Origin of the sequence: Curtobacterium sp. 458 (assembly GCF_030406605.1) — a bacterium.
GTDB lineage: Bacteria > Actinomycetota > Actinomycetes > Actinomycetales > Microbacteriaceae > Curtobacterium.
Genome location: NZ_CP129104.1, coordinates 1,513,415 through 1,610,651, shown reverse-complemented (window position 1 = coordinate 1,610,651; position 97,237 = coordinate 1,513,415). Strand labels below are relative to the sequence as shown.

Genomic DNA, 97,237 nt, shown 5'->3' with positions numbered 1-97,237 from the left:
GCCGGGAGGCGGGGGTCGTCTCCCGGGGTCTGGTGTGGTGGGTGGGTGGTGCGGTCTACTGCACGCGGGTGGGTTTGGCCAGGGCGGCGCGGGTGCCGCCGGTGAGGTGGACCAGGATCGGGACCTGGCGGCCGAGGGTGCGGTCCAGCACGCCGATGGCGTGGTCGACGGCGTCGAGGACCGTCACCGCGTCGCCGCCGCGGCGCACGTTCACCCGGATCCGGGCGGCGCGCTGCCGCTTGACCAGGTACGTGTCGACCTTCGAGCCGACGACGTCGCGGACGCCGGCGAGTTCGTGGTCGATGACGTCCCGCACGAGCGCGACGTTGATGGTGACCTGGTCCTCACCGCTGCGTTCGCGGACGGCGACGCTGGTGCCGCCGCGGCCGCGGGTGAACACCCACAGCAGTGCCAGCACGATCACCACGACGCACGCCGCGGCGACGATCCACAGCGACGCCGCCGGCACGGTGAGGCTGGTGGGGAACGTGAGGTAGGGCTTGAGGGCGTCGCGGACGGCGGGCAGGACACCGGCGCCGATGGTGAGGCCGACGAGGACGGCGGCCAGGCCGAGGACCAGCAGGATGATGCGGTTCAGGGTGCGGTTGCTCTTGGTCATGCCAACGTTCCCCTCTCCTCCACACGGACCTTCACACGCTTGCCGAACCGGTCATCGAGACGACCGAGCCGTTCCTCGACCGCGGACCGGACCGAGGCCTCGTCGACGGGCACACCCGAGAGCGGGACCAGCCGGACCTCGGACGAACGTCCATGGGCCGAGGCCTTCGCGTTGCCCTCGGGGAGGCCTGCCGCGAGGGCCGCGGCGTTCGCGGCCGTCGAGGCGAGGATCGCGGTGTCGATCACCACGGCACCGCGCTCGTGCGCCACGGCCGACCGCGGCTGCCGGCCGGGCTTGAGGGCCAGGACGATCAGCACGATCCCGAGGACCACGAGGACGACCGCGACGACCTCGACGATCGTGGTGAACGCGGCGTCGGGCTTGAGTGCGGCGTCGACGACCGTCTGCGGGTCCGCCAACAGCGGCGCCGCGCCCACGGCTTTCAGGACCGACTCGGTGCCGATCCACGCCGCCACGAGGACGAGGACGATGAGGGACACCGACACGGCGCCGGAGCGGGAACGGTGGATGCTCCGCCGCTGGATGCGGCGCTCGAGCGAGGTGGTGCTCACGGGTTCCTCCTCCTACCGGACCCGGCCTTCGTGCTCGTGCACGATGCCGGTCAGTTCGATGTGGGCGCTGCCGACGCGTCGGCCGGACAGCTCGCCGAGCCGTTCACGGACACGTTCGGCGGCGGTGGCGGCCGATCCGACGACGTCGTCCTGCGTGCGGATCGGACCGGTGACCTGCAGTGCGAGGCCGCCCGCGTGGTCACCGAGCTCCACACGGACCCGCCGGGCGGGCGCGCCGAGCCGTTCGGCTGCGACGGCCCGCGCCAGCGAGGTCAGTGCACGAGCAGAGATCTCCACGCGGCCCGGGACACCCGGGCCGGCGGTCACCGGGAGCTCCGACGTCCGGTCAGCACGTCGGTCAGGGCGCCGCGGTCGATCTTGCCGGTCGTGAGCGCGGCCACGAGGGCCCCGATCGCACCGAACACGACCACGAGCACGAAGCCACCGAACCCGAACTGGAGTGCGACGACGGCGAGGATCGCCCCGATCAGGGCGCCTGCGAACGTGTTACTCAACGCGGGACTCCTTCTTCTCGTCGTCGTTGTCGTCGTCACCCGGGATGTAGACGTCCTGGACGGTCACGTTGACCTCGGCGACCTCCATGCCGACGATCTGGGTCAGCGCGCGGGAGACCGACGAACGCACACCGTCGGCGACCTGCTGCAGCGACACGGGGTACTCCGCGACGATGACGATGTCCGCGGCGACCTGCTTCTCACCGACCTCGACCTTGACGCCCTGACCGAAGTCGCGCTGGCCGATCGCGTCGCGGATCGCACCGATCGCACGGGCAGCGCCCTTGCCGAGCGAGTGCACGCCGTTGACCTCGCGGGCCGCGATGCCGGCGACCTTCTCGACCACGGTGTCGTCGATGACCGTCTTGCCCGAGGGGTTCGAGCCAGCGGCGTGGGTGCCTGCGGCGCGGGTGTTGGGGGTCGTGGTGTCAACCATGTCGATTCCTTCCGTTCGTCCCGCCGGGCGTTCCCAGCGGTTGCTGTTCACGGAGGAGACGGGGCACCCCAGACGGAAGTCACGCCGGGCTGAGATCCTCCACCGACTTCCCAGACAACGGCCGTTCCAGCACGTTCTTGTCCCCCGTTCTGCTTCCGCGGAGAGCGACCGTTCGGAAAGCGGCCGCACCGTGACACGGTGTGACCGGAAAGCGCGCATCCGCGGTGTACCCCGGTCGGGAACGCGCAGCGACGCTGCCCCGGTGGTAGAGAACCCGACGCCAGTAGCGGTCAGCGCCAGCGGAGTCGGCGTCCGGCCGCGGTGTCGTTCCACGAGGCGGTCAGCGCCTCGTCGCCGGTGGAGTGGGGTCCCGCGTGGCCGTCCTCCCGGCCGCAGCGCCACCGGTCGAAGACGCTCATGCAGAGGTCCCGGACGGGAGCCTGCGGATCGAGTGCGGCGGCGGTCGGCGCGGTGTCGTGGGTGGAGGTCGGCTCGGTGGCCTCGGATGTGGCGTCGTCGTGCATGTCCCCAGGAAGACGTCACCGCGGGGCCGGATGTCACGAAACCGTCGTCGTCGCTGCTTCCCGGGCACGTCGTCGTCCGGTGGTGCATGCTCGGAGTTCCGATCGACCGGTCGGGGCCACGACGGACCGGAAGGCGGGGATGAACGACGACGATCCCCTCCGACGCGGGTCCGACGCGACACTCGTCGCCCGGGCGGCCGACGGTGACGTGCTCGCGTTCGAGGTGCTCGCCCGACGGCACGGTGCCCTGATGCGCGTGTACGCCGAGCAGGTCCTCGGCTCGACCATCGAGTCGGACGACGTCGTGCAGGAGGCCTTCCTCACGGGGTGGCGCAAGCTGTCCGACCTCGAGGACCCCGCGCGCTTCCGGTCGTGGATGCTGCAGATCACCACGAGGAAGGCGCTCGACCGACTCCGGCGCCGACGGCACCACGACGAGCTCGGCGACGTCGAGGCCCCTTCCGACGCGGCACGCAGCCCGGAGCGTATCGTCGAGAACAGGCTGCAGTTCGACGCCCTGCTGACGGCGCTCGACCGGCTCCCGGCCGACCAACGCCGCTGCTGGCTCCTCCGCGAGACCGCCGGGTACAGCTACCAGCAGATCGCCGACGAACTCGAGCTGTCCACGTCCACCGTCCGCGGACTCCTCGCACGAGCACGACGGTTCCTCGCTGCCGAGATGGAGGGATGGCGATGACCGACCACGACCTCCCGAGGCCCGACGACGACCTCCCGCTCCCCGACGACGACCTCGACGGGCACACCATCGAGGAGCTCGCCGACTACCTCGACCACGACCGCGAACCCCGTGACCCGTCCATCGAGTCCTCGCCCGGGTGCCGGCTCGCCCTGGCGAACATGCAGCGCCTCCGCGAGCTGTCCTTCGGCGCGCTGCAACGCCGTGCCGAGGACGAAGCCGGCCGTGAGACCGCCTGGATCGACCGGCTGCTCGACACGATCCGCGCCGAGGTCCGGTCCGGACGGGACGTACCGATCGCGCACCCCGACCCGCGCCTGCGACTCGCGATGACCGAGGCCGCGGTGCGCGGGGTCGTGCGGCGTGCCGGCGACGCCCTCCGCGAGGTCGTGATGGGACGCTGCGAGCTCGACGGCGACGTGGACGTGCCGGGGGCGCCCGTGCGGGTCGCGGTGACCGCGGGACTCCTCTACGGCGCCTCCGCCGAGGCGACCGCCGACCGCCTCCGCGACGCCGTGGCCACCGCACTCGCCCGCCACACCGAACTCACGATCGAGTCGATCGACGTCCGCTTCGACGACGTCGTCCTGCCCTGAGGAGCCCACCGTGGACGATGCAGCGCTGTCGAGTGAACTCACCGCCGCGATCCGCGCGGTGCCCGGCGTGGTGGCGGTCTACCCGCCCCGACCGATCGTGCACGCCGCGGCCGAGGTCGTCGCCACCGCCCTCGCCCTCCGGGAGCCGGACGTGCTCGTGGACATCGACCGCCACGGCGCCACCGTGCGCATCGCCGCCGGCATCGCGGTCTCGGGCGACCGGCCCGCACCGGACACGGTCCGCGACGTCGGCGAACGCGTCCGCGACCTCGTCGACCAGCGGGTCGACGGCGGAGCCGACCTCGTCACGGTGACCATCCGCCTGGTCGAGGACGCGGTCACGCCCGGCGCGACCACCTGACGGCCGGGAGGCGCGTGGCGGCGCCGCCACGCGCCTCCCGGCCATCAACCTGGTCGGCGCCGCGGGAACCTGCCCGTTCTGCCCCGTCGACTGGGGTATCCGTCGAGCCTGCCCGCCGAGCACCTCTCTCCGAACGATCCTCACGCATCCACCCGAGGATCGGACCGCACCGTGCTCATGCCAGCCCCCGTCGCCGACCCGGCGACCTTCGCACCGATGGTGCGCCGCCACACCCGTCTCGTGCACGCCGCCGCGATGAGCGTCCTGCGCTCCCCCGCGGACGCCGACGACGTGGTGCAGGAGACCTTCCTCGCCGCGTGGACCCACCTCGACACGATCGACGACCCGACCGCGATCTGCGGATGGCTCGTGACGACCGCGCGCCGTCGGGCGTACGACCGGGTCCGGCGCGCTGCCCGACGACCGCTCGACGAACTCGACGACTCGGTGCCGGCACCCGACGACACCGCGCCGACCCACGTGTGCGAACGGTCGTCGCTCGTCGAAGCGGTCGGGGCTGTGCTCGCGTCGATGCCTGCCCTGCAGCGTCGGTGCTGGGAGCTCCGGCACCTCGACGGGCTGGCCTACGGCGAGGTCGCGGCAGTCCTCGGTCGGCCGGTGTCGACCGTCCGTGGGATGCTCGCTCGGGCACGGCGGACGCTCGAGCAGGAGCTGGCCGACTGGCGGTAGCGTCGACGCATGCCGTCGTACTCGATCCGCTCCACCCGCGAGGACGATTGGCCGCTCGTCCGTGCCCTCCGCATCGAGAACGCCACGGACAACGCGATCTCGTACGGAGCGACGCCGGACGCCACCCGTGCGATGACCGAGGACGACTGGCGGATGCGCGCCCGTCGGGGCACCGCGCCCGACGCCACGAGCCTCGCCGCGACGGAACTCCGAACCGGGCGGTGGATCGGGATGATGAGCGCGCAGACCGGGGACGCCGACGGCCCCGAGCCCGTGCTCACCGGGGTGTACGTCACCCCCGGGTTCCGCGGCCGGACGCACGGCGTGGCCGACGCGCTCCTCGACGGCGTCCTCGCATGGGCCTCCGGACGCGCGTCGGTGCTCCGGCTGTACGTGTACGAGCACGCAGAACCCGCAGGCCGCTTCTACGACCGTCGGGGGTTCCGACCCACCGGGCGGACTCGGGACCTGCACGTCCTCGGGGCGGACGTGCGACCGGAGGACGGTCGCACGATCGAGATGGCCCTGCCGCTCGGTTGACGGACCGCGCGGACGTTCGGTACGCGGCACCTGCCCGACCTCGTGCCGGGCCGACGCGTGCGCCTGAGCGGTTTCAGGCCTCGCCGGTGGCCCAGAAGTACTGGAGTTCCGCGCCGTTCACGAGGTGGTCGCCGATGATGCGCTGTTGGAACACGAGCGGGTTGTGCGAGGACAGTGTCCGGGCGTTCCGCCAGTGCCGGTCCAGGGCCCGGTCGCGGTCGGTGGCGCTCGCTCCCCCGACCTCGAACAGCGCGGTCGTCGCGCGGAGCACGAGTTCGACGACGTTCTGCTGCACCTGGATCGTCCGGAGCTCGGCGGCGGCCACCCGCTCGGCCGCGTCCGCCGTCCCGTCGACCAGCGCCTCGTGCGCCTCGTCGATCGCCCGCGCCGCGTGCAGGACGAGCGCCTCGGCGGCGACCGCGTCCGAGGCGATCCGCCCGACCACGCCCTGGACGAGCGGGTCGGTCGCGGCGGTCGGACCGGCGCCGTGCTGGTAGTGCCGCGTCCGCCCCCGCACGAAGGCGACGGCGTCGCGTGCGGTGGCCCGGCCGACCCCCGCGAGCGACGCGAGGAGCACGGTCTGCAGGAACGCGGGCAGTGGCGTCCGTCGATCGTCCCGCTCGGCCCGGAGCTGCCACAGCTCGACGGGCACGCCGTCGAACCGGGTGGTGCCGCTGCCGGTGAGCCGCTGCCCGAACGCGTTCCAGTCGTCGCGGACGTGCACGCCAGAGGCGTCCACCGGGACCGTGACCCCGACGACGTGGCCGTCCGGTGTCTCCGCGGTCACGGTGGTCCAGTCGGCGAAGAGCGTCCCCGTCGAGTAGTGCTTCTCCCCGTGCAGCCGCCAGCCGTCACCGTTCGGCACGAGGTGCGTGGACAACCGCCCGACCGCGGCGCTGCTCCGCTCGTGGCTCGCGTTGCCGAAGACGTCTCCGGCGGCGATCCGGTCGAACCAGTGCGCACGCCGGACGACGCTCGGGTCGAGCAGGAGCTCCTCGACGAACGAGAAGTGGGCGCGGAGCAGCTGGGGCAGGTTCGAGTCCGCCTCGCCGAGTCGGACGAGCAGCGCGAAGAGGTCGCTCGGGGCCGCACCGGAGCCGCCCGCCTCGACGGGCAGCGTGACCGTGGTGAAGCCGGAGTCGGCCAGCCACCGCACCGGTTCGTGCGGCAGCGTCCTGGTGCGTTCGCGCTCGACGGCACCAGCGGCGATGCGGTCGAGGACGGGTGCGAACCGTTCGAGCAGCTCGGACAGGGTCGGGCGGGCCCGGACGGGTGTCGTGGTCGTGGTCGTGGTCATCGTTCCTCCTGGTGGTGACGACGGGTGCGTGCCCCGGGGACGGCGTCGAGCAGCCCGCGGGTGTACGGGTCCCGTGGCGACGAGAACACCTGCTCCGCCGTGCCGGTCTCGACCACGCGCCCGTGCCGGAGCACGAGCACCCGGTCGCTGACGTGGTGGATGACGCCGAGGTCGTGCGAGATGAAGAGGACGGCGACCCCGTACGCCTGCTGCACATCGGCGAGCAGGTCGAGCACCTGCGCCTGCACGGACACGTCGAGCGCGCTCACGGCCTCGTCGAGGACGAGCACGTCGGGGTCGGTCGCGAGTGCGCGGGCGATCGCGACGCGCTGGCGCTGCCCGCCGGACAGCGTGCGCGGGTGCCGAGCGCCGAGGGACGGGTCGAGCCCGACGCCGCACAGCAACGCCTCGACCCGACCGGTCGCGACGGTGCCGGTCGCCGCACGCAGTGCCGACTCGACGAGCTGTCGCACGGACTTCCGCGGGTCGAACGAGCTGAGCGGGTCCTGCGACACGGTCGCGATCCTCGGTCGGTGCGGGCGCCGCTCGCGCTCGCGGAGCTCGGACCACGCCCGTCCCTCGAACAGCACGCGCCCGCTCGTGGGCTCGGTCAGCGCGAGAGCGATCGCGGCGGTCGTCGACTTGCCCGAACCGGACTCCCCGACGATGCCGAGCGTCTCCCCCGCGTGCAGTTCGAACGACACGTCGTCGACGACGGTGCGGTCGACACGGTCGGGCCCGCGGTAGGTCTTCGAGACGTGCTCGACCGACAGGACCGGTGTGCCCGGTGCGACGGCGGGTCGGTCCGCACGGGGCGGCCGGGGTGCGAGCGGGGCGACCGGGGCATCCGAGAGCCGGGCGCCCGGTGCGTGCAGCGAGGGGATCGCCGCGAGCAACCGCTTCGTGTAGGGGTGCTGCGGGTCGCCGAGGACCTGTTCCGTCGGGCCCTGCTCGACGACCACGCCGTGCTGCATCACGAGGACCTCGTCGGCGAGCTGCTCGACGACGCCGAGGTCGTGGCTGATGACGAGCAGACCGGTCCCGCCTGACCGGAGTTCGTCGAGGAGGTCGAGGATCTGCGCCTGCACGGTGGTGTCGAGCGCGGTGGTCGGTTCGTCGGCGATGAGGAGCGCCGGGTCGAGCGCGACCGCGGCGGCGATGAGCGCACGCTGCCGCAACCCGCCGGAGAGCTCGGCGGGCAGCTGTCGCGCACGCAACGCCGGCTCGGGTACCCGCACCCGGGTCAGCAGCTCGAGCACGCGCTCCTCGCGCGCGGCCCGGGGACGGACCCCGTGCTCGCGGAGCGCGTCGGCGACCGAGGCCCCGACCCGACGCAGCGGGTCGAGCGACACGAGGGCGTCCTGCAGCACGTACCCGACCTCCGCACCGCGGATGCGGCGCCAGGCCCGGTCGTCGAGGTCGGTGAGGTCACGCCCGCCGAGCGCCAGGGTCGACGCTCGCACGCGGGCTCCTGTGCCGTTCAGTCCGAGGAGGCTCCGCGCGGTCACGCTCTTGCCGGACCCGGACTCACCGACCAGGGCGAGGCTGCGACCGCGCTCGAGCGAGAACGAGACGTCACGGACGACCGTCCGGTCGCCGAAGGCGACCGACAGCCCGGCGACCTCGACCAGGGGCGAGCCGAGGGTGGAGCCGAGCGACGCGTCGTGGAGCGGACCGTGCGCCGCACCGGACGCAACGGACGCAACGGGTGGGGCCGCGACGGGCGGGGAGACGACGGTGGGACCGCCGGGGGTGGGGCCGACAGGACCGGTCATCGCGCGCCTCCAGGCTGGGTCAGGGTCTGCACCGCTCGGCCGACGGCCGTCAGCGAGAGGGCGAGGAGGACGATCACCACGCCCGGGAAGAAGTCGAGCCACCAGGCCTGCTGCAGGTAGTTGCGGCCGGCGTTGAGCATCGCGCCCCACTCCGGAGCCGGTGGCTGCACGCCCATCCCGAGGAAGCCGAGCGCCGAGGCCCAGACGATCGCCTGCCCGATGCCGAGCGTGACGAGCACGGTGAGGGGGCGGAAAGCGTTCGGGAGCAGGGTGTGGAACAGCACGTGCGCCCCCGAGTGCCCGAGCGCCCGCTCGGCCTGCACGTACGGTGCACCGCGGACCGCGAGGACCTGGCCCCGGACCATCCGGGCGTAGCCGGGGATCGTTGCGATGCCGACGGCGAGGATCTGCGTCCCCGCGCTCGACCCGAACACGGCGATGAGGATGAGCGCGAGCAGGATGCCCGGGAACGCGTAGAGCACCTCGATCACGCGCGTGACGACGGCGTCGACGGCACGGCCGCCGAGCGCGCCGAGGACCCCGAGCACGAGCGCCCCGGCGAGCCCGAGCGCGGTCGCTCCGACACCGATGGAGACCGACTGGCCGGCGCCGTGCACGACCCGGGAGTACACGTCGCGGCCGGACTGGTCCGTCCCGAAGACGTGCGCGGCGCTCGGGGCGTCGAAGCTCGCACCGAGGTCGATCGCGAGCGGGTCCTGCGGCGCGAGCAGCGACGGCCAGACGGCCGCCAGTGCGACGAGCCCGATGAACGCGGCCGCCAGCCAGAAGGAGACCCTGCGGATCGGACTGGAGGCACGGCGCGCCTCGCGGACGTCGGCTCCGGCCGGTCCGGTGGCGGGCTCCGTGACGACGGGCCCTGCTGGCGCAGGTGGTGCGGTGACGGTCGTGGTGCTCATGCTGCGGCTCCGATCGAGCGGCGGAGGCGGGGGTCCACCGCGACGTAGGCGATGTCGGTGAGGACGTTCGCGACGACGTACACGAGTGCGACGACGAACGTGATGCCGATGACGAGCGGCAGGTCCTGCGCGCTCACGGCGGTGACGAGGACCTGTCCGATGCCCTGGCGGGCGAAGACGACCTCGGCGATGACGGCTCCGGACACGAGGGAGCCGAGGCCCCAGCCGGAGAGGGTGATGCCCGGCAGCGCGGCGTGCCGGAGGACGAAGCGGGACCGGACGGCCCCCTCCGACAGTCCGCGTGACCGGGCCGAGAGCACGAACGGTTCCTGCTGCTTCTCCTCGAACTCGTCGCGGGTGACCTGGCCGAGGAAGCCGGCGAGCGGGATCGCGAGGGTCAGCGCCGGCAGGACGATGCCGAGCGGACCGGAGCCGATCACCGGGAACCAGTGCAGCTGCACCGCGAACACGAGCAGCAGCACGAGTCCGAGCCAGAACTGGGGCAGTCCGGCGGCGACGGTCTCGACGACCGAGCCGATCCGCCCCCACACCCCGGAGCGCCCCGCGGTGAGCAGGGTCGAGGCGATCGACAGCACCCAGGCGAGCACGAGTGCGGCGACGGTCAGCGCGAGCGTCGGTCCGATCTGCCCGGCGATGACGCTCGTCACCGACTGCTTCAGCGTGTAGGACTCGCCGAAGTCGAGTCGGAGGAGGCCGGCGAGGAAGTCGCCGTACTGCACGAGGAGCGGACGGTCGAAGCCGTACTGCGCGGTGACCGCGGCGACCGCCTCCTTCGTGGGGTGGGCGGCCGCGCCGCCGAGGATCGCCACCGCGGGGTCGCCGGGGACGGCGTGCTCGAGGAAGAACACGATCGTGCCCACGGCGAGCAGCAGCAGCACGGCCTCGGCGATGCGCCGGGCGATGCGGACTGGCCAGCCGGTCATCGCTTGCCTCCGTCGGTGAGGTAGGCGTCGGCGAGGACGGGTTCGCCCTCGCTGGGTTCGATCCAGACCCCGCGGACGCGGTCGGATATGCCGAGTCGGGTCTGGATCGGGTAGAGCGGCAGCGTCCACGCCTTCGACGACAGCAGTGCCTGCGCCTTCGAGTAGGCCCGCTGCTGCGCGGCCGGGTCGGTCGTCGCGGTCCCGGCGATGAGCAGCCGGTCGAGCTCGTCGTCGTACGCGAACGCGGAGTTCTGCCCGTTGTCGACGTCGTAGGTCGCCTTCGAGTACTTGATGTACATGACGTGCGGCGTCGGGCTGTTCCAGTAGTTCCCGAGCAGGTCGTACGCCTTCGGGTTGCCCCAGACCGCGTTCATGCTCGACGAGTCGAGGGCCTGTAGCACGACCTTGATGCCGACGCGCTTCTCCATCGCCTGGATGTCCTGCAGGATCGTCAGGTCGGCGGGCGGGGTCTCGGCCGAATCGGCGTTGTACGGCAGCTCGACCGTGAGTGTCTCGCCGTCCTTCGTGCGGTACCCGTCGGTGTCGCGACCGGTCCAGCCCGACTCGGCGAGGAGCCGCTCGGCCTCGGTCGGGTCGTACGGGAACGGCTCGTGGTACGCCGCGTCGTAGTGCGGCGTGCCGGAGCTGACGTTGTTGCCCTCGTAGGGGAAGACGCCGTTGTACGCGCTCTCCACCGCTTCCTTCGCGTCCGACGCGTGCACGAACGCCTTCCGGACGCGGATGTCGCTGAACACCGGGCTCTTCGTGTTGAGGTCGAGGCTGAACGGCGAGCCGGAGTGCACGAACGACTGCAGCGAGATCGACGGGTCGGCCTTCGCGAGCCCCTCGCTCTCGGGCGGGACGTTGAAGATGACGTCGGCCTCGCCGGAGCTCAGCGCGCCGTACCGGGTCGTGTTGTCCTTCAGGAACTTCCACGTGATGCCGTCGAGGTACGCCGGGCCCTGGTGCTCCGCGTCCTCCGGTGCGCTGTTGTACTCGTCGTTGCGCACGAGCTCGACGTCCCGCTCGTGGTTCCACCGCACGACCTCGAACGGGCCGGTCCCGACCGGGGACTCGCAGTTCGCCGCGAGCCCCCGCGCCATGGCCTTCGGCGACTCCATCCCGAAGAACGCCTGCGACAGCGCGGCGAGCAGCGGCGAGTACGGCCGCTGCAGCGAGATCCGCACGACGTGGTCGCTGACGACGGTGGCCTTGTCGAAGTACCCGGTCAGGTAGAGCAGGTCGGTGCTCGACTGCGTCGCGGGGTCGAGGATCTGGGTGAAGTTGTCCACCACCGCCTGCGCGTCGAACGGGGTGCCGTCGGTGAACCGGACGCCCTGCTTCAGCGTGAAGTCGTACTGCTTCCCGTCGGGCGAGATGTCCCACGAGGTCGCGAGCCACGGCTTGACGCTGCCGTCGCGTTGCAGGGACACGAGCGAGTCGAGGTACTGGCGGGCGATGTAGGTCTGCGGCATGTCACCCGAGTTGTGCGGGTCGAGACAGGTGGGCTCGCGGTCGGTGGCGTACACGAGGGTGCCGCCGCGGACCGGCCCGTCGGACCGCGACGACGCCGACGACGCGCCGCTGCACCCGGCGAGCAGCACGACCAGGGCGACGGTCGAGAGGGCCGCCGCGACGGTCCGCAGTGAGTGGGAGCGGGTCATGACAGGGGACGCTAGGGCCGGCTCCGCGGCGAGCGCGACCGCTCGGCAACACCGGGCAACGCACCGTCTCCCGACGTCACGGAGGGGCCGACACGTGTCGTCGTGCGACGTCCGCAGGTGCCTTCCGCGACCTCCGTCGCAACCTGGGGTCACGCAGGGCTGGTCCTGGTCGGACACTGCCTAGCCTCGGACCATGCCCAAGCGACTCCTGCTCAACGTGTTCGAGATGAACTGCGTGGGACACATCACGCACGGCCTGTGGCGACTGCCCGGCAACCAACGCCACCGCTACACGGACATCCGGTACTGGACGGAGCTCGCACGCACCGCGGAGGCCGGGCAGTTCGACGCAGTCTTCATCGCCGACGTGCTCGGCGCCTACGACGTGTACCAGGGGTCCACGGCGCCGGCGCTGCGCGAGGGACTCCAGATCCCGAACAACGACCCGATGCTCGTCGTCCCGGCGATGGCCGCGGTCACCGAGCACCTCGGCTTCGGGATCACGTTCTCGACCAGCTACGAGCCGCCGTTCGCGTTCGCCCGCCGCATGTCGACGCTCGACCACCTGACGAACGGCCGGGTCGGGTGGAACGTGGTGACGAGCTACCTCCCGAACGCCGCACGGAACTTCGGGCTCGCCGAGGAGATCCCGCACGACACCCGGTACGAGATCGCCGACGAGTACCTCGACGTCCTCTACCAGCTGTGGGAGGGGTCGTGGGAGGACGACGCGGTCCTGCGCGACGCCGAGCACGGGGTGTACACGGACCCGGACAAGGTGCACTCGATCGACCACGTCGGGACGCACTTCAGCGTCGCCGGACCGCACCTGTCTGAGCCGTCGACCCAGCGCACGCCGACCCTGTTCCTCGCGACGGGCTCGCCAGCCGGGATCCAGCGCGCCGGCGCCCACGCAGAGGTCGTCTTCACGGGCGGACACGGTGTCCAGCGCACCGCCGACGCCGTCCGGGACGCCGCGGAGGCCGCCGGACGCGAGCGCGGTGACGTCAAGTTCGTCACCCAGGCCGCGGTCATCACGGCCCCGACCCAGCGCGAGGTCGAGGACAAGGTGGCGCAGTACCGGGCGTTCCGGAGCGAGGAGGGGCCGCTCGTCCACGGCAGCGTGCCCTTCGACGCCCTGCGGCACCCGCGGAACCGTACCGTTCGCGATGCGCTCGAGGCCGAGGGGGTCGAGGGCGGCGAGCGGCTCGTGGGGCGGATCGCGCTCGACAGCACCGTCGGCGAGCTGCTCGACCGGGTGGACGAGGCCTGGCACGGTGCGTTCTGGGCGGCCGGCGTGCCCGAGGCGGTGGCGGACCAGATCGGGGGGTGGCTCGACGACGACGGGATCGACGGCATCAACCTCCGGCAGTACCACTCGTTCGACACCGTCCGGGACTTCGGGACGTACGTCACCCCGCTGCTCCGGGAGCGCGGACGGCTGCCCGAGCGGTACACCGACGGCGAGACCCTGCGGCAGCGTGTGCAGGGCGGCGGGTCCTCCCGGCTGCCCGAACGGCACCCGGCCGCGCGCCACCGGGTCTCCCGCGCGGGCGCGTCGGTCGGCGGCTGAGCGGCATGACCGACCTCGCGGCGGACGGGCCACGGCCGGACCGCGGCTGAGGGACCGCGGCTCCGTCAGTCGGTGATCCCGAACAGTCGACGGGCGTTGCCGGACGCGAAGGCCGCCCGGTCCCCCGGGTCCACGAACTCCGCGAGGAACCGGTCGATGTCCGCGGCGCTCGGCCGCTGGAACGGGTGGTCGGTCGAGAACAACAGACGATCCGGGCTCGTCACACTCAGTGCGTGCCGGAGCATCGCCGGGTCGAGCATGCCCGACGCCGTGATCCAGACGTTCTCGCGCAGGTACTCCGTGATCGAGCGCTCCGTCCCCGCGGCGCGAGCCAACCCGTCCGCCCGGTCGTGCCAGAAGAGCAGCAGCTCGCCCCAGTGTCCGAGCACCAGCTGGAGCGCCGGGTGCCGGTCGAGCACACCGCGGGCCATGAGCCGGAGCGCAGCCGTCCCCGCCTCGAGGTGCCAGCCCCACGCGAAGGTCGCCATCGCGAGGTCGGGCAGGTCGCCGAGGCCCGAGTAGGACACATCCCGGACGGTGCGCGGCGGGATCTGCGGGTGGATGAACACCGGCTGACCGAGGCGCTCGGCGACCGTCCAGAGCTCGTCGTACCGCGGGTCGTCGATGAGCACGTCACCGGTCCGCCCGTGCAGCATCACCCCGACCAGGCCGAGGCCCGCGGCACGCTCGAGTTCGACGGCGGCTGCGCGCGGATCGGCGAGCGGCAGGGTGGCGAAGGCGCGGAACCGACCCGGTGACGCCGCGACGGTGGCCGCGACCTGGTCGTTCGCATCCCGGCTCAGCACGACGGCATCAGCGGCGTCGAGGCCCTGCGCCCCGGGCGGGGCGAGCGACAGGACCTGCACGTCGACCCCCTGCGCGTCCATCGCCGCGAGTCGCCCGCCGCCGGTGTCGGCGAGCTGCTGCGCGACGTCGCCGTGGTCGTTGAGGAGCAGGCTGTCGTCGCGCCGGTCCGGCGGCAGCGCACGCTGCGCGCGGTCGGTCCCCTCGTGGATCCAGTGCTCCTCGATGCCGATCAGTCCGTCGCGCACCGCGATCTCCGCTCGTTCGTGTTCAGGTCCCTCGAGCATCCTCGGTCCGTGCGCCGTCCGTCCCGGCAGGGCCGACGACGGACGATGCCGCCGCCACGGCGCCGGTGGCCCACTCGCGGAAGCGCTCGGCAGCCGGGGTCCGGACGCGATGGAGCACCCCGCCCTCGTCCTCCTCGAGTCGGACGAGCCCCATCCGGCGCAGGTACGGGGTCTTCCGGTCGCTCGCGGCGCGGTCGACCACGACGGCGTCGGGCAGCTCGAACTCCTCGACGTTCCGCCCTCCGGCGGCGTACGACCAGTCCACGAAGTCGAACAGCGGCCACCACGTGAAGCCGCGGACGTCGGTCCCGGACGCTGCGAGCACCCGAACGGTGTCGGCGGCGTCGCGGACCCAGGCGGACCGGAGCTCGTCGGTGCCCTCGATCGAGGTCTCGGTGACGAGCATCGGCAGTCCGTACCGCTCGGCGAACCGGCCGAGCGCGTCGGCGAGCCCGTCGGTCCAGCGGTCGTGCGTGTGCTGGACCGTGCCGCCGGTGCCCGCGACGAGACGCCGAGGGGTGAGGTCGGGGTAGTAGTTCACGCCGAGGAGGTCCACCGCCACGGCACCGTCGACGAGGTCGCGCAGCCCGGACTCGGTCGCGCCGTGCTCGAGCAGCCAGCCGTGCGCCGGGTGTCCGGGGACGACGCGGCCGAGCACGAGGTCGGTCGGGACGGTGCCGACCAGTTCGAGCAGTCCCGCTTCGGCCGTCGTCTCCGGATCGCCGTCGCCGGACTCGACGAGGGTGCTCGCCTCGACGTGCACGACCACCGCGTGGGGGTTCGCCGCACGCACGGCGCGGACGCTCCGCTGGATGCCCGTGGCGATCGCGAGGACCACGCACGTCCATCCCGACCACCCGGACAGCCCCGGCGGCCAGACGCCGCGGAGCCCCGCGAACGACGCGGTCGTGATCGGCTCGTTGAGCGGGGTGACGTGGTCGACGACCCCCGCGTACCGATCGGCGAACGCACCGGCGAACTCCGCGATCGCGTCCGGGTACCGCGGGTCCGCGAAGGAGTCGTCGAGCCAGGTCGGTGTGCCGTAGTGGACGAGGTCGGCGATGACGGTGACACCGCCGTCGGCCGCACGGGGAAGTCGCTCGTCGAGGACGGACCAGTCGAACCGGCCGGGGCCGAGGTGCACCTTCGGCCAGTCGACCCCGTACCGCAGGGCGGTCGCGCCGAGGTCGCGCACCGTGTCGAGGTCGCCGCGCCAGGCCTCGTCGTGCCCGGTGAGCACGTGTTCGTCGAGCGGCGCCATCGCGAAGCGGGCCGGTGGGTAGACGCACGTGTCCTCGATGCCGAGGGCCCAGGTGAACGTCCCGGGCGCGAACGCTTCCCCCGGCCGCTCGACGCCCGACGTGCCGCGCGTCACTTCAACCCCGAGGTGGCGACGCCCGCGACGAAGTACTTCTGCGCGAAGAAGAACCCGAGCGCGATGGGCAGGAGGGAGATCACGGCCCCGGCGAGCAGCACCGCGTGGTCCGTGACGTGCGCACCACCGAACAGCGTGAGCCCGGCGGGCAGCGTCAGCATGTCGTTCGAGGTGCTCACGACGAGCGGCCAGAGCAGGTCGTTCCACAGCGCCATCCCGTTGAGCACGGCCACGGTCGCGATCGCCGGCTTCGCCAGCGGCAGGATCACCTGCCAGTAGATGCGCCAGTGCCCGGCGCCGTCGATGCGCGCCGCCTCGTCGAGCTCCGGCGGGATGTCGATGAAGAACTGCCGGAACAGGAAGATCCCGAACGCACTCGTCGCCCTGGGGATGATGAGCCCCTGGTACGTGTTGAGCCACCCGAGGTGGAACAGCTCGACGAACACCGGGATGAGGGTCACCTGGAACGGCACCATGAGCGTCGCGATGACGAGCACGAACGCGACGTTCCGCCCGACGAACCGCATCCGGGCGAGCGCGTAGGCGCACATCGAGTCGAACAGCAGCGTCAGCACGGTGGTCACGACCGTGAACACGAGTGAGTTGAGCAGCAGCCGCAGGAACGGCAACTGCTGCCACACGCCCTCGTAGCCGTGCAGCGTGATGCTCGTCGGGAACAACGATGCAGGGTGTCCGAAGAGGTCTGCCTCGGACCGGAAGCTCCCGCTCACCATCCAGACGAAGGGGACGAGCGCGAACACGAGTCCGATCCCGAGGTACACCCACTTCAGGACGGAGCCGGTGACGACGAGGCTGCTCCGGCGACCGTGTCGCCCCGGTCGGTGGCCGGCAGACGGCCGGGAGGCACGGGTCGGCTCCGCCACGAGCGGTCGCCGGGTCGCGGTGTCAGTCGACATCGTCGTACCGGAAGAGTCGGAGCTGCAGGAGCGAGATGAGCATGATGATGACGAAGAGGACCCAGGAGATGGCGGAGGCGTAACCGGTCTGGTAGTTCACGAAGCCGTCCCGGTAGAGCAGGTTGACGAGGGAGTCCGTCGCGAACACGGGGCCACCGCCGGTCATGACGTAGACGAGGTCGAACACCTGGAACGACTGGATCGTCAGGATCATCGACGTGAACAGGAGCGTCGGGCGGATGCTCGGCAGGGTGATCCGCCAGACGGTCTGCCAGCGGTTCGCGCCGTCGAGCTCGGCGGCCTCGTACCGCTCCCCCGGCACGCCCTTGAGGCCGGCGATGAAGAGGATCATCGCGAAGCCGATGCTCTTCCAGACCGACACGAAGATGACCGTCGGCAGCGCGAGCGAGGTCGACTGCAACCAGGCGACGCTCGGCAGGCCGAACACTGCGGTCAGCCCGCCGACGAGGCCGATGTCCGGGTCGAGGAGGAACTTCCAGACGAGGCCGATCGTCACGAGCGACACGATCGTCGGGAAGAAGAACACCGAGCGGACGACCCGGTTGAGGAGGGTGTCCCGCTGCAGGAGCAGTGCGGCGACGAAGCCGAGCACCACGAGCAGCAGGACGGACACCACCGTGTACTCGAGCGTCACCCGCAGGGCGTTCCAGAACTGCGGGTCGCGGGCGAGCTGGACGTAGTTCCCGAACCCGACGAACTGCTGCGAGACGGCACCCACCGTCCAGTCGAAGAACGAGTAGTACAGCGAGCGCAGGATCGGGAAGAGGACGAACACGCCGAGGATGAGCAGCGACGGGGCCATGAACAGCCAGGCCGGCTGGAAGCGGCGCGCTCGGCGGCGGGCGGGGCGTGCCTCCCGGCGGGCCGCGGAGGCGGGGGCCCCGTCACGCGTGCTGCGTGACGGGGCCGGCCCGGTGAGCTGCTCGGTCACTTGCTGCAACCGGTCAGACCGTCGATCGTCTGCGCGGCTTCCTTCGTCGCGTCGGCGACGGAGGTGCCGCGGGTGATCTTGCCGATCATCGGGACGTAGGCGTCGGAGTCGACCTTGGTGGCGTTCGTCACGTGCGGCAGGTAGAGACGGGAGTCGGGCACCTGGCTGGCGAACACCGAGACGGTGGCGTCGGCCTTGAGGTCCGCGTCGTCGGAGAGGTCGGTGCGGAGCGGCGGGAAGCCGGTCTGCAGCGAGAACTTCTGCTGCGCGGTCTTCGACGTCCAGTAGGCGAGGAACTCCTGGGCCTGCGTCGGGTACTTCGTCTTCGCGGAGATCGACAGCGGAGCGATCGAGCCGAGGGTCGTCGACGTGCCGTCCACACCGACCGGGACCTTCACGATGCCGAGGTCGATGCCCGCCGACTTGTACCCGGGTGCGGCCCACGGTCCGTTGATCTCCATGGCGGCCTTGCCGGCGGAGAACAGCGAGTCGGCCTCGGCGCCGGTCAGACCGACCGGGCTGACCTTGTCCTTCGCGACGAGGTCGCCCCAGGTCTCCAGACCCTGCTGCGAGGCCTTCGTCTGGACGGCGCTGCACCCCTTGCTCGTGACGATGTCCCCGCCCTCGAGCCACTGGAGCACCGGCCACATCTGGATGGTCTGGTTGTCGGCGAGCGCGATGCCGTACTTGCCACCGGTCGTCAGCTTCTTCGCGTCGGCAGCCATCTCCTGCACGGTCGTCGGTGGGTTCGCGATGCCGGCGTCGGAGAAGAGCTTCTTGTTGTAGTACAGGCTCAGCGTCGCGAAGTTGGCCGGGACGCCGTAGAGCTTGCCGTCGTAGGTGAACTCCTCCACCGTGCCGGGTGCGAACTCCGAGGTGTTGATCTTGCCGTCGCCGCTGCCGGTCATCGTGATCGGCAGCACCGAGTTCGTCTTCACGTACTGTGCGACGGCGTTCGGGTCGCTCGACACCGCGGCCACGTCGGGGCCCTGGCCGGTGAGCCACGCCGAGGGGAGCTTCTGCTGGATCGTGTCCCACGGCTGCACGGTCATGTCGACCTTGATCTTCGGGTGGGACTTCTCGAAGTCCTTGACGATCGTGGCGTAGCCGGGACGGTCACCGCCGGTGAACCCGGTCCAGACCTTCAGGGTGACGGGGCCGCCACTGCTCGCCGCGCCGCCGGCGGAGCAGCCGGTGAGGACGAGGGCGAGGGCGGCGGCCCCGGAGACGACCGCGAGGGTCGTGCGTGTGTGCTTCATCGTTGTAACGCTCCTTTGCGTCGCAGTGGTGCGCGGGTCGGTGTTCGGTGTCGGACGGTGCGCTGTGGTGGATGGGTCGGAGAGGAGTTCAGGGGGCGGCGAGGCCCGCGTCGTCGTCGCAGCCGCACGATCCACGGAGGACGACCTCGACCGGCAGCTCGGTGTGCTGGTCGGTGTCGGTGTCGTTGCCCCGCGTCCCGTCGACGAGGCCGAAGAGCCGCTCGGTCGCGATCCGGCCCATCTCCTCGGCGGGGACGCGGACGGTCGTGATCCCCGGGGTCGTCACGCGGGCGAGGCCGAAGTCGTCGAACCCGACGACCGAGACGTCCTCGGGCACGCGAACCCCGGCGCGGCGCAAGACCCGCAGACCCCCGACGGCCATGTCGTCGTTCGCGAAGACGATGCCGTCCGGCAGCTCGTCCTCGTCACGGGATCCGGCGAGCAGCTGCTCGACGGCGGCGGCGCCCGAGGCTTCGGAGAGGTCCCCCTCGATGACGGACACGTCGGTGAGGCCGTGCCGATCCGCTGCACGGCGGAACCCCTCCCGGCGGTCGAGCCCGGTCTGGTGGTCGAGCGTGCCGGTCACGTGGAGGAGTCGACGCCGCCCGTGGACGGAGACGAGGTGGTCGACGAGCCGCTCGGTCGCCGCGACGTCGTCGATCCCGACCGAGACGGCGCGGGCCAGGTGCGGGTAGTTGCCGATGAGGACCACCGGCAGCCCGCTCGCGACGAGGGCCTGGACGTGGTCGTCGTCGATCGCGGCACTCGTGACGATGGCGCCGTCGGCGGTGCGGGACCGCATGACCCGCTCGTAGGCGACCCCGCCGGTGGAGGTGTCGGCGTTCGTCGAGACGATCACCTGCGCGTCGTGGGCGTTCGCCGCGGTCGACATCCCGGTGAGGACGTGCATGAAGTACAGGTGGCCGAAGACGTGCGTCGACGAGTTCGGGACGATGAGGGCGACGGCGTCGGCGCGCTGGCTGCGGAGCGCACGGCCGGCGGAGCTGGGGACGTAGCCGAGCTCGTCGGCCGCCTGCTTGACCGCGGCCCGGGTCTTCTCGCTGATGCGCTCGTGGCCGGACAGTGCCATGCTCGCAGCCGCGGAGGTCACGCCGACCTTGGCGGCCACGTCCTTGAGGGTCACGGACTTCGGCACGGGCGCCTCCCTGCCTCGCTTTATCGATTAACTGGGATCATCATGCACCTGCTTGATCGATTCAGCAAGGGTTTCGTCGAAACCGGGGTCCAGACCGACGGGAGGCCCGTGGCGGTGTCGCCACGGGCCTCCCGTCCGTCCTGTCGAGCGTCCCCGATCAGTTGAACCGGAACACCTGCGGCGCCTGCCCGTTGCAGTCGTAGAGCTGCAGCGGGGTCTGGTTCGCGGTGTTGCCGGACGGCACGTCGAGGCACCGTCCGGACTGCGGGTTGAGCACCGAGCCGTTCGCCTGGGGCACCCACTGCTGCCCGCCGACACCGTTGCAGGTGTACAGCTCCAGGTGTGTGCCGTTCGCCGTCGCGTTGCCGTCGAGGTCGAGGCAGCGGCCGAGCGTGCGGATGGTGTGGTCGGTCGCGTTGTAGGCCCACTGCTGGTCGGACGTCTGCTCGTCGGTCAGCAGGGTCTGACAGTCGTACACCTGCACCTGCTGCCCGTTCTGCTGCAGGTCGTTCCCCGCGACGTCCACGCACTTGTCACCGATCGTGCGGATCGGCACCGAGGCCACGAACTTCTGCGCCTGGTTCCCGTTGCAGTCGTAGAGCTGCAGCGGCGTGCCGTTCGCCGTGTTGCCGGACGGGTCGTCCAGGCAGCGACCGGACTGCGGGTTCTTGATCGACCCGTCGGGTTGCACGATCCACTGCTGACCGCCCACACCGTTGCAGTCGTACAGCTCGAGGTGCGTGCCGTTCGCTGTCCCGTTGCCGTCGGCGTCGAGGCATCGCCCGAGCGTGCTCAGCGTGTGGGCGCCGTACACGTTCCCGAGCCAGTGCTGGTCGGCGGCCAGAGCCTGGCAGTCCCAGAGCTGCACGACCGCGGTGTTCCCGCCGGTGTCGTCGCCGGACACGTCGACGCACTTGCCGCCCGGGCCGGTGATGAAGGACCCCGGTCCCCCGCCGGTGGACACGCCCTGGTAGTTCTGCGCGACGACGTTCGCCTGCACCGCACTGTCCGCGGCGTCAGAGGAGTACCCGGACGTCATGACGCCCTCGAAGAACGACTGCGTGCCGCGGTTCGAGTTGTCCCCGCCGGCACCGAGCACGATCGAGCCCTCGAGCTTCATCGGCGTGTAGCCCTGGCCGTCACCGTCCTTGTCGGTCGGCAGCGGTCCCTCGTACCACTTCGTCAGCGAACCACCCTGCGCGTCGCCGCCCTTGAGTGCGAAGTTCGCGACGCCGTCGTTCTTGAGCAGCGCCGTGACGAACTTCGTGCTGTTGCCGGTGTTCGCGGTGTTGATCGCCGTCCTGCCCTCGTAGACGCCGTTCTCCAGGTCGGCCTGCACCCACGGGCCGCGACCGGCACTGCCCGTGCCGTTGAGCATCGAGAGGTTGAGGGCGTCCATGTGCCCCTTGCCGGTGTCCTTCTCCTGGGTCTCGACGTTGCCGAAGTCCGAACAGCACCCGTGGTTCACGTTCGTGCCGCTGGCGACCTCGTACATCGACTCGGGGCTCGCACCACGTGCCGTCCCCTTCGCGAGCGTGCTCGAGATCCGGTACGCGACCTGCTGCGGCATGAAGATGCCGTACGCCTTGTGGCCGGCCACCGTGATCGGCAGCGCGGTGGCGTTCGCGGGGTTGTTCGCCGGACCCGCATCGCCCGCCGGGGCCACGGTGAGGTCGTTGTGGTTCGACGACTGGTCGTAGATCTTCGGGATGGTGCACGTCGTGCCGGAGCAGAACGAGTCCTGTGCCGCAGCGTTCGCGTACCCACCCGCGGCGAGGAGTCCGATGTTCGTGGTCGCCCCGTCCGAGGCGCGCTGCACCTGGTAGAGCGGCCCGTTGTACGAGGAGTACAGCGCCCGGGTGGAGCTGTACGCGGCGACACACGAGGTGCCGGCGCTGGCGTAGGTGTCGCACGGTCCGGCGGTCGCGGCAGCAGCGCTGCCGGTCCCTGCCGAGACGGCGAACAGGCTCCCCGTGACGAGAGCGAGAGCCCCGAGGAGGGCGGCGACGGTGCGCCGTGACCTCGAGGTCGACCCGATGTACATGGATGCTGTCCTTCCGAGCGTCGTTGCTGGGGATGGCGGTCGATCGTCGGGTTCGCGGCGAATGACACTGCTTAATCGATTAACCACCATCAAGGCTACGCCGGTTCCGGACGGCAGGCAACCGGTGCAGCACACTGGGCCGGTGGATGCAGCACGGACGGAGCGACTCCGGCTCCGCCCCTGGACGGTCGCCGACGCGGTGTTCCAGCGCCGACTCTGGGAGGAGCGCGACCCCCGGGTCCCTGCACACCGACGCATCTCCGCCGACGGCCGTCCAACCGTCGTCGAGCTGGAGGACCGACTCCGGGCGTACGAGCACGCGCCGGCTCCCGGCCTGCTCGTCGTCGAGGAGCTCGGCACCGCGAGGCCGCTCGGGTACTGCGGCCTCGTGCCCAACAGTGTCGGCGTCCCTGACGAACCCGAGCTGGCGTACGAGTTCCTCCGCGAGCACTGGGGGCGGGGCTACGCGACCGAGGCGGCGCGTGCGGTCGTCGACTGCGCGACATCGATCGGGTACGGGCATCTCGCGTCGACGGTCCGGGAGTGGAACACCGCGTCACTGCGCCTGCTCGACAGGCTCGGCTTCGTCGACACCGGCGAGCGCGAGGTCGACCCGGTGCACGGCGACTCGATCCTGCTGCGATCGCGGCTGCGCTGATCGAGCGCTCGGTCGCTAGGCTGCCGCCGTGACCCTGGTGCAGCTCCGCGTCTTCGTCGCCGTCGCGCACCTCGGGTCGTTCACTGCGGCCGCCGAGTCCCTGCTCCGCTCGCAGTCCTCGGTGTCCGAGTTCATCCGGCGGCTCGAGGGCGCGTACGACACCGCGTTGTTCGTCCGGGGCCGACGCCGACTCACGCTGACCGACGCGGGTGCCGTGCTCCTGCCCATGGCGGAACGGATCATCGCCGAGGCCGACGCCGCCGACCGCGCGCTGCGAGCAGTGACGTCACTGGTCGGCGGGACGGCGTCGTTCGGTCTGCTCCGCAACGCGAAGTACTACGCGCTCGACGAGCTCCTCACCCGCTTCCACGCGGCGCACCCGGCCGTGCGACTCCGGGTGATCGGGCTCAACTCGGTCGAGGTCGCGAGCGAGGTGGCCTCCGGAGGACTCGAGGCGGGACTGGTCGTGCTGCCGATCGACACCGAGGGGCTCCGCGTGACGCCGCTGCGCCGCGACGAGGTCGTCTTCGTCAGCCGTGACCCGTCGATCGCCGACGCTCCCATGACGATCGAGGCGATGGCCGCGCGTCGCCTCGTCCTCTACGACGCGCACTACGGCTGGAAGGACCCCACTCGGAGGCAGTTCGCGGAGCGTGCCCGCCTCGCCGGGGTGACGCTCGAGCCGCACGTCGAGGTCGAGCAGGTGGAGACGGCGCTCGCCCTCGTGGCGTCCGGCGTCGGCGACACGTTCATCGCCCGCGCGGTCGCCGAGGTGTCGGCCGCGGCGCTCGGCCTGCACTGGACGCCGTTCGCCGAGCCGGTGCTCGACACCGTCGCGCTCGTCGAGCGGGACGGGTCGGTCCTGTCGGCCGCCACCGCGGAGCTCGCGCGCCTGGCACGCGAGCTCCTCACCGAGGGCTGACGAGGCGCGACGGTCGAACCGAAGCCGACCCCGGGCGGACCCGTCACGGACGACCGAGCGGCCCGTAGAGGTCTGGCCGCCGGTCCCCGAAGAGGTCCGCGACGGGGCTGAGCGTCTTGTCCCGTGCGGCGGCGAGGTCGAGGTCGGCGACGACCATCCCCGCTCCCGGGCCGGTCGCGGCGCGCACCCACCCATCGGCGTCGACGATCGAGGTCCCCTCGTTCCAGTCGACGCCCCGCTCGGTGCCGCACCGGTCCGCGCACGCGATGGCCATCCGGTTCACCCGTGCCGCGGCCATCGCGATCTGCACCTCGGGAGCCCGCTCCCCCTCAGGACGGTCCACCCACGGCCAGTTCGTCGGGACCGCGAGCAGTTCCGCTCCGTCGAGGGCCGCGAGGCGGGTCCACTCCGGGAACTCCATGTCGAAGCAGATCGCGACGCCGATCCGTCCGTGCGGGGTGTCGACGACGAGCGGTGGTTGGTCCCCCGCCGTGAAGCAGGCCTTCTCGCCGTCCCACAGGTGCACCTTGCGGTACACGCCGAGGACTCCCGACGCGTCGACGACGGCGGCCGAGTTGTACACGACGTCGTCCTCGCCGAGTTCGGCGAAGCCGCCGACGACGACCCCTCCGGCTCCGCCGGCCAGCCGGGAGGCAGTGGTCGCCCACCCCGTGACGGTCGCGTCGGTCGCGGGGACGGCGCAGGAGCGTGCTTCCGCGGCGTCCCGGAACACGTAGCCGCTGGTGGCGAGCTCGGGCAGGACGACGACGTCCACGTCGTCCGGCACGGCGGCGAGCGCCGCCCCGACGGTCGCCGCGTTCGCGGCGAGGTCGCCGACGACGGGCGCGAGCTGGACCGCGGCGACGCGGGTCACAGGACCACGTCCTCGTCGTCGCGGGACGTGTGCGCCCGCCTGGGCGAGCCGCCGTCGGTCGCTGCGGGAGGCGCCTCCAGGCCGTCCCCCGTCGAGGCTGCCAACGCGGCGCCGACCCGTCCGACCAGTCCCCTGCGGAACGTGATCGCGAGCCCGATGAGCAGCCAGACCGCGACGATGTACGGGAACCAGCTGTAGGGGGCCTCGAGTCCGACGGCGTTCTTGTAGATCGTGTAGAGCACGAGCGCCAGCGCGAGCACCGGCACGACGATCTGCCACTTCGGGGTGTCGGTCCGGTGCGAGAAGAACAGGAACCGGACGGCGCCGACGGTCGCGAGGACGTAGGCGACGAGCAGCGCGATCGTCCCGACCGTCAGCGCCCAGTAGGTGGCGTCGAGCACGGCGGCCCCGGTGAGCCGCTCGCCGATCACGACCAGGACGACGACCACGGCGACGACGCTCAGCGCGTTCACCGGCGAGCCCTGGGGCGACAGCTTCGCGATCGGACGGGCGATCCCGGTGTCCCGGGACAACGCGAAGAGGACGCGCGACGCCCCGGAGAGCGTGCCGAGGAAGATCGCGAACAGGCTGACCACGGCGGCGAGGGTGAGCAGGTCGGCGAGCCAGCTGCCGACGTACGTGCGGGCGAGGTCGCCGTACGGCGCGGCGGAGCCCGCGAACTGCTTCACCCCTGCGGCGGAGGTGCCGTAGCCGAGCGACTGCGCGACGATCGAGAGGAGGTAGAACGCACCGACGACGACGATCGCGATCTTCAGGGCCTTCGGGATGTCCCGCTTCGGGTTGCTCGTCTCCTCGCCGAGGGTGGCGGCGCCCTCGAAGCCGGCGAACGCGAGGAACCCGAAGACCGCGGCGCCGGCGATGAGGCCGACGTCTGTGCCGCTCGGGAGTTCCAGGAAGTCCCAGCTGAGGTGTCGCCCTGCCGGCGCCGCCCCGACACCGAGGCGCACGAGCACGACGACGTTGAGGATCGTGACGAGCACCGCGCCGATGAGCTCGGCGTAGAGGAGCGACCGGGTGATGACGTGCACCTCGCGGCGACCGAGCAGGACGACGACGGCCAGCGCGACGATCGTGATCCAGATCCAGTCCGGCTGCACGGCGAGCCCGACGTCGTTCAGCAGTTGCGTGACGAACAGGCTGATCTCGATGCCGGAGCCCGCGCCGATGGTCACGTACGCGAAGAACAGCGCCCAGCCGGCGACGAACCCGGCCCGGGCTCCCAGCGTGAGGCCGACCGTCGCGTAGACCGAGCCGGTGTGGGCGATGTGCCGGGAGAGCTTCACGAAGCCGTACGCGACGAGCGACACCGCGACGAGGGCGAACACGAAGGCCCAGGTGGCGCCGCGGCCGAGGATGCCCGCGGCACCGGCGCCGAGGAGTGCCATGACGCCGACGGGTCCGATCAGACCGACGGAGAACGCTGCGGCGTCGGCGACCTTGAGTTCGCGCTTCAGGCCGGGGGCGGCTGGGGAGGGGTGGTGCTCGGTGGTCATCGCTGGCTCCGTTGCGCTCGGGGTTCGGGGAGGGACGGGTTGGGTGGAGCTGGTGCTGGTGTGTCAGGGTGGTCAGTCGGTGGTCGCGGTGACGGGAGCGTACGCATCGAGCCGCATCGTGGCGGTGGCGCGGTGGGCGCTCATGCCCTCGCTCGCCGAGATGACGTCGACGGCGTGGGCGACCGCGGGCGTGGCCTCGCGGGCGATGCGCTGGTAGGTCAGGGGCTTGAGGTAGCGGGACACCGAGAGGCCGGCGCTGTGCTTCGCGCCCCCGGCGGTCGGCAGGGTGTGGTTCGTCCCGGCCATGCCCTTGTCGGAGTACGCGACCGTGCTCCAGCGGCCGAGGAACAGCGAGCCGTAGTTCGTGAGGTGGTCGTGGTACCAGTCGTCCTCGGTGGTCTGCACCTCGAGGTGCTCCGGGGCGAACTCGTCCATCACGAGGACGGCGTCCTCGCGGGTCGGTACCAGCACGACCGAGCCGTGGTCGCGCCAGGCCGGGCCGCAGATCGCGTTCGTGGACAGCGTCGGGAGCTGTCGTTCGACCGCCGCGACGACCTCGTGCGCGAGCCGCTCGGACGTCGTCACCAGCGCTGCCGGCGAGTTCGGACCGTGTTCGGCCTGTCCGAGGAGGTCCGCGGCGACGGTCTCCGCGTCGGCCGAGTCGTCCGCGATGACCGCGACCTCGCTCGGTCCGGCGAGCAGGTCGATGGCGACGGTGCCGAACAGCTGCCGCTTGGCCTCGGCGACGTAGGCGTTGCCGGCACCGACGATCATGTCGACCGGGTCGAGGTCGGTGTCGAGCAGGCCGAACGCCATCGCGGCGAGCGCCTGGACGCCCCCGAGCACGAACAGCCGGTCGACGCCGGACAGGTGCGCCGCGTACGTGACCGCGTCGTTCGCACCGCCGTCCGGCTGCGGCGGGGTGCACGCGACGACCGAGGGGACGCCCGCGACCTTCGCCACGCCGACCGTCATGAACGCGCTCGCGGTGAGGGGGAAGCGCCCGGCCGGCAGGTACGCTCCGACACTGCCGACCGGGACGTAGCGCTGGCCGACGACGAGCCCGTCGACGAGCTCGGCCTCGAAGTCCGCGAGGTGCTCGCGCTGCATCGCGGCGAACTGCTTCGTGCGGGCGGACCCGAGCTCGATGGCTTCGCGGAGTTCCGGCGCGAGGCGGTCACCGCTCGCGGCGATCTGCGCCGCGGTCAGTTCCACCGGCGCATCCTGGCGGTCGAGCTCCTTCGCGTACCGGGCGATGGCGTCCATGCCACCGCGTTCGATCTCCGAGAGCATGCGGCTGACCGTCTCGATGACCGCCGGGTCGCGCTGGGCGGGCGGGGTGTCCACGCCGGGGGCCTTGACGAACCGGAAGCGGTCGGCGTTGCGGGTGGTGAAGCGGGAGGAGAGCTGCATGGGTCCAGCGTGGCGAGGGGCCAGGGCCGGAGGTAGCCCGAATGGCTGCCGCTGGCCATCGGGAAACACGATGGCAGTGCCCGCCGGTCGGCGGCACCCCGAGACGGACGGGAGGCCCGTGGCGACGCCGCCACGGGCCTCCCGTCCGGTGGGTGGTCGCGTCAGCGACCGGGCGCCTCGCCCGCCGCGGGGCGGACCGCGGCCGTCCGCGGCTCGACCGCCGACTCGGACCGACGCGCGTCCAACGGCTCCGTCAGGGCGTCCCGGATGATCCGCCGCGGGTCGTACCGACGTGGGTCGAGGTCGGACCAGTCGATGTCGACGCCGGTCTCCTGCTCGATCTCCGCCTTCGTCGTGTCGGCCCAGTCACGGACCCGCCGGACGACCACCGCGAGCTGCCGGGAGTACCCGACGAGTCGCTGCGGGCCGAGGCAGAACGCGGCGATGACCAGGATGACGACGATCTTGTCGACGTCCACGGTCGTGTCAGTCGCGGGGCGCCGCGGGCGGGACGTCCGGGGTGGCGTCGTCGCTGGCCCGGACCTCCTTGCGGAAGACGGTGAGCGACTGCCCGAGGCCCTTCGCGAGCGCGGGGAGCTTCGTCGCGCCGAAGAGCAGGACGACGATGGCGAGCACGATGAGCAGGTGTGCGCCGGTGAGGTTGCCGATCATGGTGGGTCCTTCCGTTGGTGGTTCGGGTGGGCTCTCGTCAGGCGGACGGAGCCGTCGTCAGGTCGTCGGCGGTGGGCAGGTCCGCACCGCGCCGACCGACGGTGATCGCCGCGGCACGCGAACAGGTCCTGCCGAGTTCCCTCAGTGCCGCGTCGTGGAGGTCGTCGAGGCGCGCTCGAGCGTCCGGATGCGCGTCGGCCGCTGCGCGCGGCGATCGTGCCAGTTGCCAGACCAGGGCTGCGGAGTAGGTGTCACCGGCGCCGACGGTGTCGACGACGGTCGTGGACGCCGCCGGGACGTGCACCCGGTGCGTCGCGGTGGCGAGCACCGAGCCGGCTGCCCCGGTGGTGAGGACCGCGAGTCCGGCGCCGAACCCGAGGACACGGTCGAGGACGGCGTCGGGGTCGGCGGCACCGGGCCAGAGCCAGGCGGCGTCCTCGTCGGAGAGCTTCACCACCGCGGCGAGCGCGGAGAGTTCCTCGACCCGGGCCAGCGCCTCGTCGCGTGGGCCGAGGAGCGCGGGACGGATGTTCGGGTCGAAGGAGACCGAGCCTCCTGCGACCGCGGTACGACGTGCCGCGTCCACCACCCGGTCAGCCCCGGGCTCGAGGAACGCCGCGATCGACCCGACGTGCAACCACGTGGGCGTCCCGACGACCTCCGGCAGGTCCCACACGATGTCGAACACGTACCGCGGCTGCCCGTCAGCACCGAGCCGCACCGTGGCCGAGGACGTCCGTCCGGCCCCGAGCGACCCCGGGGTGAGCCTGACGCCCGAGGCCCGGAGGTGGTCTGCGACGCGGTGACCGCGCTCGTCGTCCCCGAGCCGGGTCGCGAAGTCGACGTCGCACCCGAGGCGCGCGAGCCCGAGCGCCACATTCGCGGGGCTCCCCCCGGGGACCTCGCGGACGGTGTCGCCGTGGACGACGTCGACGAGCGCCTCCCCGGCGACGGTGACGGTGGCCGCGGACATCAGGCTGTCGTGGTCCCGGCCGGGACGGACGCTGCCGGGACCGTCTCGGGAGCGACGGTCCTCCCGAGCGCCCAGTACGACGTGCCCGCTGGCGCCTCGACCGACCACGGTGGTGCCTGCAGCGGGTAGACCCGCGTCGTCACCGAACGTCCGGCGCTCGTGAACACCTCGACCACGGAGCCGTCGAGCAGGACGCGGACCGCCGGGAGGCCCGTTCCTGCGTCGAACGGCGCACGGACCACCGCGGAGCTCGGGTCGGCGCGGTGGTCCGTGCTGGCACGGGAACGGTCGACCGTGAGCGTGTCCGCCGCGGTGTCCACCACGAGGTCGAGGTACTCGTCCGCGCCGAACCGGATGCGGATGCACCCGTCGACCGGCGTCGGGAGCACGATCTCGGCCTGTGCGTCGATCGTCGCCCCGTGCGCGGGGAGGGCTCCCCCGCTGCGGAGGGCGTCGACGGCGTCGTGCGGCGCGGTCGCGAGCCGGCCGTCGGCGACCCAGGTCCGGCGCGGCAGCGAGATCGCCCCGGACCAGCCGGCCTGCCGGGTCCAGTCCTCGGTCCGGCCCTCGGTGACCCAGCCGAACAGCACCGGCCCCCAGGATCCGGCGCGCATGACGGACGCGGCGTAGAAGTGCTGGCCGTCGTCGACGCGGTGCGGACGCGGAGCGCCGGAGAGCGGGAGCGCGATCACGTCGCCCGGCCCGTCGTCGTGTGACCACGACGCCACCACGACGACCTCTGCACCGTCGACTCCGATGACCTGCGGGCACTCCCACCCCTCACCCGTGTCGATGCCGTCGACCGTGGTGCGGGGCATGGCGAGCAGGTCGCCCTCGTTCGTCCAGTGCACGCCGTCCGCGGAGCGGTAGTGCCGGACGGACGCCACCTGGTCCGCGGAGGCCGCTCCGACCGCCATCGACCAGCCGTCGCCGTCGGACCAGACGAACGGGTCGCGGAACATCGTGATCGCCTCGTCCTCCGTCGGATCGGCGACGACCTGCACCGGCGCGCCGAAGGTCGCGCCGCCGTCCGTCGACTCCGCGAGCAGCACCGACTGGAACGGGCTGTGGTCGACCTTGCCCGAGTAGTAGGCACGGACGACGCCGCCGTGGAGGACCGTGTTGCCCGACCACGCTCCCCCGGAGTCCGCTCCGCCGGGGACCGGGACGATGGCCGGGCGGTGGAGCGTCCAGTGCACGAGGTCGTCACTCGTCGCGTGGCCCCACTCGACCGGCACGTCGAGGTCGACGCGCGGCCGCGACTGGAAGTACAGGTGGGCCTGACCGCCGATGTCGATCGGACCGTTCGGGTCGTTGAGGTACCCGCGCGGCATGCGGAGGTGGAACTGCGGCAGGTGGTGGTCGGGTGCGGCGTGCACGGCGGCTGCTTCCTGATGTGGTCCGGCGTGGGGGCGGCGGTCGCTCGCGTGGGCGAGGGCGTCGGGGGTCGTGGTCATCGGGACGACCCCGCCGTGACGCCCTCGATGAAGTACCGCTGGGCGAAGATGAACAGCAGGACGCTCGGGATCATCGTGAGCACGACGCCGGCGAGCACGACGGAGATCGAACCGGTACCGAGGTTGCCCTGCAGCCCGACGAGTCCGAGCGGCAGCGTGAAGGTGTCCTGCTGGTTGAGGAAGATGAGCGGTCGGTAGTACTCCGCCCAGAAGCCCGAGAAGTTCAGGATCGCGAGGGTCGCGACGGCCGGGCTGGCCATCCGCGAGTACACGTGCCAGAACACCCCGAACTGCGTCGCGCCGTCGATGCGCGCGGCCTCCCCGAGCTCCTTCGGCATCTGCATGAAGTACTGCCGCATGAGGAACGTCCCGAAGGCGCTGCCGAGCGCGGGAACGATGAGCGACGCGATCGAACCGGTCAGCCCCATGTCCTTGAGGATGACGAACACCGGGATGATGATCGTCTGGATCGGGACCATCATCGTCGCGAGGAAGATCCCGAAGATCGTGTTCTTCCCCGGGAAGCTGATCATCGCGAACGCGTAGCCGGAGAGCGTGCAGGTGATGGTCTGTCCGACCACGATGAGGAGCGTCACGATGACGCTGTTCACGAAGAACTGCCCGATCGGGATCTGGTTGAACACGGCGGCGTAGTTGCTGAAGTCCCAGGACAGCGGGATCCACTGCGGCGGGTTCTCGAACGACTCAGCCGGTGTGCGCAGCGAGGTCGTCAGCGTCCAGAGCAGCGGGCCGAGGGCGAACACGGCGGCGATGACGAGGATCACCAGGCCGATGATGCTGCCAAGCTTCGCCACCGGGCGCCGGCGCCGGACGATGTGGGTGACGCTCGGCTGCGCGACGGTCTCGGGAGCGTGGAGCGGGTTGAGGACGTCGGTGGTCGTCATTGGTAGAACACCAGCTTTCGTGCGGCGATGAACTGGATCCCGGTGATGACGCCGATGATGACGAGCAGCAGGATCGCGATGGCCGAGGCGAACCCGAACTGCAGGTTCTGGAACCCGGCCTGGTACAGCGAGATGGTGGCGGTCGTCGTGGCGGTGCCCGGTCCGCCCTTCGTCATGATGAAGGGCTGGTCGAACAGTTGCATCGCGTTGATCATCGCGATCACCGTCGCGAACAGGATCGTCGGGCTGATGAGCGGGATCTTGATCCGGAAGAGCGTGCGCCACGGTCCGGCGCCGTCGATCGCGGCGGCCTCCTGGACGTCCACCGGGACCGACATGAGCGCGGCGACGAAGAGGACGAACGTGAATCCGACCTGCTGCCACACCACCACGAGGACGATCGTCACCTTGGCCCAGAACGGGTCGTTGAGCCAGTGCGCCCCGGGCAGACCGATCGCGTTGAGGTAGTAGTTGATGAGTCCGAACTTCGTGTCGAAGATGTAGCCCATGAAGATCGACACGGCGGCGGACGAGGCGAGCAGCGGCAGGTAGAACGACGTCCGGAAGAACACCCGGGTGGCGTTGCGCTTCCGGTTGTTCGCCAGGACCGCCAGCAGCATGCCGAGCGAGATCTGCAGCACGACGATCCCGATGGCGAGCACGATCGTCACGCCGAACGACGCGAGCACGGGCCCGTCGGTGAAGAGGCGCGTGTAGTTGTCGAGGCCGACGAACTTCGGGCTGGTGATCACGTCCCACGACGTGAAGGAGAGCCCGAGCGAGGCGAGGATCGGGATGAGCGTGAAGACGGCCACGAAGACCACCGCCAGCCCGATCATCGCGTAGCCGAACGAGGCCTCGCGGCGGCGGACGCGTCGTGCCGCCGGCCGGCGGGCTGCGACCTCGGCAGCCCGCCGGGAACGGATTCCGGTCGCAGCGGTCATCACGACGCCTGCGAGGCGGCCTTCTCGATGTCGGCCTGCAGGCCGTCGAGCGCCTTCTTCGCGTTGCCCGACGAGATCGCCTGGGTCGTCCGCTGGTTGAGGGCCGTCGCGAGCGCGTTGTAGTACGGCGGCGCGGAGATCGGCACGGAGTTGTCGAGCTGGTCGTAGAACACCGACCAGTGCTCGGGGCCGGTCGTCTTGTAGCGGTCGGCGGTGAGCAGCGACTTCTGCGCTGGGGTGGTGACGTTGCCCGGCCACAGCGCGTCGAAGCTCTCGGGCTGCACCATGAGCTTGATCACCTCGAACGCGAGGTCCTTCTGCTTCGACGAGTTGAAGATGCCGTAGCCGCCGGCTCCGAAGAGCGACTTGTTGCTCTTCCACGTCGGGAACTCGACGACGTCGAAGCTGCCGTCCTTCATGCCCGCGTTGTGCAGGCCGCCCGCCCAGAAGCCACCGCCGATCGTCATGCCGATGCGGCCGGACGCGAAGAGGCCCTGCAGCGTGCTCCCGCCGCCGACGTCGGGTGAGGGCGAGGCGCCGGACTTCTGCAGGTCGATGACGTACTCGAGCGCCTCGACCGCGGCGTCCGAGTTGGCCGTCGGGTCGCCCCACTTCCAGCCGCCCTTGCGCCCGCTGACCCCGACCGCGTTGTCGGCGAAGGCGGAGCTGTTCCAGAGCCAGTCACCGCCGGAGTAGCGCCCCTCCTCGAGCAGGTTGCCGTCGTTCGCGTAGAGGAACGAGGTCCAGCTGCCCCAGAGCCGCACGACCCAGTCGAAGGCGTAGGTGCCGCCGCCGACCTTCGCGATGCTCTCCGCGGAGGACCGGAACTGGTCCATCGTCCAGTCCGACCCCGGCCGCGCGAGGCCCGCCTTCTCGAACAGGGAGGTCGAGTAGAACATGCTGCCAGCGTTGAAGCTGTCCGGCAGCGTGTAGAGGTGCCCCTCGTACATGGTCGACTCGAGGAGCGACGGGTGGATGCCGCTGAAGTACGTCTTCAGCCCGGACAGGTTCTTCGTGACGTGGTCGTCGAGCGGCGTCAGCAGGTTCTTCGACGCCAGCAGCTGCTGTCCCTCGGTCGCGACGCTGACGATGTCGGGGACGTCACCCGAGGCGATCTGGGTGAGGACCTTCGCGAGGAAGTCGTTCCAGTCGGTCCCGTTGATCGCCGTGACCTGCAGGCTCGCCTTCTTGTCGAGCTGCTTGATCTTCGGCTCGATGGCCTTCTGCAGTGCGGTCGCGGCGCTCTGCTCACCGAAGTAGAGCATCTTGACCGTGCCGGATGCGGTCGCGCCGCTGCCGGAGGTCGAGCAGGCTGCCAGCGATCCGATGCCGGCCAGGGCGAGCCCCGCGCCACCGAACTTGAACAGTGTGCGCCGGTCGATCGGGGTGCTGAATCCGTTCGCCATGGGTCGCTCCTCTCTGAGCGATCGTGGCCCCGCCGTTCGGGACCAATACGTATTTGCAGGGCGACTGTACACACTGGGTGGAGAGGTGGCAATACGTATTTGCTCATGCCATGATGAGGCGTCGAAGGAGGATCGATGGCGAGCCGAAAGCGGACAGCGCAGCCGCACCGCGTCACCATGAAGGACGTCGCGCGGCACGCCGGGGTGTCGCAACCGACGGTGTCGTTCGTCCTGAACGACCGTCGCGACGTCTCGGTGGCCGAGGAGACCCGCACCCGGGTGTGGGAGGCGGCGAAGGAGCTGAACTTCCAGCCGAACCGCGCCGCGCAGTCCCTCCGGTCGAACCGCTCGTACACGGTGGGCGTCATCGCGGACCGCCTCGTCTCGCAGCCCTACGCCGGCCACATCGTGCTCGGTGTGCAGCAGGCCGTGCAGGAGGCCGGGTACGTCTGCTTCGTGGTCGAGACGGCGCAGACCTCCGACGGCGGGAAGGCAGCGGTGGCGAACCTCGTGCAGCAGGGCGTCGCGGGGCTCGTCTACGCGGCCCCCGGCCCCGAGGACGTCGCACCGGTCGCGGGCGCGGACGACGTGCCGACCGTGTTCGTCAACTGCTACCCACCCGGCGACGCCCCGGCGGTGACCGTGCTCGCGGACGAGTACCAGGGCGGCCTCGACGTGGCCGCAGCCGTGTTCGCCGCCGGGCACACCCGGGTCGCGTTCCTCGGCGGACCCGAGCAGGACTACGCGTGCCGGGAACGCAAGCGCGGGTTCGACGACGCCGCCACCGCGGCGGGCATCGCGCTGGACGACGTGCCCGTCCGGTTCGGGAACTACCAGGTCGGCTCCGGACACGACCTCGCGACGGCGATCCTCACCGAGGACCCTCCGACGGCGATCGTCTGCGGCAACGACCGGATGGCCGTCGGCGCGCTGATGGCCGCGCAGTCGCTCGGTCTGCGATGCCCGGAGGACATCAGCATCGTCGGGTTCGACGACCAGCCAGACCTCGCGGACCAGATGCACCCGCCGCTGACGACGGTCGCGCTGCCCCACCAGCAGATGGGGTTCGAGGCCGGCACCCTGCTGCTCGCAGAGCGGCAGCAGCCAGGCCGACACCTCGTGCCGTGCGAGTACGTGCCACGCAACTCTCTCGGCGCCCCGCGCACGCCACCGACCCCCGAGGACACCGAGTGACCACGCACCCGAGCACCCACCACCGGCCGGCGGACGGCTTCGTCGGGGACGTCATCCCGGTCGAGCTCGACGGCACCGTATGGCTGTACTACCTGCTCGACGAACGACCTGACGCTCCCCCGCTCGAGCGGATCACGGGCATGCCGTGGGCTGCCGTGACGACGACCGACTTCGTCACCTTCGAGGACCACGGCGTCGTGCTGCCCTCCGGCGGTCCGGACGCCAGCGACCACGACTGCTACACGGGCAGCGTCGTCCGCGGGGACGACGGCACGCTCCACCTGTTCTCGACCGGCCACAACCCGCACGTCACGGTCGAGACCGACCGCGGACAGGGGGACGTCCAGGTGGTCTGCCACGCCACCTCCGACGGTGACCCGACCTCCTGGACGAAGCACCCCGAGTGGGACCTGCCCGCCCTGCCCGGCTACGCCCCGGAGGACTGGCGCGACCCGTTCGTCCACCGCCCGTCCGCCGACGGCCCGTGGCAGATGCTCATCGCGACCCGGCGTCCGGACGAGCCGTACCGTCGCTCGGGCCTCGTCGCGCGGCTCGAGTCCGACGACCTCGTGACGTGGCGAGACGCCGAACCGCTCTGGGCACCGCACCGGTTCATCGCCCACGAGTGCCCCGACGTCTTCCGGTGGGGCGACTGGTGGTACCTCGTGTACTCGGAGTTCTCCGACGCGTTCTGCACCCGGTACCGGACCGCCACCTCACCCGACGGCCCGTGGCTCGCGCCGGCCGACGACGCCGTCGACGGGCGGGCGTTCTACGCGGCGAAGACGGTCGCCTTCGGCGACGACCGCTTCTTCGTCGGGTGGATCGCCACGAAGGAGGGCGAGCGTGACGCCGGCGCCTGGCAGTGGGCGGGCACGATGGCGACGCTCCAGGCGCACCAGCGACCGGACGGCTCGCTGCGGTTCGACCTCCCCGAGCGACTGCAGCGCGCGTACGCGGACGAGGTCGACGTCACGGACGCCTTCGGCCCGACGAACGGTGCGGCCGGGTCGGTCGGCCACGACGCGCAGTCCCGGTACGCAGCCTGGGTCGGGCCCGAGCTGCCGACCGAGGCACTCGTGTCGATCGACCTCGACGTCGACGCCGACACCCGCGCGTTCGGCGTGCTGCTCCGCACGAGCGACGACGCCGAGGAGGGCTACGCGCTGCGCCTCGAACCCGACCGCCGCCGGATGGTGCTCGACCGTTGGCCGCGCGGCTCCACGGGTGGCGAGCAGTGGCAGGTCCTCGGCGACGTGCCGCACGCCGTCGAGCTCGAGCGTCCGGTGCCGCTCGACCCCGGCCAGCACCGGATCGTCGTGCACCTGGACGGCGACATCTGCGTGGTGGTCGTGGACGGTTCCGTCGCGCTCAGCACGCGGCTCTACGACCGCCCGTCCGGGCGGCTGGGCCTCTTCGCGCAGGACGGTGGGTTCACGCTGCGGCGGGTGACCGTCGCGACCCGCTGACGGACAGGAGGCGCGGCGCGGGTCGGCGCCGCGCCTCCCGGCCGTCCGCTAGCCTTCCGCGCATGACGTCACCCCAGGCCCTCGACGAGGCGGACCGACGGCTCGTCGCGGCCTGGGCGGCGGACTGCGCGGAGCGCGTGCTCGCACTCTTCGAGGCCGAGGCGCCGGACGACGGCCGGCCGCGCGACGGGATCGATCGGGCGCGCCGCTTCGCCTCCGGCGAGCTGGACACCGCTGGACAGATCCGCGATCGGTTCGTCGCCGGTCGCGCCGCGCACGCCGCGAGCTCGGACGCCGGACGGGCGGCGGCACGCGCCGCAGGACAGGCGTCGGGCGTCGCACACATGGGTGCGCACGCGCTCGGCGCCGCTGCGTACGCAGCGCGCGCCGCGGAACTCGCGGCCCCCGGCGCGGGCGGCGACGAGGAGTTCGCCTGGCAGCTCGCACACGCGGGCGAGCCGGTCCGCGCGGCACTGCGACGCCTGCCGCTCCTCGGCGAGGACACGTCCGGCCCACTCGGTCCCGGCCTGCTGGCATCCGGAGCGCTCGGAGCGCACATCGAGCGGCTCCAGTCCGCGATCCGGACCACCTGACGGACTGGAGGCGCGGTGCGGGCCCGAACCGTGCCTCCAGTCCGGACCTGGTCGCGTCAGCGACCCCCGGTCACGTCGGGCCGTCGGGTCGCGGCCGCCGGGTACAGCGGCTCTCGGCTGGCCGTACGACCACGGGCGCAGGATGGCGCGGTGTTCATCCCCACCCGCGCGGCTGGCCTCGAGGCCCTGCACGACTTCGTGCCCCGAGCCGGCGCCGACTACCGACGCGACCGCAACCACGACCTGGGCCCTTCGCGGTCGAACGTCTCGGGGCTGTCGCCGTGTGTCCGGCACCGGCTGGTGACCGAGGAGGAGGTCGTCGACGCCGTCCTCGAGCGCCACAGCCTGCACGCCGCCGAGAAGTTCGTGCAGGAGGTGTTCTGGCGGACCTACTGGAAGGGGTGGCTGGAGCAGCGTCCCGAGGTGTGGCGGCGCTACCGGGACGGGGTCCGGGAGCTGTTCGCAGGGGACCTGCCGGACGGCTACGAGGACGCCGTCGCGGGTCGGACCGGGATCGACGCGATGGACGCCTGGGCGCGGGAACTCGTCGACACGGGGTACCTGCACAACCACGTCCGGATGTGGTTCGCGAGCATCTGGGTGTTCACGCTCGGGCTGCCGTGGCAGCTCGGGGCGGACTTCTTCCTCCGGCACCTCCTCGACGGCGACGCGGCGTCGAACACGCTCTCGTGGCGGTGGGTGGCGGGGCTGCAGACCCGGGGGAAGACCTACCTGGCGACGACGGAGAACATCGCCCGCTACACCGAGGGCCGCTTCGCACCGAGGGGACTCGCGACGACCGCGCGGCCGCTCGACGAGGAGCCGTTCCCACCGGCGACGCCGATCGCCCCGGAGGACGTCGTCGGGGAGATCGGGTCGCGGGTCGGGCTGCTGCTGCACGAGGAGGACCTCGAGCCCGCCTCCCTGCTGACCGCGCTGGGCCCGGCCGCACCCACGCTGCGTTCGGCGGCGGTGTTCGCCGATGCCGGAGCCCGCTCGCCCGCGCCGGTGTCGCCGCTCGTCGAGGCCTTCACGACCGGAGCCGTCGCGGACGCTGCCGCCCGGACGGCCGATGCCGCCGGGCTCCCGGCGGTGACCCTCGGCGCCGCCGATGCATCGACCGTCGTGGACTGGGCCCGGTCGGCAGCGCTCGACACGGTCCTCGTGCCGTACGCCCCGGTCGGGCCGGTGCAGGAGCGGCTCGACGTGCTGCGGCCGGCACTCGCAGCGGAGGGAGTGGGGCTCGTGACGGTGCGACGCCCGTGGGACAGCCGCGCGTGGCCGTTCGCATCGCGGGGGTTCTTCCCGTTCAAGGAGCGGATCCCGCGGCTGGTCAGGGCGCGGTAGTAGGCGGTACTAGGGCAGCATCTGCTGGAAGATCGCGACGCTCCGAGCGATGCCGATCACCAGGCCGATGACGAGCAGGGCGATGTTGGTCCAGAGCGGCCACATGGGTCGGCCGGGCGCGACCTTCCGGACGACGACGTACCGGCCGATCAGGTACAGGATCGGGGACAGCAGGAACGCCCAGCCCCACGGGAACGGACGCACCACGCCGCGCCGCTTCAGCTCGCGGTGGTCGAAGTACGCGAGCACGACGGTCGCGGCGTAGACCAGGACGGTGAACCCCTGCACGAGCAGGTACCCGGCGGTGTAGATCGACCGTGGATCGACGGTCCGGACGCCACCCGGGAGGACCTCGTAGCGGAACTCGGGCTGGTACAGGAGCGAGACCGGCAACGAGACGATCGGCAGCAGCGCCATGATCCACACCCACACGGTGTCGGTCGGCACGTGGTCGGGGATGTGCGGGCGGGCCATCTGGGACGTCGGCGGCCCGACCTGGTCGGTCCACTGCACGCCGTCCCACCACCGGGTGCCGTGCTGACCGGAGGGGTCGGGGTACCAGCCAGGGGGTGTCGTCGACATCGGTGCTCCTCGGAGGGTCGGCGGGAGCGACGAGCCCCCGAGACCGACGGTAGAGCAGCGGTGCGCTCGCGGTTGCGACCGGAACATGACGATGGCTTCAGGTTCGTCACCGACGGCCGCTGGCCGGGGACGGAGGGGGCCCTGGACCCGGAGGCGCGCGCACCACGCACCTCCGGGCGGTCGATCACCGGACGGGCTCGTCCGGGTCGTCGCGGTCTCGCCAGTTCCCGACGACGGGGAACTCCGTGATCCGCAACCGGGCGGATCCGTAGGGCACCAGTCGGAGGTCGTCGTCCGGACCGTGGTCGAGGACCGGACTCGCGGGCGGCGGTGCAGCCTGTGCCCCGGCCATGCGCCACTCGGTGGCACGGGCGCCGGGAGCATGCAGCACCACGGCTGCGTCGCGCCGGTGACCGAGCGACCACGGTGCGGCTGGCACGGCGCCGCGTGTGACGCGCCAAGCACCGGCCTCGCGCACGTCGGCGAGCCCCCAGTTCCACGACCCGCGCGGGTGCACCTCCCACTCCCCGATGCCCGGGGCGCCGACGTGCTCGACCCATCGTTCGCCGGGCGAGTACACCATCACGAGCGGGCCGAGGCGGACGGCCGCCGCCTGGCGTTCACGACGGACGACGCGTGCCCGCATGGGCAGGACGAGGACGACGTCGGTGGCCGTGGACCAGTCGCGGACGAGGGTGACGTAGCCGTCGTCGACCTGGAGGCCCGGCTCGTCTCCCAGCGCGCCTCCCGTGGCCGGGGAGTGGCGCAGCGACACCGCCGCACCGCCGACGGTCAGCGTTGCGTCGGTCGCCCACACCGGGATCCGCAGGCGGAGAGCGAAGGGCTCGCGGCGTTCGGTCTGCACGCGGAGGGTGACGGTCTCCTCGAACGGGTACGTCGTGTCGACGGTCACCGTGACCGGGGCGCCGTCGACGTCCGTCCGGACCTCGGAGGGGGCGTAGGCGACGACGCGGAGGCCGTCGTCGTCGCGGAGCCAGAGGTGGGACACGAACTTCGGCCACCCCTGGTGCAGGTTGGCGGTGCAGCAGCCGAAGTGCGGTTCGAGGCCGAAGATGCCGGCGTCGTCGGACGAGAAGCTCCACTCGCGACGGGCGACGGACACCTCGACCTGGTTCGCCTGCTGGTGGTACTGGTGCCCGCGCATCTCGGGGTCGCTCGACGCCGGCAGCAGGTTGTACGCGAGGGACTCCAGCCGGTCGCCGTCGACGCCCCGCCCGTAGACCTGCGCGTGGACCTCGGCCGTGAACATCATCTCCACGACCTGGCACGTCTCGATGCCGGCCGTGGCCGACGGACCGCCGAGCCACTCGTCCCCGGAGAACCACCCCGACGCCTGTCCGTGCCACCGGTCGAGGGCGGCGAAGGACGCCTCGGTGCGGGCCGCGTGCCCGACGAGGTCGTGGTCGCGGAGGGCCTCGACGGCCCCGGTCTTGAGTCCCATCGCGACGTTCGGCCCGTGGGTGCGGTGCGAGAACGTCCGGGCGGCTCCGGTGATGAGGTCGGCGGCGAGGTAGTCGTCCCAGCGCGTGGTCTGCTCGGCGAGCAGGTCGACGAGGTCGAGCAGCCAGTCCTCGCCGGTCCGCTCGTGCAACCACCAGACGGAGAGCGCGTTGTCAGCACCGCGCGCACGACCCCACGACGTCAGCGGCCGCTCGGGCAGGTGGTCCAGCTGGTGCCGGAAGTACCGGGCGAGGAACGGCGCGACGCGATCGTCGCCGGTGGCGTCGGCGTGCTGCGTGAGGACCTTGCACGCCACCATCCGCGGCCACCAGTCGTCGTTGCCAGCCGGGCCGAAGAACCCGTCCTCGCGCTGGGACCCCAGGATCCACTCGATCCACGGGCTGGCGAGCGCGAGGAGCCGTTCGTCGTGGAGCACGTGGGCGAGCGGGACGAGCCCGTCGAGGTAGTACGGTCCGCGCTCCCAGTCCTCCCCCGGGCCGCCGAGCCAGCCGCTGTCCGGGCCGACGTCGGACCAGACGGACTCGAGCTGCCCGGTGATGCCGTCGGCCTGCAGCCGGAGCTGGTCGAGCAGCCAGCCCCCCGGCGTGGTGCTCCCGAGCGGGAGTGGTCGGTGTGGGCGTCCTCCGCGCGCGGTGGTGGTGTCGTCCGTGGTGGTGTACTCGATGGTCATTTGATCGACCCTCCGATGAGGCCCTTGGTGTAGTAGCGCTGGAGCGCGAGGAACAGCACGACCACCGGGACCGTCGCGACGCACGCGACGGCGGTGAGGAGTCCAGGGTCGATCACCGGCACACCGGGGATCTTGAAGGACGTGCTGATGCTCGCCAGCGCGAGCGGGAGTGTGTACTTGCTGTCGGTCGAGAGGAACGTGACCGAGCTGAGGAGGTCGTTCCACCCGGCCATGAAGCCGAACAGTGCGGTGGTGACCAGCCCCGGCCACGCCAGGGGCAGCATCACCGAGCCGAGGATCCGCCCGGTCCCGGCCCCGTCGATGGCGGCCGCGTCCTCGAGCTCCGGCGGGATGCCGTCGAACGTGTTGCGCATGACGAAGACGGAGAACGGCAGCTGGAGCGTCACGAGGACGAGCACGACCCCGGCGAGCGAGTCGAGCAGACCGAGCTTGCCGAGCACGATCGACAGCGGCGTCAGCAGCCCCTGGAACGGCACGACGAGCGGCGCGAGCAGGAGTACGAACACCACGGTCGACCCGCGGAAGCGGATCTTCGAGAGCGCGTAGGCGGCCAGGGTGGAGACGACGGCGACGAGCACCGCGACGGCGATCGCGACGGCGAACGAGTTGACGATGTTCTGCCGCAGGTCGACGGACGGGTCGAAGACCTTCGCGTAGTTCCCGAGGGTCAGGGTCGCGAGCGACTCGAACCCGATGCCGCGGGCGTCGGCGTCCGCCGGGAGGAACGAGCGGAAGACGATGTAGACCACCGGCGCGATGAAGAGCAGGGCGAGGACGGTCCCGACGACGACGTACGTGACGCCGGCTGCGGTCGGCCCGCGCCGGCGACGACGCGGCGCCGCTTCCGGCAGGTCGGTCCGGTCACGGACGCCCGGCCGGGAGGCACGGCTCGCGTCGCGTCCGCCGGCTGCGGTCGTCCGCCGGGTCACGTCGGTCGCGCTCATCGTTCGTCCCCCGTCTCGGTGGACCGCAAGGCCCGGAGCTGGACGACCGCGATGGCGAGGATGATGACCGTGAGGATCATCGAGAGCGCGGCGCCGTAGCCGAGGTCGTAGCGGACGAACGACTGCTGGTACGTGTACATGACGGTGGTGGTCGTCGCGCCGCTCGGGCCGCCCTTGGTGAGGACGTAGAACTGGTCGAACACGAGGATCGACCCGGACACGGCGAGCAGCAGGCACAGCGCGAACTGTCGGCGGACGAGCGGGAACACGACCGAGCCCTCACGGCGCCACCATCCGGCGCCGTCGATCTTCGCCGCCTCGATCACCTCGTTGGGCACCGCCTGCATCCCGGCCATGAGCAGGATCATCGCGACGCCCATCGACTTCCAGACCGTGAGGACGACCACCGCCCAGAACGCCGGACCGGGTGCGGTGAACCAGGCCGTCTGCCCGTCGGTCAGGCCGACCGACCGCAGCAGCACGTTGATCACACCGGTCCCCGGCACGAGCAGCACGTTCGCCATGTACGCCGCGGCGGTGAACCCGATGACGACGGGCATGAAGAACGCCGTCCGGACGAACGAGACGAACCGTCCCTCTCCTCGCACCATCGTCGCGGCCGCGTAGCTGACGGCCATGCCGAGCGGCACCGAGACCACCGTGAACAGCAGCGAGAACCCGAGCGACCGCCAGAACGCCGCGTCCTGGAACGCCTGCGCGTAGTTCGCGATCCCGGCACCGCTGACCCGTCCGAGCAGCGGCCAGTTCGTGAACGACATCCCGACCAGGAGCGCCATCGGGACGACGAAGAAGACGACCGCGAGGACGAGGGCCGGGGCGAGGAGCAGCCAGGCGAGGGTCTGCCGCCGCCGGCTCCCGGGTCGCGGACGCGCCCGGGCGGGCCCGTCCGCGACCCCGGCGAGCGCCGTCGTCGTGACGGCGGTCACTGGCCGACCTGGCTGTACGCCTGCTCGATCAACGAGTTGGCCTGCTGCTCGGCGCTGGCGAGGGCGCTCTCGGCGTCGGCGCCCTGGAAGATCACCTTCTGGGACTGCTGCGCCCACGGCCCGTTCGGATCGTTGACGACCGCGTTGTAGGCGATGCTCTTCGGCAGCTTGCCGATCGCGAGCGTGTCGACGATGTCTTTCGACCACTCGTCGGTCGCGAGGCTCTTCGCCACCGTGAGGTCCGGAGCGATCCAGCCCTGCGACAGGTCGATCTCAGCGGCCTGCTTCGAGCTGACGAGCCACTTCATGAGCGACCACGCCCCGTCGGTGTTCTTCGCCGCCGCGGTCATGCCGATCTCGTCTCCGCCGAGGAACGACCCGGAGCCACCGTCCACGCCCGGGATCCCGACCGCGCTGCCCCAGTCCGCCTTCTTCGCGGTGAGGACGTTCGCGCCCCCGAACACGATGCCGACCTTGCCGTTCAGGGCGTTCTCCTGCCCGACGTTGCCCGGGTCCTGGTTCGGCTGGTCGGTCTTCTGCATGAGTCCCGACTTCCACATGCCCTGGTACCAGTCGACCATGCCGACGAGGTCCTTGCTGGTGAACTCGGCCTTCTGGCTCTTGCCCGCGGCGGTGAGGACGCTCCCGCCCTTCGCCCACGAGCTCGGGAAGCCGGTCCACGCTTGGCCGACACCGCCGAGCGTCGAGAAGCCGGTCACGCCGCCACCCAGCGCCTGGATCTTCTCGGCCGCGGCACGGACCTCGGCGAGCGACGTCGGCGGCTTGGTCGCGTCGAGGCCCGCCTTCTCGAAGAGCGACTTGTTCCAGAACATCTGGGAGCCGGTCAGCCCCACGGGCAGCCCGTAGTTCTTGCCGTCGAGCGTGCCGATGTCGACGCCGGCCGGGGCGAGGTCGTCCGCGTTCGACAGGTCCTTCACCTTGTCGGTCACGTCGGCCAGCAGTCCCTGCGTCGCGAGGAGCGGGGTGTTGACGATGTCGAAGCTCACGAGGTCCGGCACCGATCCGGCGCGTGCGGAGTTCGCGAGCTTCGTGAGGTACTGGTCGGCCTGGATCGTCGAGATCTTCACCGTCACCCCGGGGTGGGTCTTCTCGTACGCCTTGACCTGGTCGGTGAGGTCGACACCGCCGTCCCGCTGCCAGAGCGTCACGGTGCCCTTCCCGTCGCCGTTGCCCTCGGCCGAGCCGCTGGACGAGCACCCGGCCAACCCCAGCGCCGCGACGGCCAGCGCGGCGGTGAGCACCGTCGCGCGCCTGAACGTGGATGTCTTCATCGTCATCTCCGCATCTCTCCTTGCCGCACCGTTGCCGCAAGTTTTGCTGTGTTTGCCGACGCTAGAGGGCGGTGGCCGGCGTGTCAATGCTTGACGACCGAATCGTGATGCGGCAAGGTTTGCCGAGGTGCCGTAGCATCGCACCGGAAGGAGGACGCCGTGGTCAACCGTCGAGAGGTCACGCTGGCGGACGTCGCCGCGCAGACCGGCGTGTCCGTCGGCACCGTCTCCAAGGTGCTGAACGGCCGCGGTCAGATCGCGGCGCAGACGCGAGAGCGCGTCGCCGCGGTGGCGACCGAGCTGGGGCTGAGCGTGCGCGCCGGGACCCGCACCGTGCCTCCCGGCCGGTCGTTCCTCGTCGGAGTGCTCTCGACCGACGCCTACGGACGGTTCACGATCCCGATCCTCACCGGCGCCGAGGACACCTTCGGCCCTGGCGAGGTCTCGATGCTGCTCGCCGAGAGCCGGGGCGACCCGATCCGCGAGACGCACTACGTGCAGACCTTCCTGAACCAGCGCGTCGACGGCATCGTCGTGACCGGACGCTCCAGCGACCCGCGGCCCTCCATCACCGGCCTCCTCGGGGTCCCGGCGGTGTACGCGCTCTCGCCGTCCACGGACCCGGCCGACGTGTCGATCGTGCCCGACGACGAAGCGGGGGCGGCCCGTGCGATCGACCACCTCGTCGGGACGGGACGACGGTCCATCGCCGTCGTCTCCGGAGCCCGTCGGCACACGGCGAGCAGCCACCGGGTCGAGAGCGCGAAGCGTGCGATCGCCGCGGCCGGAGCGACGCTCGCGGGCGCTGACGCGCTCTACGGTGAGTGGAGCGAGCGTTGGGGGTACGAGGCGGCGACCCGGCTGCTCGGCACGGAGTTCGACGGCGTGTTCTGCGCGAGCGACCAGATCGCGCGCGGGGTCGTCGACTGCCTGCGCGAAGCCGGGGTCGTCGTGCCCACGCAGGTCGGCGTCGTCGGGGTCGACAACTGGACCGTGGTGACGGAGGCAGCGCGCCCGAGCATCACCTCGGTCGACCTCAACCTGCGCGAGGTCGGGCGCCAGGCGGCGGACCTGCTCATGCGCATGATCCAGGGCGACGAGGTCACCGGCGGCGTCCGCACGGCCGAGTGCTTCCTCGTCCCGCGGCAGTCGACCTGATCGGCGCCGTTGTGGACCAGCCGACCGGTGCCCTCGCCGACATCCTCGCCGCCGCGGGACTGCCCACCAGCGGGCGGTTCCGGACGTCGGCCGGATGGGTGAGCCGGGCGTGGATCGGCGACGACGTCGTCGTGCGGCAGAGCACCGGCGGCGCCCGCGACGCCTACCGCCACGAAACCGCGGTCCTGGCAGCGCTGGCCGGCACGGGCGTCCCGCACGCCCGATCGATCGCGGTCGGCGAGCACCCGGACGGGCCGTGGTCCGTGACCGAGCGCCTGCCGGGCCGGACACTGCACCAGGCGTGGGGTCCGTCGGACGAGCACGGACGACGGCGGATGATCGAGAGCCTCGGCGCGGCGCTGCGCACCCTGCACCGTGTCCCCGCACCATCCCCGGCGCTGCGCCCGCCGTGGTTGGCGGATGCGTTCGCCGGTGCGGACTGGCCCGCCTACCACCCGCCGATCGTCGGAACGGCCGAGCGCCTGGCAGCCGAGGCCCTGCGGCGCGACGGGGCGGACGTCGAGGTCGTCACCGCTGCCCGGGACTGGGCGCGCGCGCACGTCGGGCTCTTCGCCGACGCCCCGCCGGTCCTCGTCCACGGGGACCTGCACCCGTCGAACGTCATGGTCGACGGCGACGAGGTCTCCGGCCTCATCGACTTCGCCGAGGCGGTCACGCAACCCGCCGACGTCGAACTCGACACGCTCCTGCGGTGGTGCGCCCACCCGGACGAGTTCCCGCCGACCCCCGGAGCGTCGACGCTCGACCCGGGGACCCTGGTCGACGTCCCACGGTGGCTCCGTGACGCGTACCCGGAACTGTTCGCCCACGAGCACGAGCGCGACCGGCTGGCGCTCCACGCGATGACGGTCGAGCTCGCGATCGCGGCACACCACCCCGAGCGTGCGGTGCAGGAGCGGGCGTTCCGGAACCTGACGGGCCTGCTCGACGGGACGAGCGATCTCGACCGGGTCCTCGGTCACGCCCAGTGAGGGACCAGCACGACGAATCCGGAACTCCGACGCGGGGATCGGGCAAGACCTACCGTGCCCAGTAGTCACCCACCGCCTGACGGGGCCGCCGAACTCGGTCGACAGTTCGACCAGCACGGCCGCCGCATCCTGCTCTACCTCGCCCGCCGGACCGACCTGCAGAGCGCCGAGGACATCCTCGGCGAGACCTTCGTGACCGCGCTCGTCCGCTGGGACTCCTTCGACCCGGACCGGCAGGACCCGCTCCCCTGGCTGTTCGGCATCGCGTCGAACCTGCTGCACCGGCACTGGAGGTCCCAGCGTCGGGCCGACCGGGCGATGTCCCGCGTGGCCGTCCCCGACCGGCTGGAGGACGAGACCGGCGACCACCTCGACGCCCAGCGCGCCGTCGCCGTCGTCGTCTGCGAGCTCGACCGCATGCGCCCGGCGGTACGCGACACGGTCTTGCTGCACGCCTGGGCCGAACTCACCTACGAGCAGATCGCAGAGGCGACCGGCGTGCCCGTCGGCACCGTCCGCTCCCGACTCAGCCGCGCCCGCACTGCCCTCCGCGCCGTGCCCGGCACCACCGACTCCCTGAACGGACCACTCCATGTCTGACGACGACCTCGACTTCCCCGCGCTCCGCCTGCTCCGTCGGGACGAGCCGTTCCCGCCCGAGGCGGTCGACGCCTCGCTCGAGCGAGCGCGTCACCGCTTCGAGACCGCTGCGAACGCGCCCACGAACCGGACCGCACCCGCGCGCCGGGCGCTGCTCGGGCGTTCCTGGCCCCCCGTCGGCCGGCTCCGGCCGGCGCTGCTCGCCGGGGCGACCGTCGTCGTGACCGGAGGCCTCGTGGTCTCCGGGATCGGGATCAGCCACTGGGCCGCGCCCGAGACGGCCGCAGCCGCGACCCTGCATGAAGCAGCGCGTGCAGCGGCAGCGGACCGCGCCCCCACCGGTACCTACACGCGTGTCTCGGAATCGGAACTGTCGCTCGCGTTCGCGACCTCGGACGGCGAGCACTACGACGAGGGCTACCTCGCTCCGACGACCACGACCACCTGGGTCCCGCAGGACGTCACCGGCACGTGGGTCCGGCGGACGTGGTCCGGGCCGGCGACCACGTTCTACGGCGGTGCGGCTGCGCGGGACGCGGCGGCGCAGGACTACGCGTCGTCGGCACATCGCGACGACCCCCTGTGGCAGCGCGCCGCGGGCGGGGACTTCACGGTCGGGGAACTCGGCGGGGAGCAGCCGGGGACGCTCATCGCCGCTGACATCGCCGGTCTCCCCCGGGACCCTGCTGCGCTCGTCCGGCGGATCGAGGCCGCCCCACGTGCGGTCGACACGACGGACGCGGAGCACGTCTTCGGCACGGTCCGGCAGCTCCTGCGGACGGGACTGGTCCCCGCCGACCTCCGCGCGACCGTGTACGAGACGTTGGCCAGCCTGCCCGACATCGTGGTCACCGAGCGACAGACATCACTCGACGGTCGTCAGGGCACTGCCTTCGGGCTGCGCGCAGCGTCGGGAAAGGAACGCCAGGAGATCATCATCGCCCCGTCGGACGGCACCTACCTCGGCGAGCGCACCCTGCAGACCGAGCGGGTCGGTGACGTGCCGGCGGGTGCCGTGATCGACTCGGTGTCCGTCCGGTCCGAGGCGGTGGACGAGCGGCCGTGAGCCGCGGCACGAGTGACCGGGCATCTCGGGTAGCGTCCCGAGCATGGCCCCGATCAGCTGCTCGTTCTGCAGCGCCATCGCCTCCGACGGCTTCGACATCATCGCGGCAGCCGATGCCGTGATCGTCGTGGCCGACCGACAGCCGATCAACCGCGGCCACCTGCTGGTGCTCCCGCTCCGCCACGCGCCCGACCTCGCGTCCCTCACCACGGACGAGGTCGTCGAGATGGCGGTCCTCGCGCAACGAGCGGACCAGGCCGTGCGGACCGTCTTCGGCGCGACGACGACCGGCACGAACCTCCTCATGTCGAACGGCGTCACCGCCGACCAGGGGGTGCCGCACGCGCACCTCCACCTGATCCCCCGGCAGGAGGGCGACGGGTACGAGTTCCGCGAGGACCGCAGCCGGTACCCGCTCCCCCCGCTCACCGACCGGGAGCGTGAGGAACTCCAGCAGCGCATCGGGACAGACCCGTCCCACGCACCACGCACGACCCCGCATCGCGCCTGGTCCGGGACGATGCTCGTCGCCCACGGAGCGGAACCGGTCGTCGAGCGGGTCGTGGGGAACACCGCCGGACCGGACTCACCACCGATCACTCTCGGCACCAGGTTCCAGGCAGGGTCGATCAGCAAGCAGCTCATGTCCGTCGTCGCACTCGACCTCGTCGCCCGCGGACGCCTCGCGCTCGACCAACCGATCGCCGAGCACCTGCCCGACATCCCCGGACACCTGCGGACGGTGACACTGCACCACCTCCTCAGCCACACCTCCGGGCTCGGGCACTGGGACAGCCTGGACGGCGTGCCGCCCCTGCTCGCCGTCCCGCCGTCGCACGAGGAACTCGTCCGGCTGACCCTGACCGCGGAACCCGACGCCGCGCCCGGTGATCGGTTCCGGTACAGCGGACCGGGCTTCCTCCTCGTCGCGCTCGTCATCGAAGCGGTGGCCGGACGCCAGTACGCGGACGTCCTCGACGACGTGGTGCTCGAACCCGCCGGGATGCACGACACGACCTCGGGGCAGTTCCCGCGTCACGGAGCGGCCGGCGGACACGTCGACGGCCGGACGATCGCCGTCGAGGAGGGCTTCGCCGACCTCCCCGGAACCGGCGACCTGTGGACGACGGCCAGCGACCTGCTCCGGTACGGCCGAGCCCTGCGGTCCGGGCAGCTCATCCCCCACGCCCTGGTCGCGGAGATGCTGTCCCCACAGGCGGTCCTCGAGCCGCCGGACCCCGTCGACCGACCGCTCTCGGCGACGGCGTACGGCTACGGCACCTTCCTCGGGCAGGTGCTCGGCGACGACGGCTGGTTCGTGCCAGGGGACAACCCCGGCTTCCAGTCCCTGCTCGCCGCCGTGCCGGACTCGGACACCGAGATCGTGGTCCTGAGCAACGACGCGAGCGGTGTCGAAGCCGCGCTCCACGAATGGGACGAGACGCGATGACCGACCCGAAAGACCTCCTGCTCGACACCCTGCGTGCCCAGCGGCGCCGCGTCCTCAGCACCCTCGAAGGCCTCCCCGACGGGGCGTTGACAAGCTCCGCTGTCCCGTCGGGCTGGGCCCCGCTCGGCATGGTCCGCCACCTGACCTCCGACGTCGAGCGGTTCTGGTTCCAGGGGGTCGTCGCGGGCGAGGCGCTCGACCTCCCGACCGACGACGAGGTGTGGCACCCGTCACCGTTCCCGAGCCGCCAGCAGATCCTCGACGACTACGCGGCCGCCGCGGCACGCTCCGACCGCGTCATCGAGTACACGGCGCTCGACGCGCGCCCCTCGTCACGGGCCCTGGCGCTCTACCCCTGGGCGCCGGACCGCTCCCTCCTCGAGACCGTCCTGCACGTCATCACCGAGACCGCCACGCACGCCGGCCACCTCGACGTCGCGCGGGAGCTCGTCGACGGCCACCAGCACCTCGTCCTCACCGAGTTCACCGATCGAAGCGACACCCCGACCCCGTGACCGATGCGCGCCCGGCCGGCACGAGGACGCCTGTACCGTGTCGGCATGCGACGCCGCCACGACCCGTCCGTCGACCGGTGGGCACCCCTGCCGGTCGCCGACGTCAGTGATCTCATCGCAGACGGTCGCGCATGGCTCTCCGGCGGAGTCGCCCTCGATGTGCTGCTCGGGTACGAGTCCCGCGCGCACGGCGATGTCGACGTCAGCGTCACCGCAGAGGACTTCCCCGACTTCGTCGCGACGCTCCCCGACTGGCTGCACCGCTTCGCAGCGCAGTCCGGGATGCTCACGCCGCTCGACGAGGCGCCCGACCACGAGCCGTTGGTCAACGTGTGGTGCCTCGACAGCCGGTCAGGATCGTGGTGTCTGCAGATCAACCTCGAGGACGGTGACGAGCACGCGTGGCGCTACCGGCGGGAGCCGACCATCGACCGCGCCTGGGCGTCCGCCGTCCTGAACGTACAGGGGATGCGGGTCGTGGGCCCCGAAGTACAACTGCTCTGGAAGTCAGCTGCTCCGCTTGCGAAGGACGACGCGGACCGGGCGGCGGTGACCCCGCTGCTCGACGACGAGGCGCGCGACTGGCTCGACGCGGCGATCCGCCGCGCGCATCCGACGTCGCCTTGGCGAGACCTGTTCCGCTGACCGTCGCGGCAGGGCCCGAGGTGACCGGCCTGGAGGCGCGACCTGCCTTGTGAGGGCGGGTCGCGCCTCCAGGCCGGTCACCGCGACAGCGGTCGACGCGCGACCGCCAGCTGTCGCGACCCGCCCACCCGCCTACCCGCCTACCCGAGTGGCTCGACCCCGTAGCTGGTGACCACCGCGCGCAGCTCGTCGAGGTAGGTCTGCGCCTGCACCGTGAGCGGGACAGAGGCGTGCGCGATCCAGCCGATCTCGATGCGCTCGTCGACGTCGAGCGGGATGGCGACGATCTCGGGGTCGAGGTCGTCGCTGATGAGGCCGGTGGAGATCGTGTAGCCACTGAGGCCGATCATGAGGTTGAAGATGGTCGCACGGTCCGACACCCGGATCTCCCGCTTGCTCGACATCGTGGAGAGAATCTCCTCGGCGAGGTAGAAGGAGTTGTTCGCGCCCTGGTCGAACGTGAGCCGCGGCAGGTCGGCCAGGTCGTCGAGGGTCGCGCGCTCCCGGGCGGCGATCGGGTTCCGACGGGCGACGAAGATGTGCGGCTGCGCGACGAACAGCGGGGTGAACACGACCCCGGCGTCCCGGAAGAGCTTGCCGAGCACCTGTCGGTTGAAGTCGTTGCGGTAGAGGATGCCGACCTCGCTGCGGAGTGTGCGGACGTCCTCGATGATGTCCCACGTGCGGGTCTCACGGAGGGAGAACTCGTACTCGTCCGCTGCCGCCCCCTCGACCATGCGGACGAAGGCCTCGACGGCGAACGAGTAGTGCTGCGCGCTCACCCCGAGCAGCCGACGTGATGCCTGCCGGCCGACGTAGCGCTGTTCGAGGAGCGACACCTGCTCGACGACCTGTCGGGCGTACCCGAGGAACTCGACCCCGTCGACGGTGAGCACGACGCCGCGTGCCGACCGGGTGAAGAGCGGGCGCCCGATCCGCGCCTCGAGGTCCTTCATCGCCGCGGACATCGTCGGCTGCGACACGTAGAGCAGGTCGGCGGCTGCGCTGATGGACCCCTCGGACGCGACCTCGATGAAGTAGCGCAGCTGCTGGAGGGTGATGTCGTTCGCAACCCGGGCCATAGGCAGAGGCTATACCGCCGCATAGCGTCTCCGTATTACCTGATGACCCGTGGTTCCGGTCATGATCGAGGAACCCCTTCCCAGTGCCTCCGGGCCGCTCAGCAGACGGATGGCTCACCATGACGGACGACCTCACCTTCAGCATCACCAGGACCCGGTTCGACGAGGACTACTCCCCCTCCGACAGCTCCCGGTTGACGACGAACTTCGCGAACCTCGCGCGCGGTGAACGGCGGCAGGAGAACCTCCGCAACGCGCTCGGGATGATCGACGGGCGGCTGAACGAGCTGGCCGGCGCCGCTGGGTCGTCTGCGGTGTCGAGCGCGACCAGTGACCGGTACCGTGCCGAGCTCGACATCGTGTCGGTGTCGATGGAGTTCGTCGACGAGGGCGCTGCGGAGCGCTTCCCGCTGCTCGAGATGCTCGACGTCACGATCGTCGACCAGCACACCGGTGAGCGCCACCACGGGATCCTCGGCAACAACTTCTCGTCGTACCTCCGCGACTACGACTTCTCGGTGCTGCTGCCGTCACTGCCGTCGCTGCCGTCCGACTTCGGTGTGTTGCACGGGGTCCTCTTCCAGCGATTCCTCTCGTCGTCGGCGTTCGGTTCCCGGTTCACGACGGAGCCCGTCGTCTGCATCAGCGTCTCGACGAGCCAGACCTACCGGCAGACGGGGTTCGTCCACCCGGTCCTCGGCGCCGAGTACGACCACGAGCACTCCTCGCTCACCGACGACTACTTCGGCCGGATGGGCATGCGGGTCCGGTACTTCCAGCCCGCCGGAGCCTCGGCCCCGCTCGCGTTCTACTCGCGCGGCGACCTGACCGCGGACTACTCCGACCTCCAGCTCATCGGCACCATCGCCACGATGGAGACGTTCCAGAAGATCTACCGCCCGGAGATCTACAACGCGAACACCCCCGCCGGCGCGATCTACCGCCCGACCCTCGAGCACACGGACTTCACGGTGCCGCCGGTCACGTACGACCGTGAGGAGCGCAGCCGCCTCGGCGTCACCCAGGGCCGGTGGACCGAGGAGCACCTCGTGACACCGCACCGCGCGCTGCTCGCCCGGTTCGCCGCCGACGCCGCCGTCGCTCTCTGACTTCCCTCTTCCCCGACAGGACCCGCACTCGCATGACGTCTCTCCTCCCCACCTCCATCGTCGGCAGCCTGCCGAAGCCGTCCTGGCTCGCCGAGCCCGAGAAGCTGTGGTCCCCCTGGCTGTTGGAGGGCGACGCCCTGGCCGAGGGCAAGCAGGACGCGCTGCGCTCCGCCGTGCACGAGCAGGTGCGCAGCGGGATCGACATCGTCAGCGACGGCGAGCAGACGCGGCAGCACTTCGTCACGACGTTCATCGAGCACCTCGACGGCATCGACCAGCAGCGCAAGGAGACCGTCCGGATCCGCGACCGGTACGACGCGGCGGTCCCCACGGTCGTCGGCGCGGTCAGCCGCCCGAAGTCGGTCTTCGTGGACGACGCCAGGTTCCTGCGCGCCCAGACCGACCGGCCGATCAAGTGGGCGCTCCCCGGCCCGATGACCATGATCGACACCCTCTCCGACCAGCACTACAAGTCGCGCGAGAAGCTGGCGTGGGAGTTCGCCACGATCCTCAACCAGGAGGCACTGGAGCTCCAGGCCGCCGGCGTCGACGTCATCCAGTTCGACGAGCCCGCCTTCACCGTCTTCCACGACGAGGTGCAGGACTGGGGCGTCGCCGCGCTCGAACGTGCCGCCGAGGGCCTGCACACCGCCGAGACGGCCGTGCACATCTGCTACGGCTACGGCATCGAGGCGAACAACCGGTGGAAGGAGACACTCGGGGCCGAGTGGCGGCAGTACGAGCAGTCGTTCCCGCTCCTCCAGCAGTCCTCGATCGACATCGTCTCCCTCGAGTGCATCCACTCCCACGTGCCGCTCGACCTCGTCGAACTCATCCGCGGGAAGAAGGTCATGCTCGGCGCGATCGACGTCGCCACCGAGACCGTCGAGACGCCGGACGAGGTCGCCGAGGTGCTGCGGCGGGCGCTCGAGTTCGTCGACGCGGACAAGCTCATCCCGAGCTCGAACTGCGGGATGGCGCCGCTGGCGCGGAGTGCTGCGCTCGCGAAGCTCGGGGCGCTGTCCGCCGGGGCGGACATCGTGCGGGCCGAGCTGGTGGGCGCGGCCGTGCCGGCCGGCCGCTAGCACGACGCGTCGCGCTCGTCGCGTCGGCCGTTCGGTCAGCTTGCAGAGCGGCCGGGAGGCGCGGCTGCTGCCCGGCGGTGACGGCGCGCTGGTCCTGGCGCCACGTCGTCATCCCCACCGGCCGCTCCGAACGCCCAGTACGGGACGCCTGTCCACACCGGGGCCGCGAGCATGAGCCACCACGCTGCCGGCCCCAACGTCGACGAGGCCAGCCCCACCAGGATCACCCAGCTGACGGCGAGCACGGCGACGAAGCCGGCGGTGACCGCGCACGCAACGCGCGCCTTGCGTCGGTCCTCGGCGAGTGCAGCCATCGCCGAAGCCGCGAGGAACACCGCCAGCAGCGCACCGACGACGATCGCCGCCGCTGACGGGTCTTCGTACCCGCTCGGCTCGCCGTCCGGGCCGAACGTCGTGGCGATCCGGGCGGGTAGCCGGCCCCACCAGGCGCACGTGACCGCGCCGGCGCCGGCCATGGGAAGCGCCGCCGCGACGATCGCGAGGACGGTGCGGCGCGAACGGCCAACGGCGCGCCGTCGTCGCGTCATGCTGCGAGCTCCTGCTGGATGAGTGCCGTGGCAATTCCATCGGCGGCGTGCGGGGCCTTCGCGAGCGCGTGGACCACCGCGGTGATCCCTCGAACGTTCACGATGGACGCCCCGGCCGCCCGGACCTCTCCGTTGATCCACGTCGTTGCTCCTTCACGCCGCCAGCTCACCGACCGCAGCCGGTCCGGGCCGGACTCCAGCACCCAGTCGGCGTAGCGGCAGAGGTCCTCGAACGTCGACCACATCCCGCCAGCAGCTGCGAACGACGAGTTGCCGAGATCCCAGGGCCGCACGGGACGCCCGAACAACTTCGGGACGGCGCGCTCGGTCGACGGAGGCGCCAGCGTTGCCGACCTCACTCCTGCAGGCTCGAGGACGTGCTCCCGAGCAGCGGACCAATCGCCGTGCACCCTGTCGAGGACCGCTCCGAGGACGGCGTACCCGAGGTTCGAATACACGTACTGGCCACGATGGCCGGCCGATACCACGAGCGCCAGGTCCAGCGGCACGCCGACGGCGTCGTGGTACGGATCGCCGAAGACTCGATCCCGCATCCTTGCCGGCAGCCGAGGCAGTCCCGACGTGTGGTGCACGAGGTCAGCAACGGTCATGTCGGGATCGGGCACGTCGGGCAGGTAGTGCACGACCGGCTGTTCGACATCGAGCGTGAGCACGGCCGTCGTGCCCACGACCCCCCTTGGTGATGCTTCCCCACTCGATCAGCGACGCATCAGCGTAGGGCCCGCGGGGCTCGCGGACCACACGCCATCCGTCGGCCGTCCGGAGACTCGCACGCCGAAATCCAGAGGCATCGAACGGACTTCGCATCGTGCTCCTCCTCGGGAAGTTGACTGCTCAATGGTGAAACATTACCGTTCAACACCATGGGAGGAGCAATGGTGTTCGCGTTGTCGCTCGAGATCGGCGCAGCCGCCCTGGTGACCTGGCTGACCTGGCGCGGTGCCACCGGAACACTCGCCCGGAACGATCTCGCGGGCGTCCGGACGCGGCTGACGATGTCCAGCGACGCCGCTTGGCGCATCGGCCACCGCGCAGCGCTGCGGCCGACCGTGATCGCCGGAGCCACCAGCGTGCTGTGGTGCCTGGTCAGCATCGCCATCCCGGTGCTGCGACACCCGATATCGGTGCTCCTGGCCGCGGCGGTCCTGCTCGTCGGAGTACTCCTGTCCATCCCCGCTGCGCACCGCGCCGTCCGCCGCGGTTCGTCCTGCGACGAACCGCTCTCGTCTCCCTGAAGCATCAGGCGTACGGCGTTGACTACGCCCATGATCTCCAAGAGCCTCATCCACCGGGTCGAGAGCGCGACGGTCCGTGATCGCAGCGGTGCGTCGATCGGCAAGGTGACACAGGTGTTCCCCTCCGATGAGGACGGAAGCGCCGCCTACGTCAGCGTCGCAACGGGGGTGCTCGGGAGGCACCAGGCCCTGATCCCGGTGGAGGACGCCACCCTCGACGGCACGGACCTGCACGTCGGGTACACCAAGGAGGCGATCAAGGATGCGCCGGTCCTCGGAACCGGACACACTCTTTCCCTGGTCGAAGCGAATGCTGTTCGCAAGCACTACGGACTGTCCGCCGTCGGCGCAGCAACTGGAGACATGGGCGACCCGCACGAGAACCTCGATGAGGCCGGGACCGGTCCGGCTGGCTCAGACGACACCGAGGGCGCCGGGACAACGCCGCCGGAGTGACGGCGGCCAGGGCGGCAGCCGAATCGCCTGGTGGTCCGGTCATCGATGTCAATCCGGCCATCGTGCGGTCAGGGAACTCTCTTCGGGGATGCCGTGCGCCTCCGTGAGGAAGTACGTCATCTCCACGCTCGCCAATCTGCCGTCACCGCTGACGACAGGCAGCACCTCGATCGGAGGCTCGTTCCCGACGAGAGCGGGCACATCGTGCATGGTCACAGCTGGCACAGCGCCTGGTGACGACACTGCGAAGCTGCCACACCCGCACTCGCAGTTCGCCGCGACGAGCATCACCGACGCTTGCGACCGGAGTGCATCCGCACTCCTCCTACGAGTAACGCCGGCAAGAGCATCCACGATCGCTCGTTCTCGGGCGCTGGGCGCACGAAACGGCTCGGCTGTGTCTCCCGCGCTCCGCGTGCTCATCTCCGCGCCCGCCAGGACACGACGACGCCGCACAGCACGTAGACGCCGAACAATCCCGCGAGCACACCCCAGACGGCAACGCTGCCATCTGCGCGGTGAGGCGAAAGCAGCGTGAGCGCGCCAACAGCGACCGCAAACAACCCGATGATGGTCGGCGGAACGAGGTTCCCCTTCATCCTGAACATGCGGCGCTCCTCTCCCGCGGGGACGACGGGTGTGTCCGAAACGATCGCGAGCGGTGCATCGATGCAACCAGACCGAGCGGCCGGCGTCCGATCACCGATCGGAAACCTGTCACGGATGGAGGCGGGCACGGCGGTACGCCACTGCGGAACACACCAGGATGACCATGGCACAGACGAGCGTGATCCATCCGAACACACCGGAGGTGCTTCTCGAGAGAAGCACGATGGAGACTGCACCGAACACGAGTCCGAGCAACAGGAACACCACCCAGAGCACGTTCGTTCGACTCATGCGACGAACCTAGCTGTCGAGTGTCACCGAGGTTCTTACACCGCGGTTCGTGAAGCACTGGCTGGCCCGTCAGAGGAGCGGCGGCCCCAGCCCGAAGATCAGGAAGATTCCGCCGAGGACCGTGGCGAAGAACGTCACGGTCACGACGACAGCGGCGACGACCGCGATCACCGTGATCAACAACGTCATCAAGCCGACCAGACCGACGGCGCGGATTGCGTTGCGGGGCGCCGGAACAGTTTCCTCGCCCTCCGTGAACAGATCGGCCATGCTGCGGGGCGGCTGGTCGTTCATCCGACCAGGCTACGTCGCGTCCGTTCCTGTCGAGCCGACGACCTTCTCGTCGACCAAGCTTCCGAGGGGACGCCGCGCTCAGCCTCGAAGGATCAACGCGAGGAGCAATCCGGCCGCGACCACACCGGTGAGCACGAAGCCGAATCCGAGGTATCTCGTTCGCTCGGGAGTGAGCTGACCTCCCCAGAACTCGCCTTGCACCTTGCGCGAGAATCGAGCGATCAGCTCGGGGAAGCTGAGGAGGATGCCGCCCCAACAGAGGAAGATCACCGCGGCCAACCCCGGCCAGAGCGCACTCACTGGGCGAACGTTACTCGTGCACAGTTCCGCAAACTGATCAGCAAGGAGACGGTTACCGCCAGCCTCCGAGACGTCGGCGGCCCACTGCTGGGAGTGGCACCCAGTTCCCCCGACTTGCATCGTCAGGACAGAGACTTCAGCTCACTGTGGTCGGCGGCAGCCCTCGGCAGCGTCCAACACGTGGACCCAGGACTCATGCTGGTCCTCCGCAAAACGCTCTGGCTGGCGGTGTCCCGACAGCCCGTCGCCTCAGAAACCAGCCAAGGCGGGGACGCCGATTGTGCCCCATCGTCTTCAGGACAAGATTGTGAGGAGCCGGTTCCCGAAGAGTGCTGCGTAGCGTCCCTGCCTCCCCAGGATCTGCTTCACGTGGTCGGCGATCCGTGGGAGTCGTTGAGCGAAATCGTCGAAGCCGGACAGGATCAGGACGAGGCCCGTCTCGGTTCCGTCCCACCCGTAGTTCGCCACGGCTACGTCTGACATGCAGTCGTCGAGCGCGTCCAGGTTCCTCCCGAAGTGGCTGGGGAACTGCAGGGCCGTCGCGAAGGCGATGTGCATCTGCATGCCTTCTCTCCATGCCCCGGCGTCCAGCTCGATGACCCGATAGCCCTCGCGCCGAAGCCACGTCTCGCCATTGCGCAACGCAGCATCGCCTTGCAACCTCCGGACGAATCCGTCGCGGGCAATCTCGAAGTCCAGCCTGTTGCCGAGGATGTCGTCGTTGGAGAACACGGGCACGCTCGAACCGTAGTACGTGAGGAGGCCCTAGGACAGCCGCGACCGATCTCGCAGAAAGAGCCGTCGCTGCCCATCAACGTCTCCGATGGAGATCCTGATGGCCGTCCGACAGCCGGTCCGCACCGAACACAGCTTCTTGCAACGCACGCAATGCGACTGCCGTGTCGCAGATAGCCCGACCGAATCAAATCTCAATGAAGTTCCGCTCTCCGACCAGTCGGCGACCGCGCCCCTGAACGACGAACGCCCCGCTGGCCGAAGCCAGCGGGGCGTTCCCACGAGTCAGCCCGGGATCAGAAGTCCCAGTCCTCGTCCTCCGTCACGACCGCCTTGCCGATGACGTACGACGAGCCCGACCCCGAGAAGAAGTCGTGGTTCTCGTCCGCGTTCGGAGAGAGCGCCGACAGGATCGCCGGGTTCACCTCGGTGAGCTCCTTCGGGAACATCGGCTCGTACCCGAGGTTCATGAGCGCCTTGTTCGCGTTGTAGTGCAGGAACTTCTTGACGTCCTCGCTCAGCCCGACCTCGTCGTAGAGGTCCTGCGTGTACTGCGTCTCGTTCTCGTACAGCTCGAAGAGGAGCGAGAACGTGTAGTCCTTGAGCTCCTGACGCTCGGCCTCGGTGACCTGCTCGAGACCCTTCTGGTACTTGTAGCCGATGTAGTAGCCGTGCACGGCCTCGTCGCGGATGATGAGGCGGATGAGGTCGGCGGTGTTCGTCAGCTTCGCCCGCGACGACCAGTGCATCGGCAGGTAGAAGCCGGAGTAGAACAGGAACGACTCGAGCAGCGTCGAAGCGACCTTGCGCTTCAGCGGCGATTCGCCCTGGTAGTAGTCCATGACGATCTGGGCCTTCTTCTGCAGGTTCGGGTTCTCCTCGGACCAGCGGAAGGCTTCGTCGATCTCGGGCGTGGACGCCAGGGTCGAGAAGATCGACGAGTAGCTCTTGGCGTGCACCGACTCCATGAACGCGATGTTCGTGTAGACGGCTTCCTCGTGCGGGGTGATCGCGTCGGGGATGAGCGACACGGCGCCGACGGTGCCCTGGATCGTGTCGAGCAGCGTGAGGCCGGTGAAGACGCGCATGGTCATCTTCTGCTCGGCCGGCGTCAGCGTGTTCCACGACTGGACGTCGTTCGACAGCGGCACCTTCTCCGGCAGCCAGAAGTTGTTGACGAGGCGGTTCCAGACCTCCACGTCCTTGTCGTCCTGGATGCGGTTCCAGTTGATCGCCTGGACCCGATCAATGAGCTTCAGCTTCTCGACCAACGCACGTTCCTTTGATTACTGACTGACGAAGATGCGGACTGGAGGCGCGGTGCGGGGCCGCCCCGCGCCTCCAGTCCGAAGGGTGATCGCGTGAGCGATCAGAGCATGCAGCTGACGCAGCCCTCGACCTCGGTGCCCTCGAGCGCGAGCTGACGCAGACGGATGTAGTAGATCGTCTTGATGCCCTTGCGCCATGCGTAGATCTGGGCCTTGTTGATGTCACGCGTGGTCGCGGTGTCCTTGAAGAACAGCGTGAGCGACAGACCCTGGTCGACGTGCTGCGTGGCCGCGGCGTACGTGTCGATGATCTTCTCGGCACCGATCTCGTACGCGTCCTGGTAGTAGTCCAGGTTGTCGTTCGTCATGAACGGCGCCGGGTAGTAGACGCGACCGAGCTTGCCTTCCTTGCGGATCTCGATCTTCGACGCGATCGGGTGGATCGACGACGTCGAGTGGTTGATGTACGAGATCGAACCGGTCGGCGGGACGGCCTGCAGGTTCTGGTTGTAGATGCCGTGCTCCTGGACGGACGCCTTCAGCGCCTTCCAGTCGTCCTGCGTCGGGATCGCGATGTTCGCGGTCGCGAAGAGCTCCGCGACGCGGGCGGTCGCCGGCGTCCACTCCTGGTCGGTGTACTTGTCGAAGAACTCACCCGACGCGTACTTCGAGTCGCGGAAGCCGTCGAAGGTCTCCCCCGTCTCGATGGCGATGTTGTTCGAGGCGCGCAGGGCGTGGAACAGCACCGTGTAGAAGTAGATGTTCGTGAAGTCGATGCCCTCTTCGGAGCCGTAGTACACGCGCTCACGAGCGAGGTAGCCGTGCAGGTTCATCTGGCCGAGGCCGATGGCGTGCGACTTGTCGTTGCCGTCCTCGACGGAGCGGACCGACGAGATGTGCGACATCTGCGACACCGACGTGAGGCCGCGGATGGCGGTCTCGATGGTCTTGCCGAAGTCCGGCGAGTCCATCGTCAGCGCGATGTTCAGCGAGCCGAGGTTGCAGGAGATGTCCTTGCCGATCTCCTTGTAGGACAGGTCCTCGTTGAAGGTCGTCGGGGTGTTGACCTGCAGGATCTCCGAGCACAGGTTGGACATGTTGATCCGACCCTTGATCGGGTTGGCCTTGTTCACCGTGTCCTCGAACACGATGTACGGGTAACCCGACTCGAACTGGATCTCGGCGATGGTCGTGAAGAAGTCACGCGCCTTGATCTTGGTCTTCTTGATGCGCGAGTCGTCGACCATCGCGCGGTAGTTTTCGGAGATCGGGACGTCGCCGAACGGCATGCCGTAGACCTTCTCGACGTCGTACGGCGAGAAGAGGTACATGTCCTCGTTGTTCTTCGCGAGCTCGAACGTGATGTCCGGCACGACGACACCGAGCGACAGCGTCTTGATGCGGATCTTCTCGTCGGCGTTCTCGCGCTTGGTGTCGAGGAACTTCATGATGTCCGGGTGGTGCGCCGACAGGTAGACGGCACCGGCACCCTGACGCGCACCGAGCTGGTTCGCGTAGGAGAAGGAGTCTTCCAGCAGCTTCATCACGGGGATGATCCCGGAGGACTGGTTCTCGATCTGCTTGATCGGGGCGCCGGCCTCGCGGATGTTGGAGAGCAGCAGGGCCACGCCGCCGCCGCGCTTCGAGAGCTGCAGCGAGGAGTTGATGCCGCGCGAGATCGACTCCATGTTGTCCTCGATGCGGAGGAGGAAGCAGGAGACGAGCTCGCCGCGCTGGGCCTTCGCGGTGTTGAGGAACGTCGGGGTCGCGGGCTGGAAGCGGCCGGCGATGATCTCTTCCACGAGGTCGATCGCGAGCTGCTCGTTGCCCTGCGCCAGGCCGAGGGCGGTCATCACGACGCGGTCCTCGAAGCGCTCGAGGTAGCGCTTGCCGTCGAACGTCTTGAGCGTGTAGCTCGTGTAGTACTTGAACGCACCGAGGAACGTCTGGAACCGGAACTTCTTCGAGTACGCCAGGTCGTTGAGCTTCTGGATGAAGTCGAGCGAGTACTGCTCGATCGTCGCGGCTTCGTAGTACTCGTTCTCGACCAGGTAGTCGAGCCGCTCCTTCAGGTTGTGGAAGAAGACGGTGTTCTGGTTGACGTGCTGCAGGAAGAACTGCTTGGCGGCCTCACGGTCCTTGTCGAACTGGATGTTCCCGTCCGAGTCGTAGAGGTTGAGCATCGCGTTGAGGGAGTGGTAGTCCATCCCCGTCTGCGGCGACGTCAGATCGACGTCTGCAACTGCTGCGTCCAAAATGCTTCCAATCCAGTGGTGACTGCGTGCACGTCGTCAGGCGTGCCGAAGAGCTCGAAACGGTAGAGGACGGGGACGCCGCACTTCTGTGCGATGACGTCCCCTGCGAGACCGTAGGCCTCGCCGAAGTTCGTGTTGCCGCCGACGATCACACCGCGGATGAGGGAGCGGTTGCGTTCGTCGTTGAGGAACTTGATGACCTGCTTCGGGACCGCTCCCTGCCCGTTGCCGCCCCCGTAGGTCGGCAGCACGAGGACGTACGGCTCGTCCGCGTGGAGGAACGGGTCGTTCGGGTAGAGCGGGATCCGGTCTGCCGGCAGCCCCAGCTTCTCGATGAAGCGGGCCGTGTAGCCGGACACGCTCGAGAAGTAGACGAGGTTGCTCATGTGCGCTCCCTGGTCAGAGGTGCGGACAGCGGATCAGGAGGGGCGGTGCGGTGCTCACCGAGGCGAGCACCACACCGGGGTCACGCGAGTTCGGCGCTGAGCGTCGCGATCTTGTCGGGACGGAAGCCCGACCAGTGGTCGTCGTCGGTCACGACGACCGGGGCCTGCATGTAGCCGAGGCTCTTGACGTGCTCGAGGGCTGCCTCGTCCGTGGAGACGTCGTGCACCTCGTACTGGATGCCCTTGTTGTCGAGGGCCCGGTACGTCGCGGTGCACTGGACGCAGGACGGCTTGGTGTAGACGGTGACGGCCATGATCTCCCCTGTGTTCTCGGCCCGTCGAGCGGGTCGTTCAGTGGTGCTGGTGGTTGTGCTGCAGTGGTGCTTCTGAAGCCTGCCGGGGCCCGCGGAGAGCAAGCGCTGCGCCTGCTGAGGGCGGGTTCGACCCGGTGACTCGATACTACATCTAGTGGCCGACACCGGGACCGACCACAAGAGAAAGTGTTACAGCCGTGTAGTTCTCCACAACGCCCTCCACAGTGTGAACAGTCGGGAGAGGCCCGCGATTCCGCCAGTCTGATCCTGGCCACCGACACTCCTCCACACCTTGTGGACACATCTCTCCACGCCTGTGGGCAGAACACGATCGGCGTGTCGCGGAGCCCGGCACGCGACCGTGCACAGGAGCCGTTCGTGCACACCTCCCCGACCGGGGGACAGGCCGTCCGTCCGGTCCGTACACTCCTCTTGTGAGTACGTACGGGCCCCTGCTGAAGACCCCTGGCGTCGGTCGTGTCATCGCTGCGCAGCTCACCGCCCGCTTCCCGTTCGGGATGCTCTCGCTCGCGTACCTGCTCCACGTCGAGCACGTCTTCGACTCGTACGGCGCGGCCGGCCTCGTCCTCGCCACGACGAGCATCGGGCAGGCGATCGCCGGGCCCCTCACCAGCCGGTGGATGGGCAGCTGGGGCATGCGTCCCGTCCTGATCCTGACGAGCATCGTCGCGCTCGCGAGCATGGGTGTCGTCGGCTTCGTCCTGATGCCGCTCTGGGGCTACGTCGTCGTCGGGTTCATCGGCGGGCTGGCGGTGCCCCCGGTCCAGCCGGCCGTGCGCACCATCTACCCGAAGATGGTGACCTCGGCGCAGCTCACTCCCCTGTTCTCCCTCGACGCGAGCGCGCAGGAGCTCATCTGGGTGGCCGGCCCGGTCATCACGACCTTCGTCGCCACGCAGATCGGCACCGTCGAGGCGATCGTCGTCGCGATGGCGTTCCTCGTCATCGGCGGCGTGTGGTTCATCGCTTCCCCCGAGCTCGGCCGCGTGCGCATCCCCCGCTCGAAGCGGGCGTTCGGCGTCGTGCTGCGCCGCCCCTCGGTTGTCGTCGCCACCCTGACCGGCCTCCTCCTCATCGGAGCGTGTGCCGCGGTCGAGGCCAGCGTCACGAGCGTGTTCGGCGAGGGCAGCCCGAACGCGGGCATCGTCCTCGCGGTGTTCGCGATCGGGTCCCTGGTCGGCGGCCTCGCGTTCGGCCACCGCCCGATCTCGCCGAACACCCTCTGGACCCGCACGGCGATCGTCTTCGTGGGCCTCGCGCTCGCGGTCGGCGGAACGAACTTCTGGTGGCTCTGCCTGGCGCTCCTCATCGCGGGTGGCGGCATCGCCCCGGCCCTCGCCGTGATGTTCGGCTCGGTGTCGGCGACGGTGAAGTTCTCCGACACCGCCGAGGCCTACGGCTGGATGGGCACCGGCCAGCTCATCGGCGCGGCTGGCGGTTCCGCTGTGGCCGGGTTCCTCATCGACCTGCACGGCCCGACCGGCGGACTCATGGTCGGCGCGGGCATGGCGCTGGTCGGCGTCCTGCTCCCGCTGGCGGCGAAGCAGTGGCTGCCCGACCTGCGCGGCCGCGACGCGAGCCCGATCCCCGACACCGAGCCGGTCAACCTCCCCACGTAGGCCCGACCCGCTCCACGAAACGCGCGCGTTCCGACACCGCGCGCGTCGATCGACGCGCGTCACGTCGATCACGTGGTGCGAGGAGCGGCCGGGAGGCACGACGCACGCCCGCCACGATCGGCAGGATGGGTGCATGGTCACCTCCATCCCCCTCCGCGACGGTCGCAGCATCCCCGCCGTCGGCTTCGGCGTTTACAAGGTCGACGACACCGAGGCAGCCGTCGCCGTCCGCACGGCGCTCGACGCCGGGTACCGCCACGTCGACACAGCCGAGATGTACGGGAACGAGCGCGGCGTCGGGGAGGCGATCCGTGCCTCCCGGCTGGACCGTGACGACGTCTTCGTGACGACCAAGGTGTGGAACGACCACCAGGGTCGCGATGCGACCCTGCGGGCGTTCGACGCGAGCCTCGACCGGCTGGGGGTCGACGCCGTCGACCTGTACCTCATCCACTGGCCGGCGGCGGCCCGCGACCAGTACGTGGAGACGTGGCGGACGCTCGTCGAGCTGCGTGCGTCCGGACGTGCGCGGAGCGTCGGGGTCTCGAACTTCCAGGTGCCGCACCTCGAGCGGATCATCGACGAGACCGGCGAGGTGCCCGCGGTGAACCAGGTCGAGCGGCACCCGTGGTTGCCGCAGCGCGAGTTGATGGCGTTCCACGCCGAGCACGGCATCGTGACCGAGGCGTGGTCGCCGCTCGGTCGGGGGCGTCTCGTGGACGAGCCGGTGCTCTCCGCGATCGCGGAGGCGCACGGGGTGAGCGTCGCGCAGGTGCTCGTCCGGTGGAACGTGCAGCAGGGCGTGGTGGTGCTGCCGAAGTCGGTGACGCCCGGGCGGATCCGTTCGAACATCGACGTCGATGGCTTCGAGCTGACCGAGGACGACCTCGCGGCGATCGCGACGCTCGAGTCCGGGCAGCGGACGGGCTCGCACCCGGACTCGGTGTCGTAGGGCGGGTCTCAGCTCTCCGGCAGCACGCCGCTGAACGCCAAGACGGCGATCACTGTGCCGCCGACGGCGAGGAAGATGCCGATGAACCGCACGAAGCCCGGCGTGAGCGGCTTCCCGTTCATCAACTCGTCGCCGCCGATCCGCTGCGCCCACCGATTGAACACCGCGACGGTGACGCCCCAGACCGCTGCGACCAGGCCACCTATCGCGAAGAACCAAGCCGGACCGCTCACTCGCCCCTCCTGCGAGCGAGCTGCTGGCGCAGGTTGCGGACGAACAGGACCTCCATGCCCAGTGCGACCGCGGTCAGGACCACGGCGAAGGCGATGTGCACCGCGCCCTGACCTCGGGAGAGCGCTGCGATCGGCAGCCCCACCACGAGCACGGCGCACACGACGACGTTGAACCACGCCCCGACGACCCCTCCAGGGGTCCGACCGGTGCGCTCCATCCAGGGAACGGGCATGCGCCGGAAGTTACCCGTCGAGCCTGGGCCGGCGTCTGCCGATCAGCCCTGGCGGTCCTCCTCGGACTGCCACGGCAGGTTCAGGTCGCCCGGTTCCGGCTCGACGTCGCCGGCGTCGTCCGCGCCGCCGGTCCCGGGTGCCGCGACGACACGGGACGGGTCGATGCCGTCCTCCCGGAGGTCGGCGTCGTCGCGCTGCTCCGTCTGGAAGGCGAAGGTCTCGCGCTCGCTCGACGGACTGTAGGACGTGTCCGCCGCGCGCTGGGTGCGGTCGTCGAGACCGTCGGCGCCCTCGTGGTGCGCAGCGTCGCGCAGTTCGTCGTCGCGGGCGCGGTCGTCGGACTCGTCGGGGCCGGGGGCCTGGGGGATGCTGTCGCTCATGGGCTGCACAGTAGGCCGCTCCCCTCCGGCAACGGTTCGGTCACGACCGCCGTCGTCCGGTTCCCGTTGCCCTGTCCGCGCGGTGGCATCGCACTAGGGTCGTTTCGAGGGGGAACGACGTGGAACGAAGGACCAGGACGATCGCGGCGCTCGGGGCGACGGCTGTGGCACTGACGACGATGCTCGTGCTGAGCGGCTGCTCGCCGTTCGGCGGGGACGACTCCGTGCCGGCGCCGACGAGGACGGCGGCCGCGGGACCCGACGGCGGTGGTTCCCGCACGGCGTCACCGGCACCCACCCCGACCGCGACGCCCACGCTCACGCCGGGCTCCGTCGCCGCCGAGACCGACGTCGTGTCGAAGTCCGGTGAGACCAGCTTGCACGTGCGTATCGTGCAGCGGGCCGATGGTCTGTTCGACGCCGAGCTGTCCGACTACCGGACCACCAACCCGCAGCCCATCGCCCTGCAGTTCCGCCACCGCCCGGCCGAGTACGCCGACGGGTACGACACGGTGGTCCGGAGCCAGGTGCAGTGGAGCGGGACGTCGGCGCCGGCGAAGGCTCCGCTCGACGATGCCGGCAGGACACCGGACTACCTCTCCAGCGCGGTGCTGGTGCCGATGCCGAACGAGGACGGCTCCGAGTCCGACGACCGACCGTGGGTCGGCTCCGTCCTGGCGATCGGTGCCCTCGACTGGAGGCTTCCGAACCCGTACCCGGACCTCCGGGTCACGGTCGGGAAGGCCCGTCCCGGCGCGTACGGCTGGGTCAAGGACACCGACGGCACGCCGACCTCCTACGGCGTCTCGCACGGCGACGAGCTCACGACGGTCAGCAAGCGGTTCGACGTCACCCCGGCGCAGCTGCGGTGGCTGAACCCGTACCTCGAGACGCGCGGTGCCGAGGAGTGGCTGCTCGAGGGCACGACGCTCAACCTGGACCCCGCGAAGCGCTGACGTCCCTGACCTCCGTTACGGTGGTGCAGCACCCGCACCACCTGGAGGTCCCATCGTGACGATCGTCGCCGCCGCAGACGGCTCCGCCCTCGGCAACCCCGGCCCGGCCGGCTGGGCCTGGTACGTCGACGACGACCGGTGGGCGGCGGGCGGGTGGCCGAAGGCGACCAACAACCAGGGCGAACTGACCGCCGTGCTGCAACTGCTCCGTGCCACGAAGGACACCGGCGAGCCGCTGCACATCCTGTGTGACAGCCAGTACGCGATCAAGGCCTGCACCGAATGGCTCGCCGGGTGGAAGCGGAAGGGCTGGCGCAAGGCCGACGGCAAGCCCGTGCTCAACGTCGAGATCATCAAGGAGCTCGACGCCGAGCTGCAGGGCCGGAAGGTCACCTTCGAGTGGGTCCGCGGTCACGTCGGGCACGAGATGAACGAGGCTGCCGACGTCCGCGCCCGGGGTGCTGCGACCGCGTACCAGAACGGCACCGACGTACCGCACGGCCCGGGCTGGCCCGGCGTCGAGGTCACCGAGCCGGAGCCCCTGCCCGAGGCGACCCCGCCCGCGACCCTGTTCTGATGGGACGAGCGCCGGGTCCCGACGAGGCACGGTCACTCGTCGAGTCACGGCTCCACGACGGCGAAGAGCTCCTCTGGGTCGGCCGGAGCGACCCGGCCCGCGTCTTCGTCGACACCGATCGGTGGCTGATACCCCTCAGCGTGCTGTTCTCGGCGGGACTCGCCGTCGCCGACGTCGCAGTGTTCTCGTCGGGCGCCCACCCGGTGACCATCGTCGTGCTCGCAGCGCTGTCCGTCTCTGCCGCGCACGCGCTCGTCGGGCGCTTCCTCGTGAAGCGGCACCGCAAGCGCACCGACGTCTACGCGGTCACGGACCACCGAGTGCTCGTGGTGAACGAGCGCCGGGTCCGGGAGACCTCCGCGAGCCGGACCGACTGGTAAGTCGATCGCTCCGCCGAGCACATGTCCGTCGAGTCGGACGACTCACGCCACCTCGACACGCTCTTCTGGGGTGGAAGCGAGGCGGTGCGGCAGTACGCGAACACCGGCCTCGACCTCACGCCCGAGCGCGGGAACTTCGCGCTCTACGACGTCGCGGACGGCGAAGCCTTGCTCGCCGCGCTGCGGCGAACTTCTGGCCGGTGAGGTGGACCCGGCCTGGCAAGTCGGGCAGGCAGCGGGGTCAGTAGGTCCCGTCCCGCCGGTCCTGCCGGGTGATCTGCTCACCGGACGCCGGATCGATCCCACTCCGGGTGGTCGTCGTGGTGCGACGGCCGCCGAACGCCACCGCCAGGCTGATGATGAGCAGCACGACGCCGGCGGCCATCAGGATGTAGCCGATCAGGCGGAGGTCGACCCCGGCGACCTGGATGTTCAGGGCGAACGCCACGATGGCGCCGATCACGATCAGGGCGATGCTCGATCCGATGCGCATGGCGGTTCCTCTCGACGGTCCCGGCCACCGGACGGGGCTGGGCTGCCGTCGAACGTACCCGGACGTCAGAGTGGGCGTTCCCACAGTGTGACGGTGCTCTCCAGCCGGTCGTACCGGTAGGGCTTCGTCTCCCCCGTCGGCTCGTACCCGAGCGAACGCCAGAACGGCTCCGCCACGTCCGCGTTCGTCGCGACGATCCCGAGCCGGAGCCGGGTGATCGGGACGGACGATGCCGGCACACCCACCCCGACGGACGCACGGGCGAACGCCACGACCTCGTCGTGCATCGCTCGCCCGAGCCCCTGCCCGTGCGACCCACCGCGGACGACGAGCAGTCCGATGTACGCGACCTCCGGCGCCGGGTACCCGAGCAGCACGTCCGCGAAGGCCACGAGACGGTCGCCGTCCCACAGCCCGAGGCCGTGCTTTCCCGAGGGGTCGAACCCGTCCGGGACGCCGATGAGCGCGCTGAGGCCGTCGGACGGCCCCGGCGGGTAGCCGGTGATGCGCTCGGCGTAGTCCGGCACCGACTCGAGGAGGTCCTGCAAGGCGGCGACGTCGCGCGCGGCGGACGGACCGCCGAGCGCACGGGCGACGGGAGCCATCAGTCGACGTCCACCTCGGCCCACCCGTCGAACCGGCCGATCTCGGTGACGCGGACGACCGCTTCGCCGGCCGCGTCGGAGGCATCGAGGTCGATGGTCGCCGAGAACCCGAAGTCCTTGTCGCCGGAGGGGTCCGCGAAGATCTGTCGCGCACGCCACGTCCGCGCGGCGGTGTCCTCGGCCAGCACGAGGTACTCCATCGACCGCGCGTCCGCGTCGGTCCCGATGGAGTCGTGCGCGTCGTAGTACTCCTCGAGCGCGTTGTCCCACGCCGATCGGTCGAACCCGCTGGTCGCGTCGAGCTGCCCGAGCCCCTCCGGGTCGTCGGCGGCGGCGAGCAGCACCCGCTGGAACAGGGCGTTGCGGACGAGGACCCGGAAGGCCCGCACGTTCCCGGTGAGCCGTGCGGGCTGCGGCGGCGCGATCTCCTCGTGCTCGGCCTCCGCCAGCGCGACGTCTCCGTTGAGGAGCGCTTCCCACTCGTCGACGAGCGAGGAGTCCGTCTGCTTGACGACCTCGCCGAGCCACTCGATGAGGTCGTCGAGCTCGGGGGTGCGCTGCTCCTCGGTGATGGTCTGCCGCATGGTGCGGTACGCGTCGGAGAGGTACCGGAGGACGAGCCCCTCCGAGCGGGTGAGCTGGTAGAACCGCACGAAGTCACCGAAGGTCATGGCGCGCTCGTACATGTCCCGGACGACGGCCTTGGGCGAGAGCGTGAAGTCGAGGACCCACGGCTGCTCGGCGGCGTAGGCCTCGTACGCGGCCGTCAACAGCTCATCGAGCGGCTTCGGCCACGTGACCTCCTCGAGCAGCTCCATCCGCTCCTCGTACTCGATGCCCTCCCGCTTCATGCGCGCGACCTCTTCGCCGCGCTCCTTGAACTGCTGCTGCGCGAGGATCGCCCGCGGGTCGTCGAGCGTGGACTCGACGATCGACACCATGTCCAGCGCGTACGTCGGCGACTCCGGGTCGAGCAGCTCGAACGCGGCGAGCGCGAAGGGTGAGAGCGGCTGGTTGAGCGCGAAGTTCGGCGCGACGTCGACCGTGAGCCGGTACGACACAGGCGGCCCGGAGAACCGCTCGATCACCCGAGCGTTGATGAGCGTCCGGGCGATGGTGAGCGCGCGCCGGGCCATCGCGAGCTGCCGGGATCGGGGCTCGTGGTTCTCGAAGACCAGCGCCCGGACGTTCTCGAACACGGATCCCCCGCGGGCCACGACGGAGAGCACCATCGCGTGGGTGATGCGCATGCGCGACACCATCGGCTCGGGCTCGGCCGCGATGAGCTTCTCGAAGGAGGCCTGCCCCCAGGAGACGAATCCCTCCGGCGCCTTCTTCTTCTTGACCTTCCCCTTCTTCTTCGGGTCGTCGCCGGCCTTCGCGAGGGCTCGGGCGTTCTCGATCTCGTGCTCAGGCGCCTCGGCGACGACGTCGCCCTCGGTGTCGTACCCGGCGCGTCCGGCCCGTCCGGCGATCTGGTGGAACTCGCGCGCGGACAGCTGCCGCATCCGCGAGCCGTCGAACTTCGTCAGGCCGGTGAGCAGCACGGAGCGGATCGGGACGTTGATGCCGACGCCGAGGGTGTCGGTCCCGCAGATCACCGGCAGGAGGCCGCGCTGCGCGAGCTGTTCGACGAGCCGACGGTACTTCGGCAGCATCCCCGCGTGGTGGACGCCGATGCCCGCGCGGATGAGCTTCGAGAGGGTCTGCCCGAAGCCGGCACTGAACCGGAACCCGGCGACGGCATCGGCGATGAGATCGCGTCGTTCACGGGACGCGACGCGGACGGACATCAGTGCCTGCGCCCGCTCGAGCGCGGCGGCCTGGGCGAAGTGCACGATGTAGATCGGTGCCTTGCCCTCCTCGAGCAGCCGTTCGACGGTCTCCTGCACGGGCGTCATGACGTACTCGTACGACAGCGGGACTGGTCGGGAGACACCGGTCACCCGGGCGGTCGGCCGTCCGGTGCGGCGGGACAGGTCGTCCGCGATGGTGGTGACGTCGCCGAGGGTGGCGGACATGAGGAGGAACTGCGCGCGTTCGAACACGAGCAGCGGCACCTGCCACGCCCACCCGCGGTCGGGGTCGCCGTAGAAGTGGAACTCGTCCATGACGACGACGTCCACCTCGGCATCGGGCCCCTGCCGCAGCGCGAGGTTGGCGAGGATCTCCGCCGTGCAGCACACGATGGGGGCGTCGGCGTTGACGCTCGAGTCGCCGGTCACCATCCCGACGTTCTCCGCGCCGAACAGGTCGACGAGCTGGAAGAACTTCTCGGACACGAGGGCCTTGATCGGCGCCGTGTAGTAGCTCCGCTTCCCCTCGGCGAGCGCCGCGAAGTGCGCGCCGGCGGCGACGAGGGACTTGCCGGTGCCGGTCGGGGTCGAGAGGACGACGTTCGCGCCCGAGACGAGTTCGATCACCGCTTCGTCCTGCGCCGGGTACAGCGGTCGGCCGCCCTCGGCGGCCCACGCGGCGAAGGCCTCGTAGACGGCGTCCGGGTCGACGACACCGTCGACCGCCGCCGGCAGGGCGGCGACGAGCGGGGGCTGGGTGGTGACGTCGGTCATGCGTCCATCCTCCCAGGTGGGTGGTGACGACGAGACGGCCGGGAGGCTCGGTACGGGTCCGCCCCGCGCCTCCAGTCCGGATCGTGCCGGGCCGCGAGCCCCGCTCCATACGCGCGCATAGACTCGCGACATGCGCGATCTCGGCTTCCTCTCCTTCGTCCCGAACCACGGTGGCACCGCAGGTGCCGCCGCTGCGCTGGAGGACGGCCTGCGACTCTTCGCCGCGGCCGAGTCGTTCGGCTACGGCACCGGTTGGGTGCGCGGACGGCACTTCGAGCCGTTCCTGACGAGTCCGATGACGTTCTTCGCCGCCGCGGCACAGCGGACGAGCACGATCGGGTTCGGCACCGCCGTGCTGGGCATGCGGTACGAGGACCCGGTGCGGTTGGCCGAGGACGCGAGCACGGTCGACCTCCTGAGCGGTGGGCGGGTGCAGCTCGGGATCAGCACGGGCATCGCGGGCTACGGACCGATCCTCGACCCCGTGTTCGGCCCGGTCGACCGGAGCTTCCGCGACGAGGCCGAGGCGCGCGCCGCACGGCTCCTCGAGGTCCTGCAGGGGGAACCGCTCGGCACGGCGGGGAAGGGCTACGAGAGCATCCCGGCCGGGGCCGACCTGGCCCTCCAGCCACTGAGCCCAGGGCTCCGTGGCCGCGTCTGGTGGGGCGGCGGCAGCCTCGGCACCGCGGTGCGCACGGCCGAGAAGGGACTGCTGCTGCACTGCTCGACGCTGAACACCGAGGACACGGGCGCGCCGTTCGCCGTGGCGCAGGCGGGCCAGATCACGGCGTACCGGGAGCGCTTCGCGGAGCTGCAGGGCACCGGTGAGCACGTCGACCGCACGCCGAGGGTCGCCGTCGGCCGGATCGTCGTGCCCCTCCTGGACGACCACGACCGCGCGGTGCACGAGGAGTTCCTGACCGGGTACGCGGCGGGCATGGACGACGAGGGCCGTCCGCTCTCGGGGCCGCCGTTCCGCTTCAGCAAGGTGGTCGCGGGCTCGGTCGAGCAGATCACCGAGACGCTCCTCGCGGACCCGGCGGTGGCGGCGACGGACGAGCTCGTGATCACCCTCCCGGCGAACGGCGACGCTGCCGCGCACGAGCGCATCCTGCAGATCGTCGCCGAACAGGTCGCCCCGACGCTCCGGGCGGGCTGACGCTCCGACAACCCTGACGTGCCACGACGGGAAGGGCATCCGGCGGGGCCCGCGACCGGGCTGGTGAGTTCCCCCGGGCCCCCGGCCGGATGACCATCCCGTCCCTGATCCGCACGGGATGGTGCGTCCATAGTTGCACTTCGCCACGGCGTTGTCACACCGAGACTGCGGGATTCGGCGTTTCAAGGTGAACGTTCGTCATCGAATCTCGACATCGATTGCGGACGTGACGGGCCCGGAACGACGGATGCGCCCCCGCGCAAGCGTGGGGGCGCATCCTGACACACCGGCGCCGTCCGGGCTGACCGATCGGATCAGGAGACCGGCTCGCACACACGACGGCACCGTTCATGGTGTGTACGCGACCGGTAACCAGCCGGCACGCGCGGGATCATGTTACTGAATGCACCAGCGGCGTGCGCGGATACCGGATGGTGTCAGTGCTCCAGTTCGAGGGTCGTGGTCCCCGCCTCGTCCGCGACCGATGCCCCGACGTGCAGGGTGAAGGTCCCGGGCTCGTACGACCAGGCACCGTCCCAGTGCGCGAAGGCACGGGCCGGCACCTCGATCGAGACCTCGGTGGAGGCGCCGGCGTCGAGGCGCACCGGGGCGAACCCGACGAGCCAGCGGACCGGCCGGTCGATCGCGGAGTCGGCACGCGAGGCGTAGACCTGCACGACGTGCTTCCCAGCGCGCGCACCGGTGTTCGCGACCGTCGCGGTGACGATCACGGAGTCGCCCTCGCGGACCGTCGGCGTCCCTGCGACACCGTCGATCGTCCAGGTCGTGTAGCCGAGGCCGTGCCCGAACGGGTACGCCGGCTCGGTGCCGGCGCGGAGCCAGGCCCGGTAGCCGATGTGCACGCCCTCGTCGTAGGCGACCTTGCCGTCCACCGGGGTGACGTTCGACACGGGGACGTCCGCGAGCGTCGCGGGCCAGGTCGTGGGCAGGCGCCCGCCCGGCTCCGCGGCACCGGTCAGCACGTCGGCGAGCGCGTTGCCGTACTCCTGCCCGCCGAACCAGGTGAGGAGCACTGCGGCGACGTCGTCGCGCCAGGGCATCTCGACCGGCGAGCCGGAGTTGACCACCACGACCGTGTTCGGGTTCGCGGCGGCGACGGCGCGGACGAGGTCGTCCTGGTGTCCGGGCAGCGCGAGCGAGTCGCGGTCGTAGCCCTCGGACTCGACCTTGCTGTTCGTCCCGACGACGACCACGGCGACGTCCGCGCCCGTGGCGGTGCGCACGGCCTCCTCGATCAGGACGCCCGGGTCCGCGTCGCTCGGCTCGGTGCCGAACTGGTACGCGAGCACCCCGCCGAGGGTCTCGTCCTGGACGACGTCGTACTCGATGCGGATCGCGACCTGCTGGCCGGCCTCGACCTTGACCGGCACCGACCGCGCCGGCGGGTTGAGGAAGGCGGCGCCGAGCTGGTCGCCCTCGAAGCCGACCTCCTCGTCGAGGACCAGTGAACCGTCGATCCACATCCGGGAGTGTCCGGCTGCACCGATGCCGATCCGGACGGTGCCGGTGGTCGGTGCGGTGTAGGTGGTGGTGATGTCGAGCCGGTCGGCCTCGCGCGTCGGGGCGTCCCCGCCGAACCAGAAGAGCGCGGTGGCGCGGCGGTCCTCGACGAAGATCTCCTCGCCGGCCCTGACGAACGCGACGCGGGCACCGGGCTCGCCGGTCGCCGGGTTCGTGATGGTCGACAGCGGGAACTCCGCGATGCCCTCCTGCACGACGGCACCGATTGCGTGGTCGATCGTCGCACCCGGGAACGCGGCGCGGATGCCCTCGACCGGGGTCACGACGTGCGACGGCACGACGGTCGCTGAGCCGCCGCCCTGGCTGCGGGCCTGGTCGGCGTTGTGCCCGAGCAGGGCGACGCGCGACACGGCACCGGGGTCGAGCGGCAGGATGCCGGTGTTGCGGACGAGGACCGTGCCCTCCGCCTCGGCCTCGCGGACGAACGCGACGCCGTCCTCGACGTGCACGGACTGCGCGGCGACCGGCTCGAAGCCCTCGAGGGCCCCGACGCGGGCAGCCAGGGTCAGGATGCGACGGACCTTGCGGTCGATGTCGGCCTCGGGGACATCGCCGGCGCGCACCGCCTCGAGCAGCGGCCCCTCGCTCCACCACGGGTTCGGTCCGGGCATCGCGACGTCCTGCGACGCCTTCGCCGAGTCGACCGAGCGGACGCCGGTCCAGTCGGACACGACGATGCCGTCGAAGCCCCACTCCGAGTTCAACGGGGTCTCGAGCAGGTCGTTCTCCGACGCGGTCACACCGTTGATCGCGTTGTAGGACGACATGATCGCCCAGGCGTGCGCCTCGGTGACGGCCTTCTCGAACGCGAGCAGGTACAGCTCGCGCAGGGCCCGGTCGGACACCTCGGTCGAGGCGGTGAAGCGGTCGGTCTCGTAGTCGTTGGCGATGTAGTGCTTCGGGGTCGCGGCGACGCCGTTCTGCTGCACGCCCTCGACGTAGCTGGCCGCGAGGTCGGCGGTGAGCACCGGGTCCTCACTGAACGCCTCGAAGTGCCGGCCGCCGAGGGGCGAGCGGTGCAGGTTGATCGTCGGGCCGAGGACGACGTCGACGCCCTTGCGCCGGGCCTCGACGGCGGCTGCCGCGCCGTAGCGCTTGGCGATCGCCCGGTCCCAGCTCGCCGACAGCGCGGTGGCCGACGGCAGGTTGAGCGACGGGTCGCGCTCGTCCCACACCTCGCCGCGGACGCCGGACGGGCCGTCCGACATGAGGATGCGGCGGAGCCCGATCTTCTCGATCGGCCAGGTGGTCCAGAAGTCACGTCCGGTGAGCAGCTGCACCTTCTCCTCGACGGTCAGCTGGTCGAGGAGCGCGTCGATGCGCTCGGCCAGCGGACTGGAGGCACGGGTCGTCTCGTTCACGATGGTCACGGTGGTCGGTCCTTTCGTGGGGGCGGGCGTCAGCGCACGCCGCGGATGCGGGAGACGGAGGCGATGCCGAGCAGGCCGACCACCGCTCCGGTGATGAAGAAGCCGCTGTAGCCGCCGGTCACGGCGATCACGCCGGGGGCGGCCGCGGGGACGATCGACTGCGGGAGCGCCTGGGCGATGTTCACGACGCCGAGGTCCTTCGCGTTGTCCTGGTCGGACGGCAGCACGTCGGTGATGAGCGCGAGGTCGACCGCGTAGAAGACGCCCATGCCGGCGCCCATGACGAACTCGCCGACGAGCACCATCGACAACGACGGCGCGAGCGCGATCAGCACGAGGCCCACGACGCCGACGACCCCGGCGACGGCCACGAAGAGCTTGCGGCGCCCGAGTCGGTCGGACAGCCAGCCCGCGACGAGCGAGGTGAGCACGATGCCGACGACGTTCCACAGCGTGCCCTGGAAGACCGCGTTGGCGAGGTTCGCCTCGTTCACCCCGATGTCGTCGCGCAGGAAGTACGTCAGGTAGGACACCGCGGTGTACTGCGCGGCCACCATCATGAAGCGGGTGAGCCAGGCCCAGCCGAGGTCCGGGTGCTTGACGGGGTTGAAGACGAACGAGCCGAAGAGCTGCCCGACGCCGAGCTTCGTGGTCGGGCGGTTCACGAGCACGCGGTCGCGGAAGAGCACGGCGTAGAGGACGACGAGCGCCGATCCGATCGCCCCGGGGACGATCATCTGCGTGGCCGAGGTCGAGAAGAGCTGCACGAGGAAGGTGCCACCGACGAGCGCGAGGTTCTGCGCCAGTCCGAGGAGCGCGGCGACGCGGCCGCGCTGCGAGCGCGTGACGTGGTCCGGCATGACGGCGGTGAGCGCGGCGATCGTGGCGTTGTACGCGATCTGGGCGACGCCCCAGGCGACCACGAGGACGACGACGGAGGACGTCGTCGCGACGGCCACGAGGGCTGCGAAGCCGACCACGGTGCCACCGATGATCCACGGACGACGCATGCCGAGCCTCCCGGCGGTCCGGTCGCTCAGGCGACCGGCCAGGGGGTTGGCGACCATCGCCGCGAACGCGCCGATGCCGAGGGCCGTGCCGAGCACACCGGCCTGGTTCTGGGGCGCGATCTCCGCGACCTTCAGCGCCATCGCGACGAGCACGGGCGGCAGGAGGGCGATGAACAGGCCGAACATCGCGATCGGCATGCCGAGCGTGTACATCAGCGGGTTGCCGCGACCGCGTGTGGGGGCGACGGCGGTCGGGGTGTCGGCCATGGTCAGGGCGTCGTTGGCCACTGGGTCCTTCTTCCGGGTGCGCCACCAGCACCGGTGACTCGCTCGCCTCCTTCGGCGGCTCCGACCACCGTAACACCAGAAACCTACTTGTGCTTGGTTTTGTCTGCGTGCTCCTGGCGGTATGGTCACCGCATGGCACGACGGGGTTCGTACGCAAAGGGCATCGCGAAGCGCGAGGAGATCCTCACGATCGCGCTCGACCTCGTCGCCGTGAACGGGTTCCGCCGCACCAGCATCAAGGACATCGCCGACGCTGTGGGGCTGACCCAGGCCGGGCTGCTGCACTACTTCGACTCGAAGGACGAGCTCTGGGTCGAGGTGCTCAAGCGCCGCGACGCGATCGACGACGCCCACGACTGGCAGGCGTCGGACCCCGCCGAGCTCCTCGCCGCGGTGGTGCGGCACAACGCCGAGGTCCCGGGGCTCGTGCAGATGTTCGTGAACCTGTCGGCCGCGGCCGCGACCGATCCGGAACACGCGGCGCACGACTACTTCCAGCAGCGGTACGACACCGGTCGAGCGACGATGGCCGGGCAGCTCCGCGAAATGCAGGACGGCGGACGTCTGCGGGCCGACATCGACACGGAGGCGCTGGCCAGCATCATGCTCGCGGTGTCGGACGGCATGCAGATCCAGTGGCTCTACGACCCCTCGCGGGACATGGCTGCGCACGTGGAACTGATCGCGCAGCTCGCCGTGACGCAGGCCGCGGCGAGCATCGCGGACTGACGCGTACCGGGCCCCGCGCCCGAGCAGCGCACGCAGCGCACGCAGCGCCCGCCGCACCCGCGCCCGCGCCGCCGCGCCCGCGCCCGCGCACGCCGCGCACCGGGCGCCGCGCCGGCGCGGTTCAGCTGCGCCGCAGCTCCGGGAACCCGTCCTCGCGCCACTCCCCCTCGACCGGGACGCCGGCCGCGGCCGCCCGCTCCTCGCGCTCCCGCAGCTCGACCCGGCGGATCTTGCCCGAGATCGTCTTCGGCAGCTCGGCGAACTCGACCCGACGGACCCGGGCGTACGCGGGCAGTGCGGCGCGGGCGTGCTGCAGGACCTGCAGGGCGGTGTCCGCGTCGGCGGCCCACCCCGCGGCGAGCGTCACGTAGGCCTTGACGATGTTGAGCCGCGCGGCGTCCGGAGCGGGCACGACGGCGCTCTCCGCGACCGCGGGGTGCTGCAGCAGGGCGCTCTCGACCTCGAACGGCGACACCTTGTAGTCCGAGGACTTGAACACGTCGTCGGTCCGACCGATGAACGTGAGCTGCCCGTCGGCGTCGCGCGAGGCGATGTCACCGGTGTGGAAGAAGCCGTCCCGCATGGCGACGTCCGTGCGGTCGGGGTCGCCGAGGTAGCCGGACATGAGGTTCAGCGGGCGTCGGGTCAGGTCGAGGCAGACCTCACCCTCGTCGGTCCGTTCGCCGGTGACCGGGTCGAGCAGCACGACGTCGACGCCCGGCAGGGGCGTGCCCATCGCGCCAGGGGTCACGGGAGCGCCGGGCGGGTTGCCGATGATCGCCGTGGTCTCGGTCTGGCCGTAGCCGTCGCGGATCGTCAGGCCCCAGGCGTCGGCGACGCGCGCGATGACCTCGGGGTTGAGCGGCTCGCCCGCGGAGACGACCTCGCGGAGTGCCCGCGGCCGAGCCCCGAGGTCGCCCTGCAGCATCATCCGCCAGGCCGTCGGCGGCGCGCAGAACGACGTGACCTCGTGTCGGTCGAGCGCGTCGAGCAGCGCGACCGGGTCGAAGCGCGGGGTGTCGTGCACGAAGATCGTGGCCTCGGCGATCCACGGCGCGAAGAAGCAGCTCCACGCGTGCTTGCCCCAGCCGGGCGAGCTGATCGCGAGGTGCACGTCGCCCGGACGGACGCCGATCCAGTGCATCGTGCTGAGGTGTCCGACCGGGTACGAGGTCTGCGAGTGCACGACCATCTTCGGCTTCGAGGTCGTCCCCGAGGTGAAGTACACCAGGCACGGGTCGGTCGCGAGGGTGCGCACCACGGGCCGGCGTTCGTCGGCGGGGGCGGGCTCGCCGAGGTCGGTCGGGTAGGTCGTCCAGCCCGGGGTCGCTGCCCCGACCGCGATGCGCGAGAAGTCGCCGTGCACGTCGTCGAACTTCGCCGTCTCGCCGGCGTTCGTCACGACGTGCGCCACCGCGCCACGGTCCACACGGTCCTGGAGGTCTGCGGTGTCGAGCATGGTGGTGGTGGGCAGTATCACCGCGCCGACCTTCATCACCGCGAGCATCGTCTCCCAGATCTCGAGCTGGTTGCCGAGCATGAGGAGCACGTGGTCGCCCTTCCGGACGCCGTGCGCGTGCAGGAACGCCGCGAGCTGGTCCGAGCGCGCCGCCATCTCGGCGTAGCTGAACCGTCGGTCGTGCTCCGCGTCGACGAGGTGGAGCGCGGTGCGGTCGTTGTCGCGGGCGATGACGTCGAACCAGTCGTCCGCCCAGTTGAACGTCTCGCCGACATCGGGCCAGGTGAAGTCGGCACGGGCCTGGTCAGCGGTCTCGGCCGCGAGCAGCTGGTCGCGGGCGGCATGGAAGGCGGCGGTCACGTCGGGAGAGGACACCGTACGATCATGCCCGATCGGACTGCGCTGCCGGTGACCGCGCGGTCGCGGGTGCGCTGGCGCGCCGGCCGGGAGGCCCGTGCAGCGTCCGGCGGACAGGTACCGTCCGTGCCTGGTTGCGTCCACCCCGCGCCGGGCAGGATGGGCGGGTACGCAACACTCGACGAAGAGGAGACGCGATGACACGCGTGGTGGTCACCGGTGGCAGCGGCAAGCTCGGGCGGGCCGTGGTCCGGCACCTGGACGAGCACGGGTACGACGTGGTGCTCGTCGACCGGGTGCCCTCGCCGGACAAGCCCGAGCGGGTGCCGTTCATCCGCGCCGACCTCACCGACCACGGCCAGGTGCTGAACGTGCTGCTCGGCGTCGACGACCGCTACGACCACGTGGACGCCGTGGTGCACCTCGCCGCAGTCCCCGCTCCGGGCCAGGTGCCGGACGTGGCGCTCATCACGAACAACGTGACGTCGTCGATCAACGTCTTCCACGCCGCTCGCCAGGCCGGCATCAAGAGCGTCGTGTGGGCGTCGAGCGAGACCCTGCTCGGCATCCCGATGGGCGAGCACCACCCGCCGTACCTGCCCGTGGACGAGGAGTTCCCGGTCCGTCCGCAGTCGTCGTACTCCCTCGGCAAGGCCGTGGAGGAGGAGATGGCCCGCCACTTCACGCGCTGGGACCCGGAGCTGAAGATGATCGGCCTCCGGTTCTCGAACGTCATGGACGAGACCGACTACCCGTCGTTCCCGTGGGACGCGACCCCGGAGGCGAAGACCTTCAACCTGTGGTCGTACATCGACTCGCGCGACGGGGCCCAGGCCGTCCGACGGGCTCTCGAGGCGGACCTCACCGGGTTCGAGGCGTTCGTGATCGCGAGCCCCGACACCGTCATGGACACCCCGACGATCGAGCTCGTCGAGCGGTTCGTCCCGGACATCGAGCGCCGGAGCGACATCGACGGCGTCAGCTCGCTGCTCTCGATCGAGAAGGCCCGCGAGTTGCTCGGCTACGCGCCCGAGCACAGCTGGCGCGACCACCGCGCCTGAGCCCGGCCGGAGTCGGCGCCGGTCAGGCCGGCAGCAGGAGCCCGTCGAGGACGAGGTCGCGTGCCCGTGGCAGCAGGTCGGCCACGAGCGCGTCCTCGTCCACGCCGGTGATCTGCGCGATCGCACCGGTGATCGCCCGCACCGACAGGTCACCGTCACACGCGCCGACGAACGCGGCGAGCGCCGTGTCCGCGTCCACACGACGGCCGAACCCGCCGCCCTGCACGAGCGTCATCACCGTCGGGTCGTCGTTGCCCGGCCAGTAGTACCGCTCCTCGGTGACGTCGCCGGCGACGCGCAGGTGCGCGGCGCCGAGCGCGGCGTCGTCGTGGGCGGCGAGCCAGTCGGCCGCGTCGAGGACGCGTGCGACGGTCGCGCCGAGCCCCGCGGGGTTGGACCCGAGCGCCTCGGGGACGCGCTCGAAGCGGCGGAGGCGGGGCGTGCCTCCCGGCCGTTCGTCCGCGTGCGCGGGGCGACGCACGACGACGTAGCCGAAGCCGACGCCCGTGACGCGGCGGTCGCGGAAGTCGTCGAGCCAGGCGTCCACGAGGTCGTCGAACTCCGCGCTGCCGGGCTTCGTCCCGCCGTCGCGGATCCAGGTCTCGGCGTAGGCGGGCGGGTCCTCGCGCTCCCGCTCGACCACCCAGACGTCGAGGTCGGCGTCGGCGCGGGCGTCGGCGTCGGCGTCGGCGTCGGCGTCGGCGTCGGCGAACCACGAACGCACCCGGTCGAGGCCGTCGGAGCCCCAGCGGTACTCCCAGTTGCCGAGGAGCTGCGCGGTCCCGCCGGGTTCGAGGTGCTCGCCGAGGCCGCGGAGGACGGTCTCGACGAGGGCGTCGCCGACCATCCCGCCGTCGCGGTACTCGTAGGCGGGGACGCCCTCGCGGCGGGGTGTGATGACGAACGGCGGGTTCGAGACGATGCGGTCGAAGCGCTCGCCGGCGACGGGTTCGAACAGGGAGCCGAGCCGGAACTCGATGCCGTCCAGCCCGTTCAGCGCGACGTTGAACCGGGCGATGTCGAGGGCGCGGCGGGAGATGTCGGTGGCGACGACCTCGTCGGCGAACCGGCGGGCGTGCATGGCCTGGATGCCGCAGCCGGTGCCGAGGTCGAGCACGCGCTGGACGGGCACGGGCACCTGCAGGCCGGAGAGCGTGGTGGTGGCTCCGCCGATGCCGAGCACGTGCTCCTCCCCCAGGGCCGTGCCGAGGGCGAGCTCACCGAGGTCCGAGACGATCCACCAGCTGCCGGCGCCGAGGTCGTCGACGAAGGCGTACGGGCGGAGGTCCACCGTGGGGTGGACGAGCGCGTCGGCGGGGTCGAGCGGGAGCCCGGAGTCGTCGGTGCTGGTCGCGTCGTGCCGGAGCAGGCCTGCTGCGGCGACCCGGTCGACGCCCGCCGTCGGGAACGCGGCCTCCGCGTGCGCCCGCGACACCGGGAGCCCGAGCACGAAGAGCGTGGCGAGGGTGGCGAGCGGGGAGTCGTCCCGCGACGCCAGCGCACGCAGCGCCGCCACGCGTGATCCCCGGTGCAGTGACGCTGCGGCCTCCGCACCCCACAGGGAGTCGAGCCGCTCCACGGTGAACCCCGCGGCCTCGAGGTCGACGGCGATCGCCGCGACGGCTGCGGGCTCGGACGTGATCGTGGGCAGCCGGTGCGCCGATCGCGCAGCGGGGGTCACGGGGCGACGTCCTCGCGCATGAGGGCCGCCGGGACCTCCCACGCCGCGACGAGGTCGAGCAGTCCGGGGAACCGCTGCTGCACGTCGTCGAACCGCACGCGACTCGAGCGGACGAGGCCCTCCTGGTGCTGTTCGAGCAGCCCCGCCTCGCGCAGCACGCGGAAGTGGTGCGTCAGCGTCGACTTCGGCCGGTCGATGCCGACCCAGCCGCAGCTCCGCACCCCGCCGGCGGCGTCGATCAGGTACCGGTGCAGGATCGCGAGGCGGATCGGGTCGCTCAGGGCGTCGAGGACGACGGGCAGGTCCATCTCGGCGACGGTCGGCTGGGGCAGCCGCTCCGGGGCATCGACGTTGGCGGGCATGCACGAGACGGTAGCACCGTTCACCTCCCTGTACGACTTGCGTCGTACAGTCGACTGCGGTACGAATGCAGTCGTACAAGACCTCCTCGGAAGGGTGCTCATGCAGCAGTCAGCTCGCTCGGTCGCCGGGTTCTGGATCCTCGCCGCGGTGCTCCTCGCCGCGATGGCGTCGTCCGCGGTGCCGTCGCCCATCTACCCCGTCTACGCAGCCGAGTGGCACCTCACACCGCTCATGCTCACCGCAGTGTTCGCGATCTACGTCGCCGGACTCCTCGTCACGATGCTCGTCGCCGGGCGCCTCTCGGACCACGTCGGCCGGAAGCCCGTGCTGTTCACCGGTGGCCTGCTGCTCGTCGCCTCCCTCGTCCTCTTCACGCGGGCCGACGGGCTCGGTTCGCTGATCCTCGACCGGATCGTCCAGGGCGTCGCGGTGGGCCTCCTGATCGGTGCCCTCGGGGCCGCGCTCATCGACCACTCGCTCGAGCGCTTCCCCTCCCTCGCCGGTGTGCTCAACGGCGCCGTGCCGCCCTTCGCCCTCGCGACCGGAGCCCTGTCGAGCGGCGCGCTCGTCGAGTGGGGTCCGGCGCCCGAGCAGCTCGTCTACGCGGTGTTCGGCTCGCTGCTGCTCGTGCTCGTGATCGCCCTCGTGGTCGTCCCCGAGCGGGTTACCCGTCGCCCGGGAGCCCTCCGGTCGCTCCGCCCGACGGTGTCCGTGCCGCGGGACTCCCGCGCCCTGTTCCGCAGCGTCGCCGGGTCACTCGTCGCGAGCTGGGCGCTCGGCGGGCTCTTCTTGTCGCTGGTCCCCTCGGCGCTCGGCGCGGTGTTCGGCATCCGGGACCACTTCGCCGCCGGGGCGCTCATCGCCGTCGTCACGGGGGTCGGCGGACTCACCGGTCTCGCGATCCAGCGCCTCGACACCCGCCGCAGCCTGCTCCTCGGGCTCGTCGCGCTCATCGTCGGCCCGGTGGTCACCGTCTCGTTCGTGTTCGCGCACTCGCTGCCCGGCCTCGTCGTCGGCAGTGCGATCGCCGGCATCGGCTTCGGCGCCGGGTTCCAGGCGCCGCTGCGGATGCTGCTCGCGACCGCCGCACCGACCCACCGCGCTGGGCTGCTGTCGACGATCTACATCGTGAGCTACCTCGCGTTCGGTGTCCCCGCCGTCGTGGCGGGCCTCGTCGAGCCGGCGTTCGGCTTCGTGCCGGTGCTCGCCGGGTACGGCGCGTTCATCGTCCTCGCCGCCGGGACCGCCCTCGTCCTGCAGCTCGCGTCGACCCGACGGGCTGCGGTCGAGGAGCAGGCGGCGTCGGTCGTCGAACGCACGGCCACCGGCTCCGTCCGGACCTGCCCCGAGCGGGGCGCCGCGGCCGCCGACTGAGCGGAGGCGCCGGGCTTGCTCAGTGACCGGGGCGCGGGTGCTTCGGTGCGCGGGCCTGCATCCCCATGTTCCGGTGCGCGTCGGCGTGTGCGGCGTCCACGTCCGCCTTGCCGCGGTCCGCGACCTTCCGCAGCCACTTCGGGCCGCGGGTCTTCGCCCAGTCCCAGAAGCGGTGGAGCTGTGCCCGGAGCCACGTGATGATCCGGTGGAAGAAGTGGAACTCGCTCGCGAGGATCGTCAGCCCGATGAAGACCACGAGCCAGCCCGGCCCGGGCAGCGGCACGAGGATCAGGCCGATGACGACCACCAGCCCGCCGACGACTCCGACGAGCACCTTGTAGACGAGGTGCACGTGCGGCCGCGCGTGGACCCAGGCGCGGAGGTCACGGAACCACTGGAAGCGGTGGTGCCGCGCCGCCGAGGGCTCGACAGCGCCGGGTCGGTCGTCGGGTGTGCCGTCCATGTCGGCACGGTAGGGGCTGCGGCTGGGAAACTGCGCCGTGACGGACGGCAGGGTCCTGGACGGCGCACCACGGGACTCCCGGCCATCGTCAGCGTCGGGTCAGGGACCCGGCCTGGAGGCTCGTCACGCGTGCGCGACGCACGTCGCCGCCCACGGGACGGCGGCCAGGCGCGCCTCTGGGATCGGCTCCCCGCCGACCGCGCAGCGCCCGTAGGTCCCCGCGTCGAGCCGCGCGAGCGCGGCGTCCACCAGCCGGATGCGCTCGCGGGCGTCGTCGCGGACCGCGCCGAGCGAACCGCGCTCCCACGCGAGGGTCGCTCCCTCCGGGTCGTGCTCGTCGTCGGAGTTGGCGTCCTGCCGGGCGTCGCTCACATCCCGCATGCTCTGCTCGACGCCGGCGAGCAGACGTTCGTTGCGGAGGCGCTCGGTGGTGAGTGCGGCGCGGGGGTCGTCCATGGCGGACCACGGTAGTCCGGGCCGCCGCCGGCCGTCGCCGTCCTGGCCAGCTCGGGCCGCGGTCCGGAATGGACGTCCGTACGGATGCGTTTGCATCGACATGACCAAGATCGGGTTCCTGTCGTTCGGACACTGGCGCGACGTGCCGGGGTCCAGGGTGCGTAGCGCGCGCGAGGCCCTCGTCCAGGCCGTCGACCTCGCCGTCGCCGCCGAGGAGGCCGGGGTGGACGGCGCGTACTTCCGCGTCCACCACTTCGCCCCGCAGCAGGCCGCACCGTTCCCGCTGCTCTCCGCGATCGCCGCCCGGACCAGCCGCATCGAGATCGGCACCGGCGTGATCGACATGCGGTACGAGAACCCGCTCTACATGGCGGAGGAGGCCGCGGCGACCGACCTCATCTCCGGCGGCCGACTGCAGCTCGGCGTCTCCCGGGGATCACCCGAGACCGCGCTCGCCGGGTACCAGCAGTTCGGCTACGTGCCGGACGCCGGCGACCCGAACGGCGCCGACCTCGCGCGCTCGCACACGAGCGTCTTCCGCCGAGCGATCGCCGGGGAGCCCATGGCGAACGCGAACCCGCAGATGACCGGCACGGCCGGGTCGCTGCCCGTGTTCCCGCTCTCGGACACGCTCCCGGACCGGATCTGGTGGGGTGCCGGTACCCGCGCCACCGCCGAGTGGACCGCCGAGCAGGGCATGAACCTCATGTCGTCGACGCTCCTCACCGAGGACACCGGCGTGCCGTTCGACGAGCTCCAGGCCGAGCAGATCGAGCGCTTCCGGACGACCTGGGAGCAGATGGGGTGGGAGCGGACCCCGCGGGTGTCCGTCTCGCGGAGCATCATCCCGATCATCGACGACGAGTCGCGCCACTACTTCGGCGTCCGGGCGCAGGTCGAGGGACAGGACCAGGTCGGACACCTCGACGGTGGACTCGCACGGTTCGGCCGCTCGTACATCGGGTCGCCCGAGGACCTCGTCGCGGAGCTCGCCGCCGACCGGGCCGTCCGTGCTGCCGACACCGTGCTCGTCACCGTGCCGAACCAGCTCGGCGTGGACTTCAACGCCCGGATGCTCGCCGCGGTGAAGGACGTCTTCACGGAGGTGGACGCGGCACCCGTGCCCGCCTGAGCGGTCCCGGCGTGCGCGCAGCGGTGCCCGCCTGAGCGCGGCGGTCCCCCATCTCGCCGACACCCGGGCTGGGGCTGTGTCGCGCGCGCACCACGCCGTAGCGTCGAGGGGCACATCCGCACTCCGTCTCCTCGAGGAGGACCCCGTGACGCTCCCGGCCGCCGGCTGGTTCCCCGATCCGCAGGACGCATCGCGACTGCGGTGGTGGGACGGGCGCACCTGGGCCGAGGCGACCCGGGCGCTGCCGAGCCGGACGGAGCCGATCGTGCCCGTGGTGGTCGCACCCGTCGGGCCCTCGTTCTCCGTCGGCACCGCAGCGATCCGGACCCGTCCGTGGGCGTCCGACGCCCGGAACGTCCGACGACTGTGCGTCCTGACCGTCGTCGCCGCCCTTGCCGCGGCGCTCTCGGCGGTCTGGAACCCCCTCGGGCTCGTCAGCGCGGTCGCGTTGGCGATCGGGTCGGTGGCCGTGATCGCTCCCCGGGCCACCGGCGGGTGGCGGGTGCTCTCGCGGAGCATCGCGGCGAGCGCCCTCGTCGTCGCGGTGGCGACGGCGGCCGTCGCCGCGTCGGCGCAGTTCCGCTTGTTCTGACCCTGGGCGGCGCGGGCTCGGACCACACTCCGCACGCCGCGCTGCGCACGCCGACATCGAACCGCCACGACCCGTCGGTTCGATGTCGCTTTCGCGGTTCGACAGCGCTTGGCGCCCTACCCCCGCCTCGCCCGCGGGTGCGCCGTCTGGTACACGTCCCGCAGCATGTCCGCCGTCACCATCGTGTAGATCTGCGTCGTCGCGACGCTCGCGTGCCCGAGCAACTCCTGCACGACCCGCACGTCCGCACCGCCCTCGAGCAGGTGCGTCGCGAACGAGTGCCGGAACGTGTGCGGCGACACGTGCGCCTCGAGGTCGGCCGCAGCCGCAGCCGCCTGGATCACGAGCCACGCGCTCTGCCGGGACAGCCGCGCCCCGCGGGCACCGAGGAACAGCGCCGGTGTCGAGGGTCCACGTGCGGCGAAGACCGGCCGGGCCCGGACGAGGTACGCGTCGATCGCCGCCCGGGCGAAGCTGCCGAGGGGCACGATCCGCTGCTTGTTGCCCTTGCCCGTCACCCGCACGACCGAGACCCCGGGACCACCGGGCCCCTCGTCGTCCGACTGCACGTCGTCCACCGACAACCCGACCGCCTCGGAGATGCGCGCACCCGTGGCGTAGAGCAGCTCGAGCAGCGCCCGGTCCCGCAGCTGCACGGGATCGTCGCCGACGACCGCGCCGAGCAGCCGCTCCATGTCGTGCACGGAGATCGCCTTCGGCAGCCGCATCGGGGCCTTCGGCGGTCGGACGGCGGTGCCGGGGTCGAGCGGCAGCCAGCCCTCCCCCGCAGCGAACGCGGTGAAGGACCGCACCGAGCTGAGCATCCGCGCGATCGACCGGGGCGCGAGGGGCTCCGGCCGCGTGGCGAGGTGCTCCACGAACCCGGCGACGTCCGCCCGCGCCAGACGACCCACGTCCTCGACGGCAGCGGCTCCCCCGGCTCGGTCGGCGCCCGCGGAGTCGACCACCGGGGCGTCCGCCAACCATTCCGCGAACACGGCGAGGTCGCGCCGGTAGGCCGACACGGTGTGCTGCGACAGCCCCCGCTCGATCGCGACGTGCCGCAGGTACGATTCCGTGGCCTGTGCGAGTGCGATCACGCGGTCACCGTGACGACCGGCACGCTACCGACGAGCCGCGGCGTCGGCGGCGAGGACCGCCACCACCAGCCCGGAGTTGTGCAGGCGCCCGTCGAGGATCGCCTCGACCAGCTCGGCGCGAGGCACCCACCGCTTCACGATGTCGGCCTCCTCGGCCTCCCGTTCGAACGCCGACGCGGTGGCTCGGATGCCACGGGCGCGGTAGATCTCGAGGAACTCGTCGCTCCCGCCCGAGGAGGTGTTGTAGGTGACGAGGTGCTCCCACTCGTCGGCCTCCACATCGGCCTCCTCGGCGAGCTCGCGCTTCGCGGCCACGAGGTGGTCCTCGCCCGGGTGGTCGAGCAGACCCGCGGGCAGCTCCCAGTCGCGCACCCGGACCGGGTGCCGGTACTGCTGGATGACGAGCACGCGTCCCTCGTCGTCCTCCGCGTACACGGCGACCGCCCCGGTGTGGTCGATGTACTCGCGCACCATCGAGCCGTCCCCGTACGCGACGGTGTCCCGCTTCACGTTCCACACGACGCCCTCGTACACGACCGTGGAGTCGGTGACGTCGAAGGAGGTGGGCTCGTCTGCGATGGGTGCGTCGGTCACGTGCTCAATCCAAGCACGCCCCGTCCCCGGAACCTGGTTCCGCCCGACAGAACGCGACCGCAAGCGACAGAACGCGACTGCGAGCGCCAGAACGCGACCCCGGGACGGACGGGAGGCGCGGTGCCAGCTGGCACCGCGCCTCCCGTCCGGATCTCGGTCGCCTCAGGCAGCCGACTCCTGCGGGTCGAACAGGCTCGAGGCACCCGCGCGCTCGATCGCCGCACCGACGAGCCCCGCGAACAGCGGGTGCGCGTTCGTCGGACGCGACCGGAGCTCCGGGTGCGCCTGCGTGGCGATGTAGAACGGGTGCACCTCGCGCGGCAGCTCCACGTACTCGACGAGCGTGCCGTCGGGCGAGGTGCCCGAGAACACCAGGCCGGCGTCCGCGATCTGCTGGCGGTAGTGGTTGTTGACCTCGTAGCGGTGACGGTGCCGCTCGGATGCCTCCGGGGCGCCGTACAGCTCCGCCGCGAGCGACCCGTCGGTGAAGTGCGCCGGGTACAGACCGAGGCGCATCGTCCCGCCCAGGTCACCGCCGGCGATGATGTCCACCTGCTCCGCCATGGTCGCGATGACCGGCGTCGTCGTCTCCGGGTCGAACTCGGTGCTCGACGCGTCGGTCAGCCCGGCCTCGTGGCGGGCGTACTCGATCACCATGCACTGCAGGCCGAGGCACAGGCCGAGCGTCGGGATGCCCTGCTCACGCGCGAACCGCAGCGCGCCGAGCTTGCCCTCGATGCCGCGCACACCGAAGCCGCCCGGGACGCAGATCCCGTCGACGTCGCCGAGGTGCTTCGCGGCACCCTCGGGCGTGGTGCAGTCGTCGGACACGACCCACTTCAGCTTCACGCGGGCGTTGTGGGCGAACCCACCGGCGCGGAGGGCCTCGGTGACCGACAGGTACGCGTCGGGGAGGTCGATGTACTTGCCGACGAGGGCGATCGTGACCTCCTTCTTCGGCTCGTGCACCGCGTCGAGGACCGGCTTCCACGCCGACCAGTCGACGTCGTGTGCCTCGAGGCGGAGGGCGTCGATGATGACCTGGTCGAGGCCCTGGTCGTGCAGCAGCCCCGGGAGGTCGTAGATCGAGGGCACGTCGACGGCGTTCACCACGGCGTCCTCGTCGACGTCGCACATGAGGGCGATCTTGCGCTTGTTCGAGTCCGACACGGGGCGGTCGCTGCGGAGGACGAGCGCGTCCGGCTGGATGCCGATCGAGCGCAGTGCGGCGACGGAGTGCTGCGTCGGCTTGGTCTTCTGCTCGCCGGACGCGTTCATGAACGGCACGAGCGAGACGTGCACGAAGAAGACGTTGTTGCGGCCGAGCTCGTGCCGCACCTGGCGTGCCGACTCGATGAACGGCTGCGACTCGATGTCACCGACCGTGCCGCCGACCTCGGTGATGATGACGTCGGGCTGGGGGTCGTTCTCCGCCTGCTCGCGCATCCGGCGCTTGATCTCGTCGGTGATGTGCGGGATGACCTGGACCGTGTCGCCGAGGTACTCGCCGCGACGCTCCTTGGCGATGACGCTCGAGTAGACCTGCCCGGTGGTGACGTTCGCCGCCTGCGAGAGGTTGATGTCGAGGAAGCGCTCGTAGTGCCCGATGTCGAGGTCGGTCTCGGCGCCGTCGTCGGTCACGAAGACCTCGCCGTGCTGGAACGGGTTCATCGTGCCCGGGTCCACGTTGAGGTACGGGTCGAGCTTCTGCATGACGACCTTGAGGCCGCGCGCCGTGAGCAGGTTGCCGAGGCTGGCCGCCGTCAGGCCCTTGCCGAGAGACGAGACGACCCCGCCGGTCACGAAGATCTGCTTCGTCACCTTCGGGGTCTCGTTCGAAGTTTGTGTTCCGCCGCTGTAAGTGTCCGCCACGGGCTTCCATCCTACGTCAGATCGGACGGGAGGCGCGACCCGCGTTCGCCGCGGGCGTTGCGCGGGTGGGTGGCCGGTGCTCGGCCCGCCTCGAGGCGCGCCGGTCGTGGCGGGCTCGGGTCGCGCCTCCCGGCCGGCGTCCCTGTCGGTTCCTTCCGGCGTGCCTGTCGCTTCCTTCCGGCGTGGCTGGCGCTTCCTGGCGGCGTGGCTGGCGCTTCCTGCCGGATGCGGGCCGCCGTCAGGCGGACTGACCGGCGACCTCGAGGAGCTCGCGGGCGTGCTCCATGCCGCTGGCACTGTCGCCGAGGCCGGAGAGCAGCCGTGCCATCTCCTGCAGCCGCTCCTCGCCGTCGAGCCGCCGCACGCTCGACGAGGTGACCGCGCCGCTGGCGTCCTTCACGACGTTGAGGTGGTTGTTCGCGAAAGCTGCGACCTGCGCGAGGTGTGTCACGACGATGACCTGGGTGCGCTCCGCGAGCTGCGCGAGCCGCCGCCCGATCTCGATCGCCGCCGCTCCGCCGACGCCGGCGTCGACCTCGTCGAAGACGAACGTCGGGACGGTGGTGCTGCCCGCCATGACGACCTCGATCGCGAGCATGACGCGCGAGAGCTCACCGCCCGACGCGCCCTTGCCGATCGGACGCGGGTCGGTGCCGGAGTGCGGCTGCAGGAGGATCGCCACCTGGTCGCGACCGTGTCGGCGGTACTCCTCCGCGTCGGTGACCTCGACCACGAGGGTGGCGCCGGCCATCGCGAGCGACTTCAGTTCGGCGGTCACGCGCTTCGCGAGGTCGCCGGCAGCCTTGGTCCGGGCCGCGGTGAGGGCACCGGCGGCGTCCGCGAGGGTCTGTTCGTCCTGCTCCACAGCCTGCTGCAGTGCAGCGATGCGGTCGTCGTCGCCGTCGAGCTCCAGGAGTCGCTCGCCGGCCCGCTGCCCGTACGCGATGACGTCGTCGACGGTCTCGCCGTACTTGCGCGTGAGCCCGGCGAGCAGGGCGCGTCGTTCGTTGATGAGCTCGAGGTCGTGACCGGCGTCCGGTTCGAGCGAGCCGAGGTAGCTCGACAGGCTCGCCGAGGCTTCCGTCGCCTGGATGCTCAGCTCCGTCAGCTGTTCGAGCACGGGCTGCAGTGCGGCGTCCGAAGCCGCGACGCGCTCGATCGCTCGGCGTGCCGACTCGACGAGGCCGACGACGTCCGGTGCGCCCTCGAGTGACTCGCTCGACAGCGCTTCGTGGGCGAGGCCCGCGGACAGCCGGAGTTCCTCGAGGTTGCCCAGCCGTTCGGCCCGTTCCGCGAGCTCGACGTCCTCGCCCGGCTGCGGGTCGGCCGTCTCGATCTCGTCCGAGGCGGCGCGGATCCGCTCGGCCTCGGCGACGCGGTCGTCTCGGTCGCGCGTGAGCGTCTCGAGCTCGCCCGCGTGCTGCTGCCAGGCGTCGTACGCGGCGACGTACGCGTCGAACGCCTTCCGGAGCTTCGGGCCTCCGAACCCGTCGAGGGCGGCGCGCTGGGCCGCGGCCGACGTGAGGCGGATCTGGTCGGACTGGCCGTGCACGGTGACGAGCTGGTCGGCGAGCTCGCCGAGCACCGCGACCGGGGCGCTGCGACCGCCGACCGTCGCGCGGCTGCGACCCTCTGCCGACACGGTACGGGTGAGGATGAGCTCGCCGTCCTCGACGGCGCCGCCGGCGTCCTCGACCCGTTCTGCGACGGCGTCGTGGTCCGGCACGTGCCAGCGTCCTTCGACGACGGCGGACGATGCACCCCGACGGACGGCACCGGCGTCAGCACGGGCACCGAGCAGGAGGCCGAGCGCGGTGACGATCATCGTCTTGCCGGCGCCGGTCTCACCGGTCACGACGGTGAAGCCCGGACCGAGTTCGAGCGTCGCCTCACCGATCACCCCGAGGTCGGCGATCGAGATCTCCTCGATCACTGGTCGACCTCGTCGTCGCGCTGCGGGCCGCGCCAGCCGGTGACGGGAAGGCGGAACTTCGCCACCAGACGGTCGGTGAACGGGGCGTCCTTGAGCCGCGCCACCCGCACGGGCTCAGAGGACCGGTGCACCTCGACACGTGCACCCGGTGGCAGGTCGTGCGCCCGGCGGCCGTCGCACCACAGCACGCCGACGCCGCTCGTCCGGCGCAGCACCTCGACCGCGAGGGTGCAGTCCGGGCCGACGACGATGGGGCGGGAGAACAGGGCGTGCGCGCTCAGCGGCACCATGAGGATCGCGTCGACGTCCGGCCAGACGATCGGGCCGCCGCCGGAGAACGAGTACGCCGTGGAGCCGGTCGGGGTCGAGATGACCACGCCGTCGCAGCCGAAGGACGACAGGGGGCGGCCGTCGACCTCGGTGACGACCTCGAGCATGCGTTCGCGCGACGCCTTCTCGATCGTGGCCTCGTTGAGCGCCCACGACGAGTACACGGTCTCCTGGCCGACGACGACGTCGACCTGCAGCGCCACACGCTCCTCGACGTGGTACTCACCACGGAGGGTGCGCTGCACGGTCTCCTCGAGGTCGGGGCGTTCGCTCTCGGCCAGGAACCCGACGTGGCCGAGGTTCACCCCGACGAGCGCCGCACGGGTCCCACGGACGAGCTCTGCAGCGCGGAGGATGGTCCCGTCGCCGCCGAGCACGATGACGATCTCGAGCTGGTCCGCCTGCACGTCGACCCCGAGGATGTCGACCTTGCCGACGGACGCCTCGGCCCGCCGGACGTCGGCGTACTCGTCGAAGGGCATCACCGGGGTCACCCCGGCGGCGTGCAGGATGTCGCAGACCTCCACCGCGGCATCGATCGAGTCCTGCCGCCCGGTGTGCGAGACGAGCAGGATGTGCCGTTCGTCGCTCATGCCACCCCTTCCGCCAGGCTCGTCGCCCGGTCGATCCATTCTGTCGGATTGGTACCGACACCACGCTGGAAGCGCGCGAGGTACTCGTGGTTCCCGTGCGTGCCGACGATCGGCGAAGCGGCGAGACCGGACGTCCCGAGGCCCGCGTCCCACGCCGACCAGAGCACGTTCATGAGCGCGTCGTTCCGGAGGCCCGGGTCGCGCACGATGCCTTCGCGGACGCCACCACGACCGACCTCGAACTGCGGCTTCACCAGGAGCACGAAGTCGTCGGACGGCACCGCGGAGGCGAGCACCGGCAGCACGATCCGGAGCGAGATGAAGGACAGGTCGCCGACCACGAGGGACGTCTCCGCAGCTGCCGGATCGAGCGCGGCGTACGACTCGGCGGTGAGGTTCCGCGCGTTGCACCCCTCGACCACGGCTACACGGTCGTCGAGGGCGACCACGGGGTCGAGCTGGCCGTGACCGACGTCGAGCGCGACGACCCGACGGGCACCGCGTGCGAGGAGCACCTGGGTGAAGCCGCCCGTGCTCGCGCCGACGTCGAGCGCCACGCGTCCGGTGGGGTCGATCTCGAAGGCGTCGAGGGCACCGACGAGCTTCCGCGCAGCACGGGACACCCACTCGTCCCCGGAGTCGACGACGATCGCGGCGTCCGCACGGGTCGGGTGGGACGGCTTGACGACCGCGACCCCGGCGACGGTGACTCGCCCGTCCTGGATCAGCTTGGTCGCCGCCGTGCGTGACCGTGCGAGTCCGCGTTCGGCGACGAGCGCGTCGAGACGGACGGGACCGCCGCGAGCGCCCTCGGGTGCTCCGGCGGGCTCAGGCACTCGCCGTGCCGCCGCTCTCGAGTCGGGTGCGGAGCTCATCGTGCAGGGCCGCGAAGGCGTCTGCACGGTCCGCGAGGTCGAGTTCCTCCGCCGCTGCGGTCCGCGCGGCGAAGTCCTCGTGGTCCTGGTCGGACAGCGGGACGCCGGAGGCCCCGCCCGGCTTCGGACGCGCCGAGACGCCGCCGGGCTGCGGCTGCGTCGGGTGGTCCTCGTTCGGCACGTCGGTCACGCTACTCGCCGCCGTACAGCTTCGGGTCCACGTCGAGACCGTAGATGGCCAGGCCCGACTCCCAGATGATCGTCGCGCCCGCGCGTAGTCGGTCGAGGTCGTCGCCGTCGTCGAGCACCCGCACGACGTGCCCGCGCATCGCGACCGTGGAGTCGCCGACCGTGACGTACCGGGTGCCGTCCTCGTCCTCGCGCCGGTCCGTCACCGGGTACGGCGTCGACAGGCCGCGGAGGTCGCCGAGGATGAACGTCGGCCGCGACTTCGGGTCGGCCGCGAGGACCTGCTTCGCCCGGTCGATCCCGGTCAGGACGAGGACGCTCGGGATCCCGGCGTCGTTCGCCCCCTTGATGTCGGTGTCGAGACGGTCGCCGATGAACAGGGGATGCGCACCGCCGAAGCGGGCGAGGGCAGCGTCGAAGATCGGCCGTTCGGGCTTGCCCGCGACGACCGGCATCCGGCCGACCGCCTGGTGCACGGCCGACACGAGCGTGCCGTTGCCGGGCGCGATCCCTCGCTCGACGGGGATCGACCAGTCCATGTTCGTCGCGACCCACGGCACGTCGGGGTCCGCAAGGGCGAAGGACGCCTCCGCGAGCTCCTTCCACCCGAGGTCGGGCGAGAAGCCCTGGATGACCGCCGCCGGCGAGTCCTCGGCGCTGTTCGTGACCGTGAACCCGGCTTCCTCGACGATGCTCGTGAGCCCGAGGCCACCGGTCACCAGGACCGTCGATCCGGCCGGCACGAGCGTCGACAGGAGTCGGACGCCGGCCTGCGACGAGGTCACGACGTCGTCCGCGGCGACCTCGAGGCCGAACGCTTCGAGGTGCTCGGCCACGTCGACCGGACGCCGCGACGCGTTGTTCGTGATGTACCCGACGCGGGCGCCGAGCGACGCCCGCGTCAGGGACTCGACGGCGTGCGGGATCGCGTTGCGTCCGCGGTACACGACGCCGTCGAGGTCCGTCAGGACGACGTCGATCCCGCGCGTCGGGGGAACCGGGCCGTCAGACGGCTGAGCAGCTGCGTCAGCCGGCTGCGGAGCCGTCGACGTCGGCGGGGTTGTCGTCGTCGATCTCGCCGGGCTCGTCGGCGGGGCCGGGCTCGTCGAGGGGAGCGGGTTCGTCGGCAGGCTCGAGCTCGTCGTCGGCGTCCTGCTCGACTGCGGGCTCGTCGAGCTGCTCGGCGTCGTCCTCTCGGTGTCCTTCGTCCTCGATCGCTTCCTCGACCACATCAACCGTCTCCCAAGCATCCTCGTCAGCGGCCTCGGCCAGAGCCGTGGTCGCGTGATCGACACGGGCCCACCACTCGTCGGCCTCGTCCTGGCGGTCGAGCTCCTCGAGCGTGGCCGCGTAAGCACTGTAGAGCGCCGGGGACCAGCTGTACGCAGTCGAGGGGTCGAGCTGTGGAATCTCCAGCTCACCGAGCGCGGCCTGTGGATTGCCGAGGTCGAGGCGTGCGCCGGACATCGCGATCGCGAGCTCCACCTGCACGGGGGTGTCGAGGGCAGCGCGATCGACCGAACGACCGAGCTCGAGCGCGCGCTCGGGTCGGCCGAGGCCGCGCTCGCAGTCGACCATCATCGGCAGCTGGTCGTTCTTGCCCGCGATGCGCCGGTAGGTCCGGAGCTCACGGAGCGCGGTGGCGAAGTCGCCGAGACGGTACGCGGTGATCGCTGCGGTCTCCCGGACCACGGCCACGCGACCGGCGCGACGGGCAGCGCTCAGTGCGTGCTGGTTCGCAGTCTCGGGGTCGACGTCCACGAGGAGCGCCGCCGAGACGAGGTGCTTCGCGACCCAGTCCGCGTTGTCCTTGCTGAGGGTCTTGAGCTCTGCACGGGCAGCAGGGTCGAGATCACGTGCCTGCACGCCGTCCGGGATCTCCGGATCGTCGTGGCGGGGGCGGATGGACTTGGTGCCGTACGGGTCGCGGTCCTCCCAGTCGTCACGGGCTGCCTCGCCGAAGCGTGCGCCGGCATGACGCGAGCCGTCCCCGAAGCGACGACGGTCGTCGCCTCCGTCACGACGCGGGCGGTCGGAGTCCCCGCGGAACGGACGGCCGCCGTCGCGGCGTTCGGGACGGTCGCCATCTCGCGCAGGACGGTCCGAACGGAACGGACGGTCCCCGTCGCGACGGGGACGATCGGTACCACCGCGGAACGGACGGTCACCGTCACGCGCCGGACGATCCGAACGGAACGGACGATCACCATCGCGCGCCGGACGATCCGGACGGAACGGACGATCACCGTCACGCGAAGGGCGGTCCGAACGGAACGCACGATCACCATCGCGCGCCGGACGATCCGAACGGAACGGACGATCACCATCACGCGCCGGACGATCCAAACGGAACGGACGATCACCATCACGCGCCGGACGATCCGAACGGAACGGACGATCACCATCACGCGCCGGACGATCCGAACGGAACGGACGGTCACCATCACGACGCGGACGATCAGCACCACCGCGGAACGAGCGATCACCA

Annotated in this window: 104 protein-coding genes; 36 read left to right on the top strand and 68 right to left on the bottom strand. The window is 71.0% G+C overall.

What is annotated here, in order from left to right; genetic code table 11:
- Positions 1-55 precede the first annotated feature (55 nt).
- The 6 genes from QPJ90_RS08030 to QPJ90_RS08005 form a co-directional block, all read right to left on the bottom strand.
- On the bottom strand, positions 56-619 hold the full coding sequence (locus QPJ90_RS08030; RefSeq protein WP_290133898.1) for a hypothetical protein: 564 nt from the start codon (positions 617-619) through the stop codon (positions 56-58).
- Positions 616-1,191 (bottom strand): DUF6286 domain-containing protein, encoded by a 576-nt coding sequence (locus tag QPJ90_RS08025; protein ID WP_290133897.1) that lies wholly within the window; start codon positions 1,189-1,191, stop codon positions 616-618. Before QPJ90_RS08025 ends, QPJ90_RS08030 begins: the two co-directional genes overlap by 4 nt.
- A 12-nt stretch (positions 1,192-1,203) precedes the next feature.
- A complete protein-coding gene (locus QPJ90_RS08020; protein WP_290133896.1) occupies positions 1,204-1,518 on the bottom strand; it encodes a hypothetical protein in 315 nt (104 codons plus the stop codon).
- Complete coding sequence (locus QPJ90_RS08015) at positions 1,515-1,706, bottom strand: hypothetical protein (RefSeq protein WP_290133895.1); 192 nt, start codon at positions 1,704-1,706, stop codon at positions 1,515-1,517. The genes QPJ90_RS08020 and QPJ90_RS08015 overlap by 4 nt, the downstream gene beginning before the upstream one ends.
- Positions 1,699-2,142, bottom strand: coding sequence for an Asp23/Gls24 family envelope stress response protein (locus QPJ90_RS08010; protein ID WP_290133894.1), 444 nt, complete (start codon positions 2,140-2,142; stop codon positions 1,699-1,701). The genes QPJ90_RS08015 and QPJ90_RS08010 overlap by 8 nt, the downstream gene beginning before the upstream one ends.
- Before the next feature lie 290 nt (positions 2,143-2,432).
- Positions 2,433-2,666 (bottom strand): hypothetical protein, encoded by a 234-nt coding sequence (locus QPJ90_RS08005; protein ID WP_290133893.1) that lies wholly within the window; start codon positions 2,664-2,666, stop codon positions 2,433-2,435.
- 139 nt (positions 2,667-2,805) lie between these two features.
- Here QPJ90_RS08005 and QPJ90_RS08000 point away from each other — a divergent pair, with 139 nt between their 5' ends.
- The 5 genes from QPJ90_RS08000 to QPJ90_RS07980 all read left to right on the top strand — a co-directional run bounded on the left by QPJ90_RS08000 (position 2,806) and on the right by QPJ90_RS07980 (position 5,550).
- Positions 2,806-3,363: a sigma-70 family RNA polymerase sigma factor gene (locus QPJ90_RS08000; RefSeq protein ID WP_290133892.1), complete on the top strand. Its 558-nt coding sequence runs from the start codon at positions 2,806-2,808 to the stop codon at positions 3,361-3,363.
- On the top strand, positions 3,360-3,959 hold the full coding sequence (locus tag QPJ90_RS07995; protein ID WP_290133891.1) for a hypothetical protein: 600 nt from the start codon (positions 3,360-3,362) through the stop codon (positions 3,957-3,959). Before QPJ90_RS08000 ends, QPJ90_RS07995 begins: the two co-directional genes overlap by 4 nt.
- 10 nt (positions 3,960-3,969) lie before the next feature.
- Positions 3,970-4,320 carry a hypothetical protein gene (locus QPJ90_RS07990; RefSeq protein WP_290133890.1) on the top strand — a complete coding sequence of 117 codons (351 nt, stop codon included), beginning with the start codon at positions 3,970-3,972 and terminating at the stop codon, positions 4,318-4,320.
- 177 nt (positions 4,321-4,497) lie between these two features.
- Positions 4,498-5,010: a sigma-70 family RNA polymerase sigma factor gene (locus QPJ90_RS07985; protein ID WP_290133889.1), complete on the top strand. Its 513-nt coding sequence runs from the start codon at positions 4,498-4,500 to the stop codon at positions 5,008-5,010.
- Between the two features lie 9 nt (positions 5,011-5,019).
- Entirely contained in the window at positions 5,020-5,550 is a 531-nt protein-coding gene (locus QPJ90_RS07980; RefSeq protein WP_290133888.1) for a GNAT family N-acetyltransferase, read from the top strand.
- A 73-nt stretch (positions 5,551-5,623) separates the two neighbouring features.
- Here the strand turns inward: QPJ90_RS07980 and QPJ90_RS07975 are convergent, their stop codons facing one another.
- Genes QPJ90_RS07975 through QPJ90_RS07955 form a run of 5 tightly spaced genes read right to left on the bottom strand, consistent with a single transcriptional unit; the run spans position 5,624 to position 12,147 of the window.
- Positions 5,624-6,847: an acyl-CoA dehydrogenase family protein gene (locus QPJ90_RS07975; protein ID WP_290133887.1), complete on the bottom strand. Its 1,224-nt coding sequence runs from the start codon at positions 6,845-6,847 to the stop codon at positions 5,624-5,626.
- Entirely contained in the window at positions 6,844-8,622 is a 1,779-nt protein-coding gene (locus QPJ90_RS07970; RefSeq protein ID WP_290133886.1) for an ABC transporter ATP-binding protein, read from the bottom strand. Before QPJ90_RS07970 ends, QPJ90_RS07975 begins: the two co-directional genes overlap by 4 nt.
- Entirely contained in the window at positions 8,619-9,539 is a 921-nt protein-coding gene (locus QPJ90_RS07965) for an ABC transporter permease (RefSeq protein WP_290133885.1), read from the bottom strand. The genes QPJ90_RS07970 and QPJ90_RS07965 overlap by 4 nt, the downstream gene beginning before the upstream one ends.
- Entirely contained in the window at positions 9,536-10,483 is a 948-nt protein-coding gene (locus QPJ90_RS07960; protein ID WP_290133884.1) for an ABC transporter permease, read from the bottom strand. The genes QPJ90_RS07965 and QPJ90_RS07960 overlap by 4 nt, the downstream gene beginning before the upstream one ends.
- On the bottom strand, positions 10,480-12,147 hold the full coding sequence (locus QPJ90_RS07955; RefSeq protein ID WP_290133883.1) for an ABC transporter substrate-binding protein: 1,668 nt from the start codon (positions 12,145-12,147) through the stop codon (positions 10,480-10,482). Before QPJ90_RS07955 ends, QPJ90_RS07960 begins: the two co-directional genes overlap by 4 nt.
- 193 nt (positions 12,148-12,340) lie before the next feature.
- On the opposite strand from QPJ90_RS07955, the gene QPJ90_RS07950 reads away from it, so the two are divergent.
- Positions 12,341-13,720: an NtaA/DmoA family FMN-dependent monooxygenase gene (locus QPJ90_RS07950; RefSeq protein WP_290133882.1), complete on the top strand. Its 1,380-nt coding sequence runs from the start codon at positions 12,341-12,343 to the stop codon at positions 13,718-13,720.
- 65 nt (positions 13,721-13,785) lie between these two features.
- Here the strand turns inward: QPJ90_RS07950 and QPJ90_RS07945 are convergent, their stop codons facing one another.
- The 7 genes from QPJ90_RS07945 to QPJ90_RS07915 form a co-directional block, all read right to left on the bottom strand.
- Entirely contained in the window at positions 13,786-14,772 is a 987-nt protein-coding gene (locus QPJ90_RS07945; RefSeq protein WP_290133881.1) for an amidohydrolase family protein, read from the bottom strand.
- Between the two features lie 22 nt (positions 14,773-14,794).
- Positions 14,795-16,186, bottom strand: coding sequence for a family 1 glycosylhydrolase (locus QPJ90_RS07940; RefSeq protein WP_290133880.1), 1,392 nt, complete (start codon positions 16,184-16,186; stop codon positions 14,795-14,797).
- Positions 16,183-17,103 (bottom strand): carbohydrate ABC transporter permease, encoded by a 921-nt coding sequence (locus tag QPJ90_RS07935; protein ID WP_290133879.1) that lies wholly within the window; start codon positions 17,101-17,103, stop codon positions 16,183-16,185. The genes QPJ90_RS07940 and QPJ90_RS07935 overlap by 4 nt, the downstream gene beginning before the upstream one ends.
- Positions 17,093-18,055, bottom strand: a complete 963-nt coding sequence (locus QPJ90_RS07930; protein WP_290134191.1) for a sugar ABC transporter permease — start codon at positions 18,053-18,055, stop codon at positions 17,093-17,095. Before QPJ90_RS07930 ends, QPJ90_RS07935 begins: the two co-directional genes overlap by 11 nt.
- On the bottom strand, positions 18,052-19,314 hold the full coding sequence (locus QPJ90_RS07925) for an ABC transporter substrate-binding protein (RefSeq protein ID WP_290133878.1): 1,263 nt from the start codon (positions 19,312-19,314) through the stop codon (positions 18,052-18,054). The genes QPJ90_RS07930 and QPJ90_RS07925 overlap by 4 nt, the downstream gene beginning before the upstream one ends.
- A gap of 88 nt (positions 19,315-19,402) precedes the next feature.
- Positions 19,403-20,470, bottom strand: coding sequence for a LacI family DNA-binding transcriptional regulator (locus tag QPJ90_RS07920; RefSeq protein ID WP_290133877.1), 1,068 nt, complete (start codon positions 20,468-20,470; stop codon positions 19,403-19,405).
- Positions 20,471-20,627: 157 nt separating this feature from the next.
- Positions 20,628-22,514, bottom strand: a complete 1,887-nt coding sequence (locus tag QPJ90_RS07915) for an arabinofuranosidase catalytic domain-containing protein (RefSeq protein ID WP_290133876.1) — start codon at positions 22,512-22,514, stop codon at positions 20,628-20,630.
- A gap of 142 nt (positions 22,515-22,656) precedes the next feature.
- Between QPJ90_RS07915 and QPJ90_RS07910 the strand changes: the two genes are divergently transcribed.
- Complete coding sequence (locus tag QPJ90_RS07910; protein WP_290133875.1) at positions 22,657-23,172, top strand: GNAT family N-acetyltransferase; 516 nt, start codon at positions 22,657-22,659, stop codon at positions 23,170-23,172.
- Between the two features lie 28 nt (positions 23,173-23,200).
- Positions 23,201-24,094, top strand: a complete 894-nt coding sequence (locus tag QPJ90_RS07905; RefSeq protein WP_290133874.1) for a LysR family transcriptional regulator — start codon at positions 23,201-23,203, stop codon at positions 24,092-24,094.
- 43 nt (positions 24,095-24,137) lie between these two features.
- Here the strand turns inward: QPJ90_RS07905 and QPJ90_RS07900 are convergent, their stop codons facing one another.
- The 10 genes from QPJ90_RS07900 to QPJ90_RS07855 form a co-directional block, all read right to left on the bottom strand.
- On the bottom strand, positions 24,138-24,968 hold the full coding sequence (locus QPJ90_RS07900) for a nitrilase-related carbon-nitrogen hydrolase (RefSeq protein WP_290133873.1): 831 nt from the start codon (positions 24,966-24,968) through the stop codon (positions 24,138-24,140).
- Entirely contained in the window at positions 24,965-26,482 is a 1,518-nt protein-coding gene (locus tag QPJ90_RS07895; protein WP_290133872.1) for an APC family permease, read from the bottom strand. The genes QPJ90_RS07900 and QPJ90_RS07895 overlap by 4 nt, the downstream gene beginning before the upstream one ends.
- Before the next feature lie 72 nt (positions 26,483-26,554).
- Positions 26,555-27,895 carry a histidinol dehydrogenase gene (gene hisD, locus QPJ90_RS07890; RefSeq protein WP_290133871.1) on the bottom strand — a complete coding sequence of 447 codons (1,341 nt, stop codon included), beginning with the start codon at positions 27,893-27,895 and terminating at the stop codon, positions 26,555-26,557.
- A 161-nt stretch (positions 27,896-28,056) separates the two neighbouring features.
- On the bottom strand, positions 28,057-28,374 hold the full coding sequence (locus QPJ90_RS07885) for a Sec-independent protein translocase TatB (protein WP_290133870.1): 318 nt from the start codon (positions 28,372-28,374) through the stop codon (positions 28,057-28,059).
- Between the two features lie 7 nt (positions 28,375-28,381).
- Complete coding sequence (locus tag QPJ90_RS07880) at positions 28,382-28,567, bottom strand: twin-arginine translocase TatA/TatE family subunit (RefSeq protein ID WP_290133869.1); 186 nt, start codon at positions 28,565-28,567, stop codon at positions 28,382-28,384.
- 37 nt (positions 28,568-28,604) lie between these two features.
- Positions 28,605-29,540 (bottom strand): carbohydrate kinase, encoded by a 936-nt coding sequence (locus QPJ90_RS07875; RefSeq protein WP_290133868.1) that lies wholly within the window; start codon positions 29,538-29,540, stop codon positions 28,605-28,607.
- The gene (locus QPJ90_RS07870) at positions 29,540-30,997 is read right to left on the bottom strand and encodes a glycoside hydrolase family 32 protein (protein WP_290133867.1); all 1,458 of its coding nucleotides are present in this window, start codon (positions 30,995-30,997) and stop codon (positions 29,540-29,542) included. Before QPJ90_RS07870 ends, QPJ90_RS07875 begins: the two co-directional genes overlap by 1 nt.
- Complete coding sequence (locus QPJ90_RS07865; RefSeq protein ID WP_290133866.1) at positions 30,994-31,902, bottom strand: carbohydrate ABC transporter permease; 909 nt, start codon at positions 31,900-31,902, stop codon at positions 30,994-30,996. Before QPJ90_RS07865 ends, QPJ90_RS07870 begins: the two co-directional genes overlap by 4 nt.
- The gene (locus QPJ90_RS07860) at positions 31,899-32,846 is read right to left on the bottom strand and encodes a sugar ABC transporter permease (protein WP_290133865.1); all 948 of its coding nucleotides are present in this window, start codon (positions 32,844-32,846) and stop codon (positions 31,899-31,901) included. The genes QPJ90_RS07865 and QPJ90_RS07860 overlap by 4 nt, the downstream gene beginning before the upstream one ends.
- Positions 32,846-34,252: a sugar ABC transporter substrate-binding protein gene (locus QPJ90_RS07855; protein ID WP_290133864.1), complete on the bottom strand. Its 1,407-nt coding sequence runs from the start codon at positions 34,250-34,252 to the stop codon at positions 32,846-32,848. Before QPJ90_RS07855 ends, QPJ90_RS07860 begins: the two co-directional genes overlap by 1 nt.
- Positions 34,253-34,387: 135 nt before the next feature.
- On the opposite strand from QPJ90_RS07855, the gene QPJ90_RS07850 reads away from it, so the two are divergent.
- The 4 genes from QPJ90_RS07850 to QPJ90_RS07835 all read left to right on the top strand — a co-directional run bounded on the left by QPJ90_RS07850 (position 34,388) and on the right by QPJ90_RS07835 (position 38,855).
- On the top strand, positions 34,388-35,446 hold the full coding sequence (locus QPJ90_RS07850; protein WP_290133863.1) for a LacI family DNA-binding transcriptional regulator: 1,059 nt from the start codon (positions 34,388-34,390) through the stop codon (positions 35,444-35,446).
- Positions 35,443-36,915, top strand: coding sequence for a GH32 C-terminal domain-containing protein (locus QPJ90_RS07845; protein ID WP_290133862.1), 1,473 nt, complete (start codon positions 35,443-35,445; stop codon positions 36,913-36,915). The genes QPJ90_RS07850 and QPJ90_RS07845 overlap by 4 nt, the downstream gene beginning before the upstream one ends.
- A 62-nt stretch (positions 36,916-36,977) precedes the next feature.
- Positions 36,978-37,508 carry a putative immunity protein gene (locus QPJ90_RS07840; protein WP_290133861.1) on the top strand — a complete coding sequence of 177 codons (531 nt, stop codon included), beginning with the start codon at positions 36,978-36,980 and terminating at the stop codon, positions 37,506-37,508.
- Between the two features lie 150 nt (positions 37,509-37,658).
- Positions 37,659-38,855 carry an FAD-binding domain-containing protein gene (locus QPJ90_RS07835; protein WP_290133860.1) on the top strand — a complete coding sequence of 399 codons (1,197 nt, stop codon included), beginning with the start codon at positions 37,659-37,661 and terminating at the stop codon, positions 38,853-38,855.
- A gap of 9 nt (positions 38,856-38,864) precedes the next feature.
- On the opposite strand, the gene QPJ90_RS07830 is transcribed toward QPJ90_RS07835, so the two are convergent.
- The 5 genes from QPJ90_RS07830 to QPJ90_RS07810 form a co-directional block, all read right to left on the bottom strand.
- Complete coding sequence (locus QPJ90_RS07830; protein ID WP_290133859.1) at positions 38,865-39,437, bottom strand: DUF2510 domain-containing protein; 573 nt, start codon at positions 39,435-39,437, stop codon at positions 38,865-38,867.
- A 184-nt stretch (positions 39,438-39,621) separates the two neighbouring features.
- On the bottom strand, positions 39,622-41,589 hold the full coding sequence (locus QPJ90_RS07825; protein WP_290133858.1) for a beta-L-arabinofuranosidase domain-containing protein: 1,968 nt from the start codon (positions 41,587-41,589) through the stop codon (positions 39,622-39,624).
- Positions 41,586-42,554: a carbohydrate ABC transporter permease gene (locus QPJ90_RS07820; RefSeq protein WP_290133857.1), complete on the bottom strand. Its 969-nt coding sequence runs from the start codon at positions 42,552-42,554 to the stop codon at positions 41,586-41,588. The genes QPJ90_RS07825 and QPJ90_RS07820 overlap by 4 nt, the downstream gene beginning before the upstream one ends.
- Positions 42,551-43,501, bottom strand: coding sequence for a sugar ABC transporter permease (locus tag QPJ90_RS07815; RefSeq protein ID WP_290133856.1), 951 nt, complete (start codon positions 43,499-43,501; stop codon positions 42,551-42,553). Before QPJ90_RS07815 ends, QPJ90_RS07820 begins: the two co-directional genes overlap by 4 nt.
- A complete protein-coding gene (locus QPJ90_RS07810) occupies positions 43,498-44,799 on the bottom strand; it encodes a sugar ABC transporter substrate-binding protein (protein ID WP_290133855.1) in 1,302 nt (433 codons plus the stop codon). Before QPJ90_RS07810 ends, QPJ90_RS07815 begins: the two co-directional genes overlap by 4 nt.
- A 153-nt stretch (positions 44,800-44,952) precedes the next feature.
- On the opposite strand from QPJ90_RS07810, the gene QPJ90_RS07805 reads away from it, so the two are divergent.
- From QPJ90_RS07805 to QPJ90_RS07775, 7 genes are read left to right on the top strand one after another with little or no spacing between them, the layout of a single operon-like run.
- The gene (locus tag QPJ90_RS07805) at positions 44,953-45,951 is read left to right on the top strand and encodes a LacI family DNA-binding transcriptional regulator (protein WP_290133854.1); all 999 of its coding nucleotides are present in this window, start codon (positions 44,953-44,955) and stop codon (positions 45,949-45,951) included.
- An 11-nt stretch (positions 45,952-45,962) separates the two neighbouring features.
- Positions 45,963-46,943, top strand: coding sequence for a phosphotransferase (locus tag QPJ90_RS07800; protein WP_290133853.1), 981 nt, complete (start codon positions 45,963-45,965; stop codon positions 46,941-46,943).
- Between the two features lie 54 nt (positions 46,944-46,997).
- Complete coding sequence (locus tag QPJ90_RS07795; RefSeq protein ID WP_290133852.1) at positions 46,998-47,543, top strand: sigma-70 family RNA polymerase sigma factor; 546 nt, start codon at positions 46,998-47,000, stop codon at positions 47,541-47,543.
- Positions 47,536-48,609 carry a CU044_5270 family protein gene (locus QPJ90_RS07790; protein ID WP_290133851.1) on the top strand — a complete coding sequence of 358 codons (1,074 nt, stop codon included), beginning with the start codon at positions 47,536-47,538 and terminating at the stop codon, positions 48,607-48,609. Before QPJ90_RS07795 ends, QPJ90_RS07790 begins: the two co-directional genes overlap by 8 nt.
- Positions 48,610-48,652: 43 nt before the next feature.
- Complete coding sequence (locus tag QPJ90_RS07785) at positions 48,653-50,059, top strand: serine hydrolase (protein WP_290133850.1); 1,407 nt, start codon at positions 48,653-48,655, stop codon at positions 50,057-50,059.
- A complete protein-coding gene (locus QPJ90_RS07780) occupies positions 50,056-50,574 on the top strand; it encodes a DUF664 domain-containing protein (RefSeq protein ID WP_290133849.1) in 519 nt (172 codons plus the stop codon). Before QPJ90_RS07785 ends, QPJ90_RS07780 begins: the two co-directional genes overlap by 4 nt.
- A 45-nt stretch (positions 50,575-50,619) precedes the next feature.
- A complete protein-coding gene (locus tag QPJ90_RS07775; RefSeq protein ID WP_290133848.1) occupies positions 50,620-51,219 on the top strand; it encodes a hypothetical protein in 600 nt (199 codons plus the stop codon).
- Positions 51,220-51,359: 140 nt separating this feature from the next.
- Here QPJ90_RS07775 and QPJ90_RS07770 read toward each other — a convergent pair whose 3' ends face one another.
- Positions 51,360-52,301 carry a LysR family transcriptional regulator gene (locus tag QPJ90_RS07770; protein WP_290133847.1) on the bottom strand — a complete coding sequence of 314 codons (942 nt, stop codon included), beginning with the start codon at positions 52,299-52,301 and terminating at the stop codon, positions 51,360-51,362.
- Between the two features lie 119 nt (positions 52,302-52,420).
- Between QPJ90_RS07770 and QPJ90_RS07765 the strand changes: the two genes are divergently transcribed.
- A complete protein-coding gene (locus QPJ90_RS07765; protein ID WP_290133846.1) occupies positions 52,421-53,410 on the top strand; it encodes a putative oxygenase MesX in 990 nt (329 codons plus the stop codon).
- A gap of 32 nt (positions 53,411-53,442) precedes the next feature.
- Positions 53,443-54,495, top strand: coding sequence for a methionine synthase (locus tag QPJ90_RS07760; protein ID WP_290133845.1), 1,053 nt, complete (start codon positions 53,443-53,445; stop codon positions 54,493-54,495).
- A 35-nt stretch (positions 54,496-54,530) separates the two neighbouring features.
- On the opposite strand, the gene QPJ90_RS07755 is transcribed toward QPJ90_RS07760, so the two are convergent.
- Together QPJ90_RS07755 and QPJ90_RS07750 are read right to left on the bottom strand one after the other, a co-directional pair.
- Complete coding sequence (locus tag QPJ90_RS07755) at positions 54,531-55,043, bottom strand: hypothetical protein (RefSeq protein WP_290133844.1); 513 nt, start codon at positions 55,041-55,043, stop codon at positions 54,531-54,533.
- Entirely contained in the window at positions 55,040-55,732 is a 693-nt protein-coding gene (locus QPJ90_RS07750) for a serine hydrolase domain-containing protein (protein ID WP_290133843.1), read from the bottom strand. Before QPJ90_RS07750 ends, QPJ90_RS07755 begins: the two co-directional genes overlap by 4 nt.
- Before the next feature lie 195 nt (positions 55,733-55,927).
- Here QPJ90_RS07750 and QPJ90_RS07745 point away from each other — a divergent pair, with 195 nt between their 5' ends.
- Both QPJ90_RS07745 and QPJ90_RS07740 read left to right on the top strand, forming a co-directional pair.
- Positions 55,928-56,299, top strand: a complete 372-nt coding sequence (locus QPJ90_RS07745; protein ID WP_290133842.1) for an SdpI family protein — start codon at positions 55,928-55,930, stop codon at positions 56,297-56,299.
- Positions 56,300-56,329: 30 nt separating this feature from the next.
- Entirely contained in the window at positions 56,330-56,755 is a 426-nt protein-coding gene (locus tag QPJ90_RS07740; RefSeq protein ID WP_290133841.1) for a hypothetical protein, read from the top strand.
- A 48-nt stretch (positions 56,756-56,803) separates the two neighbouring features.
- Here the strand turns inward: QPJ90_RS07740 and QPJ90_RS07735 are convergent, their stop codons facing one another.
- The 10 genes from QPJ90_RS07735 to nrdH all read right to left on the bottom strand — a co-directional run bounded on the left by QPJ90_RS07735 (position 56,804) and on the right by nrdH (position 63,207).
- Positions 56,804-57,109, bottom strand: coding sequence for a hypothetical protein (locus QPJ90_RS07735; protein ID WP_290133840.1), 306 nt, complete (start codon positions 57,107-57,109; stop codon positions 56,804-56,806).
- A 65-nt stretch (positions 57,110-57,174) separates the two neighbouring features.
- Positions 57,175-57,363 (bottom strand): hypothetical protein, encoded by a 189-nt coding sequence (locus tag QPJ90_RS07730; protein ID WP_290133839.1) that lies wholly within the window; start codon positions 57,361-57,363, stop codon positions 57,175-57,177.
- 109 nt (positions 57,364-57,472) lie between these two features.
- Positions 57,473-57,655 carry a hypothetical protein gene (locus QPJ90_RS07725; protein WP_290133838.1) on the bottom strand — a complete coding sequence of 61 codons (183 nt, stop codon included), beginning with the start codon at positions 57,653-57,655 and terminating at the stop codon, positions 57,473-57,475.
- Between the two features lie 69 nt (positions 57,656-57,724).
- A complete protein-coding gene (locus QPJ90_RS07720) occupies positions 57,725-57,949 on the bottom strand; it encodes a hypothetical protein (RefSeq protein WP_290133837.1) in 225 nt (74 codons plus the stop codon).
- Positions 57,950-58,027: 78 nt separating this feature from the next.
- Positions 58,028-58,249, bottom strand: coding sequence for a hypothetical protein (locus tag QPJ90_RS07715; RefSeq protein ID WP_290133836.1), 222 nt, complete (start codon positions 58,247-58,249; stop codon positions 58,028-58,030).
- Between the two features lie 294 nt (positions 58,250-58,543).
- Positions 58,544-58,987, bottom strand: a complete 444-nt coding sequence (locus tag QPJ90_RS07710; RefSeq protein WP_290133835.1) for a barstar family protein — start codon at positions 58,985-58,987, stop codon at positions 58,544-58,546.
- Between the two features lie 293 nt (positions 58,988-59,280).
- Positions 59,281-60,255, bottom strand: a complete 975-nt coding sequence (gene nrdF, locus QPJ90_RS07705) for a class 1b ribonucleoside-diphosphate reductase subunit beta (protein ID WP_290133834.1) — start codon at positions 60,253-60,255, stop codon at positions 59,281-59,283.
- 98 nt (positions 60,256-60,353) lie between these two features.
- On the bottom strand, positions 60,354-62,459 hold the full coding sequence (nrdE, locus tag QPJ90_RS07700) for a class 1b ribonucleoside-diphosphate reductase subunit alpha (protein ID WP_290133833.1): 2,106 nt from the start codon (positions 62,457-62,459) through the stop codon (positions 60,354-60,356).
- Between the two features lie 17 nt (positions 62,460-62,476).
- Positions 62,477-62,893 carry a class Ib ribonucleoside-diphosphate reductase assembly flavoprotein NrdI gene (gene nrdI, locus QPJ90_RS07695; RefSeq protein ID WP_290133832.1) on the bottom strand — a complete coding sequence of 139 codons (417 nt, stop codon included), beginning with the start codon at positions 62,891-62,893 and terminating at the stop codon, positions 62,477-62,479.
- 80 nt (positions 62,894-62,973) lie between these two features.
- Positions 62,974-63,207, bottom strand: coding sequence for a glutaredoxin-like protein NrdH (nrdH, locus tag QPJ90_RS07690; RefSeq protein ID WP_058769310.1), 234 nt, complete (start codon positions 63,205-63,207; stop codon positions 62,974-62,976).
- A gap of 434 nt (positions 63,208-63,641) precedes the next feature.
- On the opposite strand from nrdH, the gene QPJ90_RS07685 reads away from it, so the two are divergent.
- Both QPJ90_RS07685 and QPJ90_RS07680 read left to right on the top strand, forming a co-directional pair.
- Positions 63,642-64,847, top strand: coding sequence for an MFS transporter (locus QPJ90_RS07685; RefSeq protein ID WP_290133831.1), 1,206 nt, complete (start codon positions 63,642-63,644; stop codon positions 64,845-64,847).
- A gap of 133 nt (positions 64,848-64,980) precedes the next feature.
- Positions 64,981-65,799, top strand: coding sequence for an aldo/keto reductase (locus tag QPJ90_RS07680; RefSeq protein ID WP_290133830.1), 819 nt, complete (start codon positions 64,981-64,983; stop codon positions 65,797-65,799).
- An 8-nt stretch (positions 65,800-65,807) separates the two neighbouring features.
- On the opposite strand, the gene QPJ90_RS07675 is transcribed toward QPJ90_RS07680, so the two are convergent.
- Genes QPJ90_RS07675 through QPJ90_RS07665 form a run of 3 tightly spaced genes read right to left on the bottom strand, consistent with a single transcriptional unit; the run spans position 65,808 to position 66,646 of the window.
- Positions 65,808-66,032, bottom strand: a complete 225-nt coding sequence (locus tag QPJ90_RS07675; RefSeq protein ID WP_290133829.1) for a hypothetical protein — start codon at positions 66,030-66,032, stop codon at positions 65,808-65,810.
- Entirely contained in the window at positions 66,029-66,265 is a 237-nt protein-coding gene (locus tag QPJ90_RS07670) for a hypothetical protein (RefSeq protein ID WP_290133828.1), read from the bottom strand. Before QPJ90_RS07670 ends, QPJ90_RS07675 begins: the two co-directional genes overlap by 4 nt.
- Positions 66,266-66,307: 42 nt before the next feature.
- Positions 66,308-66,646 carry a hypothetical protein gene (locus tag QPJ90_RS07665; RefSeq protein WP_290133827.1) on the bottom strand — a complete coding sequence of 113 codons (339 nt, stop codon included), beginning with the start codon at positions 66,644-66,646 and terminating at the stop codon, positions 66,308-66,310.
- Between the two features lie 119 nt (positions 66,647-66,765).
- On the opposite strand from QPJ90_RS07665, the gene QPJ90_RS07660 reads away from it, so the two are divergent.
- Genes QPJ90_RS07660 through QPJ90_RS07645 form a run of 4 tightly spaced genes read left to right on the top strand, consistent with a single transcriptional unit; the run spans position 66,766 to position 68,763 of the window.
- The gene (locus tag QPJ90_RS07660; RefSeq protein ID WP_290133826.1) at positions 66,766-67,602 is read left to right on the top strand and encodes a hypothetical protein; all 837 of its coding nucleotides are present in this window, start codon (positions 66,766-66,768) and stop codon (positions 67,600-67,602) included.
- Positions 67,603-67,657: 55 nt separating this feature from the next.
- The gene (locus QPJ90_RS07655) at positions 67,658-68,179 is read left to right on the top strand and encodes a ribonuclease H (protein WP_290133825.1); all 522 of its coding nucleotides are present in this window, start codon (positions 67,658-67,660) and stop codon (positions 68,177-68,179) included.
- Positions 68,179-68,559 carry a hypothetical protein gene (locus QPJ90_RS07650; protein ID WP_290133824.1) on the top strand — a complete coding sequence of 127 codons (381 nt, stop codon included), beginning with the start codon at positions 68,179-68,181 and terminating at the stop codon, positions 68,557-68,559. The genes QPJ90_RS07655 and QPJ90_RS07650 overlap by 1 nt, the downstream gene beginning before the upstream one ends.
- Before the next feature lie 21 nt (positions 68,560-68,580).
- Positions 68,581-68,763, top strand: coding sequence for a hypothetical protein (locus tag QPJ90_RS07645; protein ID WP_290133823.1), 183 nt, complete (start codon positions 68,581-68,583; stop codon positions 68,761-68,763).
- Between the two features lie 37 nt (positions 68,764-68,800).
- Here the strand turns inward: QPJ90_RS07645 and QPJ90_RS07640 are convergent, their stop codons facing one another.
- From QPJ90_RS07640 to QPJ90_RS07630, 3 genes are all read right to left on the bottom strand, one after another.
- Positions 68,801-69,052, bottom strand: coding sequence for a DUF6458 family protein (locus QPJ90_RS07640; protein ID WP_058725573.1), 252 nt, complete (start codon positions 69,050-69,052; stop codon positions 68,801-68,803).
- 65 nt (positions 69,053-69,117) lie between these two features.
- The gene (locus QPJ90_RS07635; RefSeq protein WP_290133822.1) at positions 69,118-69,657 is read right to left on the bottom strand and encodes a GNAT family N-acetyltransferase; all 540 of its coding nucleotides are present in this window, start codon (positions 69,655-69,657) and stop codon (positions 69,118-69,120) included.
- Positions 69,657-72,227, bottom strand: coding sequence for a DEAD/DEAH box helicase (locus tag QPJ90_RS07630; protein ID WP_290133821.1), 2,571 nt, complete (start codon positions 72,225-72,227; stop codon positions 69,657-69,659). Before QPJ90_RS07630 ends, QPJ90_RS07635 begins: the two co-directional genes overlap by 1 nt.
- A gap of 130 nt (positions 72,228-72,357) precedes the next feature.
- Between QPJ90_RS07630 and QPJ90_RS07625 the strand changes: the two genes are divergently transcribed.
- The gene (locus tag QPJ90_RS07625; protein WP_290133820.1) at positions 72,358-73,386 is read left to right on the top strand and encodes an LLM class flavin-dependent oxidoreductase; all 1,029 of its coding nucleotides are present in this window, start codon (positions 72,358-72,360) and stop codon (positions 73,384-73,386) included.
- A gap of 437 nt (positions 73,387-73,823) precedes the next feature.
- Here QPJ90_RS07625 and QPJ90_RS07620 read toward each other — a convergent pair whose 3' ends face one another.
- Both QPJ90_RS07620 and QPJ90_RS07615 read right to left on the bottom strand, forming a co-directional pair.
- Positions 73,824-76,298 carry a glycoside hydrolase family 3 C-terminal domain-containing protein gene (locus tag QPJ90_RS07620; protein WP_290133819.1) on the bottom strand — a complete coding sequence of 825 codons (2,475 nt, stop codon included), beginning with the start codon at positions 76,296-76,298 and terminating at the stop codon, positions 73,824-73,826.
- Between the two features lie 29 nt (positions 76,299-76,327).
- On the bottom strand, positions 76,328-77,596 hold the full coding sequence (locus QPJ90_RS07615; protein WP_290133818.1) for an MFS transporter: 1,269 nt from the start codon (positions 77,594-77,596) through the stop codon (positions 76,328-76,330).
- Positions 77,597-77,728: 132 nt separating this feature from the next.
- On the opposite strand from QPJ90_RS07615, the gene QPJ90_RS07610 reads away from it, so the two are divergent.
- On the top strand, positions 77,729-78,325 hold the full coding sequence (locus QPJ90_RS07610; RefSeq protein ID WP_290133817.1) for a TetR family transcriptional regulator: 597 nt from the start codon (positions 77,729-77,731) through the stop codon (positions 78,323-78,325).
- Between the two features lie 121 nt (positions 78,326-78,446).
- Here the strand turns inward: QPJ90_RS07610 and QPJ90_RS07605 are convergent, their stop codons facing one another.
- A complete protein-coding gene (locus QPJ90_RS07605) occupies positions 78,447-80,159 on the bottom strand; it encodes an AMP-binding protein (RefSeq protein WP_290133816.1) in 1,713 nt (570 codons plus the stop codon).
- 179 nt (positions 80,160-80,338) lie between these two features.
- Between QPJ90_RS07605 and QPJ90_RS07600 the strand changes: the two genes are divergently transcribed.
- Positions 80,339-81,202 carry an NAD(P)-dependent oxidoreductase gene (locus QPJ90_RS07600; protein ID WP_290133815.1) on the top strand — a complete coding sequence of 288 codons (864 nt, stop codon included), beginning with the start codon at positions 80,339-80,341 and terminating at the stop codon, positions 81,200-81,202.
- 22 nt (positions 81,203-81,224) lie between these two features.
- Here QPJ90_RS07600 and QPJ90_RS07595 read toward each other — a convergent pair whose 3' ends face one another.
- The gene (locus tag QPJ90_RS07595) at positions 81,225-82,883 is read right to left on the bottom strand and encodes a methyltransferase (RefSeq protein ID WP_290133814.1); all 1,659 of its coding nucleotides are present in this window, start codon (positions 82,881-82,883) and stop codon (positions 81,225-81,227) included.
- Complete coding sequence (locus QPJ90_RS07590) at positions 82,880-83,245, bottom strand: helix-turn-helix domain-containing protein (RefSeq protein ID WP_290133813.1); 366 nt, start codon at positions 83,243-83,245, stop codon at positions 82,880-82,882. The genes QPJ90_RS07595 and QPJ90_RS07590 overlap by 4 nt, the downstream gene beginning before the upstream one ends.
- Positions 83,246-83,345: 100 nt before the next feature.
- On the opposite strand from QPJ90_RS07590, the gene QPJ90_RS07585 reads away from it, so the two are divergent.
- Positions 83,346-84,620: an MFS transporter gene (locus QPJ90_RS07585; RefSeq protein ID WP_290133812.1), complete on the top strand. Its 1,275-nt coding sequence runs from the start codon at positions 83,346-83,348 to the stop codon at positions 84,618-84,620.
- A 19-nt stretch (positions 84,621-84,639) separates the two neighbouring features.
- On the opposite strand, the gene QPJ90_RS07580 is transcribed toward QPJ90_RS07585, so the two are convergent.
- Complete coding sequence (locus QPJ90_RS07580; protein WP_290133811.1) at positions 84,640-85,083, bottom strand: TIGR02611 family protein; 444 nt, start codon at positions 85,081-85,083, stop codon at positions 84,640-84,642.
- A gap of 123 nt (positions 85,084-85,206) precedes the next feature.
- Positions 85,207-85,539, bottom strand: a complete 333-nt coding sequence (locus tag QPJ90_RS07575; protein ID WP_290133810.1) for a TraR/DksA C4-type zinc finger protein — start codon at positions 85,537-85,539, stop codon at positions 85,207-85,209.
- A gap of 100 nt (positions 85,540-85,639) precedes the next feature.
- On the opposite strand from QPJ90_RS07575, the gene QPJ90_RS07570 reads away from it, so the two are divergent.
- A complete protein-coding gene (locus QPJ90_RS07570) occupies positions 85,640-86,671 on the top strand; it encodes an LLM class flavin-dependent oxidoreductase (RefSeq protein ID WP_290133809.1) in 1,032 nt (343 codons plus the stop codon).
- Positions 86,672-86,816: 145 nt separating this feature from the next.
- The gene (locus tag QPJ90_RS07565) at positions 86,817-87,263 is read left to right on the top strand and encodes a DUF2510 domain-containing protein (protein ID WP_290133808.1); all 447 of its coding nucleotides are present in this window, start codon (positions 86,817-86,819) and stop codon (positions 87,261-87,263) included.
- Positions 87,264-87,379: 116 nt separating this feature from the next.
- Here the strand turns inward: QPJ90_RS07565 and QPJ90_RS07560 are convergent, their stop codons facing one another.
- The 9 genes from QPJ90_RS07560 to QPJ90_RS07520 form a co-directional block, all read right to left on the bottom strand.
- A complete protein-coding gene (locus tag QPJ90_RS07560; RefSeq protein ID WP_290134189.1) occupies positions 87,380-88,360 on the bottom strand; it encodes a site-specific tyrosine recombinase XerD in 981 nt (326 codons plus the stop codon).
- 27 nt (positions 88,361-88,387) lie between these two features.
- The gene (locus QPJ90_RS07555; protein WP_290133807.1) at positions 88,388-88,957 is read right to left on the bottom strand and encodes an NUDIX hydrolase; all 570 of its coding nucleotides are present in this window, start codon (positions 88,955-88,957) and stop codon (positions 88,388-88,390) included.
- Between the two features lie 162 nt (positions 88,958-89,119).
- On the bottom strand, positions 89,120-90,829 hold the full coding sequence (locus QPJ90_RS07550) for a CTP synthase (protein WP_290133806.1): 1,710 nt from the start codon (positions 90,827-90,829) through the stop codon (positions 89,120-89,122).
- 238 nt (positions 90,830-91,067) lie between these two features.
- Entirely contained in the window at positions 91,068-92,762 is a 1,695-nt protein-coding gene (gene recN, locus QPJ90_RS07545) for a DNA repair protein RecN (RefSeq protein WP_290133805.1), read from the bottom strand.
- Positions 92,759-93,685, bottom strand: a complete 927-nt coding sequence (locus QPJ90_RS07540) for an NAD kinase (RefSeq protein ID WP_058725554.1) — start codon at positions 93,683-93,685, stop codon at positions 92,759-92,761. The genes recN and QPJ90_RS07540 overlap by 4 nt, the downstream gene beginning before the upstream one ends.
- Positions 93,682-94,521, bottom strand: coding sequence for a TlyA family RNA methyltransferase (locus QPJ90_RS07535; protein ID WP_290133804.1), 840 nt, complete (start codon positions 94,519-94,521; stop codon positions 93,682-93,684). The genes QPJ90_RS07540 and QPJ90_RS07535 overlap by 4 nt, the downstream gene beginning before the upstream one ends.
- Positions 94,514-94,741 carry a hypothetical protein gene (locus QPJ90_RS07530; RefSeq protein WP_290133803.1) on the bottom strand — a complete coding sequence of 76 codons (228 nt, stop codon included), beginning with the start codon at positions 94,739-94,741 and terminating at the stop codon, positions 94,514-94,516. The genes QPJ90_RS07535 and QPJ90_RS07530 overlap by 8 nt, the downstream gene beginning before the upstream one ends.
- Positions 94,742-94,751: 10 nt before the next feature.
- The gene (locus QPJ90_RS07525) at positions 94,752-95,717 is read right to left on the bottom strand and encodes an HAD-IIA family hydrolase (protein WP_290134188.1); all 966 of its coding nucleotides are present in this window, start codon (positions 95,715-95,717) and stop codon (positions 94,752-94,754) included.
- A gap of 58 nt (positions 95,718-95,775) precedes the next feature.
- Entirely contained in the window at positions 95,776-96,510 is a 735-nt protein-coding gene (locus QPJ90_RS07520; protein ID WP_290133802.1) for a hypothetical protein, read from the bottom strand.
- On the opposite strand from QPJ90_RS07520, the gene QPJ90_RS07515 reads away from it, so the two are divergent.
- Positions 96,478-97,237 (top strand): hypothetical protein (locus QPJ90_RS07515; protein ID WP_290133801.1); only part of this gene is annotated, 760 nt, incomplete at its 3' end. The two genes, QPJ90_RS07520 and QPJ90_RS07515, sit on opposite strands and share 33 nt — an antisense overlap.

Excerpts from the sequence above, each read along its gene's own strand:
- QPJ90_RS08030 (WP_290133898.1), bottom strand. The coding sequence starts at position 619 with ATGACCAAGAGCAACCGCACCCTGAACCGCATCATCCTGCTGGTCCTC.
- QPJ90_RS07995 (WP_290133891.1), top strand. The coding sequence starts at position 3,360 with ATGACCGACCACGACCTCCCGAGGCCCGACGACGACCTCCCGCTCCCC.
- QPJ90_RS07580 (WP_290133811.1), bottom strand. The coding sequence starts at position 85,083 with ATGGACGGCACACCCGACGACCGACCCGGCGCTGTCGAGCCCTCGGCG.
- nrdH (WP_058769310.1), bottom strand. The coding sequence starts at position 63,207 with ATGGCCGTCACCGTCTACACCAAGCCGTCCTGCGTCCAGTGCACCGCG.
- QPJ90_RS07810 (WP_290133855.1), bottom strand. The coding sequence starts at position 44,799 with ATGACGATGAAGACATCCACGTTCAGGCGCGCGACGGTGCTCACCGCC.
- QPJ90_RS07730 (WP_290133839.1), bottom strand. The coding sequence starts at position 57,363 with ATGTTCAGGATGAAGGGGAACCTCGTTCCGCCGACCATCATCGGGTTG.
- QPJ90_RS07610 (WP_290133817.1), top strand. The coding sequence starts at position 77,729 with ATGGCACGACGGGGTTCGTACGCAAAGGGCATCGCGAAGCGCGAGGAG.
- QPJ90_RS07880 (WP_290133869.1), bottom strand. The coding sequence starts at position 28,567 with ATGATCGGCAACCTCACCGGCGCACACCTGCTCATCGTGCTCGCCATC.
- QPJ90_RS07915 (WP_290133876.1), bottom strand. The coding sequence starts at position 22,514 with ATGTACATCGGGTCGACCTCGAGGTCACGGCGCACCGTCGCCGCCCTC.
- hisD (WP_290133871.1), bottom strand. The coding sequence starts at position 27,895 with ATGCAGCTCTCCTCCCGCTTCACCACCCGCAACGCCGACCGCTTCCGG.
- QPJ90_RS07950 (WP_290133882.1), top strand. The coding sequence starts at position 12,341 with ATGCCCAAGCGACTCCTGCTCAACGTGTTCGAGATGAACTGCGTGGGA.
- QPJ90_RS07570 (WP_290133809.1), top strand. The coding sequence starts at position 85,640 with ATGACCAAGATCGGGTTCCTGTCGTTCGGACACTGGCGCGACGTGCCG.
- QPJ90_RS07850 (WP_290133863.1), top strand. The coding sequence starts at position 34,388 with ATGGCGAGCCGAAAGCGGACAGCGCAGCCGCACCGCGTCACCATGAAG.
- nrdE (WP_290133833.1), bottom strand. The coding sequence starts at position 62,459 with ATGGACTACCACTCCCTCAACGCGATGCTCAACCTCTACGACTCGGAC.
- QPJ90_RS07820 (WP_290133857.1), bottom strand. The coding sequence starts at position 42,554 with ATGAGCGCGACCGACGTGACCCGGCGGACGACCGCAGCCGGCGGACGC.
- QPJ90_RS07895 (WP_290133872.1), bottom strand. The coding sequence starts at position 26,482 with ATGACCACCGAGCACCACCCCTCCCCAGCCGCCCCCGGCCTGAAGCGC.
- QPJ90_RS07585 (WP_290133812.1), top strand. The coding sequence starts at position 83,346 with ATGCAGCAGTCAGCTCGCTCGGTCGCCGGGTTCTGGATCCTCGCCGCG.
- QPJ90_RS07855 (WP_290133864.1), bottom strand. The coding sequence starts at position 34,252 with ATGGCGAACGGATTCAGCACCCCGATCGACCGGCGCACACTGTTCAAG.
- QPJ90_RS07925 (WP_290133878.1), bottom strand. The coding sequence starts at position 19,314 with ATGAAGCACACACGCACGACCCTCGCGGTCGTCTCCGGGGCCGCCGCC.
- QPJ90_RS07680 (WP_290133830.1), top strand. The coding sequence starts at position 64,981 with ATGGTCACCTCCATCCCCCTCCGCGACGGTCGCAGCATCCCCGCCGTC.
- QPJ90_RS07625 (WP_290133820.1), top strand. The coding sequence starts at position 72,358 with ATGCGCGATCTCGGCTTCCTCTCCTTCGTCCCGAACCACGGTGGCACC.
- QPJ90_RS08010 (WP_290133894.1), bottom strand. The coding sequence starts at position 2,142 with ATGGTTGACACCACGACCCCCAACACCCGCGCCGCAGGCACCCACGCC.
- QPJ90_RS07635 (WP_290133822.1), bottom strand. The coding sequence starts at position 69,657 with ATGGCTCCCGTCGCCCGTGCGCTCGGCGGTCCGTCCGCCGCGCGCGAC.
- QPJ90_RS07875 (WP_290133868.1), bottom strand. The coding sequence starts at position 29,540 with ATGTCCGCGGCCACCGTCACCGTCGCCGGGGAGGCGCTCGTCGACGTC.
- QPJ90_RS07865 (WP_290133866.1), bottom strand. The coding sequence starts at position 31,902 with ATGACGACCACCGACGTCCTCAACCCGCTCCACGCTCCCGAGACCGTC.
- QPJ90_RS07965 (WP_290133885.1), bottom strand. The coding sequence starts at position 9,539 with ATGAGCACCACGACCGTCACCGCACCACCTGCGCCAGCAGGGCCCGTC.
- QPJ90_RS07720 (WP_290133837.1), bottom strand. The coding sequence starts at position 57,949 with ATGAACGACCAGCCGCCCCGCAGCATGGCCGATCTGTTCACGGAGGGC.
- QPJ90_RS07745 (WP_290133842.1), top strand. The coding sequence starts at position 55,928 with ATGGGAGGAGCAATGGTGTTCGCGTTGTCGCTCGAGATCGGCGCAGCC.
- QPJ90_RS07540 (WP_058725554.1), bottom strand. The coding sequence starts at position 93,685 with ATGAGCGACGAACGGCACATCCTGCTCGTCTCGCACACCGGGCGGCAG.
- QPJ90_RS07935 (WP_290133879.1), bottom strand. The coding sequence starts at position 17,103 with ATGTCGACTGACACCGCGACCCGGCGACCGCTCGTGGCGGAGCCGACC.
- QPJ90_RS07955 (WP_290133883.1), bottom strand. The coding sequence starts at position 12,147 with ATGACCCGCTCCCACTCACTGCGGACCGTCGCGGCGGCCCTCTCGACC.
- QPJ90_RS07740 (WP_290133841.1), top strand. The coding sequence starts at position 56,330 with ATGATCTCCAAGAGCCTCATCCACCGGGTCGAGAGCGCGACGGTCCGT.
- QPJ90_RS07630 (WP_290133821.1), bottom strand. The coding sequence starts at position 72,227 with ATGACCGACGTCACCACCCAGCCCCCGCTCGTCGCCGCCCTGCCGGCG.
- QPJ90_RS07960 (WP_290133884.1), bottom strand. The coding sequence starts at position 10,483 with ATGACCGGCTGGCCAGTCCGCATCGCCCGGCGCATCGCCGAGGCCGTG.
- QPJ90_RS08005 (WP_290133893.1), bottom strand. The coding sequence starts at position 2,666 with ATGCACGACGACGCCACATCCGAGGCCACCGAGCCGACCTCCACCCAC.
- QPJ90_RS07840 (WP_290133861.1), top strand. The coding sequence starts at position 36,978 with ATGACGTCACCCCAGGCCCTCGACGAGGCGGACCGACGGCTCGTCGCG.
- QPJ90_RS07790 (WP_290133851.1), top strand. The coding sequence starts at position 47,536 with ATGTCTGACGACGACCTCGACTTCCCCGCGCTCCGCCTGCTCCGTCGG.
- nrdI (WP_290133832.1), bottom strand. The coding sequence starts at position 62,893 with ATGAGCAACCTCGTCTACTTCTCGAGCGTGTCCGGCTACACGGCCCGC.
- QPJ90_RS07860 (WP_290133865.1), bottom strand. The coding sequence starts at position 32,846 with ATGACCGCTGCGACCGGAATCCGTTCCCGGCGGGCTGCCGAGGTCGCA.
- QPJ90_RS07785 (WP_290133850.1), top strand. The coding sequence starts at position 48,653 with ATGGCCCCGATCAGCTGCTCGTTCTGCAGCGCCATCGCCTCCGACGGC.
- QPJ90_RS07770 (WP_290133847.1), bottom strand. The coding sequence starts at position 52,301 with ATGGCCCGGGTTGCGAACGACATCACCCTCCAGCAGCTGCGCTACTTC.
- QPJ90_RS07825 (WP_290133858.1), bottom strand. The coding sequence starts at position 41,589 with ATGACCATCGAGTACACCACCACGGACGACACCACCACCGCGCGCGGA.
- QPJ90_RS07755 (WP_290133844.1), bottom strand. The coding sequence starts at position 55,043 with ATGACGCGACGACGGCGCGCCGTTGGCCGTTCGCGCCGCACCGTCCTC.
- QPJ90_RS07985 (WP_290133889.1), top strand. The coding sequence starts at position 4,498 with ATGCCAGCCCCCGTCGCCGACCCGGCGACCTTCGCACCGATGGTGCGC.
- QPJ90_RS07590 (WP_290133813.1), bottom strand. The coding sequence starts at position 83,245 with ATGCCCGCCAACGTCGATGCCCCGGAGCGGCTGCCCCAGCCGACCGTC.
- QPJ90_RS07645 (WP_290133823.1), top strand. The coding sequence starts at position 68,581 with ATGTCCGTCGAGTCGGACGACTCACGCCACCTCGACACGCTCTTCTGG.
- QPJ90_RS07980 (WP_290133888.1), top strand. The coding sequence starts at position 5,020 with ATGCCGTCGTACTCGATCCGCTCCACCCGCGAGGACGATTGGCCGCTC.
- QPJ90_RS07870 (WP_290133867.1), bottom strand. The coding sequence starts at position 30,997 with ATGACCACGACCCCCGACGCCCTCGCCCACGCGAGCGACCGCCGCCCC.
- QPJ90_RS07640 (WP_058725573.1), bottom strand. The coding sequence starts at position 69,052 with ATGCGCATCGGATCGAGCATCGCCCTGATCGTGATCGGCGCCATCGTG.
- QPJ90_RS07780 (WP_290133849.1), top strand. The coding sequence starts at position 50,056 with ATGACCGACCCGAAAGACCTCCTGCTCGACACCCTGCGTGCCCAGCGG.
- QPJ90_RS07775 (WP_290133848.1), top strand. The coding sequence starts at position 50,620 with ATGCGACGCCGCCACGACCCGTCCGTCGACCGGTGGGCACCCCTGCCG.
- QPJ90_RS07665 (WP_290133827.1), bottom strand. The coding sequence starts at position 66,646 with ATGAGCGACAGCATCCCCCAGGCCCCCGGCCCCGACGAGTCCGACGAC.
- QPJ90_RS07600 (WP_290133815.1), top strand. The coding sequence starts at position 80,339 with ATGACACGCGTGGTGGTCACCGGTGGCAGCGGCAAGCTCGGGCGGGCC.
- QPJ90_RS08000 (WP_290133892.1), top strand. The coding sequence starts at position 2,806 with ATGAACGACGACGATCCCCTCCGACGCGGGTCCGACGCGACACTCGTC.
- QPJ90_RS07760 (WP_290133845.1), top strand. The coding sequence starts at position 53,443 with ATGACGTCTCTCCTCCCCACCTCCATCGTCGGCAGCCTGCCGAAGCCG.
- QPJ90_RS07725 (WP_290133838.1), bottom strand. The coding sequence starts at position 57,655 with ATGAGTCGAACGAACGTGCTCTGGGTGGTGTTCCTGTTGCTCGGACTC.
- QPJ90_RS07830 (WP_290133859.1), bottom strand. The coding sequence starts at position 39,437 with ATGTCGACGACACCCCCTGGCTGGTACCCCGACCCCTCCGGTCAGCAC.
- QPJ90_RS07765 (WP_290133846.1), top strand. The coding sequence starts at position 52,421 with ATGACGGACGACCTCACCTTCAGCATCACCAGGACCCGGTTCGACGAG.
- QPJ90_RS07575 (WP_290133810.1), bottom strand. The coding sequence starts at position 85,539 with ATGGACGACCCCCGCGCCGCACTCACCACCGAGCGCCTCCGCAACGAA.
- QPJ90_RS07650 (WP_290133824.1), top strand. The coding sequence starts at position 68,179 with ATGGGACGAGCGCCGGGTCCCGACGAGGCACGGTCACTCGTCGAGTCA.
- QPJ90_RS07970 (WP_290133886.1), bottom strand. The coding sequence starts at position 8,622 with ATGACCGGTCCTGTCGGCCCCACCCCCGGCGGTCCCACCGTCGTCTCC.
- QPJ90_RS07670 (WP_290133828.1), bottom strand. The coding sequence starts at position 66,265 with ATGCCCGTTCCCTGGATGGAGCGCACCGGTCGGACCCCTGGAGGGGTC.
- QPJ90_RS07975 (WP_290133887.1), bottom strand. The coding sequence starts at position 6,847 with ATGACCACGACCACGACCACGACACCCGTCCGGGCCCGCCCGACCCTG.